The sequence below is a fragment of the Streptomyces sp. NPDC001480 genome, assembly GCF_042894725.1.
Classification (GTDB): domain Bacteria; phylum Actinomycetota; class Actinomycetes; order Streptomycetales; family Streptomycetaceae; genus Streptomyces.
In genome coordinates this window covers 112399-227063 of sequence record NZ_JBIAVX010000017.1, presented here as the reverse complement: position 1 = coordinate 227063, position 114665 = coordinate 112399, and the positions used below count along the sequence as shown (strand labels likewise).

The following is a 114665-nucleotide window of genomic DNA, read 5'->3' as shown; positions in this document are numbered from 1 at the left end:
CCCCCAGGGCGCTGAAGCTGGACCTCGTCGGCGTAGCACTGGTGACGCTGGGACTGCTGATGCTGCTGTATCCGCTCACCCGGGGCCGTGAGCTGCACTGGCCGCTGTGGGGCCACCTGTCGATGGCCGGTTCGGTCGTGGTCTTCGCTGCGCTGGTGGCGTACGAGCGGCGCAAGAGCGCGCGGGACGGCTCGCCGCTGGTCGAACTGTCGCTGTTCAAGGTGAAGAGCTTCGCGGCGGGCATCGCGGTGCAGACCGTGTTCGGGGTCGGGCTCGGTGTGTTCTTCCTGGTGTGGACGCTCTACATGCAGGTCGGTCTGGGCTGGAGCCCGCTGCGGGCCGGGCTGACCGGGGTGCCGTTCTCTATCGCGGTATCCGTGGCGGCCGGGATGTCCGTGCAGAAGCTGGTGCCCCGCTTCGGCCGCAAGGTGCTCCAGGCCGGCGCGCTGCTGATGGCCCTCGGCGTGCTGATCTACATCGGGGAGGCCCACCGGTACGGCCAGGACATCGCCTCCTGGCAGATGGCGCTCCCGCTGGTGGTCATGGGCGTCGGCATGGGGCTGATCGTCGCGCCGCTGACGGACGCGGTGCTCTCCGAGGTGCCGCGCGAGCACGCGGGGTCGGCGTCCGGGCTGATCAACACCGTGCAGCAGATGGGCAACGCGCTGGGGCTGGGGCTGGTGTCGGTGGTCTTCTTCGGCTCGATCGGCGACGACCTGACCCCGCCGCGGGTGGGCCCGGCGTTCGTGGACGCCTTCCAGCACGCGTTGGGCTGGGTGGCCGCGGTGATGGGCGTGATCTTCCTGCTGATGTTCGCCCTGCCCAAGCGGCCGGCGCAGCACGTGGAGGGCGGGGAGTCTCCGCTCCCGGTGGAGGAGGAGAGGGAGCGGGAGCTCGTCTCCTGAGCCCTCCCCGATGGGTATGCGAAAGGGCCCGGCGACCGCGCGGTCGCCGGGCCCTTTCGCATACCCACCCGGAAGAGCCAGAAGTCCGTTCATGCCCGAATGGAGTCCGAACCTGTTTACTTTCCGGAAATCCGGGCGTAGCCTCACGGGTGAAACCACACGTTCGGGCATGAGTCGGAGGCGAACGGACATGTACGCACCGGAACGGCAGCAGGAGATCCTCCGCCTCGCCCGTGACGGCGGCCGAGTGGACGTGCTCTCTCTCGCCGAGGAGTTCCAGGTGACGGCGGAGACGATCCGCCGCGACCTGAAGGCGCTGGACCGCGCCGGGCTGCTCCGCCGGGTGCACGGCGGTGCCATCCCGGCCGGACGACTCGACTTCGAGCCGGACCTCGCCGAACGCGAGGGCACGGCCGCCGACGAGAAGGAACGCATCGCCAAGGCGGCCCTCGCCGAACTGCCGACCGAGGGCACCCTGATCCTCGACGCCGGCACGACCGTCGCCGGCCTGGCCGCGGCCATCCCCCTGGACGCGCGGCTCACCGTCGTCACGCACTCCCTGCCGATCGCGGCCCGCCTCGCCGACCACCCGGGCATCCAGCTCCACCTGGTCGGAGGGCGCGTGCGGCACCGTACGCGCGCCGCCGTGGACGCCTGGGCGCTGCGCGCGTACGGCGAGCTCCGTGCCCACGTGCTGTTCGTCGCGGCCAACGGCTTCTCCGCCGAGCACGGTCTGACCACCCCCGACCTCGCCGAGGCCGCGGTGAAGCGGGCGGCCATGGCCGCCGCCCGCCGTGTGGTGCTGCTCGCCGACGCCACCAAGCACGGCCAGGAGCACTTCGCCCGCTTCGGCGACCTGAGCGATGTGGACCTGCTGATCACCGACAGCGGGCTGAGCCCCGAAGACGCCGTCGCCATCGAGCGTGGCGGCACGGAAGTAGTGCGCGCATGATCCTCACCGTCACCCCGAACCCGTCCCTCGACCGTACGTACGAGGTCCCCTCGCTGGACCGCGGAGAGGTCATCCGCGCCACCGGCGAACGCATGGACCCCGGCGGCAAGGGCGTCAACGTCTCGCGGGCCGTCGCGGCCGCCGGGCAGCGCACGGTCGCCGTGCTGCCCCTGGGTGGTGCGCCGGGCGCGCTCGTCGCGGAGCTGCTGGACGCGCAGGGCATCGAGGTCGCGCCGGTCCCGGTCGCCGGGGCCACCCGCTCCAACATCGCGCTCGCCGAGGCGGACGGGGTCCTGACGAAGATCAACGCGCCCGGTCCGGAGCTGTCCCCCGAGGAGCAGGAACTGCTGCTGGACACGGTCCGCGCGCAGTCCGGCGACGCCGACTGGATCGCGTGCTGCGGCAGCCTGCCGCGGGGCCTCGCCCCCGCCTGGTACGCCGACCTGGTCGCGCGGGCGCACGCCGCCGGCAAGCGCATCGCCCTGGACACCTCCGGGCCCGCGCTGCTGGAGGCCCTGCGGGAACGACCGGACGTGGTGAAGCCGAACGCCGAGGAGCTGGCGGAGGCCGTGGGGCGTCCCCTGGCGACCGTGGGCGACGCGGTGAAGGCGGCCGAGGAGCTGCGGGAGCGGGGCGCGCGGGCCGTGCTCGCGAGCCTCGGCGCCGACGGTCAGCTGCTGGTGGACGGCACGGGCGCCTGGTTCGCCAGTGCGCGGGTAGACGCGGTACGCAGCAACGTGGGCGCCGGCGACTCCTCGCTCGCCGGTTTCCTGATCGCCGGTGGCAGCGGCCCCGAGGCGCTCGCCTCCGCCGTCGCGCACGGCGCGGCCGCCGTCCAGCTGCCCGGCAGCGTGATGCCGACCCCGGCCGATCTGGACCCGGCGGCGGTGACGGTCACGACGGAGGTCCCGGTGGACCGCGAGCTGACGGAGCCGGTGTCATGAACGTGCGTACGACCACCGCGACGAGCGGGCTGAACGCAACGCCCCCGCCGAGCGTGACGACCGCGACGCCCCCGCCGAACGCGCTGAAACGGTGCCCCATGAAGCGGCGAGGCTTCCCCTTACTCGCCGCGACCGCCGGTCGGCAGGGCACCCTGAGCCGCTCTGCCGGCCCGCGGAGGCGGGGCTTCCCCGGTCCCGCCTCCGCACCCGGCGCCTTCCCCCGCTGCACCCCCGTCCCCACCCCCGCCCACCCCACCCCCCGGGCGATACGCGTGCTAAGGAGCCCGCGATGAGCGAGATGATCACCGCGGACCTGGTCGACCTCGACCTGTCCGCCGACACTAAAGAAGCGGCGGCGCGCGCCCTCGCCGAGCGCATGGTGACCCTGGGCCGGGTGACCGACATCGAGGGCTTCCTCGCGGACGTCGCCGCCCGCGAGGCGCAGATGCCGACCGGCCTCGACGGCGGCATCGGCATCCCGCACTGCCGCAGCGAGCACGTCACCGAGCCGACCCTCGCCTTCGGGCGCAGCGCGGCCGGGATCGACTTCGGTGCCCCTGACGGCCCCGCCGACCTGATCTTCCTGATCGCCGCACCGGCCGGTGCCGACGACGCCCACCTGACGATCCTGTCCTCGCTGGCCCGGCAGCTGATGAACGCCGAGTTCACCTCAGCGCTGCGCTCGGTGGGCGACGCCACCGCGGCCGCCGCACTGATCCGGGGCGACAAGGCGGCGGACGAGACGGCGGACGGGGCGACGGGCGAGGCGGCCGGCACCGTCGCGGCGGCCGGTTCCGAAAACTCCGCTGCGGCGTCGGCGGCGGCCTCCGCCGACGCCGCAGCGGGCAGCACGGCCCCCGCCGAGACGCAGCGGCCGTTCCGTGTCGTCGCCGTCACCTCCTGCCCGACCGGCATCGCCCACACCTACATGGCGGCCGAGTCGCTGGAGACCGCCGGCCGTGAGGCGGGCGTCGAGGTCGTCGTCGAGACGCAGGGCTCGGCCGGTTTCACCCGGCTCGACCCGGCGGTGATCGCGGCGGCGGACGGCGTGATCTTCGCCCACGACGTGCCGGTGCGCGAGAAGGACCGCTTCGCCGGGAAGCCGACCGTCGATGTCGGCGTGAAGGCGGGCATCAACAAGGCCGCCGAACTGATCGCAGACGTGCGCGGCAAGGCCGAGCGAGGGGAGGTCACCGCGGCCGCCAAGGGCGGTACGCCGGTCGACCGGGCCGGCGAGCCCGGCGAGGGCTACGGCACCAAGCTCCGCAAGTGGCTGATGACCGGCGTCAGTTACATGGTCCCGTTCGTCGCCGCGGGCGGTCTGCTGATCGCTCTCGGGTTCGCGATCGGCGGCTGGAAGATCGCCAACGCGCCTTCGGTCATGGAGCACTTCTCCTGGACCCAGGTCGACAGCTGGGGCGCCCTGCTGTTCCAGATCGGCAAGGTCGCCTTCGGCTTCCTCATCCCGGTCCTCGCCGGATACATCGCGTACGGCATGGCGGACCGCCCCGGTCTCGTCCCCGGCTTCGTCGGCGGAATGATCGCCTCCAACATCGCCGCAGGTTTCCTGGGCGGTCTGGTCGCCGGCCTGCTGGCGGGTGGCGTCGTCCTCGCGATCCAGCGGATCAAGATACCGCCGGTGCTGCGGGGCATCATGCCGGTGGTGGTGATCCCGTTGATCTCCTCGATCGTTGTCGGCTTCCTGATGTTCGTCGTGATCGGCAAGCCCATCGCCGAGGCGCAGAAGGGTATGACGGACTGGCTCTCCGGCCTCTCCGGCACCAACGCCATCCTGCTCGGCGCCCTGCTCGGCCTGATGATGTGCTTCGACCTCGGTGGCCCGGTCAACAAGGTCGCGTACGCCTTCGCCACTGCCGGTATCGCGGTCCAGAACCCCAGCGATTCCGCGATGCAGATCATGGCCGCCGTGATGGCCGCGGGTATGGTCCCGCCGCTGGGCATGGCACTCGCGACCACTGTCCGCAAGAAGCTCTTCACCCCGACCGAGCGGGAGAACGGCAAGGCCGCCTGGGTGCTGGGCGCCTCCTTCATCTCCGAGGGCGCGATTCCGTTCGCGGCGGCCGACCCGCTGCGGGTCATCCCGTCCGCCATGGTGGGCGGTGCGGTCACCGGCGCCTTGTCGATGGCCTTCGGTGCCACGCTGCGCGCCCCGCACGGCGGCATCTTCGTGGTCCCGCTGATCGGCAACCCGTTCCTCTACCTGATCGCCATCGCGGCCGGCGTCTGCGTCACGACGGCGCTGGTGGTCGTCCTCAAGGGCATGCGCAAGCAGGCCCCCGAGGCCGCGGGCAACGGCTCGGCGCCGGACGCGGCCACCGCGACGGCGGAGCGGAAGCAGCCGGTCGCCGCCTGACGGGCCGGCACTCCTGTCCTGTGCGGTCCTTGTCCCATTAGGGCGCTGTGAGTTGTTCACGGCACCTGCGAGATACGTCACGGTCCGGGACCAAAGTCCCGGACCGTGGTGTGTACTGGGGCGTATGCCTGCGCACGTCTCCATCCTCCAGCCGGTGGCGGTGATCCTCCTCGCCCTGGTGACCGCCGCCTGGGTGACCGTCGTGACGGGCATTCTGCGCCGCCGCCGTCTCCTCCAGCAGGCCGCCGCACGGCGCACCCACCGGCAACCGCACGTGCTCCCGGACCTTCCTGTCCTCCAGGACCTTCCCGGCCTCCCGGACCAGCGGCAGGCCGCGCCCGAACTGGAGACCGTGGAACTGACCCCGGCGGAAAAGGACGCCTTCGCGGGTCTCGTACAGCGACTGGACCGGCCCTGAGCCGAACGGCTACGGCGGGCTGGGATCAGGCCTGCTGGGCCGCCCGGCGCTCCATGGCGTCACGGGCCGCGTCCTCCGACACGTACACCTCGCACATATGGCGCCCGTCGGGCGTGGCCGTGTGCTCGACCTCCCAGAGGGAGAGCTCCATGCCGTCGTGCAGCAGGAAGGCGTGCTCGTAGAGCGAGAAGCTCAACGCGCCCCGGCCGGCCCGGCCCGGGCGGCCGAAGGCCTGCGTGATCTGGTGCGCGCACGCCGTCGCCAGCAGCGCCGCCGTCCCGGCGTCCGGCCGGTCCGGGTTCTCCGCGCGGCGCAGCAGCCGGCGCGCGTGGTCCGCCGAGGCGTCCGGGGCGTACACATGCCGGGGCTCGGGGAGCGCTGACAGCTGGGTGAGCACCGGCAGCTCGAAGTCCGGCGCGTCCGCCGGCAGCGGCAGCCGGGCCGTGGCGGCGCGCAGCTCCTCCTCGTCCACGTACACCTCGTGCTGCGGCTCGCTGCCGGGCGCGGTGTTGTGCACCAGCTCCCACAGCGTGACCGCCGAACCGTCGGCGAGCAGCCAGGTGTGCCGGTACGTCTCGCGGTGCAGCCCCGCGCTGTGGTGGGCGGAGTGCAGCGAGCCGTCGTGCGCCAGCGGGCACTCCAGCTGCCGCAGACACTCGTCGGGCAGCTCGAAGGAGTTCAGGGCACGCCCGAGGAGCCGCTCGAGGTGCTCCTCCGGAGACTCGGGCGACTCGGCTGGTTCGTACGCTGCCGTCTCGTACGGAACGCTCAAGGCTTCTCCCGGCGTTGCTGCATGTCACCTTGTGGGTGCATACCGTAGCCCCTCGGTCGGACATCATGTCCGGGAACCGAGAAAACGTGTGCGGGGAAAACGCGCGGGCCGCGCGGAATGTTCCCGCACGGCCCGAGCTTCCGTCAGAAACCGCCGGTCAGGCGCCACTTCCCGCGGTCCACTCGCTCCAGGACATGTTCCAGCCGTTGAGCCCGTTGTCCGGGGCGACCGTCTTGTCCGGGGAGTTCTTGACGACCACGACGTCGCCGATGAGGGAGTTGTCGTAGAACCACTTGGCGGAGGTGTCGCCCTGGGCGCCCTGCACGTCCGCGAGCCCCACGCAGCCGTGGCTGGTGCCCTCGCGCCCGAAGGGCGGGTTGCCCTTGTTGTACCAGTAGTTGCCGTGGACGAAGGTGCCGGACTGGGTCAGGCGCATCGCGTGCGGCACGTCCGGGATGTCGTACTCGCCGCCGAAGCCGACCGTCGAGCCGTTCATGCGGGTCTGCGTGAACTTCTCGGAGATCACCATCTGGCCGTTGTACGTGGTGTGCTCCGGGCTGCCCGCCGAGATCGGGACGGACTTCAGGGTCTTGCCGTCCCGGACCACGGTCATGGTCTCCGTGTTCACATCGACGGTCGAGACCTGCGAACGCCCGACGGTGAAGGTCACCGTCTTCTTCTGCACGCCGTACACGCCGCTCGCGCCCTGCACGCCGTCCAGGTCGATCTTCATCGTGACCTTGGAACCGGCCTTCCAGTACTCCTGCGGCCGGAAGTCGAGCCGCTGCGCCCCGAACCAGTGCCCCACCACCTGCTGCCCGCTGCTGGAGGAGACGGTGATGTGCGACTGGACGGCCTTCTTGTCGGTGATGGCCTTGTCGAAGGTGAAGGACACCGGCATCCCGACGCCCACCGTGCTGTCGTTGTCCGGGGTGTAGGTCCCGATGAAGCTGTTCGAGGTCGTGACCGTGGTGAAGATGGAGTTGGCGGCGGCCGTGCGCCCGTTCCCGTCCTTCGCGGTCGCGGATATCTGGTACTTCGTCCCACGCTCCAGCTGCGCCTTGGGCTGCCAGCTCTTGCCGTCACCGGATATCGCGCCCGGCACGGCCTGCCCCGACCCCGCCACGGTCATCTTCACGTCGGTCAGCTTGCCGTCGCTGACCTTCACGCCGGTGGCGTTGATGGACGCGCTGGTCGAGCCGTCCTTCGCCGAGATGACGATCTTCGCGGTGGACGTCTTCGTGGAGGTCCTGCCGCCCTTGCCGTCGTTGTTGTCGGCGCTGGCGTCGCCCCCGCACGCGGTGAGGGTGAGGGCGCCGACCATCAGGGCGGCACAGGCCACCAGTGTGCGCCGCGCTGCAATGTCCGGCGTTGTCACGGGCTGCTCCAGGTTCGTGTGTCGTGCGTGATCCGCTCCAGTGCGTGAACGAAGAGGCAGCCGGGCTCGGTTGGGGTTCCCTCCGTTCGCGTTCAAGGTCTCCACGTGACAGAACCAGGACAATCGCAGCGGTCCGGGGATCTACGGCCTGCCGCTGCGGGCCCCGTACAACTCCTCGTACGACGGCCACGCCCCGCCCGGTCCGTCCACCGGCTCGGCGGCGCGTACGGCCCGGACGATCGCGCGGGTCACCAGGTCCGCGCCGGCCGCGAGGACGGCGTTCAGCGCGAGCGGGTCCTCGTCGTGGTCGCCGAGCGGGCGGGCACCCGTGGCCAGGGCGAACACCGTGTCACCGTCGTTGAGCAGATGGACCGGCCGGACGGCACGGGCGATGCCGTCGTGGGCGGTGCCGGCCAGCTTCTGCGCCTGCGCCTTCGACAGGTCCGCGTCGGTGGCGACCACCGCGAGCGTGGTGTTGAGCGGCGGAAGCGCGTTGCGTGCCGCGGACTCGGCGACGCGCCGGCGCGCGGCCTCGTGGACCCGTGGCTCCGGGTACACCACCCGGCCCCCGGACAACTCCCCGTACAGCACCCCCGTCTCCGGATCCACCGCCGACCCGACGGCGTTGACCACCACCAGGGCGGCCACCGTGACCCCCGTGTCCAGCACCGTGCTCGCGGTGCCGACCCCGCCCTTCAGCGCGCCCACCACGGCACCCGTGCCGGCGCCCACACACCCCTGGGGGACGGGTGCCCCGGGCGGGCTCGCCGCGGCCGCCTCGACCGCCGCCCGCCCGGTGGCCGCGTCCGGCCGGGCCCGGAAGTCGCCGCCCCGGCCCAGGTCGAAGACACAGGCGGCGGGCACCACCGGCACGACGTGCGCCGGATCCGCGCCGACCCGCACCCCGCGCCGTTGCTCCTCCAGCCAGGCCATCACCCCCGACGCCGCGTCGAGCCCGTACGCGCTGCCGCCGGTCAGCACGACCGCCTCGACCTTGCGCACCACGTTGCGGGGATCGAGAGCGTCGGTCTCCTTGGTGCCGGGGCCGCCACCGCGCACGTCGACCGCGGCGACCGCCCCGCCCTCGGGCGCGAGCACGACCGTCGTACCGGTGAGCCGGCCGTCGCCGACCCGGGTCGCGTGTCCCACCCGCAGTCCCATGACGTCCGTCAATGCGTCAACTGTCATGCGGGCAGTCTGCCCGGGCCCGGACGCCCGGGGCGGCCCGTACCCTTGAGGGCATGAGCACCGCCCCCGCCCCCGAGCCCCGCGAGCCGAAGCCCGCGCTGTTCTTCGACGACCCGCTGGACCAGCAGTCCTCGGACGACACCGACCGCGGATGGGGCGAGCGGACCGAGTCGGACGGCACCGGCGACCTCAAGCGCTTCCTCGACGAGAAGCCGCCCCACCACATCTGAACCGGCCGCGCCGCCCCGCTACCGCGGGCCGGGCCCCGAGGCGCGCTCGGCGGCCAGCAGGTCGCGGATCTGCTCGAGCACCTCCAGCTCGGTCACCGGCACGACCTCCTTCGTGCCCTCCCGCGCCTTCCTGCGGGCCTCTATCCGGGCCAGGTACCTGGACATCGGCAGGACCATCAGGAAGTACACCACCGCACCGGTGATCACGAAGGTGAGCGTGGCGCCCAGGACGGATCCCCACATCAGCTGGATGCCGTGGGTGCCCTTGCACGACGAGCTCAGGCACGAGCTGTAGTTGTCCAGGTTCTGCGTACCGACCGCGCCGACCAGCGGGTTGATGATCCCCTTCACCACCGAGTTGACGATGTTGGTGAAGGCGGCGCCGATGACCACCGCGACCGCCAGATCGACGACGTTGCCGCGCATCAGGAAGGCCTTGAAGCCCTGCCAGACGCCCGGTTCCTGCTTCTCGCTCACCTCGGAGCCTCTCTTCGCGTGCACTGGGTGTGGAACAAAACGCTCCGCAACCTACGGCACGACGAGGTACCCCTGTCCACCGCGGTGGCCCGGGTGAGAGGCTCAGCACAGCGTCACCGCCAGCCGTGCCGTCGCGCTCGCGCCGACCAGCCGTGCCGCGGTCGCGCGCGGCACCGCCAGCACCACCAGCGCCCCGCTCTCGACGGCGCCGTCCAGGGCGCGCGGCACCTTCGTCACCCGCGCCCCGCGCGCGACCACCCGGGCGTCGCCGCCCGTGGCCGGGTCCTCGGCGGCGATGACGTCGACGCGGTCGCCGGGCCGCAGCAGCCGCACGGTGGCCGCGTCGGCGATCCGGACCGGCGCCGACACCGACCCGGATGCGGGCTGCCGTCGTACCGGACCCGCCACCGGATGCCCGCGTGCCCGCCCCCCGCGATCCGGTTCCGGCGCGGCGCGCGGTCCCGCCGCCACGAGTGCCGCCGCGGTCACGGCGAGACCGACCGCCAGGGCCCGCCTGCGATGCCGCACCAGGCGCTGCACCTGGTACCGCCCGCCGCGCACCCGCACGGGCGCGAAGTGCGGTACCTCGCACGTGGCGGGGGCATCGGTGCCCGGCGGGCGCGGAGAGGCGAACGACGGCGAAGGGCGGGACGAAGGGTGGGGCGAAGGGTGGGACGGCGAGGGAAAGGAGGGCGACGGGGGCATGTGCACGAGGACCACCACCTGCGGTGAGGGGACGAGGAATCGGCTTGCGATCCCACGATGAGGCCTCGCGCCGAAGCTCGCCGGAGCCGGTGGACGACCGGCGGGTTGTGGAAAACCCGCCCACCCGAACGCGCGCTTCCGCCACCGCGGCGCTCTCGCCACCCCGGCACCACCGCACTACGGCAGCACGAACCCCGGATCCATCCCGCCCAGCGCGTTCACGCACAGGCAGTCCCGTCCCGTGCTCTCCGGCAGGGCCGCCACCGCGTCGAACAGCACGCCGCGCAGCCGCTCCACGTTGGCGGCGAACACCCGCAGCACCTCCTCGTGCGAGACGCCCTCGCCGGTCTCCGCGCCCGCGTCGAGGTCGGTGACAAGGTTCAGCGAGGTGTAGCAGAGCTCGAGCTCACGGGCGAGCACGGCCTCGGGATGGCCGGTCATGCCGACCACCGACCAGCCCTGCGCCTGGTGCCACAACGATTCCGCACGGGTCGAGAAGCGCGGGCCCTCGATCACGACCAGCGTGCCGCCGTCCACGGGCTCCCAGTCCCGCCCGCGCGCCGCCTTCAGGGCGGCGGCCCGCCCGGTGGGGCAGTAGGGGTCGGCCAGCGACACGTGCACGACGTTCGGGATGATGCCGTGCGGCAGCGGCAGCCCGTCGAAGTAGGAGTTCTCCCGGGACTTCGTACGGTCCACCAGCTGGTCCGGGACCAGCAGCGTGCCGGGCCCGTACTCGGGACGCAGGCCGCCCACCGCGCAGGGGCCGAGGACCTGGCGGACCCCGACGGACCGCAACGCCCAGAGGTTGGCGCGGTAGTTGATGCGGTGCGGCGGCAGATGGTGCCCGCGGCCGTGCCGGGGCAGGAAGGCGACTCGCCGGCCGGCGACCTCGCCGAGGAAGAGGGAGTCGCTGGGCGCCCCGTACGGGGTGTCCACCTGGATCTCGGTCACGTCCTCGAGGAACGAGTAGAAGCCGGAGCCGCCGATTACACCGATCTCCGCGTTTACACCGATCTCTGCGTTCGCCATGAGCAGCACACTAGCCGCCCCCGCGGACGCCGAAGACCCCGCCGTCGTATGACGGCAGGGTCCCGTAAGGAAACGGTCAGGCGGCGGAGCTGCTCGCGGAGCTCGAGGAGGAGGAGCTCGAAGACGAGGAGCCCGAGTCGCTCGACGAGGACGACGCCGACGACGAGGAGCCCGACGTGCTCGACGAGGACGAGCTCGACGACTTGGAGGCCGGGCTGCTGCTCGACGACGAGCCGCGGCTGTCGTTCCGGTAGAAGCCGGAACCCTTGAAGACAATGCCGACCGCCGAGAACACCTTCTTCAGGCGGCCACCGCAGTTGGGGCACTCGGTCAGGGCGTCGTCGGTGAACTTCTGCACCGCCTCGAGGCCCTCGCCGCACTCGGTGCACTGGTACTGGTAGGTGGGCACTGTCTTCCTCCTGGCACTCTCACTCGATGAGTGCTAACGACGATCCATAGTGACGTATTCCGGGGGATCAGTCCACCGTCACCGGCAAGCGGTGACCGACGCCACGTGCGACGGTGCGGTTCTGGGGCCGGCCGGCAAGCAGCGACCGCAGGGCCACCAGGGTCGCCAGGGCCAGCAGGGTACCGGCCGCCGGCACCAGGAAACCGGCGCCGTCCCAGAGGCGGTCCTCCAGTTGTCCGGCGACGGTGACGGCGGCCGCCTGGCCGAGCGCGACCGCGCCGGTCAGCCAGGTGAAGGCCTCGGTGCGGGCCCCCGCCGGGACCAGGTCCTCGACCAGGGTGTAGCCGGTGATCAGGGACGGCGCGATGCACATGCCGACCAGCAGGCCCAGCCCGGCGAGGAGGAGCACGGAGTGGGCCGTCCAGAGGGCGGACGCGGTCAGTGCGAGAGCCGCGTAGCCGAGAACGAGGCGCCGCTGCGGGGCGGTCTTCCAGGCGACGGCGCCGCAGACGAGGCCGGAGAGCATGTTGCCCGCGGCGAAGGTGCCGTACAGGACGCCGTTCAGGCCGGGCTCGCCGATCGACTCGGTGAACGCGGCCAGTCCGACCTGCATGCCGCCGAACACCGATCCGATGCCGAGGAAGGTCACCACCAGCACGCGCACACCGGGTACGCGCAGCGCGGAGGCACGCTTCACGCGCGCGTGCCCGGCGTCGGCGCCCACGGCGGGCTGGGTGTTCTTCTGCGCGGCGAACAGCAGTCCGCCGACCAGTGTCAGTGTCGCCTCGGTGACCAGGCCCGCCGCCGGGTCCAGGGCGGTGCACAGGGCGGTCGCCAGCAGCGGGCCGACGACGAAGGTCAGCTCGTCCGTGACGGACTCGAAGGCCGCCGCGGTGGTCATCAGCGGCGAGTCCGCCAGCTTCACGCCCCAGCGGGCGCGCACCATCGGGCCGACCTGCGGCACCGAGGCGCCGGTCGGTACGGCCGCCGCGAACAGCGCCCACAGCGGTGCGTGGGCCAGAGCGAGTGCCGTCAGGGCCAGGCCCGACAGCGCGTGCACGAGGACGCCGGGTACCAGCACCGCGCGTTGGCCGTAGCGGTCGGCGAGACGGCCGCTGTAGGGCGCGAACAGCGCCATGGAGACGCCGGTGGCGGCCGCGGCGGCGCCTGCCGCGCCGTAGGAGCCGGTGGTGTGCTGCACGAGCAGCACGATGGAGATGGTGAGCATCGCGAACGGCTGGCGCGCCGCGAAGCCGGGGAGCAGGAACGTCCAGGCGCCGCGGGTGCGCAGCAGCTGTCCGTATCCGGGGCGCTCGGTGGTGACCGTGGACTCCACGGCCCGTGCCTTTCTGCCGCCTGGTAGCGCGACCCCTCGTCAGGTCAGGGGGCGCCGAGAGCTGTCCTCTTGCGCGGAACTGCGGTAGATACCGGAATCCACTGCGGGAGCGCCCGGCCGCCATACGGTCGCGCCAGCTCTGCGTCAGACAGAGTTGGTTCGATCAGGGTTCTACGACCTTCACTTTACAGGGAGCAAGCCGGGCACGGCTGTGAAGAGGAGCACGACGACTCGTGTTCACCTGGGGTTTGTTCCATTCGTCCCCAGCCATCCGGCCAGCTTGCCGCCCCTCCCGACCGCGCGCAGGCGCCGTTCCGCGGCGTCCCGGACCGGGTCGGTGGCGACCACGAGGAGTTCGTCCCCGTGCCGCAGCACCGTGGTCGGCAGCGGAACGAACGATTTTCCCTCGCGGACGACGAGGGTCACGGCGGCCCCGGCCGGCAGTCGCAGTTCGTTCACCTCGACGCCGTGCATCCGTGAGCCCTCGGGGACCTCCACCGAGAGCAGGTGGCCGCGCAGCCGCTCCAGGGGGGCCGACTCGATGCCCAGGTCGGCGGCCTCCGTGCCGTCGCCCAGCCGCAGCGCGCGTGCCAGCCAGGGCAGCGTCGGCCCCTGGATGACGGTGTAGACGACGACCAGTACGAAGACGATGTTGAAGATGCGGTGGCTGGTGTCGACGCCGTTCACCATGGGGATCGTCGCCAGGATGATGGGCACCGCGCCGCGCAGTCCGGCCCAGGACATCAGGGCCTGATCCGGCCATGGCACCCGGAACGGCGCCAGGCTGAGCACCACGCTCAGCGGGCGCGCCACCATGGTCAGCGCCAGGCCGATGACCAGGGCGGGCCAGATGTCGTCGCCCAGTTCGTGCGGGGTGACGAGCAGGCCGAGCAGGACGAACATGCCGATCTGGGCGATCCAGCCGAGCCCTTCGGCGAAGCCGCGCGTGGCGGGCCAGTGCGGGAGCCGGGCGTTGCCCAGCAGCATGGAGGCCAGATAGACGGCGAGGAAGCCGCTGCCGTGGGCCAGGGCGCCGACGGCGTACGCCGTGACCGCGATCGCCATCACGGCGATCGGGTAGAGGCCGGAGGCGGGCAGTGCCACGTGCCTGAGGCCCCAGGCGCCCAGCCAGCCCACCGCGAGGCCGATGGCGGCGCCGATGGCGAGCTCCAGGAGTATCTCGCCCACGAGCACGTACCAGTGCTCGACCGGGCCGGCCGTGGAGAAGGCGACGACCAGGATGACCACCGGGGCGTCGTTGAATCCGGACTCCGCCTCCAGGGTGCCGGTCACGCGCGCGGGCAGCGGGATCCTCCGCAGAACGGAGAAGACCGCCGCCGCGTCCGTGGAGGACACCACCGCTCCGATGATGAGCGCCTGCCGCCACCCCAGGCCGACCAGGTAGTGCGCCCCCGCGGCCGTCACGCCGACGCTCACCGCGACCCCGGCCAGCGCCAGGGTGGAGGCGGCCGGCAGGACCGGCCGGATCTCCTTCCACTTGGTGCCCAGACCGCCCTCGGCCAGGATCACGACCAGGGCCGCGTAGCCGATGACCTGGGTCAGTTCGGCGTTGTTGAAGTGGACGTTCCCGATGCCGTCCTGGCCCATGAGGACGCCTATCCCCAGATACACGAGCAGGCTGGGGAGCCCGCTGCGCGAGGAGATCCGGACCGCCGCGACGGCGACGAGCAGGACGACGGAGCAGACGAGCAGGAGCTGGTCGAGGTGGTGAACGGACAGCGGCGGTTCCTCCCCTTTGATCCGGAAGGCGGGTTCCCGGCAAGTTTTCCGGTCAACTTCGGCGGTTACTTCGTTACCTTACCTAACTCTTGACGATTTCTTGACGAACCACAAGGCATGATCGAACGTCCGTCCGCGGCTGGACCCGACACCGCGTCAAGGGGCACCGGGCCCTGCGCCTATGGTTGCTTCAGCACTCCAGTACCGCCTGCCGCTCGCGTTAGGACAGCAAGGACAGCGATGCCCCCGAATACCACCGCCTCAACGGGTGACAAGCCCGGCAAGTCCGGCAGGAAGAAGGGGCGCAAAGCCCGTCTTATCGTGCTCGTACTGGTGCTGGCCATCATCGGAGGCATCGCCTACGGGGCCTACTGGTCCATCAGTACCGTGCGCGCCTCCTTCCCGCAGACCAAGGGATCCATCACGCTCGACGGCCTGTCCGGGCCGGTCGACGTGAAGCGGGACGGTTACGGCATCCCGCAGATCTATGCCTCGTCCGACGAGGACCTCTTCATGGCGCAGGGCTTCGTCCAGGCGCAGGACCGGTTCTACGAGATGGACGTGCGCCGCCACATGACCTCCGGGCGCCTGTCGGAGATGTTCGGCAAGAGCCAGGTCAAGAACGACGAGTTCCTGCGCACCCTGGGCTGGGACCGGGTGGCTCAGAAGGAGTACGACACCAAGCTGTCGCCGGAGACGAAGAAGTACCTCCAGGCGTACGCCAAGGGGGTCAACGCCTACCTCCAGGGCAAGGACAGCAAGGACATCTCGCTGGAGTACGCGGCCCTGGGCTTCACCAACGACTACACGCCGGCGAAGTGGACCCCGGTCGACTCGGTCTCCTGGCTGAAGGCGATGGCCTGGGACCTGCGCGGCAACATGCAGGACGAGATCGACCGCGCCCTGATGACCAGCCGCCTCGGCCCCCAGCAGATCGCCGACCTGTACCCGGACTACCCGTACAGCCGCAACAAGGCGATCGTCCAGGAGGGCCAGTACAACGAGCTGACCAAGACGTTCGAGCAGGGCAGCGGTACGGCGGGCTCGACGGGCACGGGCGGCACCACAGGTACCGGTGGCACGACGGGCACGGGCGGCACGACGGGCACGGGCGGCACGACGGGTACGGGCACCACCGGAGCCTCCGGTTCGTCCTCGTCCGGTTCGGCCGTCACGAGCCAGCTGGAGGGCCTCTACAACGTCCTCGACAACGTCCCCCCGGCCGTCGGCGTGAATGGCCAGGGCATCGGCTCCAACTCATGGGTGGTCGCCGGGAAGTACACCATCAGCGGCAAGCCGCTGCTCGCCAACGACCCGCACCTGGCGGCCTCGCTTCCCTCCGTCTGGTACCAGATGGGCCTGCACTGCCGCACGGTCTCCAGCAAGTGCCAGTACGACGTCACCGGCTACACCTTCGCGGGCATGCCGGGCGTGATAATCGGCCACAACGCCGACATCGCGTGGGGCATGACCAACTCCGGCGTCGACGTCACCGACCTGTACCTGGAGAAGCTCAGCGGCGAGGGCTACCTGTACGACGGCAAGGTCCGGCCCTTCACGAGCCGGGAGGAGACCATCAAGGTCGCCGGCGGCGCTTCCAAGAAGATCGTCGTCCGGCAGACCAACGACGGGATGCCCCTGCTCTCCGACCGCGACGACGAACTCGTCCAGGTCGGCAAGAAGGCCACCGTCGACACCGCGGCCCCCGACCGCGGCGACGGCTACGGCATCGCCCTGAAGTGGACCGCCCTTCAGCCGGGCACCTCCATGGACGCCGTCTTCGCCATGGACAAGGCCGCGAACTGGAGCGACTTCCGGTCGGCGGCCGCGCTGTTCGACGTGCCCTCGCAGAACCTGGTCTACGCCGACACCAAGAACCACATCGGCTACACGCTGCCCGGCAAGATCCCCACGCGGGCGAAGGGCGACGACGGCTCCATCCCGGCGCCGGGCTGGAACTCCAAGTACAAGTGGACCGGCTACATCAAGCAGGACGAGCTGCCCTACGAGTTCGACCCGAAGCGCGGCTACATCGTCACCGCCAACCAGGCCGTCGTCGACGAGGGCAAGTACCCCTACACGCTCACCACGGACTGGGGCTACGGCACCCGCAGCCAGCGGATCAGCGACCTGATCGAGTCGAAGATCAAGGGCGGCGGCAAGATCTCGACCGACGACATGCGCCAGATGCAGCTGGACAACAGCAGCGAGATCGCCAAGCTGCTGGTGCCCAAGCTGCTGAAGATCAACCTCGACGACAAGGACGTCCGCGACGCCCAGAAGCTGCTGGAGGGCTGGGACTACACCCAGGAGGCCGACTCGGCGGCGGCCGCCTACTTCAACGCGGTCTGGCGCAACATCCTCAAGCTGGCCTTCGGCAACAAGCTGCCCAAGGAACTGCGGGTCAAGGGCCAGTGCCTGTGGGTGGACAAGACCGACTCGACCGGCCCGGTGGACGACGACAGCAAGGTGCGCGAGTGCGGTGAGCGCGACGCCGACCAGGCGCAGCCGGACGGCGGCGACCGCTGGTTCGAGGTCGTGCGCACCCTCATGGACAAGCCGAAGAGCGACTGGTGGAAGACCCCGGCCGGCGTGGGTGACCGCATCAAGGCCGACAACCGCGACGACCTGTTCAAGCGCGCCATGATCGACGCCCGCTGGGAGCTCACCGCCAAGCTCGGCAAGGACATCGACACCTGGAGCTGGGGCCGGCTGCACCGCCTGTTCCTGAAGAACCAGACCCTGGGCACCGACGGCCCCGGCGTCCTGAAGTACATCCTCAACCGCGGCCCCTGGAAGCTCAGCGGCGGCGAGGCGACGGTGAACGCGACCGGCTGGAACGCGGCCGGCGGCTACGGCGTGGTCTGGGTGCCGTCGATGCGGATGGTGGTCAACCTCGACGACCTCGACAAGTCGAAGTGGATCAACCTCAGCGGTGCCTCCGGACACGCCTACAGCGCCCACTACACCGATCAGACCGGCAAGTGGGCCAAGGGCGAGCTGTTGCCGTGGTCGTTCTCCGGCAAGGCGGTCGACGGCAGCACCAGCGACACCCTCGTGCTGAAGCCGTGAGGCTGAATCCGTGAGTACGTGAAACGGCCCTCCACGCACGCGTGGAGGGCCGTTTCTCATTCGGCTCCCCGCTGGGCGTCCCGGAAGCGCCGTACGCCCGACGGCGTCACCACCGCGTGCACCGGCCGGTCGTGCGGCTCCTTCGGGACGCGCTCGACCACCTCCGCGTCGTACAGCAGCACCACCAGCGCGGGATCCGCGCCCGCGCGCTCCAGCCGGGCCAGCACACGGTCGTACGACCCTCCGCCGCGCCCCAGCCGCATCCCGCGCGAGTCCACCGCCAGGCCGGGCAGCAGGACGGCGTCGGCGCCCGTCACGGCGTCCGGGCCGAGCCGCTCGCCGGAGGGCTCCAACAGCGGCATCCTCCCGCCGTGTTGCACGCGCGCGAGGGAGCCCTCACCGGCGTACACGCCCCAGTCCAGGTCGTTGTCCGGCAGGAGCACGGGCAGCAGCACGCGTACGCCCCGCCCGCGCAACGCGTCGAGCAGCGCGAGCGTGCCGGGTTCACTGCCCACGGAGACGTACGCCGCGACCGCGCGCGCGTGTGCCAGTTCCGGCAGCTCCAGGGCGCGCCGGGCCAGCGCGGTGGCCGCCTCCCGCACGTCATCTGGCGTCAACCCGCCCCTCACCGTGAGGAACTCCCGCCGCAACGTTCGCTTGTCAGGCTCGCCCTCGCGCCCTGCCTGGTCCACCTGTCGTACCCGCACTTTCCTCAATGGGCTCAAATGAGAGACAACCAACCCGAGCCACAGTTTCCCCACAAAGGCACCGGATAAGGTTGCGGGCATGACTCAGTCGCACCCCAGGATCAGCAAGGCTGTCATTCCCGCAGCAGGCCTCGGCACCCGGTTCCTGCCGGCCACCAAAGCCACTCCCAAGGAGATGCTGCCGGTCGTGGACAAGCCCGCGATCCAGTACGTGGTCGAGGAGGCCGTGTCGGCGGGGCTCGACGACGTCCTCATGATCACCGGACGCAACAAGCGTCCCCTGGAGGACCACTTCGACCGGAACTACGAGCTGGAATCCGCTCTCCAGAAGAAGGGCGACGCCGGCCGGCTCGCCAAGGTCCAGGAGTCCAGCGACCTCGCGACCATGCACTACGTGCGCCAGGGCGACCCCAAGGGCCTCGGCCACGCGGTCCTGTGCGCCGCCCCGCACGTCGGGCACGAGCCCTTCGCCGTCCTGCTCGGCGACGACCTGATCGACCCGCGCGACCCGCTCCTGAAGCGCATGATCGAGGTCCAGGAGCTGCACGGCGGCAGTGTGATCGCGCTGATGGAGGTCGCGCCCGAGCAGATCCACCTCTACGGGTGCGCGGCCGTCGAGGCCACCGAGGACGGCGACGTCGTGAAGGTGACCGGCCTGGTGGAGAAGCCGGAGACGGCGGACGCCCCGTCGAGCTACGCGGTCATCGGCCGGTACGTCCTCGACCCGCACGTCTTCGAGATCCTGCGCAAGACCGAGCCGGGCCGCGGCGGCGAGATCCAGCTGACCGACGCCCTCCAGCAGATGGCCGAGGACGAGAAGGCCGGCGGCCCGGTGCACGGCGTCGTCTTCAAGGGCCGCCGCTATGACACCGGCGACCGCGGCGACTATCTGCGTGCCATTGTCAGGCTCGCGTGCGAACGTGAAGACCTGGGCCCGGAGTTCCGGACCTGGCTTCGCAGTTACGTAGCCGAGGAGATGCAGCAGAGTTGAGCAGCGCCGCGACCAGCCCCGCCGGCCGGGACCACCTGTGGTCGGTCGAGGAGCACCTGGAGGACATCCTCGCCACCGTCCGCCCCCTCGACCCCATCGAGCTGCAACTGCTCGACGCCCAGGGCTGCGTCCTGGTCGACGACGTCACGGTGCCGGTCTCGCTGCCGCCGTTCGACAACAGCTCCATGGACGGGTACGCGGTGCGGGTCGCGGACGTCGCGGGCGCGAGCGAGGAGTTCCCGGCGGTCCTGGACGTCGTCGGGGACGTCGCGGCGGGCGCGGCCCATCTGACACCGGTCGGCCCGGGACAGGCCGCCCGCATCATGACCGGCGCGCCGCTGCCGCCGGGCGCCGAGACCGTCGTCCCCGTGGAGTGGACCGACGGCGGGCTCGGCGAGGGCCCGGTCGGCGGGATGCGCGCCCGCAGCCTGGCCCCCGAGGGCGCCACCGGCCAGGTGCGCGTGTACCGCCCGGCCGAGGCACGCGCGCACGTGCGGGCCGCGGGCAGCGACGTGCAGGCCGGCGACCGGGCCCTGGACGCCGGCACCGTACTCGGCCCGCCGCAGATCGCGCTGCTCGCCGCGATCGGCCGCGGCACGGTCCGGGTGCGCCCGCGCCCGCGCGTGGTGGTGCTGTCCACCGGCAGCGAACTCGTCCAGCCCGGCGAGGGGCTGGGCAGCGGCCAGATCTACGACTCCAACAGCTTCGCCCTCACCGCGGCCGCCCGGGACGCCGGCGCCATCGCCTACCGGGTGGGCGCCGTCGTCGACGACGCCGAGACCCTGCGGACCACCATCGAGGACCAGCTCATCCGCGCCGACCTGCTGGTCACCACGGGCGGCGTCAGCGTCGGCGCGTACGACGTGGTCAAGGAGGCGCTGGCGCACGTCGGCGACGCGGAGGAGCCGGGCAGCGGGGTGGACTTCCGCAAGCTCGCCATGCAGCCCGGCAAGCCCCAGGGCTTCGGCTCCATCGGTCCCGACCACACACCGCTGCTGGCCCTGCCGGGCAACCCGGTGTCGTCGTACGTCTCCTTCGAGCTGTTCGTGCGGCCCGCCATCCGCACGCTGATGGGGCTGGCGGACGTGCACCGGCCCACGACCAGGGCGGTCCTGAAGGCGGACGAGGCGCTGAGCTCGCCCAAGGGGCGCCGCCAGTTCCTGCGCGGGGCGTACGCCGACGGCGAGGTGACGCCGGTGGGCGGCTCCGGATCGCACCTGGTCGCGGCCCTGGCGCAGGCCGACGCGCTGATCGTCGTCCCCGAGGACGTGGTGGGCGTCGAGCCCGGCACCGAGGTAGAGGTGGTCCTGCTCGGCTGAGCGGCGCCGGTTGGCGGTACCGTGTCGCGCACGACAGGCCGTCGCGCACGACAGGCCGGGACCGGGAGCACCGCACAGTTATGAGTACGCAGGACCGACTGACGCACATCGACGACGCGGGCGCGGCCCGCATGGTGGACGTGTCGGACAAGGACGTGACCGCCCGCACCGCCCGTGCCAGCGGCCGCGTCCTCGTCTCCCCGCGCGTGGTCGAACTGTTGCGTGGCGAGGGGGTTCCCAAGGGGGACGCGCTCGCCACCGCGCGTATCGCGGGGATCATGGGGGCCAAGCGCACTCCGGATCTGATCCCGCTGTGCCACCCGTTGTCGGTGTCGGGTGTGAAACTGGACTTGTCGGTCGCGGACGACGCCGTCGAGATCCAGGCCACCGTGAAGACGACGGACCGTACGGGCGTCGAGATGGAGGCCCTCACCGCGGTGTCCGTCGCCGCGCTCACCGTGATCGACATGGTCAAGGCGGTCGACAAGGGAGCGGTCATCACGGACGTACGGGTGGAGGAGAAGACGGGCGGCAAGTCGGGCGACTGGAGCCGGGCATGACCTACCGGGCTCTCGTGGTCACGGCCTCCAACCGGGCCGCCGCCGGGGTCTACGAGGACAAGGGCGGTCCGCTGGTTGCCGACGGCCTGAAACGCTTCGGCTTCGCTGTCGACGGGCCGCAGGTCGTCCCGGACGGCGACCCGGTGGAGGCGGCCCTGCGCGCCGCCGTCGAGGCCGGTTACGAGGTCGTCGTGACCACCGGCGGCACCGGCGTCTCGCCCACCGACCGCACGCCCGAGGCGACCCGCCGGGTGATCGAGTACGAGGTGCCGGGCATCGCGGAGGCCATCCGGGCGTTCGGCCGCGACAAGGTGCCGACCGCGGCGCTCTCGCGGGGCCTCGCGGGAGTGGCGGGCGGCACGCTGATCGTCAACCTGCCGGGTTCCACGGGCGGAGTGAAGGACGGACTGGCCGTCCTGGAGCCCCTCCTGGCGCACGCCGTCGACCAGATCCGCGGCGGCGACCACCCCAGACCCGGTGCCGGCAGTGGGGGTGCGAGCTGAACAGCCCATCCTGGCCCGCCGTGCTGGTGGACGGCGACATCGTCCTGAGGCCGATAAGGCTGCGCGACCAGAAGGCGTGGCGCGAGGTGAACCGGCGCAACCGGGACTGGCTGCGGCCCTGGGAGGCGACCATTCCGCCGCCCACGCCCACCGGTCCGGTCGCCCACCGGCCGACCTACCGGCAGATGGTCCGCCACCTCAGGGCGGAGGCGAACGCGGGCCGGATGCTGCCGTTCGTCATCGAGTACCAGGGGCGTCTGGTGGGCCAGTTGACGGTCGCCGGGATCACCTGGGGTTCGATGTGCTCGGGGCACGTCGGCTACTGGGTGGACCAGGCGGTGGCCGGGCGCGGGGTGATGCCGACGGCCGTGGCGCTCGTCGTCGACCACTGTTTCCGCACCGTCGGACTGCACCGCATCGAGGTCTGCATTCGCCCCGAGAACGGGCCCAGCCGTCGGGTCGTGGAGAAACTCGGATTCCGCGAGGAGGGCCTCAGGCCCCGTTATCTCCACATCGACGGAGCCTGGCGCGATCATCTCGTCTTCGCGCTCACCGCCGAGGAGGTACCGGACGGCCTGCTCGCCCGCTGGCGGCGCGCACGCTCGCAGAACGCCTCCAATTGAAAAGGACCGCAACCGGTCCATAATCGCCCGCCATCTGGTCGAATAAGCGTTCGAAATTGATCGGTTGATCGCATCGAGCGCAAAAAAAGCTGGAAATATCAGCCAGATCGTGCGACACACCGGCCCAATTGGCGGATGGCCTCACGCAAACCCCTCTACGGTGTGAGACGTGAGCAGCAGCGGCCTCATCTACGCAGTCATCGTCGGGGCCTGGGCCGCCTACTTGGTGCCGATGTGGCTCCGTAGGCAGGACGAGCTGAACGAGGCCCGTCCGACGGAACGCTTCAGCACCGCCATCCGGCTTCTGTCCGGACGGGCGGGTATGGAGCGCCGGTACGCCAGGGACCTGCGGGCGCGCTCCGCCCAGGAGGGGGAGCACGACATCGACGCTCCGGGCGTCGTCACCGAATCGGTCGACGTCCGGGCCTTCGCCGTGCCTCCGGCCCGCCGGCAGGCGCCGGTGGAGGCCGAGCCGGAAGCCCCGGAGCGTCCGGAACCGGCGCGCGCCCAGACGGTCGCGCCCGCGCGCAAGCCGGCCCCCGCGTCCGCGTCCGCCCCGGTGTCCACGTCCGCCCCGAAGTCCGCGTCCGCGGCCAAGCGGGTACCGGCCGCACGGCGGGCGCCCTCCAGCGAGTCGGCGGCGGCGCGCGCCCGGCGCTCGAAAGTGCTCGCACGCCGTCGGCGTACCACCGTGCTGATCTTCCTGGCCTTCACCCTCGGCGCGGTCGTCGCCGCCGTCGGAGGACTGGCGTTCCTGTGGGCGCCCGGTGTGCCGGCCGTCATGCTCAGCGCGTACATCGTCTACCTGCGCGCCCAGGAACGCCGCCGCTTCGCCTACCAGATGGACCGGCGCCGGGCCGAGGTCGCGGCCCAGCGGCTGCGCGAGCAGCCCCGCCGGCGCGCGCCCCTGGACGGCGGCACGGGCACCCCCGAGCCGGACGAGGGCCCCGAGTCCGAGACCGACCCCGGGATGTCCGCGCTCGCCGCGGACCGCCGCGCCCTCGTCGAGCAGACCGACCACGCCGAGTGGGTCGACCAGCAGCGCGAGCGCCGGCGCCGCCCCGGGCACGGGGACAGCTGGGACCCGGTGCCCGTACCGCTCCCGACGTATGTGACGGCGCCGGTCGCACCCCGGGCCACCTCCGACGTGGACCTGGGGGCCCCCGACACCTGGAGCTCGGCGCGGTCCGGCCCGGTGACCCCGGAGCACGAGGCGCAGGCCGCCGAGCGCGGGCCCGAGCCGGGCGACCCGGAGTCCGCCGCCGACGACGACCGCCCGGCCGCCGACGGCCGCACCGACGCCCGCCGCGCCGCCTCCGCCCGCCGCGCCCGCGAGCGCGGCCGCACCCCCCTCTTCGACCAGTACGAGGAAGGCGACCGGCCGCGCGCGGCCAACGAGTGACCGCCGCCACACCCGCCGGAGCCCGCCCCTGACCAGTCGGGGAACGGATTTCCAAGCACCCCAGCGGGGATGCTAGAGTTTCACTCGTTGCAAGGGCCTGTGGCGCAGTCCGGTAGCGCACCTCGTTCGCATCGAGGGGGCCAGGGGTTCAAATCCCCTCAGGTCCACGCATCACTGTTCTTGAGTTCGCTCAGGGTCAGTTGACGAGATCCCGCCGATCTTCTTGATCGGTCGGGATCTTTGTCGTTTCCCGGGCCTGTCCGCGAAGGTGATCCAGCAGGTGTCGCCGGTGCGGCCCTGTTCGGTCCAGACCCGCCGAGGACTAGCTGCCGTAGGGGTGGACCCACTGGCGTTCGCCGGAGTCGTTCGTGCCGTACCAGTAGCGGGACATTCCCTTGGTGCTGGTCGTGTGGAAGGGGCGGCCGTGGTCGTCGATGCGGATCGTGCCGGTGCGGCCCTGGGAGGACCAGTCGAGCTCCAGGTACCAGCGGGCGTCGTGGGTCTGGGTCGTCGCGTCTACCAGCAGGACTTCGGGGTCCTCGGCGGATACGCGGTACGGGAAGTGCACGGCCGGGATGGTGTGTTCGGTGTTGGCGGCGTCGGCGCCGTCCTTCGGGCGGGCGATGGGGCGGTCGGCGTCGAGGTTCACGGTGAAGCTACGGGGTGTCAGGTCACCGCCGCAGCCCTGGTCCATTTCGTACACGGTGCCGGGGCCCGGGTTGCCGCGACTGACGACGCGGACCCGGAGCGCCTCGAGGACGACGGCCGTGGAGGACCGGCCCTGCACCGAGATCTGCACCATCGTCTGCCGCCCGTGTACCGCGCCCTGCGTCGCCGACCACGCTGCGGCGTCCTGCTGCACCGGGGGCGGGGGGACCTGCGTGGGCGGCTTGTCGATGACGTAGTCGTGGCTGCAGCCTCCGCTCCAGATCTGGGAGTCGGCGCTCCAGGTGACGGGCACGCCGGTGGCCGGTTTGGCAGTGGGCGTGGGGGTGGGGTCTGTTCCCCTGTTCGCGGCGGGCGAGCCAGGGGTCTTGTTCTTCGAACTGGGTGAGGACGAGTTGCCGTCGCCGGTGGGGGAGGGGCTCGTGGGAGCGGTCGTACGCGAGCCGGACGCGTTCGAGGGGCCGTCGGCCGGCAGGGCCGACAGGCTGCCCAGGGTCGCGACCAGCGCGCAGGCGGCAGCGGTGGAGATCAGGATCCGTCGGCGGCGGTACCAGGGGCGGGGAGCCGGGGCGGGCGCTTCGGCCTCGGCGGTGTCGGCGGGGGCTTCGTCCACCGGCTCCTCCGGCTGCTCCGGCTCCTCCGGCTCCTCCGGCTCCTCCGGCTCCTCGTCCGCCGCAGGCGCCGTACGGACCCGTTGCCGTGCCGCCACCGCGAGCAGCCACAGCCGGTGCAGTTCGAGTCGTTCCTCCGGCGTCGCCCCGCAGAAGGCGGCCAGCCGTTCCACGGGTGCGAAGTCCTGGGGCACGGCTTCCCCCGCGCAGTAGCGGTGCAGCGTCGAGGTGTTCATGTTCACGCGCCGGGCCAGGGAGCCGTAGCTCCGGTCCGTACGGTCCTTCAACCGCCGCAGCAGCTCCGCGAACCGCTCGACGTCGCCCCGAGCCGACACCGTTCCCCCGTCGTCCATCGAATCCCGTGCATCCCGCGTTTCAGGCACCCGTATACCTGCACGTCAGATGGGCTGGGATGGTTCCACCGTCGCCGAACGGGCGTCGGGCGTTGCGCCGGGCCTCCGTGGCGGCCGATGCTCTTGGTGTCGCACCGACCAGGGCCGGGCCGACCAACCGGCGTCGCCGCGACATCCGGCATCCGTGCACCCATGCACCCAGGCACTCATTCACCCATGCGCTCCTTCACGGGGGACGTCCATGCCCAGGCGCACCCGAGCAGGCCGGCTCAGCTCATCGCACGGACGGCCGACGACCAACACAACCATCAGCCAACGGAGATCACACATGGACCGCAAGACCCGCACCGCGCTGACCGCCGGCGTCCTCGCCGTCGCCCTCGGCCTCGGCGCCACCGCCCAGGCGGCCTCCGCCGGCACCCCGCGCAGCGTCAGCGGCAAGACGTCCGACAACATCACCCGCATCGCCGACTTCTACGGCGCCTACATCGACGCGATGAACGACGAGGGCAGCGTCAAGCTCCGGGCCGCGCTGCGCGAGCACTACCTCACCCCCGCCTTCCAGAAGGAACTGAACGCCTGGGAGAAGAAGAACCACGCCAACGGTGTCCTGCGCGCCCAGAACGTCCCGCTCGCCTGGAAGGTCACCGACAACGGCGCCGTCGGCCACACGGAGGCCGTCATCACCTTCACCTGGGGAAAGAGCCGCCCCAGCAAGCTGATCGTCGACATGACCCGCGACAGCCGCAAGATCTACCACATCGGGGAGAAGGGCATCAGCGGGAAGTAGTGCAGGGCGCTTTCTTGCGACGGCCGTTGCTCACCGCAGTGTCTTCGCGAAGCAGCGGCTGTCCTCGTAGTGGCGGTAGTAGCCGAACTTGCCGCACGGCTCGTAACCGCTGGAGGTGTACAGGGCGATGGCCTCCGGCTGCTTGGTGCCGGTCTCCAGGACCATGCGGAGGCGGCCGGCCGCGCGGGCGTCGTCCTCCAGGGCGGTCAGGATGCGGCGGGCGAGACCCCGGCCGCGCATCGCCTCGACCACGAACATGCGCTTGAGCTCGGCGTCGCCGTCCAGGTTGCCCTCCTCGTTGGCGTCCTGGCTGCGCCAGCCGCCGGTGGCGACGGGTCTGCCGGTGGTGTCGTACGCGATCAGGTACACGCCCCTCGGCGGCTCGAAGTCCGACGCGTTGAGGACGGTGGCGTCACCGCCGTCGCCGTAGCGCAGGTGGTACTCGGCCTGGACCTCGTCGTTGAGCTTGACGGCGTCGGAGTGGTCGAAGGGGACGCGACGTATATTCATGCTGGGCATCGTACATTCATGCGTAGTAGGGAACCGCCGGAAATCAGGGCCCGTCCAGTGTGCCGGTATCGTGCCCTGGTGCTGACTGTGACCTCGGTGAATGTGAACGGACTGCGGGCCGCCGCGAAGAAGGGCTTCGTGGAGTGGCTCGCGGAGACCTCGGCTGATGTGGTGTGCCTTCAGGAGGTGCGCGCCGAGCCGCAGCAGCTGCCCGAGGCCGTCCGGCAGCCCGAAGGCTGGCACGTCGTGCACGCCCCGGCCGCCGCCAAGGGCCGCGCGGGCGTCTCCCTCTACACCCGGCGCGAACCCGACCGAGTCCGGATCGGCTTCGGCTCCGCCGAGTTCGACACCAGCGGCCGGTACGTCGAGGCCGACCTGCCCGGTGTCACGGTCGCCTCCCTCTACCTGCCCTCCGGCGAGGTCGGCACCGAGCGGCAGGACGAGAAGACCCGTTTCATGGCCGAGTTCCTCGCCCACCTCAAGGGCCTGCGCGAGCGGGCCGCCGCCGACGGGCGCGAGGTGCTCGTCGTCGGCGACTGGAACATCGCCCACCAGCAGGCCGACCTCAAGAACTGGCGCTCCAACACCAAGAACTCCGGCTTCCTGCCTCAGGAGCGGGAGTGGTTGAGCCAGGTCTTCGACGAGAGGGACGGCGGCTACGTCGACGTCGTACGGGCGCTGCACCCGGACGTGGCGGGGCCGTACTCGTGGTGGTCCTACCGGGGGCGGGCCTTCGACAACGACTCAGGATGGCGCATCGACCTCCACGTGGCGACGCCCACACTCGCGGGAAAGGCCGTCAAGGGCTTCGTGGAGCGGGCGGCCACGCACGAGGAGCGCTGGTCCGACCATGCGCCGGTGACGGTGGTCTACGACCTCTAGGACCTCCGGGGCCGCCCGGCTCCGGTCAGTCCCGCTTGCGCTGTCGGCGGTCCAGGGCCAGGGAGAGTTCCGCCTCCACCACGCTGCGGGCCAGGGGGCGCAGGCGTTGCAGGTCCTCCTCGGGGCCGTGGCGCAGGACGAGGTCGGTGAAGAGTTCGGCGAGGGCGTCGGCGTGTTCGCGTACGCGCCCCGCGACCGCCAGGACCTCCGCGAGCGGGATGCCCTCGCGGGCCAGGGCGGAGGAGACGTCCAGCAGGCGGCGGCTGATGTGGACGATCTCGTCGCCGTCGGTGCCGAGGTAGCCGAGTTCCATCGCGGCGGCGAGGTTCTCCGGGGTGACGTGGCCCTCGAAGCGTGCGGCGAGTTCCTCGGGGGTGAGGCGGACCGGCTCCTCCTCGGTGGGGTCGTCGACGCCGAGCAGGTCGGCGACGTCGCGGCCCTGGTCGAGGGCTTCGGCGAGTTCCGCGATGCCGGTGAGGGTGTGGCCGCGCTCCAGCAGCGCCGCGATCGTGCGCAGGCGGGCCAGGTGGTGGTCGTCGTACCAGGCGATGCGGCCCTCGCGGCGGGGCGGGGGTATCAGCTTGCGTTCCCGGTAGAAGCGCAGGGTGCGGACCGTGATGCCGGCCAGCCGGGCCAGCTCCTCCATGCGGTACTCGCGCTTGTCTGCCACGCCCGCACCCTATGTCGTACCCGGGGTAACTTTCCTCGCCGCGCCCCCTACCGGTCGGTACGGACCTGCTCTACAGTCCATTGCGCCAGTGTTCACTGGCAGAGTGCAGGGTGCGGAGCGCAGGGTCGCGTCGGGCAGGGAGGCTGTCGGGATGAGCGAGCACGAACACGTACGGGTGGCGGTGATCGGATCCGGATTCGGCGGGCTGGGCGCGGCCGTGCGACTGCGCCGCGAGGGGGTCACCGACTTCGTCGTCCTGGAACGGGCCGACAGCGTCGGCGGCACCTGGCGGGACAACAGCTACCCGGGGTGCGCCTGTGACGTGCCGTCACATCTGTACTCCTTCTCCTTCGCGCCCAACCCCGACTGGCCGCGCACCTTCTCCGGACAGGAGCACATCCGCGCCTACCTGGAACACGTGACGGACGTCTTCCGGCTGCGGCCCCACATCCGCTTCGGCGCGGAGGTGAAGCGGATGACCTGGGACGCGGAGAGGCTGCGGTGGCACATCGAGACGAGCAGCGGCTCGTTGTCGGCGGACCTCGTGGTCTCCGCCACCGGCCCGCTGTCCGACCCGAAGATCCCCGACATCCCCGGCCTCGACACCTTCCCCGGCAAGGTCTTCCACTCGGCCCGCTGGGACCACGACCACGACCTCACCGGCAAGCGGGTCGCCGTGGTGGGTACGGGCGCGTCGGCGATCCAGATCGTGCCGTCCGTCCAGCCCCGCGTCTCCCGGCTGACCCTCTTCCAGCGCACCCCGCCCTGGGTGATGCCCCGGATGGACCGGGCGATCGGCGATGTCGAGCGGCGGCTGCACCGGGCCCTGCCGTTCACCACGCAGCTCAGGCGCGGACTGCTGTGGGGCATCCGGGAGTTGCAGGTCCAGGCGTTCACCAAGCACCCCGACGAGCTGGGCCTGGTCGAGCGGCTCGCCAAGCGCAACATGGCGCGGGCCGTCAAGGACCCGGCCCTGCGCGCCAAGCTCACCCCGGACTACCGCATCGGCTGCAAGCGGATCCTGCTGTCCAGCGAGTACTACCCGGCCCTCGCCCGCCCCAACGTCGACGTCGTCGCGAGCGGGCTCGCCGAGGTGCGCGGCTCGACCCTCGTCGCCGCCGACGGCAGCGAGGCCGAGGCCGACGCGATCGTCTTCGGCACCGGCTTCCACGTCACCGACATGCCGATCGCCGAGCGGGTGGTCGGGGCGGAGGGCATCACGCTCGCCGAGGCCTGGAAGAAGGACGGGATGCAGGCGCTGCGCGGGGCCAGTGCCGCCGGCTTCCCGAACTGGATGACGGTCATCGGCCCCAACACCGGCCTCGGGAACTCCTCCATGATCCTGATGATCGAGTCCCAGCTGAACTACCTGGCCGACTTCGTGCGCCAGCTCGACGTCCTCGGCGGCCGGGTGGCACTCGACGCCCGCCCGAACGCCGTGGAGGCCTGGAACCACCGGGTGCAGGAGCGTATGAGGCGCACCGTGTGGAACACCGGCGGCTGCACCAGCTGGTACCTGGACGCCAGCGGCCGCAACACCACCATCTGGCCGGGCACGACGACCGAGTTCCGCCGGGCGACCCGGCGGGTGGACCTGGCGGAGTACCAGGTGATCCGGCCGGCCGTCGCGAGCCGGACCCCGGCCGGCGCAGAGACCGCCGGTGAGACCGGCGCCGAGACCGTCGGCGAGGTCACCGCATGAGCCGCCTCCCCCACGTGGCCTCCGGCCCGTACGCCCCGCCCACGCCCGGCCGCGTCCTGACGGCCGTCTCCGCCGACGGCGCCCGGCTGCACGTCGAGGTGCACGGCCCCGACGGCGCGCCCTCCGTCGTCCTGGCCCACGGCTGGACCTGCTCGACCGCGTTCTGGGCGGCGCAGATCCGGGAGCTGGCCGTGGACCACCGGGTCATCGCCTACGACCAGCGCGGACACGGCCGCAGCCCGGCGAGCCCCGGCTGCACCGCCGAGGCGCTCGCCGACGACCTGGAGGCGGTGCTCGCCGAGACCCTCGCGCCGGGGGAGAAGGCCGTGATCGTGGGCCACTCCATGGGCGGGATGACGGTGCTGGCCGCCTCCGCGCGTGCCCGCTTCCGCGACCACGCGGCGGCCGTCCTGCTGTGCAGCACGGGCAGTTCGCGGCTGGTCGCCGAGTCGCTCGTGGTGCCGTTGCGCGCGGGGCGGGTGCGCTCCTGGCTCACGGCGCGCGTCCTGGGTTCGCGCGCCCCGCTGGGACCGGTCACGCCCCTCGCGCGGCGCATCCTCAAGTACGCCACCATGGGCGCCGGTTCGGCCCCGCACATGGTGGAGGCGTGCGCGCGGATCGTGCACGCCTGCCCGCGCGCCGTGCGCCACGCCTGGTCACTGGTGCTGGACACGCTCGACCTCGACCACGCCGTACGGGAGTTGCGGGCGCCGACGGTCGTGGTCGTGGGCACGGCGGACCGCATGACCCCGCCGGTGCACGCGCACTCGCTGGTGGCCGCGCTGCCGCACTGCGTGGGCAGCACCGAGCTGGCCGGCGTCGGCCACATGACACCGGTGGAGGCACCGGAGCTGGTGACCGGGAAGATCCGGGAACTGGTCACCGGATACGTGACGGACACGGTCAAGGAGAGCGAGAGCGCATGAGCAGAGTGGATCTCGAAGGACAGGTCGCGGTGGTCACCGGGGCCGCGCGCGGCGTCGGCGAGCTGCTCGCGCGCAAGCTCTCCGCGCGCGGCGCCAAGGTGGCGCTGGTCGGGCTGGAGCCGGAGGCGCTGAAGGAGGTCTCCGGGCGGCTGCACAGCGACAGCGACCACTGGTACGCCGACGTCACCGACCACGAGGCGATGAACCGGGTCGCCCAGGAGGTCAAGGAACGGTTCGGCAAGGTCGACATCGTCGTCGCCAACGCCGGGGTGGCGACCGGCGGTCCCTTCGCGGACTCCGACCCGGAGGCCTGGCGGCGGGTGATCGAGGTCAATCTGATCGGCTCGGCGGTGACCGCACGCGCCTTCCTGCCGCTGCTGGTCGAGAGCCGGGGCTACCTGCTCCAGGTCGCCTCGCTCGCCGCGATCACCCCGGCTCCGATGATGACCGCGTACTGCGCCTCCAAGTCGGGTGTGGAGGCGTACGCGCACAGCCTGCGCGCCGAGGTCGGCCATCAGGGCGTCCGCGTCGCCGTGGCCTATCTGTCGTGGACCGACACGGACATGGTGCGCGGCGCCGACCAGGACGAGGTGATGCGCGAGCTCAGGCAGCGGCTGCCCTGGCCGTCCAACAAGACCTATCCGCTGGGCCCGGCGGTCGACCGGATCGTGGCCGGGATCGAGCGGCGCGCCGGCCATGTGTACGGGCAGTGGTGGCTGCGCGGGATGCAGGGAGTGCGCGGGTATCTGCCAGGGCTCATCGGGACGGTGGGCCAGCGGGAGATGCGCCGGTTCGCGCCCCGGCTGCGGGGCATGCGGACGGGCCTGGTGGGCGCGGGCGGGGAGGCCGACGAGCGGGAGCGGTCGGTGCGGCGCGGCTAGCCGTGGCCGAAACTGGCCCTGGACCAGCGGGTGTTACGTACCGTTAATGATCGAAATGCGGAGTGTGTCCGCCCGTGTGAATCTGGTCGAGGCCCCACCGAGGGGCCAACCCCCCACCCACCACGGGAGTGAACCCACATGGGTATGAAGGACCAGTTCCAGGAGAAGGCCCGCGGCATGCAGGAGCAGGGCAAGCAGAAGATCGGCGAGGCCCGTGAGAAGGCCGGCCAGCGTGGCCAGCAGCCCCCGAAGCGCGGGCCGCAGCAGTCTCCGCAGCGCGGTCAGCAGCAGTCCCCGCAGCGTGGGCAGCAGCGTGAGCACGGTCGTCAGGACATGGACGACACGGAGCAGGAGATGCACGACCGCTTCAGCCAGGACTACGACGCCTGACGCGGTCTCCTGACCCTGAGGGGCGCCCCTGACGAGGGGCGCCCCTTCTCGCGTGGCCGGTCACCGGTCCGTGGGCCGTCGCGGCAGCTTGGGCCGCGAACGGTCCGGCACGTCGCGGTAGTCGGGCGGGACCGCCGCGGGTTCGGTGGTCAGCATCTCCAGCGCCAGCTCCACCGCGTCGGCCAGCTGCGCGTACCGGCCCTCCGCCCAGTCCAGCGGGGTGCGCAGCGCCTCCACGTCGGGGGCGACGCCGTGGTTCTCCACGGACCAGCCGTACGCGTCGAACCAGGCCGCGTTCATCGGCACCGTGATCACCGTGCCGTCGCCCAGCCGGTGCCGCCCGGTCATCCCGACCACCCCGCCCCAGGTGCGCTGCCCGACCACCGGTCCCAGCTTGAGCAGCTTGAAGGCGGCCGTGATCATGTCGCCGTCGGAGGACGTCGCCTCGTCGGCCAGCGCCACCACCGGTCCTCGGGGCGCGTTGGAGGTGTACGACACCGGCTGGGCGTTCCGGGTCAGGTCCCAGCCGATGATGCTCCGGCTCAGCTTCTCGATCACCAGCTCGCTGATGTGCCCGCCCGCGTTGCCGCGTACGTCCACGATGAGCGCGGGCCGGGACACCTCCATGCGCAGGTCGCGGTTGAACTGGGCCCAGCCGGAGCCGCCCATGTCGGGGATGTGCAGGTAGCCGCACTTGCCACCGCTCAGGTCGTGCACCAGCGCGCGGCGTTTGGCGACCCAGTCCTGGTAGCGCAGGGGGCGCTCGTCGACGAGCGGGACGACGGCGACCCGCCGGGCCGGGCCCTCCTCGCCCTCCGGCGGTGCGAAGGTCAGCTCCACCGTCGTGCCGCCGGCCCCCGCCAGCAGCGGGTAGGGCCCCGCCACCGGGTCCACCGGCCGGCCGTCGACATGGGTCAGGACCGCGCCGCCCCGGATACCGGTGCCGGCCAGTGGGGAGCGGGCCCTGGAATCGGAGGAGTCGCCGGGCAGAATCCGCCGGATTGCCCAACGACCGTCCTTACGTACGAAATTGGCGCCCAGCAGGCCCTGCAGGCGCTGGTAGTGTGCCGGGCCCTCGTTGCGGCGGGCGGCGCTGACGTAGGCGTGCGAGGTGCCGAGCTCGCCGAGCACCTCGCGCAGCAGGTCGGCGAACTCGTCGGGGGAGGCGACGCGTTCGACCAGCGGCCGGTACTGGTCGAGGACCGCGTCCCAGTCGATGCCGGACATCCCCGGGTCCCAGAAGTAGGCGCGGATGAGACGGCCGGCCTCGTCGTAGGCCTGGTGCCACTCGGCTTCCGGGTCGACCTCGTGCAGGATCCGGCGGGCGTCGATCCAGGTCGTCGAGTCGGCGTCGCCGGGCTCGGTGGACGGCACCGCCCGCAGGTCGCCCTCGTCGACCACGACCAGCCGGGTGCCGTCGCCGCTCACCGCGAACCAGTCGAGGTGGCCGACGAGTTCGGACTTCTTCCCCTTGGTGATGTTGAAGTACTCCAGGGTCGGCCGGCCGGTGGTGTCGTCCGGGTTCGCGAACGTCTCGCCCAGCGCGCCCGAGATCGGCCAGCGCAGCCAGACCAGGCCGCCGCCGGCGACCGGTTGCAGCGCGGAGTACTTGGAGGCGGTGACCGGGAACGGCGTCACCCGGTTCTCCAGCCCCTCGACCTCCACGGTCACCGCGCCCGCCTCGCCGCCCTCCTCGTCCTCGACCGGGTCCAGGCCGCCGGCCGCCGGCCGGCCCTCCGGGTTCAGGGCGAAGGGGGAGGGGGTCGCCGAGGACAGGGGGACGAGGTACGGCTTGCAGCCGAGCGGGAAGGACAGGTCCCCGGTGTGCACGTCGTACACCGGGTCGAAGCCCCGCCAGGACAGGAACGCCAGATACCGGCCGTCCCGGGTGAACACCGGGTTCTCGTCCTCGAAGCGGCCGTTGGTGACGTCGACGATCAGCCCGTCCTTTATCCGGGCCATCTTGATCTGCCGCAACGTCCGCCCGATCCCCGGATGCGACCAGGTCAGCCAAGCCCCGTCCGGCGAGAACGCGAGATCCCGCACGGGCCCGTTCACCGACCGGATCAACTCGGTGACCCCGTCACCGGAGCCACCGGGCCCACCGGGAGCGCCGAGCCCGCCGGAGCCGGGGGAGTCACCTGGGCCACTGGGGCCGGCCTCGGAGCTGCCGAGGCCGCCGGAGCCGCCGGAGCCGCCGGAGCCGCCGGGACCGCCGGAGGCCCCGAGACCGCCGGAGCTGCCGACGTCGCCGGAGCTGCCGGGACCGCGGGAGACCCCGAGACCGCCGGAGTCCCCGGGGCCGCCGGAGTCCCCGGGGCCGCCGGAGTCCCCGAGACCGTCGGAATCCCCGGGACTGCCGGGACCGCCGGAATCCCCGAGACCGCCGGAGCCGCCGGAGTCCCCGAGACCGCTGGGCCCGCCCGGGCCGGCGTCGTTGGGGTTGCCGGGGGCGGTGTTGTTGCCGGAGGTGGTGGGGGGCGGGTTCTCCGTGACGTCGAGGAGTAGCAGTCGGCCGTCGTGGGCGGCGAGGGCCAGGCGTTCGCCTTCGGGGTCGGAGACCATCTCCAGGACGCGGCCCAGCCGTCCGGAGGCGAGCCGGCGGGGCTCGCGGTCGCCGGTGGCGCGGGGCAGCTGGGCGATCTCGATCGCGTCCTCGCCCTCGGCGTCGGTGACGTGGGCGACCTGCCCGGTCGAGCCCAGCATCTCCGGGAGCCGGGCGCGTACCCCGGGCGTGTCGGTGATCGTGCGGGCGGGCCCGTCGCGGTGGGTGAGCCAGTGCAGGGAGCCGCGTACGACGACGGCGCTGGCCCGGCCCGTCTCGTCCACGGAGATGCCGTCCACGTGCTGGGCGGCCGGGATCTGGTACGGACGGCGGCCCGCGCGCGGCCCGGACAGGCGCACGTCCAGCTTGTGCGGTTCCGAGTCCGGCGCCAGGTCGTCGACCATCCACAGGTCACCCGCGCACTGGTAGACGATCCGGGTGCCGTCGCTGGCGGCGTGCCGGGCGTAGAAGGCGTCGTGGTCGGTGTGGCGGCGCAGGTCGGTGCCGTCGTACGCGCAGGAGTACAGGTTGCCGATGCCCTCGTGGTCGGAGAGGAAGGCGATGCGGCCGCCGACGAACATGGGGGAGTGCAGGTGCCCGCCGATGTCGGGCAGCAGCCGTTGCCCGTGCAGCCACAGCCGGCCCATGGCGCCGCCCCGGTACCGCTTCCAGGAGGCCGGCTCGTGCGGCGGGGTGCCGGTCAGCAGCAGGGTCCTGTGCTCGCCGTCGACGTCGGCGACCTGGATGTCGGAGACCGGGCCCCAGGGCAGCTTGCGGCCCGGGTCGCCGGCGGGGGTGACCTTGTAGGACCAGGTGAAGTACGAGAAGGGCTCGCCGTGGGAGGCGACGGCCAGGATGTCGCTGTGCCCGTCCTCGTCGGGCGGGGTCCAGCCGCACACCTGGGTGTCGGGGCTGCCCCAGTACGTCAGCTGCCGCGCCGGCCCGCCGTCGACCGCGACCAGGTGGATCTCGGGCACCAGACTGCGCCAGGTCGTGTACGCGATGTGGCGCCCGTCGGGCGAGAAACGGGGGTGACCGGCCTTGGTACGGTCGACCGTGAGCCGCCAGGCGCGGCCCGGGGTGTCGAGGGGGGTCAGCCAGAGGTCGTCCTCGGCCACGAAGCACAGCAGTTCGCCGCTGAGATGCGGCAGGCGCAGATAGCTCACCTCCCCAGGCTTTCCCCGGGGACGGACTGGAGCAACTCGTGAGAAAACACCCCCTCCCACCAGGCGTGACGCAACACACGTACGAAACGGTTTCGTTTCGCTGGTGCCTTGCGCTACATTCTTCCTGTACGGAAAGCGAGTCGTTCGGAGCGGAAGGGTGAGAGAGATGACCGAGGTCGCCACCGCGCGCCGCAGTCGGATCACACCCGAGCGCGAGGCCGAGTTGTACGGGGCCGTGCTCGACCTGCTCCGGGAAGTCGGCTACGACGCCCTCACCATGGACGCCGTGGCCGCCCGCACCCGGTCCAGCAAGGCCACCCTCTACCGCCAGTGGGGCGGAAAGGCCGAGCTGGTGGCGAAGGCCGTGCGGCACGACAAGCCGGGCCACTCGGCCGATGACGTCGACACCGGGTCGCTCAGAGGTGATCTGCACGCCCTCACCCTGCGCGCGGACGACTGCGAGATGGAGCAGAACTCCGCGCTGATGCGGGGCCTGGCCATGGCGATCCACTCCAACCCGGACCTCCTGAGGGCCTTCAAGGACCACCTCATCGAGCCGGAGATGGCGGAGTTCCGCCGCGTGCTGCAACGGGCGATCGACCGGGGCGAGGTCCGTGCGGACAACCCCGCGATCGACTACGTGATGCACATGATGATCGGCGGGTTCGCCGCCCGCGCGATGATCGACGAGCAGCCGCCGACGCAGGCCTTCCTCCTTTCGTACATCGACGCCGTGGTCCTCCCCGCCCTCGGCGCGCCCGCCGGCTGAGCACTCAGCCGGACCCTCTCCCCAGCAAGCCCACCAACCTGACGTACCCGCTCACGTCGTCGGGCTGATCGACCCTGCCCAGAAGAACCCCACGACCTGACCGGGAGTACGCCTCCGTGGCCACGTTCCTCTACAAAATCGGCCGACTCGCCTTCCGGCGACGGCACTTCGTCGCCCTGATATGGGTCGCGCTGCTCACCCTCGCCGGGGTGGGCGCCGCCTCCGCGCCGGCTGCCGGCAACACCTCCTTCTCCATCCCGGGCACGGAGGCCCAGAAGGCCTTCGACCTGCTGGAACAGCGCTTCCCCGGCACCACCGCCGACGGCGCCACCGCGCGGGTCGTCTTCAAGGCGCCGAGCGGCGAGAAGATGACCGACAAGGAGAACAAGAAGGCCGTCCACAAGGCGGTCGAGGAGCTGAAGAGCGGCTCCGAGGTCTCCTCCGTCGCCGACCCCTACAAGACGCACGCCGTCAGCAAGAACGGCAGGGTCGCCTACGCCTCGGTGCGGTACAAGGTCTCCGGCATGGAGCTGGAGGACTCCACCAAGGACGCGCTCAAGGAGGCCGCGCAGCACGCGCGGGCCTCCGGGCTCACCGTGGAGATCGGCGGTGACGCGCTCAGCGCCACCCCCGAGACCGGCTCCAGCGAGATCATCGGCATCGCGGTCGCCGCGGTCGTCCTCGTCATCACCTTCGGCTCGCTGCTCGCGGCCGGATTCCCGCTGCTGACCGCGATCATCGGCGTCGGCATCGGCGTCTCCACGATCACCGCGCTCGCCTCCACCCTCGACCTCGGCTCGACGACCTCCACCCTCGCGTCGATGATCGGCCTCGCCGTCGGCATCGACTACGCCCTCTTCATCGTCTCCCGCTACCGCGCCGAACTCGCCGAGGGCCGCGACCGCGAGGACGCGGCCGGACGGGCCGTCGGCACGGCGGGCTCGGCGGTCGTCTTCGCCGGCCTGACCGTCGTCATCGCCCTGGTCGGCCTGTCCGTCGTCAACATCCCGATGCTGACCAAGATGGGCGTCGCGGCGGCGGGAACGGTCGCCATCGCCGTACTGATCGCGCTGACCCTGATCCCGGCGCTGCTCGGCTACGCGGGCCGCAAGGTCAAGCCGGCCGGCGAGAAGAGCAAGCTGCTCGGCGGTGGCCGCAGGCCCAAGCAGGCGGGCCGCCCCAACATGGGCACGCGCTGGGCGAGCTTCGTCGTACGCCGCCCGGTCGCCGTACTCCTGCTCGGCGTGATCGGCCTCGGCGCGGCGGCGATCCCCGCCTCCTCCCTGGAACTCGGCCTCCCGGACGACGGCTCCCAGCCGACCTCGACCACCCAGCGCCGCGCCTACGACCTGCTCTCCGAGGGCTTCGGGCCGGGCTTCAACGGGCCGCTGATGATCGTCGTCGACGCCAAGGACAGCGCCCACCCGAAGGCCGCCTTCACCAAGGTCGGCGACGAGATCAAGGGCCTCAAGGATGTCGTGACGGTGACCCCGGCCGCGCCCAACAAGGCCGGCGACACCGCGACGATCACCGTCATCCCCGACTCCAAGCCGTCCTCGGCCACCACCGAGGACCTGGTCCACGCCATCCGTGACAAGGGCACGGACATCACCGCGAAGACCGACGCCAAGGTGCTGGTCACCGGCTCCACGGCGATGAACATCGATTTCTCGCAGAAGCTGAACGACGCGCTGCTGCCCTACCTGGCCCTGGTGGTCGGCCTGGCCTTCCTGCTGCTGATCGTGGTCTTCCGCTCGATCCTGGTCCCGCTGAAGGCGGCCCTCGGGTTCCTGCTGTCGGTGACGGCCGCGCTGGGCGCGGTGGTCGCGGTCTTCCAGTGGGGCTGGCTGTCGGGCCTGATGAACGTCGAGGAGACCGGCCCGATCATGTCGATGATGCCGATCTTCATGGTGGGCGTCGTCTTCGGCCTCGCGATGGACTACGAGGTGTTCCTCGTGACCCGGATGCGGGAGGCGTTCGTGCACGGGGAGACGCCCGGCCAGGCGGTGGTGACCGGCTTCAAGTACAGCGCCCGGGTGGTGACGGCGGCGGCCGTGATCATGATGGCCGTCTTCTCCGGCTTCATCGGCTCCAGCGAGTCGATGATCAAGATGATCGGCTTCGGACTCGCGATCGCCGTCTTCTTCGACGCGTTCATCGTCCGCATGGCCATCGTCCCGGCGGTGCTCGCGCTCCTCGGCAAGAAGGCCTGGTGGCTGCCGAAGTGGCTGGACCGCGCGCTGCCCAACGTGGACGTCGAGGGCGAGGGCCTGCGCGCCGGCGCCGAACCCCGCGCCAAGGACGGGGACGAGGACCGGGAGCTGGTGCGCGTCTGACGCCCCGCTCCTGACCACCAACGCCGGTGAGGGCGCCGTGGGGACGGCGCGCCCTCACCGGCTCCCTCGTCCCCGTCCCGTCCCGCCCCGCCCGCCCGAAACGGGGTCGCCTGCGCGGTACACCTACCACTACCGTGCCCGGCATGACGACGACCGCCGCCACTGACGCCGACGACCGCCGCGAAGCCCATCCCCGTTTCGCCGCCGCCCTGGACGAACTCGGCCTCGGGGAGCTCCGCTCCCGCGTCCGCCGCTTCCCGGAGGCGACCCGTACGGCCGCCGAGGCCGCCGCCGCCATCGGCTGCGAGCTGAGCCAGATCTGCAAGTCGCTGATCTTCGCGGCGGACGGCGTGCCGGTACTCGTGCTCATGGACGGGGCCTCCCGCGTGGACGTGGAGCGGGTACGGGCCGAACTCGGGGCCACACGCGTCACCCGGGCCAAGGCCGAGGTGGTACGGGAGACGACCGGGTACGCCATCGGCGGCGTGCCCCCCTTCGGGCACCGGACCCGGACGCGGGTGCTCGCCGACCGGCGACTCCTCGACCACGACGTCGTGTGGGCCGCCGCCGGAACCCCGTACACCGTCTTCCCCATGGCACCCGGGACGCTGGTCGCCCACGCCGGAGCCACCCTGGTGGACGTGCGCGAGCGCACCGCGTGACCCCGCTGGTCACCTCCGCCGTCCTGCTCGCCGCCGTCACCCACGCCAGCTGGAACGCCATCGCGCACCGGATCACCGACAAGCTCGTCGGCTTCACCCTGATCCTGACCGGCGGTGTGCTGATCGGGCTGGTCCTGGCGTGCTTCGCCCCGGTCCCGGCGGGGCGGGCGTGGCCGTACCTGATCGGCTCGGCGGGCATCCACTTCGTGTACATCGTCCTGCTGATGACCTCCTTCCGGCTGGGCGACTTCGGGCAGGCCTATCCCATCGCCCGCGGCACCGCACCGCTGGTCGTCACCGTGTTCGCCGCCGTCTTCGCGCACGAGGTGCCCGACGGCTGGGCCGCGGCGGGGGTCGCGCTGTCCTGCGCGGGGCTGACCGGGGTCGCCGTGTGGGGGCTGCGCGGGCGGCGGCCCGAGTGGACGGCGATCGGGGCGGCCCTCGCCACGGGGCTGTCCATCGCCGCGTACACCGTCGTCGACGGCCTCGGCGTGCGGGCCTCCGGCTCCGCCCTCGGGTACATCGCCTGGCTGATGGTGCTCCAGGGGCTGTGGATCTCCGGATACGCCCTCTGGCGCTGGCGCGGGGAGACGGTCGCCGTCCTACGCCCCTTCGCCGCCCTCGGCCTGCTCGGCGCCGCCCTCTCGGTCGCCGCCTACGGCCTGGTCCTGTGGGCCCAGACCCGGGCCGAACTGGCGCCCATCGCGGCGTTGAGGGAGTCCTCGATCATCGTCGGCGCGGCCATCGGGGCGGTGTTCTTCAAGGAGCGTTTCGGGCTGCCCCGGATCGCCGCCGCGGGGCTCATGGTGGTCGGCATCGGGCTGATGCTGCACGCCGGATAGCGGGCGTGTCCCTGCCGCCTACGGGAAGCTGAGGCCTGTACGGCGACATGGGAACAGGAAGTGACCGCCATGACCGACAAGCTCACCGTGAGCGTCCTGGGCACCGGCATCATGGGTGCCGCGATGGCCCGTTGCATCGCCAGGGCCGGACACACCGTCCGGGCGTGGAACCGCACCCGGGCCAAGGCGGAACCGCTGGCCGCGGACGGCGCGTACATCGCCGGCACGCCCGCCGAGGCCGTCGAGGGCGCCGACGTCGTGCTCACCATGCTGTACGACGGCGACGCGGTCCGGGAGGTCATGCGCGAGGCCCTTCCCGGCCTGCGGTCCGGCGCCGTCTGGGCGCAGTCCACCACCGCCGGGCTCGAGGCCGTCGCCGAGCTGGCCGGGTTCGCCCGCGAGCACGGCCTCGTCTTCTACGACGCCCCGGTGCTGGGCACCCGGCAGCCCGCCGAGGCCGGGCAGCTGACCGTGCTGGCCGCCGGTCCCGAGGAGGGGCGGAAGACGGTCACGCCCGTGTTCGACGCGGTCGGCGCCCGTACCGTGTGGTCCGGCGAGGACGCGGCGGCGGCCGGGGCCACCCGGCTGAAGCTGGTCGCCAACAGCTGGGTCCTGGCGGCCACCGCGGCGGCCGGCGAGGTGCTGGCGCTGTCGAAGGCGCTCGGCGTGGATCCGGCGAGCTTCTTCGACCTCATCGAGGGCGGCCCGCTGGACATGGGCTATCTGCGGGCCAAGTCGCAGCTGGTGCTGGAGGGGCGGCTGACGCCGGCCCAGTTCGCGGTGGGCACCGCCGAGAAGGACGCCCGGCTGATCGTCCGGGCCGGCGAGCGGGGCGGCGCCCGTCTCGACGTCGCCGAGGCGGCGGCCGAGCGGTTCGCGCGGGCCGCCGCGCAGGGCCACGCGGACGAGGACATGGCCGCCGCGTACTTCGCCAGCTTCGACGAGAAGTGACGGTTCCCGGCCTGTGCGGTGGCGCCCCGACGTGACGGCGCGGGCCTTCTGGGAGCACCCTGGAATCAACGGTTCCGGAGGTGGTCGACATGCGTACGACGGTGGGATGGCACATCGAGCTCGAGTTCGAGGAGGACGACATGCACACCCGGGCGGCGGCCCTCGTCCGCCTGCCCGACGGCACGGAGGTGCGGGCGCACGGCCACGCCAGCCGCCACCGCACCGACGCCAACCAGCCACGGGTCGGCGAGGAGATAGCGGGTGGCCGCGCCCTCAACGACCTGGCCATGCAACTGCTGACCAAGGCACACGGAGAGATCGACGAGGCGTCCGGCCGGACGTCCCACGCGATCCACGTCTGAACACCACACCAACGCCTGCGTCGGCGCGGCCGAGGCGTGCGGGGGCTCTCGGTGGCTGTCAGCGGGCGGCGGGCAGGGCGTGTCGTACCGCCCGTACCAGTGCCTGTGCGCGCGGGTCCGCTGTCACGCTCTGGCGCAGGCCGTTGGTGACGTAGCCGAAGGCGATGCCCGATTCGGGGTCGGCGAAGCCGAGGGCGCCGCCGCGGCCGGGGTGGCCGAAGGAGGTCGGGCCCAGGAGTGGGGACGCGCTGCCGTGCAGCATGTAGCCGAGGCCGAACCGGGTGTGCACCACGAGCACGCGGTCGGGGCCGGTGGAGTGCTCGGTGCGGGCCAGGTCCGCGGTGCCCGGGGTGAAGAGGCGGGTGCCGCCGTCCACCTCGCCGATCAGGGACGCGTAGCAGCGTGCGAGGCCGTCGGCGGTCGCGATGCCGTTGGAGGCGGGGAGGGCGGCGGCGCGGTAGGCGGGAGAGTTCTCGTTGGGCAGCGGGGTGATCGCGGCGAAGGCGCGGCGGGTCAGGGAGCCGGGGTCGGCGTAGGCCTCGGCGACCGCACGCTTCGGACGGGTCTTGAGTCCTCCGGCCGTCTCGGGGGCCTCGACCGGGCCGATCCGGCCCACCCGCCCGGCCTCCGTCTCCGGCAGGCCCACCCACAGGTCGGCGCCGACCGGCCCGGCGATCTCCGCGGCGATCCACTCGCCGATCGGGCGGCCGGTGACCCGGCGGAGCAGCTCGCTCGTGAGCCAGCTGAAGGTCTGCGCGTGGTAGCCGTGGTCGGTGCCCGGCTCCCACACCGGTGCCTGGGCGGCCACGGCCGCCGCGCCGAGGTCGGGGTCGGCGGCCTGCTCGGGGGTGAGCGGCCGGTCCAGCACGGGGACGCCGGCCCGGTGTGCGAGCAGGTCCCGGACCAGCGTGTGCTCCTTGCCCGCCGCCTTGAACTCCGGCCAGTACTCGCCGACCGGGGCGTCCAGGTCCAGCTCCCCGCGCTGGTGCAGAAGCAGCAGCGCGGCGGCGGCGACGCCCTTCGTCGCGGAGCGCACGATCTGGGCGGTGCCCCGCTCCCAGGGAGCCGAGCCGTCCGTGCCGTCCGTGCCGTCGACGTTCTTGGTGCCGGCCCACAGGTCGACGACCTTGTGTCCGTCCCGGTACACGGCCACGGCCGCGCCCCGTTCGCCCCGCAGCGCGAAGTTGGCCGCGAACGCCTCCCTGACCGGCTCGAAGCCCTCGGCCACCGCCCCGTTCACGTCAACGCCGTTCACGACCGCGTCCATGGTCCTGCACTTCCCTCCGGCTCACCTTCGACAGTGGCGGCAACGCCGACCCTGAGCCTGGGATTCCTGCGTCTGCCTAGCCGAGGACGATCGTTACATCGATGTTGCCCCGCGTGGCGTTCGAGTACGGGCACACCTCGTGCGCCGCGTCCACCAGCTTGCCGGCGATGTCCGGGTCGAGGACCGGCAGGGAGACGCTGAGGGCGACCGCGAGCCCGTAGCCGCGGGTCCTGTTGGGGCCGATGCCGACCTTCGCGGCGACCGTGGAACCGCTGAGGTCGTAGCCCGCCCGGTTGCCGACCAGGATCAGGGCGTTGTGGAAGCAGGAGCTGTAGCCGGCGGCGAAGAGCTGCTCGGGGTTGGTGCCGCCCCCGTCGCCGCCCAGTGCCACAGGCATCGCGACCTTCAGGTCGATATGGCCGTCCTGGCTGGTGACATAGCCGTTCCGGCCGCCGTGCGCGGTGGCTTCGGCGACGTACATGATCTTCGTCGGGCGGGTGTCGACAGCGGTGCCGTCAGTCATGGTCGGCCTTCCCCGGAACAGGTGCGCACAAGTACATCGTGCACAAGGTACTGGCCGGTACGTCGGCTGTCTCCGGCCGGGGGAGGTAACTGCGGGTAACCCGATTACCGGACGGTTGCCGCGCGGGCGGTGCGCTCGGCGAGCCTCCACAACTCCTCGCGCAACCGCGCGACTTCCGCCGCGTCGAGCCCCGTCGTCGTCAGGAGCGTGCCGGGTACGCGCGCCGCGCGCTCCCGCAGGTCCTCCCCGAGCCCCGTGCAGGCGACGAGCACCGAGCGTTCGTCCCGCGCCGAGCGCTCACGGCGGACCAGGCCCGCCGCCTCCAGCCGCTTCAGCAGCGGCGACACCGTGCCGTAGTCGAGGCGCAGCGCGCCGGCCAGCTCCTTCACGGTCGTCTCGCCGCGCTCCCACAGCACCAGCAGCACCAGGTACTGCGGGTAGGTGAGCCCGAGCTCGTCGAGGAGCGGGCGGTACGCGGCCGTCACCGCGCGCTGGGCGGCGTACAGCGCGAAGCACAACTGCTCGTCGAGGAGCGGCGACGGCGGCGCCCCGGACTCCTCCTGATGTGTCACGCGTCGATGTGTCACGCGCCCATTGTCACGGACCGCGGGTCGAAGCCGAAGGGCAGTTCCAGGCGGTGGGCGCGCATCAGCGCGTCGTCGGACAGGAGTTCGCCGGTCGGGCCGTCGGCGGCGATCACGCCGTCGCTGAGGATCAGCGAGCGCGGGCACAGCTCCAGCGCGTAGGGCAGGTCGTGCGTGACCATCAGGACCGTCACGTCCAGCGAGCGCAGGATGTCGGCCAGCTCGCGGCGGGAGGCCGGGTCGAGGTTGGAGGAGGGCTCGTCCAGGACGAGGATCTCCGGCTCCATGGCGAGCACGGTCGCCACCGCCACCCGGCGCCGCTGGCCGAAGGAGAGGTGGTGCGGCGGCCGGTCGGCGAAGTCCTGCATGCCGACCCGCTCCAGCGCGGTGCGCACCCGCTCCTGGAGCACCGGCCCCTTCAGCCCGGCCGCCGCCGGTCCGAACGCCACGTCCTCCCGCACGGTCGGCATGAACAGCTGGTCGTCGGGGTCCTGGAAGACGATGCCGACCTTCTGCCGGATCTCGCCCATGTGCTTCCTGCCGACCGGCAGCCCGGCCACGGTCACCGTGCCGGCGCCGCCGCCCAGGATGCCGTTGAGGTGCAGTACGAGGGTCGTCTTGCCGGCGCCGTTGGGACCGAGCAGCGCGACCCGTTCGCCGCGCCCGATCTCGAAGTCCACGCCGAAGAGGGCCTGGTGGCCGTCGGGGTAGGCGAAGGCGAGGCCGGAGACTTCCAGTGAAGGTGTCACCGAACCCTCCGAACGCCGGCGCGCGACCGGGGAGCGTCTTCGACGGTGAACGGTGCGCTGCGAGAACCGAGCACGCGCTGCCTCCTTGGCGTTGACGTTGACGTTGACGTCGACCGGGCTGGTCCCGACCCGGTCAGAATCCCACTTGTGCGCGAGGGGGTGGGGTGAGAGCACCCGTCCCAGCAGGTCAAAGCACCCACCCCAGCAAGCACACGACGAGGGCCGCGCCCGGGAGGGCCAGCGCGTACGACCACTGCGCCCGGGACGCGGTCACCTCGTCGATCACCGGCATCGAACCGGCGTAGCCGCGGCTCACCATGGCCAGGTGCACGCGTTCGCCGCGTTCGTAGGAGCGGATGAACAGCGCGCCGGCCGACTTGGCGAGCACGCCCCAGTGCCGTACGCCCCGCGCCTCGAAGCCGCGCGACTCCCGGGCGATCCGCATACGGCGCATCTCGTCGGTGATGACGTCGCCGTATCGGATCATGAAGGAGGCGATCTGCACGAGCAGCGGCGGCAGCTTGAGGCGCTGGAGGCCGAGGAGGAGTTCGCGCAGTTCGGTGGTGGACGCGAGCAGCACGGAGGCGGCGACGCCCAGGGTGCCCTTGGCGAGCACGTTCCATGCGCCCCACAGGCCGCTCACGCTCAGCGAGAGCCCGAGGACGTCGACCCGCTCGCCCTCCGCCACGAACGGCATGAGCACGGCGAAGGCGACGAACGGCACCTCGATCAGCAGCCGCTTCAGCAGGAAGCCGGCGGGCACGCGCGCGACGTACGCCACCGCGCCGAGCAGGACGGCGTACAGCCCGAACGCCCACACCGCCTCGCGCGGGGTCGACACCACGACCACCACGAAGGCGAAGGCGGCGGCGAGCTTGGTGTGCGGCGGCAGGGCGTGCACGGGGGAGTGCCCGTGCCGGTAGAGCCGGTGCGCGTGTCCGGCGCCCATCTCAGGAGGCCTCGGCCGGTTCGCCGGTACGGCGCCGGCGGGCGACCACCCAGAACACCGTGCTGCCCACGACGACGGTGACGCCGACGCCGATCACCCCCGCGAGGCCGCCGGAGAAGCGGGCGTCGGCGATGTCCTTGACGCCGTAGCCGGCCAGCGGGGAGTCGGAGCTCGCGTGCCGCTCCGCCTTCTTGTCGATGCCCTTGTCGTGGGCGACCTTCTCCAGGCCGTCGGGGTTGGCGGAGGCGTAGAAGCTGACGAACCCGGCGAGGATCAGCGAGGTGACCAGGCCGGTGAGCCACAGCTTGCGGTGGGAGCGGGCGGCCACCGGGACGGCGGGCTCGGCGGCGGGCGCGTCGACGAGCTGTCCGTTCACCCGCAGCTTGAGCTTCCGCTCCAGGCCGCGCGCGCCGTACACCAGGTCGGGCCGTACGGCGATCACGGCGCCGACGGTGAGCGAGGTGATCACGGCCTCGCCGATGCCTATGAGGACGTGGACGCCGATCATCGCGGTGGCGACCTTGGAGATGGCCACGTCGGTGGTGCCGCCCACGGCGTAGATCAGCGTGAAGACGACCGCGGCGGCGGGCACGGACACCAGCGCGGCGACGAAGGAGGCGACGGTGACCGCGCGCCGCCTGCGCGGCAGCACCTTCACCAGGCCGCGGAAGACGGCGTACGACACCACGGTCGTCGTGATCGCCATGTCGGTGACGTTCACGCCGAGCGCGGTCAGTCCGCCGTCCGCGAAGAGGATGCCCTGCATGAGCAGGACGACGGAGACGCACAGGACCCCGGTGTAGGGGCCGACGAGTATCGCGGCGAGCGCGCCGCCGAGCAGATGTCCGCTGGTGCCGGCCGCGACCGGGAAGTTCAGCATCTGCACCGCGAAGATGAACGCCGCCACCAGCCCGGCCAGCGGCGCGGTGCGTTCGTCGAGTTCGCGCCGCGCGCCGCGCAGGCTCACGGCGAGGGCACCGGCGGCGACCACGCCGGTGACAGCGGAGGTGGGGGCGTCGATGAATCCGTCAGGAACGTGCACCGTCTGATTTTAGTCAGTTGTTGCGAACCTCTCGCAAGAGCGAGGTGGCGGCATGGGCGGTAGAGGGCGCGTAATACGGGAGATATGCGACATTGGAGTGGAGGCGGATGCACAGCTTCCGCACAGGTCACCGACGGTAAGGGGCCGCCCGATGTCTGTAGTCGAGCAGTACGCACGGGCCCACATATTCACCGACGAGGACATCCCGGAGGATCCGGCCGTGCCGGTGGTCCTTCGCTACGACCCCGACACCGACCCGCGCGAGGTACGGGTGGGCGTGCCCGGCCCGCACGAGTGGACCCTCTCCCGGTCGCTGCTGGAGGAGGGGCTGCGGGCGCCGGTCGAGAGCGGGGACGTACGCGTGTGGCCGCTCGGCCGGGTGCAGGCCGTGGTGGAGTTCCACGACGCGGAGGGCGTCTCGGTGGTGCAGTTCGAGTCGAAGGCGCTGATCCGGTTCCTGCGCCGGACCTATCTGGTCGGCGAGCCCGTACGGGGCTGACCCGGGTTCAGCCGCCCATCTTCAGCAGCGAGGCCACGATCGGTCCCGCCGTGTCGCCGCCGTGCCCGCCCGCCTGGACCACCCCGGCCGCGACCAGGTCGCCGCGGTACGCCGTGAACCAGCCGTTGGGCTTCTTCTGGCCGTCGACCTCGGCCGAGCCCGTCTTGGCGCCGTAGTCCGGGCCCAGCCCCGACATGGCCTTGGCCGCCGTGCCGTAGGCGGCCGTGTACCGCATGACGTCCTTCAGCTCGGACTGCGTCTTCGACGACATCGTGCGCGAGGCCTTCGCCAGCGTGCGGTGGTCCACGCTGGAGGACACCAGGTACGGCTGGCGGAAGGTGCCCGACTCCACCGTCGACGCCACCGAGGCCATGTTCAGCGGGTTCATGCGCACCCCGCCCTGCCCGATCAGCGAGGCGCCCATCTGCGCGCCGCTCTGCACCGGGACGGAGCCGTCGAACGACGGGACGCCGACGGCCCAGTTGTTCAGGCCGAGGCCGTAGACCTGCTGGGCCTCCTTCGTCAGGTCGCTGTCGGACAGCTTCGGCGCGAAGTTGATGAACGCGTTGTTGCAGGAGGCCCCGAAGCTCATCTTGAACGTGCCGTGCTTGATCTCGGAGTTGTCGTCGTTGTGGAACGTCCAGCCGGCGAGCTTGTACTTCTTGGGGCAGGGGTGCGACGCGTCCGGGGAGGTGAGCCCCTTCTCGAACAGCATCGTGGACGTCACGATCTTCATCGTGGAGCCCGGGGCGAGGGAGCCCTGGAAGGCCGTGTTCCAGCCGTGGTCGGTGTTGGCCACCGCGAGGATCTCGCCGGTCGAGGGCCGCATGGCCACCACCGACGCCCGCTTCTGCTTGCCGACCTGCCGCTCGGCGGCGGCCTGGAAGGCGGGGTCGAGCGTGGTCTTCACCGTGCCCGGCGTGCCCTTGCTCAGCTCGACGAGCGTCTTGTCGGACAGCTTCGCCTTCGTCGACGCCCCGCCGCGCACCACGCGCAGTTCCACGCCCGCCCTGCCGCCCGCGACCTTGCCGAACTTCTCGCGCAGCCCGTCCAGCACCGTGCCCAGCGACGGGTACTTGGCGGCGGTCAGCTCCCTGCCGTCACGGTCCAGCGCCTTGACGGGCGGGGTGCCGGACTCGCCGGTGACCAGCGTGTCGCCGTCCTTCAGGTCGGGGTGGACGACGGAGGCGTGCCAGTCGACCAGCGGCTTGCCGTCGCTCCCCCGTCGTACGACGGTGAGCGTGCTGTCGTACGCCAGCGGCTTGCTGAGGCCCTTGTACGACACCGTGCCCTTCACGGAGAACGGGACCTTGGCGCCGGTGCGGGTGCCCGCGGTGAGCTTGACGCCCTTGACGTGGGCGTCCTTGGTGTAGCCGGTGAGCAGCGTGGTGGCGGCGCCCGAATCGTCGGTGGCGGCCGCCGCCTGCGTGACCTTGCCCTGCTGCCAGGCGGTCAGGAAGCGTTCGGCGGTGGTGCGCACCTCGGTGGCGGAGAGCGGGCCGGTCTTCACGTGCTTGTGCTCGGAGGCGGAGTGCGTACGGTCGTCGGCCGACGCGCCGCCGCCGTACAGCGCGTAGACGCCGAACCCGGCGCCGCCGACGACCACGGCGATCATCCCGCCGAGCATGGCGGGGCTGGTCTTCCGTCGCTGTCGCTCGGCGACGCGTCTTCTCTTGCCCACTGCTCTTCGATCCTCCGCGAATCCCCAGGGTCCCCGATGCCCTCTTGGTCCTCACACTCCCCAACGACGGCATCCACATTAGAGTCCCTTCCGGCGTGGGTGATCTCAGCCGCCCGTCCGTAGCAGGGTTGCGACAATCGGACCGGCCGCGTCGATGCCGTGGCCGCCGTCCTGGGTCATCGCGGCGGCGGCGATGTCGCCCCGGTAACCGGTGAACCAGCTGTTGGACTTCGCCTGCCCGTCGACCTCGGCGGAGCCGGTCTTCGCGCCGATGTCGCCGCCGCCCAGGCCGGACATCACGCCGGCCGCGGTGCCGCTGGTGGCGGTGCGGTTCATCATCGAGCGGAGCTGGGCGACCGTGGCCGGCGACAGGCCGCGGGCCGTGGCGATGTCCCGCCCGTCCAGCTCGGGGGACACGATGACCGGCTGCCGGAAGGTGCCCGTCATCGCGGTCGCCGTCACCGACGCCATGTTCAGCGGGCTCATCTGGACCTGGCCCTGCCCGATCATGTTGGCGGCCGTGTCGGGCCCGCCGGAGGCCGGGACCTGGCCGTCGAAGGACGGGACGCCGACCTTCCAGTCGTCCTGCCCGAGCCCGAACCGTTCCTGCGCCTCCCTGGTGAGGGAGTCCACCTTCACCTCGTCCGCGAACTTCACGAAGGCGGTGTTGCAGGAGCGGGCGAAGCTGTCGGAGAGGGTCGCGTGCTCGTCGGGGGCGAGGCCCTTGAGGTTGCTGAAGGTCTGGCTCTGCCAGGTCGCGGTGGGCGGGCACGGGGCCGGTCCGGTGGCCTTGGTGATGCCGTTGTCGATGAGGGTGGCGGCGCTGATGATCTTCATGGTGGAGCCGGGCGCCAGCTCTCCGAGGAAGGCGGCGTTGAAGCCGTCGTCGCGGTGGTTGGCGACCGCGAGCACCTCTCCCGTGCTGGGCTTGACGGCCACCACCGAGGACTCGGCGTACTTCTGCACGGCCGTCTCGGCCGCCGCCTGCACGCCGGCGCTGAGCGTGGTCCGGAGCTTGCCCGCCTTGCCCTTGGCGAGGGTGAGCAGGGTGGTGTCGGCGGCGCTCTGGTCGGCGTGCTTGACCACCAGCTCGACGCCGGGCGTGCCGCCCGCCTTCTCGCCGTAGCGGCTGCGCAGCTCGTCCAGGATCGGCCCGAGGGAGGGGTACTTCTCCTTCGTCAGCACCTTCCCGTCGCGGTCCACGGCCTCGATCGGCGGTGTCGCCGCGTCGCCGGTGGCGAGCGTGTCGCCCTTGCGCAGCTGCGGGTGGACGACGGACGGCCGCCAGTCGACCAGCGGCCGGTGCGTGGTCTCGCCGCGCACCACGGTCAGCCGGCTCGCGTAGTCGAGGGCCTTGGACTTCCCGTCGTACGACACGGTCGCCTTCACCGTGAAGGGCACGGTGTCCCCGCTCGCGGTGCCCGGCGTGATGCGCACGCCGGTGATGTGCGCGGTGTGCCCGTACGCCGCCAGCAGCGGCTCGGCGTCCTGCGGGTAGTTCGTGTACGAGGCCGCGGTCGCCGCCTTCCCCTTCTCCCAGGCCGCGAAGAACTTGGCGCTGGTGTCCTTCACCTCGTCCTCGTCCGGCGGCCCGGTCTTCACGGCCGCCGCCCCGCCGTCGTTCAGCGCGGACAGGACGTTGTACCCCCCGTACCCCGCCCCGCCCACCAGCACCACCAGCACGCCGCCTATGACGGCGCCCTTGACCCCCTTGCGCATCCCGCGCGTCCTCCCCCGTTTGCGTCACTTCCCGTGTCCGCACTGTAAGCGGCATGAGGGGCCACTGTGAGGAGAGTTTTCGGAACGGTGTCCGAACGGAGAGCAGGGATGTGCCCACATATGCCTTACACCCATGTGTCAAGCCACATACGTGAACGCCATTCGTCGAGCGGGATCGCCGTCCCCGTGTACAGCGGCCAGAAGTAGATGAAGTTCCAGGCGATCAGGAGGACCAGTACGCCCGCTGCCGTCGCGCCGACCACCCGGCGGGTGTCGGTGGACCTGGCGGGGCCGACGATCGCGCCGATCAGCATGGCCACCGCCAGGCAGAGGAAGGGGACGAAGACGACGGCGTAGAAGAGGAAGATCGTGCGCTGCTGGTACATGAACCAGGGGAGGTAGCCGGCTGCGATGCCGCACGCGATGGCGCCCGCCCGCCAGTCACGGCGGAAGGCCCAGCGCCACAGGACGTAGAGGATGGCCAGGCAGGCCGTCCACCACAGCAGGGGCGTGCCGATGGCGAGGACCTCGCGGGCGCACTTCTGGCCCGCGTCGGCCGGGCAGCCGTCGGCGCCGGGGGAGGGGGACTCGTAGAAGTACGAGACCGGGCGGCCCAGGACGATCCAGCTCCACGGGTTGGACTGGTAGGTGTGCGGCGAGGACAGGCCGACGTGGAACTTGTAGACCTCGTGCTCGTAGTGCCACAGGCTGCGCAGCCAGTCGGGCAGGAAGGTCCAGTCGCCGCCCTTGCCGTCGGTGGCGGCCCAGTTGCGGAAGTAGCCGCCGGAGCCGTCGGCCGGGGAGAGGATCCAGCCGGTCCAGGAGACGAGGTACACGCCGATGGCCACCGGGACCGTGGCCAGGAAGGTGAGGCCGGTGTCGTACTTGAGGACGGCCCGGTAGGGGTGCCAGGCGCCCGCCACCCTGCGGGCGCCGACGTCCCACAGCAGCGCCATCAGGCAGAACGCGGCCAGGATGTACAGGCCGTTCCACTTGGTGCCGATCGCGAGGCCGAGCAGCACGCCGGCCGCCCAGCGCCAGGGGCGCCAGCCGAAGCGGAGGGTGTCGGCCACGTCGGCGTCGGGGCGCAGGCGGCCGTCGGCGTCGACGGGCAGCGCGGCGGCGAGCCGCTCACGTGTCCGGTCCCGGTCGATGATCAGGCAGCCGAACGCGGCCAGCACGAAGAACATCAGAACGCCGTCGAGCAGCGAGGTCCGGCTCATCACGAAGTGCAGGCCGTCCACCGCCATCAGCGCCCCGGCCAGGCAGCCGAGGAACGTCGAGCGGAACATGCGGCGGCCGATGCGGCACAGCAGCAGCACCGAGAGGGTGCCGAGCAGCGCCGTCATGAAACGCCAGCCGAACGGGTCGAAGCCGAACATCAGCTCACCGAGCCCGATGACGTACTTGCCGACCGGCGGGTGCACCACGTACGCCGCGTCCGTCGGTACGGCGACGTGACCGTTCGCCTGCACGATCAGGTCGTTGGCGTTCTTGTCCCAGTTGACCTCGAAGCCGCGGTGCACGAGCGCCCAGGCGTCCTTGGCGTAGTACGTCTCGTCGAATATCACCTTCTTCGGGCTGCCCAGGTTCCAGAACCGCATCAGGCCCGCCATCAGCGTCACCAGCACCGGACCGGCCCAGCCCGACCAGCGGCTGATCTGCGCGGCGGTCGACGGCACGCCCAGAGCCGCCCACAGACGGGGGCTGGGCTGGGCGTACGGCGGCACCAGCCGGTCGCGGAGATCGCTGCTGGGCGCCGCCGTGTAGCCGAATCGGCGCAGCCGCTGCTGCCACGCCGGCCGCTCGTCGTGCGGGGCCCGGCCCTGCCGGATGTCCGTGGAGGACGCGGTACTGGTCACCGCGCCATCGTAGGGAACCGTTCTGTGTGAGTCCCGTGCATGGGTGGTACCGGCCAGGATGCGTCCGCCCCGCCCGGGCCGCCGAAAGCCCCGCCGGGCCCCTGAGAGGATGACGGTGTGACTGGAACCCTTGTTTTGGCGGGCACCCCCATCGGCGACATCGCGGACGCGCCGCCCCGGCTGGCCGAGGAGCTGGCCGGCGCCGATGTCGTCGCCGCCGAGGACACGCGCCGGCTGCGCCGGCTGACCCAGGCCCTCGGCGTGACGCCCAAGGGGCGCGTGGTGTCGTACTTCGAGGGCAACGAGTCCGCCCGGACGCCGGAGCTGGTCGAGGAGCTCGTGAACGGCGCACGGGTGCTGCTGGTGACGGACGCCGGGATGCCCTCGGTCTCCGACCCCGGCTACCGGCTGGTCGCCGCGGCCGTCGAACGGGACGTCCGGGTCACCGCCGTTCCGGGTCCGTCGGCCGTGCTCACCGCGCTCGCCCTGTCGGGGCTGCCCGTGGACCGGTTCTGCTTCGAGGGCTTCCTCCCGAGGAAGGCGGGGGAGCGGCTCACCCGGCTGCGGGAGGTCGCCGAGGAGCGGCGCACGCTGGTGTACTTCGAGGCCCCGCACCGCCTCGACGACACCCTCGCCGCGATGGCCGAGGTCTTCGGCGGCGACCGGCGGGCCGCCGTCTGCCGGGAGCTGACCAAGACGTACGAGGAGGTGCGGCGCGGCCCGCTCGCCGAGCTGGCGGCCTGGGCGGCCGAGGGCGTGCGCGGCGAGATCACCGTCGTCGTCGAGGGGGCGCCCGAACGCGGGCCCGAGGAGCTCGACGCCGGGGAACTGGTGCGCAGGGTCCGGGTCCGGGAGGAGGCCGGGGAGCGCCGCAAGGAGGCGATCGCGGCCGTCGCCGTGGAGGCCGGGATCCCCAAGCGCGAGGTGTTCGACGCGGTCGTGGCGGCGAAGCGCGCCGAGGGGGTGTGAGCGGGGTGTGCGGGGGCTCATACCCCCTCTGAGCAGGCCACTTCTCCCATGAGCATGCGCCCCATGGGTGGGCAAAGCACTGCCGCCCAAGGCAAAGCGCAGACCTCGCCGCCGGGCCGGTTTGGCAAGCGACGTCCAAATCGCCTCCAACAGTCGACAGCCCCTGCTGCATTCACGTCGGCGGAAGAGTCCACTGGTCGCAGGGACGCACCTGTCCCTCGCCCCCAAGGGGAGGAGCTGGCATGAGCGAGATCGCTGGGCAGACCGGCCCGCGCGGTACCGCGACCGCGGTCGTACACGAGTCGTATTCCTTCGCCTGCATGCGGTGCGGGCACGGCTGGGAACAGTCGTACGAGATAGAGCACCACGTGGACGCCGACGGCCACGAGTTCGTCATATACGTGGCAGCCGGCCAGGTCGTGCCGTCCCCGCTGAGCCGGCCCGCGTGCCAGAACTGCGACGGCCACGTGGTGCGGATCATGCGGGCGGGCCAGGTCTCGTCGGTACGCGGCGCGACCGAGCGGCACCACGTGCCGCAGGCCGGACCGGTCGAGGCGCCGAAGGTCCCCTCGGCGGTCGTGGATGCCACGGCCAAGCAGGACCACCACTGGCACCTGTCCGATCTCCTCCATCACTTCCAGCGCAAGGCGAGCTGACCGGCGGGGCATGCCCCTTTCGTAGGATCGGGGCATGCCTTCGAACGCCTCCGCCGCGGGCGGCCAGCACGACAAGCACGCCGCACCGCCGCTCCCGGAACCCCTCCGGGTGCCCGTCGCCGACTCCCACACCCACCTGGACATGCAGTCCGGCACGGTGGAGGAGGGCCTCGCGAAGGCCGCGTCGGTGGGGGTGACGACGGTCGTCCAGGTCGGCTGCGACATCAAGGGCTCGCGGTGGGCCGCCGAGACGGCGGCGGCGTACGACAGCGTCCACGCGACGGTCGCCCTGCACCCGAACGAGGCCCCGCGCATCGTCCACGGAGACCTCGACGGCTGGTCCAGGCAGGGCGCCCGCGAGCCCGGCGGTGACGCCGCGCTGGACGAGGCGCTCGCCGAGATCGACCGGCTGGCCGGGCTGCCGCAGGTCAGGGGCGTCGGCGAGACGGGCCTCGACCACTTCCGCACCGGCCCGGAGGGCAAGGCGGCCCAGGAGCGGTCGTTCCGCGCCCACATAGAGATCGCCAAGCGCCGGGGCAAGACACTCGTCATCCACGACCGCGACGCCCACGCCGACGTGCTGCGGGTGCTGAAGGAGGAGGGCGCCCCCGAGCGCACCGTCTTCCACTGCTACTCCGGCGACGCGGAGATGGCCGAGATCTGCGCCCGCGAGGGCTACTACATGTCCTTCGCCGGCAACGTCACCTTCAAGAACGCCCAGAACCTCCGCGACGCCCTCGCCGTCGCCCCGCTGGAACTGGTCCTCGTGGAGACCGACGCGCCCTTCCTCACACCGGCGCCCTACCGCGGACGGCCCAACGCCCCCTACCTCGTGCCCGTCACCGTGCGCGCCATGGCCGCCGTGCGCGGCATCGACGAGGACACCCTGGCGGCGGCGCTCGGCGCCAACACCGCCCGCGCCTTCGACTACTGACCGCCGGTTCGACGGGCTTCGTCCGATCGAGGGGCCACCGTACGTAGTCGCGTCGCTTTGGAGAGTGACGCCCGCTCCGCTAGGTTCTGGGGGCCCGATCCGGACCCCTCTGGCCTCCTGGAGCGTGTCGGCGTGAGCAAGTCGCAGTACGAGACGTACGGACCGTACGGCCATGACGCCTCCGTGCACAGCGCGGAGACCCTGCCGTACGCGATGTACGAGGACACCTACCGGCCCGCTTACGAAGCCGAGGCGTACTTCGTCACCGAGCCGGTGCTGCCGTCGCCGACGCGGGTGGCGAGCGTGTCCGGGACGGTGTGCCCGGAGCCCGAGGCGGCCGCGGCGCCCACCGGAGTCGTGGCGCCCGCCGCGGCCGGCGGGCGGGCCGCGCGCCGGCACCGGGCGCGCTCCGCCGAACGCCCGGAGTCCGCCGTGCGCCGGCTGCTGCCGCAGGCGCTGGTCGTCGCCTTCCTCGCCGGCGGCACCACCGCGTTCGTCGCCAAGGACAAGGCGATCGAGCTGGACGTCGAAGGCAAGCCGCGCACCCTGCACACCTTCGCCGACGACGTGAGCGAACTGCTGGCCGAGGAAGGCGTGCCGGTCGGCGCGCACGACGTGGTGGTGCCCGCCCCCGGCACCCCACTGGCCAGCGGCGACGAGGTCGAGGTGCGGTACGGGCGGCCCGTACGGCTCACGCTCGACGGGCACCGGCGCGAGGTGTGGACGACGGCGCACACGGTGCGCGAGGCGCTCGAACAGCTGGGGGTGCGGGCGGAGGGCGCGTACCTGTCGGCCCCGCTCGCCCGGCCCATCGGACGCGCCGGGCTCGCGCTCGACGTGCGCACCGAACGCACCGTCACGATCATGGCGGACGGCCGTGCCCGCACCATCCGCACCAACGCGGCGACCGTGGGGGAGGCCGTGACGGAGGCCGGGATCACCCTGCACGGCCAGGACACCACCTCCGTGCCGCCCGGCAGCTTCCCGCGCGACGGGCAGACGGTGACCGTGCTGAGGATCACCGGCGCCAAGGAGATCCGCGAGGAGGCGATCCCCTTCGACGTACGGCGGACGGCCGACCCCTCCCTGTTCAAGGGCACGGAGGTCGTCGAACGGGCCGGGCAGCCCGGACTCAGACGGGTCACCTACCTCCAGCGGACCGTGAACGGGGTCAAGCAGCAGCCGCGCCGGGAGCAGTCCGAGGTGGTGCGCACGCCCCGGACCCAGCTGGTGAAGGTGGGCACCAAGGCGCACCCCCCGTCCGTGCAGGGCGCCGAACACCTCGACTGGAAGGGGCTCGCGGCCTGCGAGTCCGGGGGACGGCCCGACGCGGTGGACTCCTCCGGCACCTACGGCGGCCTCTACCAGTTCGACACCCGCACCTGGCACGGCCTCGGCGGCACCGGCCGCCCCCAGGACGCCCCGGCCGCCGAACAGACGTACCGGGCGAAGAAGCTGTACGTACGGCGGGGGGCCGCTCCCTGGCCGCACTGCGGGACTCGGCTGCACGGGTGAAGGGCGCCCGGCCGCGGCCCCGTACCCTTGTCGGGTGAGCAGCCCCACCCCCGACGCCCTCCTGGGCCCCGCCGACGTCCGTGAACTGGCGGCCGCCCTCGGAGTGCGCCCCACCAAGCAGCGCGGCCAGAACTTCGTGATCGACGCGAACACGGTCCGCCGTATCGTCCGCACCGCCGACGTCCGCCCGGACGACGTGGTGGTCGAGGTCGGACCGGGGCTCGGCTCCCTCACCCTCGCCCTGCTGGAGGCCGCCGACCGCGTCACCGCCGTCGAGATCGACGACGTACTGGCCGCGGCCCTGCCCGCCACCGTCGCCGCCCGCATGCCCGGGCGCGCCGGCCGTTTCGACCTCGTCCACTCCGACGCGATGCACGTCACCGAACTGCCGGGCCCCGCCCCGACCGCGCTGGTGGCGAACCTCCCGTACAACGTGGCCGTGCCGGTGCTGCTGCACATGCTGGACACCTTCCCGAGCATCGAGCGCACCCTCGTCATGGTCCAGTCGGAGGTCGCCGACCGCCTCGCCGCCGCGCCCGGCTCGAAGGTGTACGGCGTCCCGTCCGTGAAGGCCAACTGGTACGCCGAGGTCAAGCGGGCCGGCGCCATCGGCCGCACCGTCTTCTGGCCCGCGCCCAACGTCGACAGCGGCCTGGTCTCGCTCGTCCGCCGGACCGAGCCGGTCAAGACCACGGCCTCCAAGCGGGAGGTCTTCGCGGTGGTCGACGCGGCCTTCGCACAGCGCCGCAAGACCCTGCGGGCCGCCCTCGCCGGATGGGCCGGGTCGGCGGCCGCCGCCGAGGCGGCCCTGGTCGCCGCCGGGGTCTCGCCGCAGGCGCGGGGGGAGTCCCTGACGGTCGAGGAGTTCGCGCGTATCGCGGAACACAAGGAGAGCGGTAAGTGAGCGTCACCGTACGCGTCCCCGCCAAGGTCAACGTCCAGCTGGCGGTGGGTGCCGCCCGCCCCGACGGCTACCACGACCTGGCCAACGTGTTCCTCGCGGTCGGCCTCTACGACGAGGTCACGGTCACCCCGGCCGACGAGCTGCGGATCACCTGCGCCGGGCCGGACGCCGAGCAGGTGCCCCTGGACCGCACCAACCTCGCCGCGCGCGCGGCGCTCACCCTCGCCGAGCGCCGGGGCCTCGAGCCCGCCGTGCACATCCACATCGCCAAGGACATCCCGGTCGCCGGCGGCATGGCGGGCGGCAGCGCGGACGGCGCGGGCGCGCTGGTCGCCTGCGACGCGCTGTGGGGGACGGAGGCCTCGCGTACTGAGCTACTGGATATCTGCGCCGAGCTGGGCAGCGACGTGCCGTTCAGTCTGGTGGGGGGCGCGGCCCTCGGGGTCGGGCGCGGCGAGCGGCTGACCGCGCTGGAGGTCGGCGGCACCTTCCACTGGGTGTTCGCGATGGCGGGGCGGGGGCTGTCGACGCCGGCGGTGTTCCGCGAGTTCGACCGGCTGGCCGAGGGGCGCGACATCCCCGGGCCCGTCGCCTCCGACGACCTGCTCGACGCCCTCGCCAAGGGCGACCCCGACGCCCTCGCGGCCGCCGTCTCCAACGACCTCCAGTCCGCCGCCCTCTCCCTCTTCCCGGAGCTCGCCGACACCCTCGCCGCGGGCCGCACGGCCGGCGCTCTCGCCGCACTGGTCTCGGGCTCGGGGCCCACCACCGCCTTCCTGGTCCGCGACCCGGAGGCGGCGACAGCGGTGGCCGAGGGGCTGCGGGCGTCCGGGACGTGCCGGACGGTACGGATCGCTACGGCGCCGGCGCCGGGGGCGACGGTGGGCTGAGGGGATCAGCGCTTGTCGATGGCGGTCAGGTCGATGTCAATGGCATAGGGCTTGTCGACCTTGAGGCGGTCGCGGTACATGCCCATGTGTACGTACGACTTACCGAGTGGTTCGAGCTCATAGACATGGATGACGGGCCCGCCGGTGGTTCCGTCCTGCTCGACGCGCCAGAAGCTCGGGATCCCCGCGGCGGCGTATTTCTGCGGTTTGGTCGTACGGTCGCGGGATTCCGAGTCGGGGGAGACAACCTCGACTGCGAGCAGGACGTCCTCGGCCTGAAATCTGGTCTGGTCCAGCCCGGTGACAGCGTCGGCTCGGACTACGCTCACATCGGGTTCGGGGCCGTTGCGCTTGTCAAGGATGATGGTCATCTCCCGCTCGACACTGAACTCCGGGCCGAGAGAGCTGCAGAGGCCGTTGAACAGCAGGTTGATCACGAGGTAGTGGAAACGGCGCTGCGGACTCACGAAAACCAGGCTCCCGTCGATCAGCTCGGTGTGCGGCGGGAGATCCGGCAGTGTGAACAGGTCATCCACGGTGTAGCCGTCCGGGGGCGGCACCGGCCAGGAACGGCGGTGCTTTACGGACTCGGCGGTCATGGTTCCTCCCATGGACGGGATCCTGCTGCCTGCCCTCCACGGTAGCGGCCGATTCCCGATCACGTCATCACAAAGAGTGACCACCCCTCCACGCCCCGTCCCCCACCCCGCAGGCTCTACGCTAGAAGGCTGATCCCCGCGGCGGAGCCGCACATCGATACCGTCCCGCCGGCAGGAGTGAAATGGCCGTCAACCTGGTCAATGTCGAGAACGTCAGCAAGGTGTACGGCACCCGTGCGCTGCTGGACGGTGTCTCGCTCGGCGTGTCCGAAGGGGACCGGATCGGGGTCGTCGGGCGCAACGGCGACGGCAAGACCACGCTCATCCGGATGCTGGCCAAGGTGGAGGAGTCCGACACCGGGCGGGTCACGCACTCCGGGGGGCTGCGGCTCGGGGTGCTCACCCAGCACGACTCCCTCGACCCGGCGGCGACCGTCCGGCACGAGGTCATCGGTGACATGGCCGACCACGAGTGGGCCGGGAACGCCAAGGTCAGGGACGTACTGACGGGGCTCTTCGGCGGGCTCGACCTGCCGGGGTTCCCGAAGGGGCTCGACACCGTCATCGGGCCGCTGTCCGGTGGCGAGCGGCGGCGGATCGCGCTGGCGAAGCTGCTCATCGAGGAGCAGGACCTGATCGTCCTCGACGAGCCCACCAACCACCTCGACGTCGAGGGCATCTCCTGGCTGGCCCGGCACCTGCGCGAGCGGCGCTCCGCGCTGGTGTGCGTCACCCACGACCGGTGGTTCCTCGACCAGGTGTGCACCCGCATGTGGGACGTGCAGAGAGGGACCGTCTACGAGTACGAGGGCGGCTACTCCGACTACGTCTTCGCGCGGGCCGAGCGGGAGCGCATCGCCGCCACCGAGGAGACCAAGCGGCAGAACCTGGTCCGCAAGGAGCTGGCCTGGCTGCGGCGCGGGGCGCCCGCCCGTACGTCGAAGCCGCGCTTCCGCGTCGAGGCCGCCAACGAGCTGATCAAGGACGTGCCGCCGCCCCGGGACAGCAGCGAGCTGATGAAGTTCGCCTCCTCCCGGCTCGGGAAGACGGTGTTCGACCTGGAGGACATCACCGTCCAGGCCGGCCCCAAGGTGCTGCTCAAGCACGTCACCTGGCAGCTCGGCCCGGGCGACCGGATCGGCCTGGTCGGCGTCAACGGCGCCGGGAAGACCTCCCTGCTGCGGGCCATGGCCGAGGCGGCCCGCACGGAGGGCGAGACGCAGCCCGTCGGCGGGCGCATCGCCGTCGGCAAGACCGTCAAGCTCGCCTACCTCTCCCAGGAGGTCGGCGAACTCGACCCGAACCTGCGGGTCCTGGAGGCCGTGCAGCGGGTCCGCGAGCGCGTCGACCTCGGCAAGGGGCGGGAGATGACCGCCGGTCAGCTGTGCGAGACGTTCGGGTTCAACAAGGAGAAGCAGTGGACGCCCGTCGGGGACCTGTCCGGTGGTGAGCGGCGCCGGCTCCAGCTGCTGCGCCTGCTGATGGACGAACCCAACGTCCTCTTCCTCGACGAGCCCACCAACGACCTCGACATCGAGACCCTCACCCAGCTCGAGGACGTCCTCGACGGCTGGCCCGGCTCGATGATCGTCATCTCCCACGACCGTTTCTTCGTCGAGCGCACCACCGACCGGGTGTACGCCCTCCTCGGCGACGGCACCCTGCGGATGCTGCCGCGCGGCATCGACGAGTACCTGGAGCGACGGCAGCGCATGGAGGAGGCGGTCGCCGCATCCGCAGCCACCTCGGCGCCCAAGCCGGCCGTCGCGGAGAAGAGCGCCGCCGACCAGCGCGCCGCCAAGAAGGAACTCCAGAAGATCGAACGGCAGTTGGACCGCGTCTCCGAGAAGGAGTCCAAGCTGCACGCCCAGATCGCGGACAACGCCACGGACTTCGCGAAGGTCGCCGAACTCGACGCGCAGCTGCGGGACTTGGTCGCGGAGCGGGAGGAACTGGAGCTTCGCTGGCTGGAACTCGCCGAGGACGCGTAGGCGGCGCGCGCGCCGTGTGAAGGGGGCGTGCGGGCGCGTAACGACGGCATCACGGGCCGGTCCTCCCTTGGGAACAGGGGTTGGTCCGGCCCGCTGTGCTGTCGGACCCGGGTGGTAGAAAGAGCGGTCTGAGAACTGGCTAAAAATCAGTGAACGAGGGGGAGACGCGCTGATGACCCAGCCGCCCGATCAGCCACCGCAGCAGGGCGGTTTCGGCCCGCCGCAGGCACCGCCGCCGCAGCCCCAGCCGGGCTACGGCTATCCGCAGCAGCCCGGCCCCTACGCCCAGCCCGGACCGTACGCGGCGCCCGGCGGGCCCGGTCCGTACGGGCAGCCGCAGCAGCCGGGCCCGTACGGACAGCAGCCCGGGTACGGCTACCCGCAGCAGCCGCAGTACCCCGGCGCACCCGGAACCCCGCCGCCCGGCGGCCCGCGCGGCCCCTTCAAGGGCAAGCCCGCGATCGTCGTCGGGGCGGCGGTGGCGGCCCTGCTGGTCATCGGCGGCACCGTGTACGCGGTCACCCGCGGTGACGACGGCGGCCAGAAGAAGCCGGTCGCGCAGCAGAGCGACGGCGGCACGTCCACCGCGACCACCCCGGCCAACCCCGGTGACGGCAGCGGCGACGGCAAGTCCGACCCGGAGGACCTCAACGCGGGCCGCAAGCCCGGCGAGGCCAAGGTGCTCTGGTACAAGACGGCACCGGACGCGCCCCGTTCCGGCGCCGACGCGCCCGGCATGTGGATCACCGGCAAGACGGCGGTGAAGGCGGCCTACAAGCAGGTCTTCGCCTACAACGTGGGCGACGGCGCCCCCACCTGGTCCCCCATCACCTTCCCGCAGAAGATCTGCGCGGCCACCCCGCAGAAGTCGGCCGACGACAAGGTCGTCGTGGCGTATATGAGCGGCACCAGCGACCGCGCCAAGTGCAACCAGCTCCAGCAGATCGACCTGAACACGGGCAAGAAGGGCTGGAGCGGCGAGGTCGCCGACGGCGGGCTGTTCGACAGCGCGATCAGCGTCGAACTGACCATCAGCGGCAAGACGCTGATGGTGGGCCGCTCCCAGTCGGGCACGGCGTACGACCTCGGCACCGGCAAGAAGCTGTACGACAAGAAGAAGTACGGCACCGACTGCTTCCCGAGCGCGTTCGCGGGCGGCGCCGGCCGGCTGTTCTCCGTCGCCTCCTGCGACGTCACCGGCAGCGACGAGCACGACGAGATCCAGTCGCTCGACCCGGCCACCGGCAAGGTCAAGTGGACCCAGAAGGTCAAGAAGGGCTGGAAGGTCGCGCGGACCTACTCCGTCGACCCGCTCGTGGTCTATCTGACCAACGAGGACAAGAAGGCCTGGAACATCTCCACCTTCACCGCCGACGGCAAGTTCCGCTCCGAGGTCAAGATCGACGAGAAGTTCGCCCCGAGCTGTGGCTGGGCCATCCTCGAACGCGACCTCCAGGGCTGCCAGGGCGTCGCCGCCGACGCCGACACCCTCTACCTGCCGACCGACACCACGAGCGGGGCCAACGAGATCGTCGCGATCAGCCTCGCCAACGGCAAGGCGAAGTGGCGTGTGAAGTCCCCGACGGAGGAGTCGATGGTCCCCGTGGACGTCGAGGGCGGCAAGCTCGTCGCGTACGTGCACCCGTCGTACGACACCGGCGGACAGATCGTGTCGATCCCGACCGGCGGCTCCGGTCACCAGGTGACGAAGCTGCTCCAGAACCCCAGCGGCACCGCCCAGATCGAGGACGGCTTCTACGACGGCGCGGTGGCCTGGGCCGACGGGCGCTTCTACATCTCCTCCACCCGGCTGTCCGGGAACGACGACGCGAAGGAGAAGCTGATGCTCGCCTTCGGCAAGTGAGCTCGTTCCGCCGCCGCCTTCCTCCGCCGCCTTCCGCTCCGCTCTCCGAGCTTCCTCCCGAGGTACATCAGCCATGACCCAGCCGCCGCCTCCGCCGCCGAACCAGCCCCCGCAGCAGGGCGGCTTCGGCCCGCCGCAGCCGCCGCAGCCGCCGCAGACCCCGCCGGCCGCACAGACGCCTCCGCCGCCCCCGGCCCAGCAGCCGCAGACCCCGCCGGCCCCGCAGCCCCCCGTCCCGCAGCCCGGCTACGGCTACCCGCACGCGCCGCAGCCTCCGCAGCCCCAGCCGGGCTACGGCTACCCGGCCCAGCAGCCGAACCCGTACGCCCAGCAGCCGACCGCGTACGGTCAGCCCGGCTACGGCTACCCGGGCCAGCCGACCATGCCGATGCACCCGCAGCCAGGACAGCCGGGTGGTGGCGGCCGCAAGGTGAACGGCTCGCTGGTCATCATCGTCTCGGCACTGGTCGCGGTCGCCCTGATCATCGGCGGCGGGGTCTGGTACGCGAAGTCCAGCGGCGCAGGCAGCGGCAAGAAGGACACCGCGAGCTCCAGCGGCGGCACGGGCGGCAACGACGACAAGGGCGGCGGCACCTCCACCGGCGGTAAGGAGAAGGTGCCGGCCGACACCGCCGCCACACAGCTCTTCGACATCCCGCTGCCCAAGGCGAACGACACCGTGTCCACCGCCGGCTCCTGGCTCACTGACAAGGTGTACGCCAAGAGCGGCGTCGCCCAGATCGTCGGCTACGACCCCGCCAAGGGCACCAAGCTGTGGACGATCAAGCTGCCCGGCCCGGTCTGCTCGGCCACGAACCACGTCACCTCCGATGGCCGGACGGCGATCGTCTTCCAGCCGAAGATGCCCGCGAAGGGCCTCTCCGCGGGGTGCAGCCAGATCGCCGCGATCGACCTCGCCGCGGGCAAGAAGCTGTGGACGAAGACGGTCGACTCCGGCGACTACCCGATCAGCTTCGAGAACGTGACGGTCGCGCAGAACACGGTCGCCGTCGGCAGCACCAGCGGGGGCGCCGCCCTCGACATCGCCTCCGGCAAGGTGCTGTGGCAGCCGAAGTCGACCGACACCTGCTACGACGCCGGGTACGGCGGCGGCGAGAAGCTGGTGGCGGTGCGCAAGTGCGGCCAGTACGACAACCACCAGCTGCACATCCAGACCATCGACCCGAAGTCCGGGAAGGTGATCTCCGAGTACAAGATGGCCGAGGGTATCGAGTACGCCAGCATCGTCTCCACCGACCCGCTGGTGGTCGCCGCCGACGTCAACGACAGCGCGGGCGACGGCAGCGGCATCTCGGACTACTTCTCCATCGACAACAAGACCGGCCGGCTGCGCACCCGCATCTCCGCGCCGGCCGACTCCTTCGGCGGCCGCTGCGACGGCATCACCCGCGTCGAGTACTGCAAGGAGATCGTCGTCGGCAACGACAGGCTGTACGTGCCGACCGAGGAGCACGACGGCAGCGCCCAGTACAGCAGGACCAACGACATCGTCGCCTTCGACCTGGGCACCGGCAAGCAGACCGGCCAGCGCGCCGACGCCGGCGACGGCTACACGATCTCCCCGCTGCGCATGGACGGCGGCAACCTGCTCGCGTACAAGCGTCCGCCCTACAACAAGGGGGGACAGATCGTCAGCATCGCCGGCGGCTCCTTCAAGGAGACCAAGCTGCTGGAGAACCCGGCCACCGAGTCGGTGCGCAACGCGGAGACCGACATGCTGCCGGACTACGCGGAGATCCTCTTCTCCGGGGGCCGCCTGTACATGTCGGCGATCTACGCGGACAGGTCGTCGTCCACCTCGGCCGGCGAGAAGGACTTGGTCGTCGCGTTCGGCACCAAGAACTGATCACCCGTCAGGCGCTCTCGATTGTTCGGAATAGCAGGAATTTCAGCGATCCGGGGCACTTCTCACCAGTAGGGGCAGCGCGACGTCGAACAAGCGTGTAGCTTCCGGGGGCATGAAGGGCGGGGTGCCGGGGGGCCCTCTGTCCAAGTGGACCGTGGGCATCCATAGTGGGGCATCCATGGGGGGGACTGGGGGGTTGCTCTATGGGAGTGCGGCTCATGGTGGTCGACGACCACCGACTGCTCGCGGAGGCGCTGGCCTCGGCGCTGAAGCTGCGGGGACACCGGGTCCTCGCGGCGGCGGCACCGGCCGCGGGCGCGGCGGACCTGGTGATCAGCCGGGCGCCCGAGGTGTGCCTGCTGGGCACGGCGGCGCCCGCCGAACCGGGGGTCTTCGACCCGGTGGTGAAGATCAAGCGGGAGCGCCCGCAGGTCGCGGTCCTGGTGCTGGGTCCCGTCCCGTCGCCGCGGGGCATCGCGGCGGCCTTCGCGGCGGGGGCCTCCGGCTACGTCCGGCATGACGAGCGCATCGAGGGCGTCGAGCGGGCGATCATGAAGGCCAGGTCCGGGGAGGCGGCCGTCGCCCCCCAGCTGCTGCAGGGCGCCTTCCACGAGCTGCTCAACCCCGCCGCCCAGCCCGACGACGAGGGCCAGCGCCTCCTCCAGATGCTCACCCCGCGCGAGGTGGAGGTCCTGGTCCGGGTCGCCGACGGCGAGGACACCCGCCTGATCGCGGCCGGCATGGGCATCGCCCCGTCGACGGCCCGGACCCACGTCCAGCGGGTCCTGATGAAACTGGGCGTGGGCTCCCGCCTGGAGGCGGCGGCGCTGGCCGCGCGCACGGGGCTCTTGGACCGGGCGTCGACCGGGCCGAGATCGTAGCCCACCCGGCGTGGCCGCGGGCCTCTCTGGGGGCTGCCGCCCCCAGGCCCCCGCTTCGGCCCTGAACGGGCCTCGTCCTCAAACGCCGGACGGGCTGAGTACAGCCACCCGGCGCCCGTTCACTCGCCCGCGCCGTTTTGTTCCTCGTCCGGCGCGACATGCGGAACCGGCGGAGGCGTGGGCCGCAGCTTGAGCCAGGCCAGGAAGAACAGCCCCAGCAGCAGCATTCCGATCCCGGTCCACAGGTTGATGTTCACTCCCTGCGCCTTGTTGATCTCGGCGTCGGACGCGGTGATCCCGGCGATCGTCACGATGATCCCGTACAGCACGAACAGCCCGCCGATGATCCGCCGCAGATCGAAGATCCGCGCGGCCGTCGCGGACTGGTGCTCCAGCTCGATGACCTCCCGCTGGAGCTCTTCCTCGGAGAACTCGGGGAACTCAGAGGACGCTGAGTGTTCGGACATGGTCTCTCCATCCTCCCGCGGTCAGAACGAGAACGGGACGTAGCAGACGGCGGCCAGGATCACCGCGCCCCAGCCCAGCAGCGCGGGCCTGCGGTACCACGCCTCGTCCCCGGGCGCGGGCGGCTCGGCCATCCCCGGCGACCGCGTGCCGTACACCAGCCCCTGGAGGTCGCGCTCCCGCTTCGGCGCGGTGAACAGGGACACGGCGACCATGACCACCGCGCCGGCGACGAACCCCGCGATCGCGGAGACGAAGTTGGCGCCCTGGTCGGTGGGGATGCCGATGATGCCCTTCTTGTAGATGACGAAGTAGTTGACCATCGCGGTCACGGTGCCGGCGAGCAGCCCCCAGAAGCCGGACTTCGCGGACGCCCGCTTCCAGAACATGCCGACGATGAAGACGACGAACATCGGCACGTTGAAGAAGGAGAACAGCGTCTGGAGGTACGCCATGATGTTGGAGAACGACGAGGCCAGGAACGCCGTGCCGATCGACGCCAGCACACCGATCGCCGTGATCAGCCGCCCGAACCGCACGTAGTACGCGTCCTCGCGGTGCCGGACCACGTACTTCGACCAGATGTCGTTGGTGAAGACGGTGTTGAAGGACGACACGTTGGCCGCCATGCCCGCCATGAAGGCGGCGAGCAGCCCGGTCACGGCGATGCCGAGCACGCCGTTGGGCAGCAGTTCCTGCATCAGGTAGGGGATGGCGTCGTTGTACTGGAGGCCGGAGCCGGTCGTGCCGATCTTCGGCACCAGCGCCGCCGCGACCAGGCCCGGGATCATCACCAGGAAGACGATGAAGACCTTCGGGTAGGCGGCGATCAGCGGGGTGCGCTGCGAGGCGGAGAGGTTCTTCGCGGACAGCGCGCGCTGCACCTCGGCGAAGTTCGTCGTCCAGTAGCCGAAGGAGAGCACGAAGCCGAGGCCGAGCACGATGGTCAGCCAGTTGGCGCCCAGCGGGTTGGCGCTGCCGATGCCGGTGCCTCCCCAGGCGGTGGTGAAGTTGTGGCCGTGCAGGGTGGTGAGCCGGTCGGTCAGGCCGCCCCAGCCGCCGACCTTCTTCAGACCGAGGACGGTGATGGGGATGAGGGCCGCCAGGATCACGAAGAACTGGAGCACCTCGTTGTAGATGGCGGAGGACAGTCCGCCGAGGGTGATGTAGGCGAGGACGAAGGCGCCGGCGACCACGATGGCCACCCACTGCGGCCAGCCCAGCAGCGCCTCGACGACGATCGCCAGGGCGTAGAGGTTCACCCCGGAGATCAGGATGGCCGCGAACGCGAACAGGATCGAACTGAGCAGGTGCGCCCCTTTGTCGAAGCGCAGCAGCAGGAACTCGGGCACCGAGCGGACCTTGCTGCCGTAGTAGAAGGGCATCATCACCAGGCCGAGGAAGACCATGGCAGGGATGGCGCCGATCCAGTACCAGTGGACGGTGTAGGCGCCGTACTGGGCGCTGTTGGCCGCCATGCCCAGGATCTCGGTGGCCGCCAGGTTCGCCGAGATGAAGGCGAGGCCGGTGATCCAGGCGGGCAGCGAGCGTCCGGAGAGGAAGAAGTCGAGGCTGGTCTTCACCGACCTGCGGGCGGCGAAACCGATGCCCAGGACCACGACGAAGTAGATCGCGAGGATCGTGTAGTCGAGCCAGTTGGTCGGGAGCCGTAGCTCGGCGGCCAGGTACGTGGGGGTTCGCATGCGGCTGTCACCTTGCTTGGTGTTCTTTGTTTGATTGTGATGGTGACGGACGTGGGGGTTTGTGCTTTGATGTGTTCGGTTCTGTTTGGTGCCTTGCTGGGTGTACGGATGGAGAGTCGCGGTGAAGAAGACCTCGACCCGGTTGGCCGACGGTCGTGAGCTCATCTACTACGACCTGAAGGACGACGCGGTGCGCGACGCGGTGGACCGGCGCCCGCTGGAACGCACGGTCACCACTTCGGAGGTACGCCACGACCCGCTGCTCGGCGACGCGGTGGCGATCGCCTCGCACCGGCAGGGCCGCACCTACCACCCGCCGGCCGACGAGTGCCCCCTGTGTCCCTCGCAGGGGGACCGTCTCAGCGAGATCCCCGACTCGTCGTACGACGCCGTCGTCTTCGAGAACCGTTTCCCCTCGCTGGCCGGCGACTCCGGACGCTGCGAGGTCGTCTGCTTCACCTCTGACCACAACGCCTCCTTCGCCGACCTGACCGAGGAGCAGGCGCGACTGGTGCTGGACGCCTGGACCGACCGGACCTCCGAGCTGTCGCACCTCCCTTCGGTCGAACAGGTGTTCTGCTTCGAGAATCGGGGAGCCGAGATCGGGGTGACGCTCGGGCATCCGCACGGACAGATCTACGCGTACCCCTTCACCACCCCCCGCACCGCGCTGATGTTGCGTTCGCTCGCGACACACAAGGACGCCACCGGCGGGGAGAACCTCTTCGACACCATCCTGGAGAGGGAACTCGCCGATGAGCGGGTCGTCCTTGAGGGTGAACACTGGTTGGCCTTCGTGCCGTACTCCGCGCACTGGCCGTACGAGGTCCACCTGTACCCCAAGCGTCGCGTCCCCGATCTGCTCGCCCTGGACGAGGCGGCACGCTCAGAATTCCCCAAGGTTTATCTGGAACTCTTGAGGCGCTTCGACCGGATCTTCGGGGACGGTGAGCCTCCCACGCCGTACATCGCCGCCTGGCACCAGGCGCCGTTCGGCCAGCTGGAGGACTTCGAGGGCGTCACACGGGACGACTTCGCGCTCCACCTCGAGCTTTTCACCATCCGCCGCACCTCCGGCAAGCTGAAGTTCCTCGCCGGTTCCGAATCCGGCATGAACGTGTTCATCAACGACGTGCCGCCGGAGCGCGCGGCTCAGCGACTGCGAGAGGTAGCGAGTTCATGAGCGGGAAGTACCTGGTGACGGGCGGTGCGGGTTACGTCGGCAGCGTGGTCGCCCAGCACCTGCTTCAGGCCGGACACGAGGTCACCGTCCTGGACAACCTGAGCACCGGCTTCCGCGAGGGCGTGCCCGCCGGGGCCGCTTTCGTCGAGGGCGACATCCGCGACGCGGGCAAGTGGCTCGACTCCTCCTACGACGGCGTCCTGCACTTCGCCGCGTTCTCCCAGGTCGGCGAGTCGGTCGTGAAGCCCGAGAAGTACTGGGACAACAACGTCGGCGGCACCATGGCGCTGCTCGGCGCGATGCGCGAGGCGGGCGTGCGCAGGCTCGTCTTCTCCTCCACGGCCGCCACGTACGGCGAGCCGGAGCAGGTCCCGATCGTCGAGACCGCCCCGACCAAGCCCACCAACCCCTACGGCGCCTCCAAGCTCGCCGTCGACCACATGATCACCGGCCAGGCGGCGGCCCACGGGCTCGGCGCCGTGTCGCTGCGCTACTTCAACGTGGCCGGCGCGTACGGCGCGTACGGCGAGCGCCACGACCCCGAGTCGCACCTGATCCCGCTGGTCCTCCAGGTCGCACAGGGACGCCGCGAGTCGATCTCCGTCTTCGGCGACGACTACGCCACCCCGGACGGCACCTGCGTCCGCGACTACATCCACGTCGCGGACCTCGCCGAGGCCCACCTGCTGGCCCTGAAGGCCGCGCGGTCCGGCGAGCACCTGATCTGCAACCTCGGCAACGGCGAGGGCTTCTCCGTCCGCGAGGTCATCGAGACCGTCCGCAAGGTCACCGGCCACCCGATCCCCGAGGTCGTGGCCCCCCGCCGGGGCGGCGACCCCGCGGTCCTGGTCGCGTCCGCCCAGGCCGCCCGCGAGCGCCTCGGCTGGCAGCCGACCCGCTCGGACCTCGCCGGTATCGTCGCCGACGCCTGGGAGTTCGCCCAGCACATCGCAAGGGAGCACTAGTGGGGGCACAACAGGTCCGCGAGACCTTCGCCGCACTGTACGGAGCCGAACCGGAAGGCGTCTGGTCGGCGCCCGGCCGGGTCAACCTGATCGGCGAGCACACCGACTACAACGACGGCTTCGTCATGCCGTTCGCCCTGCCGCACGTGGCGACCGCCGCGGTCTCGCGCCGCGACGACGGCGTGCTCCGCCTGCACTCGGCGGACATCGAGGGCGGCGTCGCGGAACTCTCCCTGGACGCGCTCGCCCCCGAGAGCGACCGCGCGTGGACTGCGTACCCGGCGGGCGTGGTCTGGGCGCTGCGCGAGGCCGGGCACCCGGTCACCGGCGCCGACATCCACCTGTCCTCGACCGTACCGACCGGCGCGGGCCTGTCCTCCTCGGCGGCCCTGGAGGTCGTCGTCGCGCTCGCCCTGAACGACCTGTACGAGCTCGGCCTCCAGCGCTGGCAGCTGGCCCGCCTGTGCCAGCGCGCCGAGAACGTCTACGTCGGCGCGCCCACCGGCATCATGGACCAGACGGCGTCCGCGTGCTGCGAGGAGGGCCACGCCCTCTTCCTCGACACTCGCGACCTGTCCCAGCAGCAGATCCCCTTCGACCTCGCCGCCGAGGGAATGCGGCTGCTGGTCGTCGACACCCAGGTCAAGCACGCCCACAGCGGCGGCGAGTACGGCAAGCGGCGCGCGGGCTGCGAGAAGGGCGCGGCGCTGCTCGGCGTGGACGCCCTGCGGGACATCCCGTACGGCGAGCTCGACCAGGCCCTCCAGCGGCTCGGCGACGAGGAGGAGGTGCGCCGCCTGGTGCGCCACGTCGTCACCGAGGACCAGCGGGTCGAGCGGGTCGTCGCCCTGCTGCGGGCCGGCGAGACCCGGGCGATCGGCCCGGTGCTGACCGATGGCCACGCCTCCCTGCGGGACGACTTCCGCATCTCCTGCCCCGAGCTGGACCTGGTCGTCGACACCGCGCTGGCCGGCGGCGCCCTGGGCGCCCGGATGACCGGCGGCGGCTTCGGCGGCTCGGCGATCGTCCTCGCGGAGGCCGCCGACGTCGACACCATCGGCAAGGCCGTCGAGGAGGCCTTCGCGGCGGCGGGCTTCACGGCGCCCCGCGTGTTCGAGGCGGTACCGGCGCCGGGGGCGCGGCGGATCAGCTGAGCTTCTTCGTCAGCGTGTACTCCGTGATCCCCGGCGGATAGCCGGGGATCACGCACACCACCTCGTAGCCCTGCCGGCGGTAGAAGTCCGGCGCCTGGAAGTCCCAGGTCTCCAGGCGGGCACCGCGGCAGCCGCGGTCGGCGCGGGCGATCCGCTCGGCCTCCCCCAGCAGGTGGGAGCCCAGGCCCGCGCCGCGGTGGCGGGCGTCGACCCACAGGTACGTCACGTGCAGCCAGGTCGCCCAGGTGTGGCCGACCAGCCCGCCGGCGAAATCACCGGTCTCGTCCGACGCCCACACGTGCAGCGGACGCTCCCGCTCACCCGGCGTGCCGCGCAGGGCCGCCAGAACGGGCGACGCGGCCGTGTTGGCGTCGCGCAGGCGGGAGCGGAGCAGATCATGTCGGGCCTTGTCGACTTCCGCCTCAATACGAAACATGCGGCACACCATAAACGCGCTGGACGGCCAGTTCTGCAAATAGCCTTCCGCCGCCCGCCCCGGTCCGTACCCTGATGTGCAGCACCGGTGGGGGCCGGTGCTGATCAGGGGGCGAGACACGCGGGTACGACGCCCGCGGTGGGGGTAGCAGTGTTCCGCACGGCGGCGGCCGTGCGGTTGTGTTTCCGTCAACCGTGGGGTCGTACCCGCAAGGTCGTCGTTTCCCGGACCAGTGGGGGTTTCAGTGGTTCGCATCCGAGTCCTGGTCGTCGACGACCACCGCATCTTCGCCGAGTCGCTCGCCGCCGCCCTGGCCGCCGAGCCCGACGTCGACGTCTCCGCCGCCGGCAGCGGCCCGGCCGCGCTGCGCTGCCTGGAGCGGGCGGCCGCCGAGGGCCGCCGCTACGACGTGCTGCTCGTCGACGCCGACCTCGGCGGCCATGTGCCCGGCATACGCCCGGCCGTGCCGGTGCAGGACGGCGACGAGGAAGGCCTCGTCGACGGGATCTCGCTGGTCGCGGGGGTCCGGACGGCACAGCCGGCGGTACGGACCGTGGTCCTCGCCGAGAAGGACGACCCGCGCCGGGCCGCCCTCGCGCTCCAGGCCGGCGCCTCGGGCTGGGTCGCCAAGGACTGCTCGCTGTCCCGGCTGCTCAACGTCATCCGGGGTGTCCTGCGCGACGAGACGCATCTGCCGCCCGCCCTGCTCACCGGGGTGCTGCGGGAACTGACCGCCGCGCGCAAGCACCGCACCGAGAGCGAGCGGCTGGTGGAGTCCCTCACCCCGCGCGAGCGGGAGGTGCTGCGCTGCATGGTCGCGGGCCTCGGCCGCAAGGCGGTCGCCGAACGGCTGTTCCTCTCCCCGCACACCGTCCGCACCCACATGCAGAACGTCCTCGGCAAACTGGGCGTCCACTCCACCCTCGCCGCGGTCGCCCTGGCCAGGCGGGCCGGGGTGGGGCCCGCCGATCTAGCCGGGGATGTTGTCGAACGGGGCGGTCAGCTGGCGTAGGAGGCCGGCCAGTTCGCTGCGCTGGGCGGTGGTCAGTTCCGCGAGGATCGCCCGTTCCTGGTCCAGCAGGCCGGCCAGTGACTGGTCCGCGCGGTCCCGGCCCTCGCCGGTCAGGCGGACCAGTACGCCCCGCCGGTCGCTCGGGTCGGGCAGCCGCTCCACCAGGCCCTTCTTGGCCAGCCGGTCGATGCGGTTGGTCATCGTGCCCGAGGTGACCAGGGTCTGGGTCAGCAACTGCCCCGGCGAGAGCTGGTACGGCGTCCCCGCGCGCCTGAGCGCGGTCAGCACGTCGAACTCCCAGGGTTCGAGCTGGTGCTCGGCGAAGGCCAGCCGGCGTGCCCGGTCCAGGTGCCGGGCCAGTCTGCTGACCCGGCTGAGCACCTCGAGCGGTTCCACGTCGAGGTCCGGGCGCTCCCGGCGCCACGCAGCGACCAGCCGATCGACCTCGTCCTCCATGACGATCAGTGTAGTGGTTGTGTCGACGTGAAGTCTCTTGATGTGAAGTCTCTTGACGTCGAGATAATCGGGTTGGGAAGGTGGGGGACATGACCACTCCCGCCTGGGACCCCGCCCAGTACCTCCGGCACGCCGGCCACCGCGCCCGCCCCTTCGCCGACCTCCTCGCCCGCGTCCCCGACCTCCCCGGCGACCCGCCCCGCATCGCCGACCTCGGCTGCGGCCCCGGCAACGTCACCGCGCTGCTCGCCGCACGCTGGCCCACCGCGCTCATCACCGGGTACGACAACTCGCCCGAGATGCTCGACAAGGCCCACGTCGACCACGCGGGCCCCACCGCGGGCGGCGGCCGCCTCGACTTCGCCCCCGCCGACGCCCGGACCTGGACGCCCGCCGAACCGCACGACCTGATCATCAGCAACGCCACGCTCCAGTGGGTCCCGGGTCACGCCGACCGCTTCGCCGACTGGGTGGCGGCCCTCGCGCCCGGCGGCACTTTCGCCTTCCAGGTCCCCGGCAACTTCTCCGCCCCCAGCCACCGTCTGATGCGCTCCCTGGCCCACTCCGCCCGCTGGAAGGACCGCCTCGCGGACGTCCTGCGCCACGAGGACGCGGTGCTCGCGCCCGAGGCGTACCTCGACCGGCTGACCGGGCCCGGCCGCACCGCGGACGTGTGGGAGACGACGTACATCCACCTGCTCCAGGGCGAGGACCCGGTCCTCGACTGGGTCAAGGGCACGGGGCTCCGGCCGGTGCTCACCGCGCTCGCCGACGACCCCCAGGCGCGCGAGGACTTCCTCACCGAGTACCGGGCCGCCCTGCGCGAGGCCTACCCGGCGGGCCCGCACGGCACGCCGTTCCCGTTCCGGCGGATCTTCGCCGTGGCGACGAGGGAGGCGTGATGCTCACGGCCGTGGACCATGTGCAGCTGGCGGCCCCGCCGGGGAGCGAGGACCTGCTGCGGGCGTACTACGTGGACGTCCTCGGCATGACGGAGATCCCGAAGCCGCCGGTACTGGCGGCGCGCGGAGGGTGCTGGTTCCAGGCGGGGGCCGTGCAGCTGCATCTGGGGATCGAGGCCGACTTCCGTCCCGCGAAGAAGGCCCATCCGGGGCTGCGGGTGACGGGTATAGAGGCGTACGCGGCCCGGCTGGCGTCGCTTGGAGCGCAGGTGACCTGGGACGACAACCTGCCCGGTCACCGGCGTTTCTACTCCGAGGATCCGGTGGGGAACCGGCTGGAGTTCCTGGAGCCGGTGGCTACAGCTTCCTCAGGGCGTCCAGGCTGATGTCGATGTCGATGTCGAAGGGGACAGTGACCTTGAGGCGCTCGTGATACGTGCCAGTCAGCCCGTACGCGCTGGTAACAGGGTCGAGCTCGTAGACGCGGACGACAGGATGCGGGTCGGTGTCGGTCATCTCCACCAGCCAGAAGTGCCGGATACCCGCAGCGGCGTACTTGCGTGGTTTCGCGTCGTGGTCGCGCTCCTCGGAGTCCGGGGAGACGACCTCCACGGCCAGCACGACGTCGTTCGCCTCGTACCGTGTCTGACTCAGACTGGTGTCGGCCTCCGCGCGCAGTACGCTGACGTCCGGCTCCGGGCCGTTGCGCCGGTTAAGGACGACGGTCATCTCACGGCGAACCCTCAGGTGCTCCGGAACCGTCGTACGCAGGCCCGCCACCAGCAAGTCGATCATCAGACTGTGGAATTCCCGCTGAGGGCTCACGAAGACCAGGCTCCCGTCGATCAACTCGGTGTGCGGCGGGAGGTCGGGCAACGAGAAAAGGTCGTCGACCGTGAAGCCGCCGGGGGGCGGCAACGGCAGATGGATGCCGGGCTCGGGGTCGTGGTCGGCGATCGGCTCGGCAGTCATGGTGATTCCTCCCATGAGCGGGATTCTCGGCCTGGATATCCACCGTAGCCGCCAGAACCGACAAAGGTCATCACAACGGGTGATCAAGCCCGCCCCGCGTCAGCTCCTCCGATGCCCGATCAACCGCGGCTTCGGCTCCAGCCCGTCCAGCCCGTGCCACGCCAGGTTCACCAGGTGCGCCGCCACCTCGGCCTTCTTCGGCCGGCGTACGTCCAGCCACCACTGCCCGGTCAGCGCGACCATGCCGACCAGGGCCTGCGCGTAGAGGGGCGCGAGCTTCGGGTCGAAGCCGCGGGACTTGAACTCGCGGCCCAGGATGTCCTCCACCTGGGTGGCGATGTCGGAGATCAACGAGGCGAAGGAACCCGTGGACTGCGGAATGGGGGAGTCGCGGACCAGGATCCGGAAACCGTCCGTGTACTCCTCGATGTAGTCCAGCAACGCGAATGCGGCCTGCTCGCACAGTTCACGGGGATGCCCGGCGGTCAGGGAACTGGTGACCATGTCCAGCAGGCGCCGCATCTCGCGGTCCACCACCACCGCGTACAGCCCCTCCTTGCCACCGAAGTGCTCGTACACCACCGGCTTGGACACCCCGGCCTTCGCCGCGATCTCCTCCACCGACGTGCCTTCGAAACCTTTCGCCGCGAACAGGGTGCGACCGATCTCCAGCAACTGCTGGCGGCGCTCGGCACCGGTCATCCGGGTGCGACGCGCTCGCCGCGGCTTCTCATTGCTCGGGGTGCTGCTGGAGTCGGTCGCCACGGCGTCAATCATGCCGCCTCGGCCGTCTCCTTCCGGTGCCGGGAGCCGCCTTCCCCGGTGTTACGGCGCGAATCGATACGCGAGCGTGACGGCCAGCGCACGTCGTACGCCCAGCCGAGTTTCTCGAACCAGCGGATGAACCGGGCGGAGGAGTCCAACTGACCGCGCTCCACACCGTGCCGCGCCGAGGTCGGGTCGGCGTGGTGCAGGTTGTGCCAGGACTCGCCGCAGGACAGGACCGCCAGCCACCACACGTTCCCCGAACGGTCCCGGGACTTGAAGGGGCGCTTGCCGACCGCGTGACAGATCGAGTTGATCGACCACGTCACATGGTGCAACAGGGCGACCCGGACGAGTGAACCCCAGAAGAAGCCGGTGAACGCGCCCCACCACGACATGGTGGCCAGACCGCCGATCAGCGGCGGCAGCGTCAGCGACACCACCGTCCACAGCACGAACTGGCGCGAGATCGCCCGGATCGCCGGGTCCTTGATCAGGTCCGGCGCGTACTTGTCCTGCGGCGTCTGCTCCTCGTCGAACATCCAAGCGATGTGTGCCCACCACAGGCCCTTGATCAGCGCCGGAACCGTCTCCCCGAACCGCCACGGCGAATGCGGGTCACCCTCCGCGTCGGAGAACTTGTGGTGCTTGCGGTGATCGGCCACCCAGCGCACCAGCGGGCCTTCGACCGCCAGCGAACCCATGACCGCCAGGGCGATCCGCAACGGCCGCCTGGCCTTGAACGAACCGTGCGTGAAGTACCGGTGGAAACCGATCGTGATGCCGTGGCAGCCCAGGAAGTAGAAGAAGACCAGCAGACCGAGATCCAGCCAGCTCACCCCCCACCCCCACGCCAGCGGCACCGCCGCCAGCAGAGCCACGAACGGAACGGTGATGAAGAGGAGCAGCGTGATCTGCTCGATCGAACGCTTCTGCTCGCCGCCCAGCGTGGCGGAGGCCGGGGTGCCGGTCGACTGCGGGGCGTCTTCCATCACATCGGAACTTGAGGTCATGCGCGTCCCCTGTGGGGTCGAGGGTCGAGACAGGTGCCCGTCGGAGGGGAACCAGCGGGACTCGAGCGGTACTTCCCTACGGTTCCGTAACCTACGGCGTCGTAAGTATGGCAGCGAGCCGACCAGCGGCAAGAGCCCAAGAGCCTGCGCGTCCGAACGGACACCTATCCTTGGTGTCGGTCGGACAGCGCGGTCCGCTCTGTTTTCTTCCCGGATGCCCGGCCCGTATGCGGCGCCCGCCGCGCGGCAGACGGCCCAGACACACGGGTCCCCTCCCAGACGAGCTTCAACACTGCAAGGAGCCGCACCTGTGAGCAGTGCCGACGACCAGACCACCACGACCAGCACCGAGCTGCGCGCCGACATCCGGCGACTGGGTGACCTCCTCGGCGAGACCCTCGTCCGCCAGGAAGGCCCCGAACTGCTCGAGCTCGTCGAGAGGGTCCGCCGCCTCACCCGCGAGGACGGCGAGGCCGCCGCCGAGCTGCTGCGCGGCACCGAACTTCAGACCGCGGCCAAGCTGGTCCGCGCCTTCTCCACCTACTTCCACCTCGCCAACGTCACCGAGCAGGTCCACCGAGGCCGCGAACTGCGCGCCAGGCGCGCCGCCGAAGGCGGCCTCCTCGCCCGCACCGCCGACCGCCTCAAGGACGCCGACCCCGAGCACGTCCGCGAATCGGTCAGCCACCTCAACGTCCGCCCGGTGTTCACCGCACACCCCACCGAAGCCGCACGCCGGTCGGTCCTCAACAAGCTCCGGCGCATCGCCGCGCTCCTGGAGACCCCCGTCATCGAGTCCGACCGCCGCCGCCACGACACCCGGCTGGCCGAGAACATCGACCTCGTCTGGCAGACCGACGAACTCCGCGTCGTCCGCCCCGAACCCGCCGACGAGGCCCGCAACGCCATCTACTACCTCGACGAACTCCACGCCGGCGCCGTCGGCGACGTCCTCGAGGACCTCACCGCCGAACTGGAACGGGTCGGGGTCAAGCTCCCCGACGACACCCGCCCCCTCACCTTCGGCACCTGGATCGGCGGCGACCGCGACGGCAACCCCAACGTCACCCCCGAGGTGACCTGGGACGTCCTCATCCTCCAGCACGAACACGGCATCAACGACGCCCTCGACACCATCGACGAACTCCGCGGCCTGCTCTCCAACTCCATCCGCTACACCGGCGCCACCGAGGAACTCCTCGAATCCCTGCGGACCGACCTCGAACGCCTGCCCGAGATCAGCCCCCGCTACAAGCGCCTCAACGCCGAAGAGCCCTACCGCCTCAAGGCCACCTGCATCCGGCAGAAGCTCGCCAACACCAAGCAGCGCCTCGCCAAGGGCACCCCCCACGAAGAGGGCCGCGACTACCTCGGCACCACCGAGCTCCTGACGGACCTGCGGACCATCCAGACCTCACTGCGCGCACACCGCGGCGGCCTCTTCGCCGACGGCCGCCTCGCCCGCACCATCCGCACCCTCGCCGCCTTCGGCCTCCAGCTCGCCACCATGGACGTCCGCGAACACGCCGACGCCCACCACCACGCCCTCGGCCAGCTCTTCGACCGCCTCGGCGAGGAATCCTGGCGCTACGCCGACATGCCCCGCGACTACCGGGCCAAGCTCCTCGCCAAGGAACTCCGCTCCAGAAGGCCGCTGGCACCCACCCCGGCCCCCGTCGACGCGGCCGGCCAGAAGACCCTCGGCGTCTTCCAGACCATCAAGAAGGCCCTCGAAGTCTTCGGCCCCGAAGTCATCGAGTCCTACATCATCTCCATGTGCCAGGGCGCCGACGACGTCTTCGCCGCCTCCGTCCTCGCCCGCGAAGCCGGCCTCCTCGACCTCCACGCCGGCTGGGCCAAGATCGGCATCGTCCCCCTCCTGGAGACCACCGACGAACTCAAGGCCGCGGACACGATCCTGGAGGACATGCTCTCCGACCCCTCCTACCGACGCCTCGTGGCGCTCCGCGGCGACGTCCAGGAGGTCATGCTCGGCTACAGCGACTCCTCCAAGTTCGGCGGCATCACCACCAGCCAGTGGGAGATCCACCGCGCCCAGCGCCGCCTCCGCGACGTCGCCCACCGCTACGGTGTACGCCTGCGCCTCTTCCACGGCCGCGGCGGCACCGTCGGCCGCGGCGGCGGCCCCAGCCACGACGCGATCCTCGCCCAGCCCTGGGGCACCCTCGAAGGCGAGATCAAGGTCACCGAACAGGGCGAGGTCATCTCCGACAAGTACCTCATCCCCTCCCTCGCCCGCGAGAACCTGGAACTGACGGTCGCCGCCACCCTCCAGGCCTCCGCCCTGCACACCGCACCCCGCCAGTCCGACGAGGCCCTCGCCCGCTGGGACGCCGCCATGGACGTCGTCTCCGACGCCGCCCACGCCGCCTACCGCCGGCTCGTCGAGGACCCCGACCTGCCGACGTACTTCCTCGCCTCCACGCCCGTCGACCAGCTCGCCGAGCTGCACCTGGGCTCGCGGCCCTCCCGCCGCCCCGGCTCGGGCGTCTCGCTCGACGGTCTGCGCGCCATCCCGTGGGTGTTCGGCTGGACCCAGTCCCGGCAGATCGTGCCCGGCTGGTTCGGCGTCGGCTCCGGCCTCAAGGCGCTGCGGGAAACCGGTCTGGACACCGTGCTCGACGAGATGCACGGACAGTGGCACTTCTTCCGCAACTTCATCTCCAACGTCGAGATGACCCTCGCCAAGACCGACCTGCGCATCTCCCAGCACTACGTCGACACCCTCGTCCCCGACGAACTCAAGCACGTCTTCGACACCATCAAGGCCGAACACGAGCTCACCGTCGCGGAAGTCCTGAAGATCACCGGCGAGAAGGAACTGCTCGACGCCACCCCCGTCCTCAAGCAGACCTTCGCCATCCGCGACGCCTACCTGGACCCCATCTCCTACCTCCAGGTCACCCTCCTCAAGCGCCAGCGCGACGCCGCGGCCGCCGGCGAACAGCCCGACCCGCTGCTCTCCCGCGCCCTGCTGCTGACCGTCAACGGCGTCGCCGCCGGCCTGCGCAACACCGGCTGACCCACCGGACACGGGCACAAGGGTGCCCCCGGGTTCTACCGAACCCGGGGGCACCCTCATGTCCACACGTTCACACCGTCACGAACGCCGCCGTCAGCAGCGCGACCCCCGACCCCGCCAGCACCCAGGCCGCCCGCGTCCGCCGCAGACCACCCGCCACCACCACCGACGCCAGCAACAGCGCACCGCCCAACGGCACCCACGCGTAAAGAATCCCCGCCGGCCCCGAACGCACCACCTGGTCCGAATTCGGCTTGACCACCACGGAGTACGTACCACCCCGGTGCACCGCCACCGTCTGGGCGATCACCACCCGGCCCCGCGCCCGCGACCCCGAGGACACCGGCCGATACGACCCCGTACACGTGTCCTCACCGCACGACGCCACCGTGATCGTGCCGTGCTCCCGCCCCTTCGTCAGCATCACGTGCTGCGCCGTACCCCACGACGCCCACACACCCGCGATCAGGATCAGCGCCGTGACCGTCCCCATCGCGGCGACCCGGCCGAACCGGAGCGCGGCATTCGATGCCTGGCGAGAACGAGTGGCGGCGGTGGCGGTGGCTGGCATGGCCGGGATCATTGGCCATCCCCCTACGGCCGGTCAACCTCGCCGGGCGACAAGTCAGGAGTTGTACGTACTCTGCGCCCGCTCCAGCCCCTCGATCACCAGAGCCTCCACCGCGTCCGCCGCCCGGTCCACGAAGTAGTCCAGCTCCTTCCGCTCGGCGGAGGAGAAGTCCTTCAGCACGAAATCGGCGACCTGCATCCGCCCCGGCGGCCGCCCGATCCCGAACCGCACCCGGTGATAGTCGGCCCCCATCGCCTTCGTCATCGACTTCAGACCGTTGTGCCCGTTGTCCCCGCCGCCCAGCTTCAGCCGCAACGTCCCGTAATCGATGTCCAGCTCGTCATGCACGGCCACGATGTTCGCCACCGGCACCTTGTAGAAGTCCCGCAACGCGTTCACCGGGCCACCCGACAGATTCATGTACGACATCGGCTTCGCCAGGATCACCCGCCGGTTCGCCGGCCCAGGAGGACCGATCCGCCCCTCCACCACCTGCGCCTGCGCCCTGCCCGCACGCTTGAACCTCCCCCCGATCCGCCCGGCCAGCAGATCGGCCACCATGAAACCCACGTTGTGCCGGTTCATCGCGTACTCGGGCCCCGGGTTACCGAGCCCCACGACGAGCCAGGGGGCGTTGGCGCCAGTGGTCACGTCCATGTCTCCTTGATGCGCGCCAGCCGCTGCCCCCCACGGGAACAGCGGCTGACGAAACGATGACGAGAAACGAGGATCAGGCCTCGGCGGCCTCTTCGCCCTCGGTCTCCCCGCCCTCCGGGGCCTCCTCGACCTGCGCGGCCAGGACCTGCAGAACGACCGCGTCCTCGTCGACCGCCAGGGTCACGCCGCTGGGCAGCGTGATGTCCTTGGCGTGGATCGAGGCACCGGCCTCCAGACCCTCCACGGACACGGTGACCGACTCGGGGATGTGCGTGGCCTCGGCCTCGACCGGCAGCGCGTTCAGGACGTGCTCCAGCAGGTTGCCACCCGGGGCCAGCTCGCCCTCGGCGTGCACCGGGATCTCGACCGTGACCTTCTCGCCGCGCTTGACCAGCAGCAGGTCCACGTGCTCCAGGAAGCCCTTGATCGGGTCACGCTGCACGGACTTCGGGATCGCCAGCTCGTTGGTCTTGCCGTCGATGTCCAGGGAGATCAGGACGTTCGGCGTACGCAGCGCCAGCAGCAGTTCGTGGCCCGGAAGGGTCAGGTGCAGCGGGTCCGAACCGTGGCCGTACAGCACACCGGGAACCTTGCTGTCACGGCGGATACGGCGGGCGGCACCCTTGCCGAACTCGCTACGGGTCTCGGCGGCGATCTTCACCTCGGACATGTTCACTCCTCGTAGAAACGTAGGCAACGGACGTGGTCACCCGGCCACACGAACGGCCTGCTACGAAGAGCGCGTCGATAACGGACCGCCGTACAGTCCCGAGAACGGGGTACGGCCTCCCTCGCCGAGCAACTGAAGCAGTCTACTCGGCAAGGGAGGCCGCGCCAAAAGGATCTTCGACTAGCCCGCGAGAGAGCCGTGCAGAAACCTCACTGCAAGCTCACTGCTCGTCGAACAGGCTCGTCACCGAACCGTCCTCGAACACCTCACGCACCGCACTCGCGATCGTCGGAGCGATCGACAGCACCGTGATCTTGTCCAGCTCCCGGTTCAGCTCACCCGGCGTCGGCAGCGTGTTCGTGAACACGAACTCACTCACCCGCGAGTTCTTCAGCCGATCCGCCGCCGGCCCCGACAGCACACCGTGCGTCGCCGTCACGATCACATCCTCCGCACCGTGCGCGAACAGCGCGTCGGCGGCCGCACAGATGGTCCCACCCGTGTCGATCATGTCGTCGACGAGGACACACACACGCCCCTTGACCTCACCCACGACCTCGTGGACGGTCACCTGGTTCGCCACGTCCTTGTCACGCCGCTTGTGCACGATCGCCAGCGGCGCACCGAGCCGGTCGCACCAACGGTCCGCCACCCGCACACGACCCGCGTCCGGGGAGACCACGGTCAGCTTGTCCCGGTCGACCTTCCGGCCCACGTAGTCCGCCAGCAGCGGAAGCGCGAACAGGTGGTCCACCGGCCCGTCGAAGAAGCCCTGGATCTGGTCCGTGTGCAGATCCACCGTCAGGAGGCGGTCCGCACCCGCCGTCTTCATCATGTCCGCGATCAGACGCGCCGAGATCGGTTCACGACCACGGTGCTTCTTGTCCTGCCGCGCGTAACCGTAGAACGGCACGATGACGGTGATGGAGCGGGCCGACGCACGCTTCAACGCGTCGATCATGATCAACTGCTCCATGATCCACTTGTTGATCGGAGCCGTGTGGCTCTGGATCAGGAAGCAGTCCGCACCGCGCGCGGACTCCTGATAACGCACATAGATCTCGCCATTGGCGAAGTCGAAGGCCTTCGTCGGGACGACCCCGACACCCAGCTGCTGGGCGACCTCCTCGGCAAGCTCGGGGTGGGCGCGGCCGGAGAAGAACATCAACTTCTTCTCGCCGGTCGTCTTGATCCCGGTCACAGCACTGTCTCCTCAGAGGTCTCTCAGCAGGTGGGGTGCAGGATGTGCACTTATCACGGTACGCCGTGTTTGACGGACCCGTTTCCGGTCAGTCCTCGCGCGACCCCCGCCCGGAAGCCGCCTCGGCCGCCTTCGCGGCCGCACTCCCCGGACGCTTACGAGCCACCCAACCCTCGATATTCCGCTGCTGACCACGGGCCACGGCCAGCGAACCGGGCGGCACATCCTTCGTGATCACGGACCCCGCGGCGGTGTACGCACCGTCCCCGACCGTGACAGGCGCCACAAACATGTTGTCCGAACCCGTCTTGCAGTGCGACCCGACGGTGGTGTGGTGCTTGCTCTCCCCGTCGTAGTTCACGAAGACACTCGCGGCACCGATGTTCGTGTAGTCACCGATCGTCGCGTCACCCACGTACGACAGATGCGGGACCTTCGTCCCCTCACCGATGGAGGAGTTCTTCGTCTCCACGTAGGTCCCGATCTTGCCCTTCACACCCAGCCGCGTCCCCGGACGCAGATAGGCGTACGGCCCCACACTCGCCTGCGCCCCGATCCGAGCCCCGTCGGACACCGTGTTGTCCACCCGGGCCCCCGCACCCACGTGCGTGTCCCTCAGCCGGCAGTTGGGACCGACCTCGGCGCCCTCGGCGAGGTGGGTCGAGCCGTGCAGCTGCGTGCCGGGGTACACGACGGCGTCCTGCTCGAAGGTGACGGTGACGTCCACCCACGTCGTCGCCGGGTCGATCACCGTCACGCCGGCCAGCATCGCCCGCTCCAGCAGCCGGTCGTTGAGGATCCGGCGCGCCTGGGAGAGCTGCACACGGTTGTTGATCCCCGCGATCTCACGGTGATCACCCGCCACGGAAGCCCCGACGCGGTGACCGGCCTCACGCAGGATCCCGAGCACGTCGGTCAGGTACTCCTCGTGCTGGCTGTTGTTCGTCCGCACCTTCTTCAGCGCGTCGGCGAGCAGCTGCCCGTCGAAGGCGAAGACCCCGGAGTTGATCTCCCGGATCTCCCGCTGGGCGTCGGTGGCGTCCTTGTGCTCGACGATCGCGGTGACCGCACCGGTGGCATGGTCACGCACGATCCGCCCGTACCCGGTCGCGTCCGGGACCTCGGCGGTCAGCACGGTGACGGCGTTGCCGTCGGCGTGGTGCGTCTCGGCGAGCCGCTGGAGCGTCTCACCGGTCAGGAGGGGAGTGTCCCCGCAGACGACGACAACGGTTCCGTCGACCCCGCTGCCCAGCTCCTCCAGGCCCATGCGCACGGCGTGCCCGGTCCCCTTCTGCTGCTCCTGCACCGCCGTGCGCACGCTCGCGTCGACCTCGCCCAGGTGGGCGGTGACCTGCTCGCGGGCGTGGCCGACCACGACGACCAGGTTCTCGGGCTTCAACTCACGGGCGGCGGCCAGCACATGGCCCACCAGGGAACGGCCGCAGATCTCGTGCAGGACCTTGGGTGTGGCCGACTTCATACGGGTGCCCTCACCCGCTGCGAGAACGACGACGGCTGCCGGGCGAATGGCGCTCACGGGGTTGCCCTTCGGCTTTGGACGGGTGGGGACATCCGCAGGATACCGGGGCGTTTCTTGGGGGACGTGAGAGCGGGCCCTGACAGAGGTGTCAGGGCCCGAACCTTGCAGCTCCGCCAGCTGGATTCGAACCAGCACTACAGGGCTTCAAAGGCCCGCGGGCTACCAATTACCCCATGGCGGATGGCTGCGTCAGACCTTACCTGAGTCGTGTCGGCGCCTGAGACACCATTCCCTTCCACCATCCTTCAATCCGACGATAGAGGTCAGCTCCTTGTGACACTCGGATCACGAGGCAGCCTCGGTAGTTGTCGCCCACGTTCTTGCGCACCGTCTTGGGGTTGTGCTTCTTGATCGTCGTCTTCTGGAACGCTGAGGCTTCGACGCCCACCAAGTCGGCCCAGTAGCGCTTGGCGCCCTCTACGTTTGCGGTGATGTGGATCATCACTCGGTATGTCAGACGTTCGGGCTCGACACCCAGCAGGCTGAGCCAAGCCAGGTAGATCTGGATCACACCGGGATCGCTGTTGACGAAGAGGACGTTCTCGCGCCGGTCGTATGGCTTGTCTTTGGAGCCCTCGGCCCAGTACAGGGCGACGCCCGCAATGAACAGATCGCGGTCGGACATCTCACCGAGCTGCTCCGCCGCAGCGGCCTTGGTCTGTTGCCGCTTCTGCTCCCGCATGGCCAGCTCGTGCTCCCACCTCTTTCGAGCGGCCAGCGTTGCCTGCTCCGTCGGGTCGCGGCGCTCCGGCTTCGGCAGATCCCGTACCCACAGTGAGATCGAACTCTTCGAGCACCCCAGCTCCACCTGGATCTGGTCGTAGGTCCACCCCTGGAGCCGCAGCTCCCTCGCCCTGCCCCTCAGGTCGTCCTTCGCGTTCGGCCGCTTGGTCCATTCCGGGGGCGGCTCGCCCTCCAGTAGCCGGTTGAGGATGTCGTTGTTGTCCACGTGCAGCCGATCGCGGATCTGCCGTCGGCTGAGCCCCGCCCGCCGCAAGGCGACCGCCCGCTCCCGCAACCCCTCGAAGTCCGCGTACTTGCCTGCTGAATGTGCCATGGGCATACCGTCCGGGCGGAATGCCCGCTTCCGGGGTCGAACGGGTGTGGTTCAGCAGTTCGAGGGATACCGGTCGGTTTCGCTGTTATTCGATTACGGGGTGTGGTGTAACCCAGTCCGCGAAACTCACCGGAAAAGCGGTACCTGCCGAACGTAGGCTGGACGCATGACCACGACGGGGGAAGACCATGCCACGGGCCCGACCGGCCCGTGGTGGTGGGCGAGGTGGCGCAGTGCGGTGCTCGACGGGAGTCTCGCGCTGGTGTCGGCTCTGGAGTGCGGCGCGGAGGGGATCCCGTTCGCGCGTGATGCCGGGATTCCGGTGGCCGTGGGGATCGTGTTCGGGTTGCTCGCGGGGTCGGTGCTGCTGATCCGCCGCCGGTGGCCGATCGCCGTCGTGCTGGTGGCGATCGCGATCACTCCGGCCCAGATGGGTTTCCTGATGGGCATCGTGGGTCTGTACACGCTGGCCGCGTGCGAGCTGCCGCGTCGGATCATCGTGGCGCTGGCGGGGATGTCCCTGGTGGGGACGATGGTCGTGACGTTCGTGCGGGTGCGGCAGGACATGGCGCGGGGTGACTTGACCCTCGGCGACTGGTTCGTGCCCTTCGCCTCCATCACCACCTCCCTCGGGCTGACCGCGCCCCCGCTTCTGCTCGGCCTGTACGTGGGTGCCCGGCGTCGGCTCATGGAGAGTCTGCGGGAGCGGGCGGACAGTCTGGAGCGGGAGCTCCAGTTGCTGGCCGAGCGGGCGGAGGAGCGGGCCGAGTGGGCGCGGGGCGAGGAGCGGACGCGGATCGCGCGGGAGATGCATGACGTGGTCGCGCACCGGGTGAGCCTGATGGTGGTGCATGCGGCGGCGTTGCAGGCGGTGGCGCGGAAGGATCCCGAGAAGGCGGCGCGGAACGCGGCGCTGGTGGGGGACATGGGGCGGCAGGCGTTGACGGAGCTGCGGGAGATGCTCGGGGTGCTCAGGGCGGGGGACGACGCCCAGCGGCGGGCGGCGCAGGCGCAGTTGGCGGCTGTGGATGTGGTTGTCGCGAAGGCGGCTTCGCGGGCCGTGGACGAGGACGGGCCGTGTCTGTCGGAGCTGGACGAACTGGTGGGGCAGTCGGCCGCCGCGGGGATGGTGGTGGATCTGTCGGTGGAGGGGGACGCGCGGTCGTATGCGCGGGAGGTCGAGCAGACGGCGTACCGCGTGGTGCAGGAGGCGTTGACGAACGTCCACAAGCACGCCGCGGGTGCGAAGACGTATGTGCGGCTCGCGCATCGGGTGTCGGAGATCGCGATGCAGGTGGAGAACGAGCCGCCGCCGGAGGTGGGGTCGGAGCCCGCGGTGGGGTTGCCGTCGGGTGGTAACGGCCTGGTGGGGATGCGGGAGCGGGTCGCGGCGCTGGGCGGGGTGTTCGTGTCGGGGCCGACGGACGCGGGGGGTTTCCGGGTGTCGGCGGTGATTCCGGCGGCGTGAGCCGGCTGGGTCGCGGGGCCGGTGGGGGTCAGCCGGCGGTGAGGCGTACCGGTTCTATGCCGGAGATCAGTGCTGTGAGGGCGTGGTCGATGTCGGGGCCGAGGTACCAGTCGCCGGTGTGGTCGAGGGCGTAGACGCGGCCCGCGGCGTCGACGGCGAGGAGGGAGTGGGTGTCGGTTTCCTCGCCGAGGGGGCAGACGTCGGTGTCGAGGGCGCGGCCGAGGTCGCCGAGGGTGCGGGCGTGGTGGACGCCGTGCAGTGGGTCGAGGTGGAGGGTCGCGGGGGCGATCTGGCGGCCGGGGCCGGTGGGGGCGATGTGGAGGCCGCCGAATTCGGCCCAGGCTTCGACGGCCGCGGGGAAGACGGTGTGGCGGTGGCCGGCGGGTGAGGTGTGGTCGCGGAGGGTGTCGGCCCAGTATTCGGCTTGTTTTATGTCCCAGCGTCCGGGTTGCCAGCCGGCGGTGCGCAGGGCGGCGTCGACGGGGACGGCGAAGCGTGTGGTGGAGGTGGTGCGGTCGGTGTGCATCTGCCCTTCGTTCGTCGTGCTTGTGCGGAGTGCCTGTGCGGGGTGGTGCGGGTGGTGGGTTCTAGTCGTCGGTGGTGGGGTCGACGATGCGGACGCCGAAGTGGGCGCTGAGGGCGGTGCAGGCGCGGCATGGGGTGGCGAAGCTGCCGTGGAGGGGGTCGCCGTCCTCGCGTATGCGGCGTGCGGTGAGTTTGGCTTGTTTGAGGGCTTTGCGTGCTTCGCCGTTGGTCATGGGTTTGCGGGCGGCACGTCTGCTGCGCTCGGCGTCGGCGGCCGTGATGTGGCGGGAGATGAGGATGGTTTCGGCGCAGCGGCCGGTGAAGCGGTCGCGTTGGGCGCTGGTGAGGGTGTCGAGGAAGTCCTGGACGAGGGGGTGGAGGGCGGGGGTGTGGTCGCCGCGGGCGGCGGTGCCGGTGAGGGTGGTGCCGCGGACGGAGAGGGCGGCGGCGACGGTGGGCAGGATGCCGTCGCGGCGGTGCAGGAGGGTGGGGGCGGGAGGTGTTTCGGTGCTGCTCCAGCCGATGCGGGGGTCGCCCGCGTGTACGTCTCCACCGCCTCCGGCCTGCATGGTGTTCATGGTCCTCTTCCCTCCCGGGCTTCCCCCGAAGGACACAGATTGCCAAATCGCGTGGCGGGTGCGGAAGCTGGGGCGGTGCGACACGCCCTGTTCGGGGTGGGCTGTCACGGTGGGGTGACGGCTGGTCACGGAAGTGGAGGCCCGGTGACCGGGGTCGGTGTACCGCATAGGCTGTCGGCATTCGCGATCGATTCCGCCGTACAGGCCTGAGAGAACGCCGCAGGGGGCTACCGCCATGACGACAGGTCGGCTCGGGCAGCAAGCCGCGCCGCCGAACGCGGCCTATGCCGGGCAGGTCGTGCATTTCCCGGATCCGGTCCGGGCGGCACGTCACCCGAGAGGGGTACGTGTCGACGAGCGCGGGTACCCCGATTTCTCGCCGTATGCGCGTGCGGCGGCGGAGGTTGCCGAGCCGCCGGAGGGTTTCGGCGTCGATGAGTTGCGGCTGACGGACTACGTGTCGGCGAACGCGGCGTTGGCGGCGTCGGGGCACGAGTTGTGGGACACGGTGCCGGATGTGGCGACGCCGCACGGCTGGACGTGGCATCACGTGGTGGGTTCGCGGCGGCTGGAGCTGGTGCCGGTCGATGTGAAGGCGTTGCTGCGGCATCACGGTGGGGTGGCGACGGCCGGGGTGGACCACGGGAAGCGGGGGACGCGGCCGTTGCAGGAGACGCGTCCGGCGCATTTCGGTCTGCCGAAGTCGGGTGTGGCGGTGACGGAGTCGCAGGTGCAGGGGGTCGAGGAGGACCTGGGGTATCGGTTGCCGGGTGCTTATCGGTCGTTCTTGAAGGCGGCGGGCGGGTGTGCGCCGGTGGGGACGGCGTTGGTCGCCGAGTTGGGGTTGTTGGTGGATCAGCCGTTCTTCACGGTGCGTGATGAGGCTGCGGTCAATGACCTGGTGTATGTGAACAAGTGCTTGCGTGATCATCTGACGAAGGACTACCTGGGGGTGGCCTTCGTGCAGGGTGGTCTGCTGGCGGTGAAGGTGCGGGGGGAGCGGGCCGGTTCGGTGTGGTTCTGCGCGTACGACGACGCGCGGGACGTGGATCCGGCGTGGCCTCCGGCGGAGCGGGTGGAGCGTCTGCTGCTGCCGTGCGGTGACGACTTCGACGCCTTTCTGTCGCGGCTGGCGGGCAGTCCGCCGGAGTTGGAGACGGTGGCGAACCTGATGGTGGACGGCGGTTTCGCGCGTGCCGTTCCGGTGTCTTCCGTTTCTTCCGTGGGGGAGTGAGCTTCGGCGATGGTGACGTTCGCGCAGGCGCAGGAGCGCGCGGAAGAGTGGATCAACGGGGACGTGCCGGTGTACCAGCACCGTGAGGTGCGGGTGCGGGAGTTCGACCTCGGTTTCGTGGTGTGGGGCGAGGACCGTGCGGAGGGCCCGCGCTCGGACGCGGGCGGGCAGCGGCTGGTCATCGCCCGGGACAGTGGTGAGGCCACGTTGTGGCCGGCGTTGCCGGTGGGTGAGGTGATCCGCCGGTACGAGGAGGAGTACGGCCGTGAGGCCGAGCCGGCGGACGCGGTGCCGGCGCCCGCGGCGCGGGTGGATCTGAACCAGACGTCGTTCTTGCTGAGTCCGCCGGAGTGGTTGCAGGAGGCGGCGGACAAGCTGGGGATTCCGGATCGGCGCTCGCAGGGCGGCGAGTTGCCCCGGACGCAGGCGGGGGTGCCGGTTTCGGGGCCTGCCGGTGCTTCGGGTGCCGAGCCCTCGGACGCGGTGCCGTCGGACGCGGTGCCGTCTGATGGTGTGCCGTCGGATGGCGGGCTGGGCGGTGGTGCGCCGGGCGGTGGTGCGCCGGGCAGTGGTGCGTCGTGGCCGGCCGCCGGGGCCGGTGAGCGGGGTGGCTCCGATGGGCCGGTGCCCGCCGGGGCGACGCCCTGGGCGGGTACGGACACCAATGGGGACGCCGGTGAGGACCGGTCCGTGCCGTTGCCGGCGACGGTGTTCTCGCCGCCGGTGAGCGAGTCCGGCGATGGCTCGCCGACTCCGCCGACTCCGCCGGACGCCAAGACGGCGCTGATCTCGGGGGGCAGTCAGCTGCCGCCGACGGCTGTCGCGCCGGCGGTGGACGGTCCGGGGGCTCCGGCTGCCGGCCCGGTTCCGAGGCCCGCGCAGGGGAGCTCCCCGCCGCCTCCGCCGCCGGGTGCGCCGTCGTACGGCTATCCGCAGGCGCCGGGCGCGCCGCAGGGCAGCACCCCGCCGCCTCCGCCTGCGCCGCCCGGTGGCCCGCAGGGTGCTCCCAGGTACGGCTATCCGCAGGCCCCGGGAGCCCCGGCGGGTGCTCCGGGCGCGCCTCAGCCGCCGGTCGGTCCGGGGGGCCAGGGTGCTCCCGGTGCTCCCGGTGCTCCGGCTGGTCCGGCTGGTCCGGGGCGGCCGTTGGCGCCGAACGCCGGGGACATCGCGGACGCCGCGACGAGCAAGGCCGCGCCTCCGCCGCGCCGGGCGCGCGGTGGGGCGGGTGCGCCGCCTCCGCCGCCGGGTGCTCCGGGGACGCCGGGTGCCGCGCCGCCGCCTCCGCCGGGTGCGCCCGGGGCGCCGGGTGCGCCGGGTGCGCCTGCGGGCGGGTATGTGCCGACGCAGATGGTGTCGGCGCTCGGTCCTCAGGGGCCCGCGGGCCCGCAGCCGCCGGGTGCTCCGGCCGGTCCCGGTGTGCCGAACCCGTCTGCTCCGCAAGGGCCTTCGACGGGTGGTGGGCCTGGTGGCGTGCATCACGCGGAGACCGTGCTGGCCGCGCCCCCGGTGTCCGGGCCCGGCGCGCCTCCGCCGCCTCCCCCCGGTGCGGCGGCCGCCCCGCAGCCGATGCCGCCGGGTGCCATGCCGCCGCCTGGTGCCATGCCCCCGCCGGGTGCCATGCCGCCTCCCGGTGCCATGCCGCCGCCCGGGCAGCCTCCGGCGTACGGCTACCCGCAGCAGCAGGGGCAGCCGATGGTCGGTCCGGGGTATCAGGCCGTGCTGCGTTATCGCGCGCAGGACGGTTCCGAGCAGCAGCTGATCCGGCGTTCGGCGCCGGGTACGCCGCATCCGGAGTGGCAGATCTTCCATGAGCTGCGTGCGATGAACGTGCCGCCGAACCAGGTGCTGGAGCTGCACACGGAGCTGGAGTCGTGCGAGCTGCCGGGTGCGTACTGTGCGCGGATGATCCGGGAGCAGTGGCCGCAGGCGCGGATCGCGAGCATCGCGCCGTACGGGACGGATCACGCGAGCCGGCAGCAGGGCATGCGGCAGTTGCTGGCGCACCAGGGCGAGTTGCACCAGGTGGCGGACGGTCCCGCGCGGCCGGCGCCGGTGCGGGCGCCGTTGCCGCCGGTGCAGCCGGCGCCGCCGATCCCGCCGGAGGCGATCGCGCAGGAGCTGGCGGCGGCGTTCGGGCCGGGGGTGTTCCGGTTCGACCAGGGGGCGGTGTCGCGTCAGGGTGTGCCGCCGGTCGTGGCGCACACGCTGGTGGTGGCCGGGCTGCCGCTGGACATGGGTCCGTTCTTCTGGGCGCAGGCGCAGCCGGGGCGTCCGGTGCCGACGCTGGCGGAGCTGGCGGCGGAGCGTGGGGTGCAGCCGGCGCCGGACGCGGGGTCGTACCTGGTGATGGGTACGGACTTCGGCAAGGCGGTCTGTGTGCAGTACGGGACGGCGAACATCGTCGCCGTGCCGGTCGAGGCGGGGCCGGGCGGTGGGCCCGTGCCGCCGCAGTTCGTGAACTCGGGGCTGCCGGAGTTCGCGCGGTGTCTGGCGCTGCTGGGCCGGATGTGGCGGCTGCGGTTCGGTCTGAACCCGGAGCAGGCGGGCCGCTGGACGGTCGATTTCCAGGCGCAGTTGGCCTCGCTGGACCCGGCGGCGCTGGGGTCGCCGGAGAGCTGGTGGTCGGTGCTGCTGGAGCAGATGTGGGACGGGCTGCTGTAGGGCGGCTGTCGTAGCGGTTTGTCGTAGTCGGTGGGGCCGGACCCGGGTGACCGGGGGCGGCCCCTTCGCGTGCTGCCAGTACCTGGCCGAGTTGTGTCTGCGGAGTGTCGCGTTATGAACACTTACGTCCGATACATCAAGATATGCGCGAAATCATCATTTCGTGTGTGTCTGGCGGAGAGGGGTTCACAGGATGGGCAGTGCACCGGTGTCGCCGCACGGCTTCGTCTCCGTCCGGGGGCGCGGCTACCGGCCCGACCGGGTCGACGCGTTCGCCGAGGCGCTCTCGCGGGACCGGGACGCCGCCTGGGAGCGGGCCGCCCGGCTCACCGTGCTCGCCAAGGACATGGCGGCGGAGGTGGCCCGGTTGCGCGAGACGGTCGCGCAGCTGGCACCGCCGACGTACGAGTCGCTCGGCGAGAGCGCGCGGCGTCTCTTCCAGCTCGGGGTGGAAGAGGCGCACGCCGTACGGGAGTCCGCGCGGGACGCCGCGCGGGCTGAGCTGGCTGAGGCGCTGGCGTACGCCGAGAGCGTGGGCCGGGCGGCCGAGGAGTACGCGGACGCGCTCGTCGGGGACGCCGAGGAATGGGCCCGCCAGCGGCTCCTCGCGGCGCAGGCCGAGGCCGACGCCCTTCGGGTCGGTACGCGGCGGGCGGTGAAGGAGAGCCGCAGTGAGGCGCTCGCGGCGCTGCGGGAGGTACGGCAGCGGACCTCGGGGATGCTGGCCGAGCAGGCCCGGGAGCATGCCGAGCGGTGGGCGGCGGTGGAGCGGGAGGAGGTCGAGCGCTCGGCCGAGTTCGAGGCGCTGCACGCCGAGCGGGTGGCCCGGGCGGAGGCCGCGGTGGCGGACGCGGAGCGGGAACTCGTGGCGGCGAGGGAGGGGGAGGCGCCGGGCCAGGAAGAGGCACGCGCGCGTGCCGCCGAGATCCTTGCCGAGGCCCGGGTGCGCGAGGACCTGATCGCCCGGGAGACGGAGCGGGTGCTGCGCGAGCACGGGGAGACGTGGGACCTCATGCAGGCACAGATGGACTCCGTGCGCAGCAGCCTCACGACCTGGAAGGGCCGAGGGGCCGAGTAGCCGAACCAGGCGCCCACCAGCGCGGCGCCCCTCGCGTCGGCCGGCACCGGTCCTCGCGTCGACCGGCACCGGTCCTTGCTCCGGCGGTGCCGGGCCGGGTCAGCGGCGCGTCTACCGGCGTACCACCCCCGCCAGGATCCAGCCCTCCACCGCCTCGTACTGCCGCCGCTGTTCCTCGGCCTTGTGCCGGCCGCAGGCCATCGTGCCGAGCCAGCCGAAGGCGAAGCCGGCCGGGATGGAGACCAGGCCCGTGGTGGTGAACGGGAACCAGTTGAAGTCGGCGTGGGGGAAGGCGGCGACGGGGGAGCCGGAGACCAGGTTGGTGCCGGGCATGAGCAGCAGGACGGTGAGGGAGCCGCCGATCAGGGTGCACAGCAGGCCCGTTCGGGTGTAGCGGCGCCAGAAGAGGCTGTACACCAGGGCGGGGGCGATGGCGGAGGCGCCCAGGCAGAAGGAGAGGGTCACCAGGGGTTGCAGGCTGTGGTGCTGGACCAGGGTGGCCAGGAGGACCGCGGGGATGCCGATCGCCAGCGCCGAGAGCCGGGCCAGTGCCATCTCGCGGGGAGCGGGCATCTCCTGCACGCGGGCGGCGAAGACGTCGTGGGCGAGGGAGTTGGCGCAGGCGAGGATCATGCCGGCGACGGAGGCCAGGAGGGTCAGGAAGATCGCGGACGTGACCGTGGTGAACAGCAGCGTCTCCGCGGTGGAGATGTCGGAGCCGAACGCGGCCCGCGCGCCCAGCAGGTAGGCGGTGTTGCCCTGCGGGTCGGCGCCCGCGATGGCCCGGCTGCCGACGAGCGCCGTCGCACCGACCGCCACGACCATGATGACCAGCACGAACAGGGCCACGCAGGAAACCGCCCAGGACATCGAGCGGCGGACCTGGCGGGCACTGGAGGCGGTGTACATGCGCATGGTGATGTGCGGCAGGCAGGCGCCGCCGAGCACGATCGTCAGCTCGGACGAGATCATGTCCAGGCGGGGTGCGGCGCCGCCCGCGAACTGGAGGCCGGAGTGGAGGAAGGCCGGTCCGGCGCCGCTCTGCCGCGCGGCCTGGCCGAACAGGGCGCCGGGGTCCCAGTCGAAGCGGTGCAGCACGAGTACGGCGACGACGGCGCCGGAGCCGAGCAGCATCACGATCTTCAGGATCTGGATGAGGGCGGTGCCCTTCATGCCGCCGATCGCCGCGTAGCTGATCATCAGGGCGCCGATGCCGACCACGCACCCGGTCTTCACCGACTCGTTGGAGAAGCCGAGCAGGAACGCCATCAGCTGTCCCGCGCCCGCGAGTTGGACCAGCATCAGCGGCAGCAGCGCGGCGATGGTGACCGCGCAGGCCGCGATCCGTGCGCCGCGTCCGGGCGTGCGGCGGGCCAGTGCGTCGCCCATGGTGAAGCGGCCGGCGTTGCGCAGGGGTTCGGCCAGCAGGAACATCAGCAGCATCAGCGACAGGGCCGTGCTCAGGGCCAGCACGATGCCGTCGTAGCCGCACAGGGCGATCACGCCGCCGGTGCCGAGCACGGTCGCCGCCGAGATGTAGTCGCCGGCGATGGCGAGGCCGTTGCGCAGCGGGGAGAGGGAGCCGTAGCCGGTGTAGAACTCGTCGAGGTCGTCGCGGTCCGGGCCGGTCATCACGCACAGCAGCAGGGTGATGGTGGCGACGGTGCAGAAGGCCACCAGGGACCACGCCTGCGCCGAGTCGCTGAAGCCGGTCATCGTGCGGCCCCCCGCTTGGCGTCGAGTTCGGCCTGCTTGCGGATGCGGTCGGCGAGCGGGTCGACGCGGCGGCGCGCGGTGTGCTCGTAGAGGGCGATCGCCAGCCAGGTGACGGGCAGTTGGGCGAGGGCGAGCAGCAGGCCGGTGGGGATGCCGTCGGTGGCGGGGGTCGTCATCAGGTCCGGGGCGAACGCCGACAGCAGCAGGAAGAGGGTGAAGTAGCCGAGCGCGGTGAGGGTGGCGGTGCGGCGCTGCCAGCGGTAGGCGCTGCGCAGGATCCGCAGATCGCTGTGGTGGCCGAGCGGTGCGCGCTGGGGTGCGCTGCGGGGGCGGTGGGGTTCGGGGGGTGGTGGCTGCCAGGGGTAGGTGAGGTGTGCGGGGTGGTGCGGGGACGGGTCGTAGGACATCCCGTGCTCCTTGCGTGGCTCGGGTCCGTGGCGGCGGACCGCAGGGAGGTGGGGGGAGCGAGTGCGCACGCTACTCGCAGCTTTCCGGGGCGCGCGGGGTTTTCATCAAACTGGACGGTCGGTATGCGCTTACTATGCGAAAACGTGTCTGACCTCGGGTGTTACCGGCGTTAACTTGCGTGCGTGCGACCGCAGTCGGACACCTGAAGCGGAGGGGTACGTACCTCCCTGAGGCGAGGACGGCACCCGAGGTCTCCGTCCGGCTGCCCTGACCGGCCCCTTGCCCCCTGCACCTATGCGCCGGGAACAGCTTCCCGTTTGACCCTCACGTGGCGGGAGGATGCAGCCTGTCGGGGCCGAAGGGTGGAGCGGGACCCCGAGTCCGGCTCCACCCGGGGGTGGACCGCCCCTAGGGGTTCCTCCGTACAACGGCTGGGGGAGGGTTCGTACCGCCGGAGGACGAGACGGCACCCGTGCCCTCCTTAACCTGGCTTTACGCCGTCGGGGGGCGGCTGACCGAACCGGCGGAGGTGGGGTTAACCCCCCGCGAAGAGGGGGCTTCGCACCAGCGCGCGGCGCCCCCGCGGGACGCCAGACTGATCGACGTACCCAGCACGACGCGCCGGCTCGACCGGGCGCATCCGCAGACCTGCTGACCGACATAGGAGACTTACCGTGACATCGGCTGTGACCATTCCCAGGCACGGGGGCACTGGAGGGCGTACGGCCGTTGCCGCGCGGGCGCGGCAGGTCGTGAAGGCGTACGGGTCGGGCGAGACCCGCGTCGTCGCCCTGGACCACGTCGACGTGGACATCGCCCGCGGCCAGTTCACCGCGATCATGGGCCCCTCGGGCTCCGGCAAGTCCACGCTGATGCACTGCCTGGCCGGGCTCGACACCGTGACGAGCGGCCAGATCTACCTGGACGAGACCGAGATCACCGGCCTGAAGGACAAGAAGCTCACCCAGCTGCGCCGGGACCGGATCGGGTTCATCTTCCAGGCGTTCAACCTGCTGCCGACGCTGAACGCGCTGGAGAACATCACGCTGCCCATGGACATCGCGGGCCGCAAGCCCGACCGGGCGTGGCTGGACCGGGTGGTGGAGACCGTCGGCCTCGCCGGGCGGCTCAAGCACCGGCCCACCCAGCTCTCCGGCGGCCAGCAGCAGCGCGTCGCCGTGGCCCGCGCCCTGGCCGCCCGCCCCGAGATCATCTTCGGGGACGAGCCGACCGGCAACCTCGACTCGCGGGCCGGCGCCGAAGTCCTCGGCTTCCTGCGCACGTCCGTGGACGAGCTGGGCCAGACCATCGTGATGGTCACCCACGACCCGGTGGCGGCGTCGTACGCGGACCGGGTGCTGTACCTCGCCGACGGCCGGATCGTCGACGAGATGTACCAGCCGACGGCCGACCAGGTCCTGGACCGCATGAAGGACTTCGACGCCCGGGGGCGTACGTCATGACCGTCCTGAAGACCTCGATGCGCAACTTCTTCGCGCACAAGGGCCGTATGGCGCTGTCGGCGATGGCGGTGCTGCTGTCGGTGGCGTTCGTGTGCGGCACGCTGGTGTTCACCGACACGATGAACACCACCTTCGACAAGCTGTTCCAGGCCACCTCCTCCGACGTGCAGGTAAGCGCCAAGGGCGCCTCCGACACCGGTGAGACGACCTCCGACAACGGCAAGCCTCCGGTGATGCCCGCCTCGGTGCTCGGCAAGGTCCGCAAGACCCAGGGCGTCAAGGCCGCGGAGGGGACGGTGTTCTCCACCACGGCCACGGTCGTCGACGCCGACAAGGACGACCTCTCGCCCAGCAGCGGCGCGCCGACCATCGTCGGCAGCTGGAATGGCAACGACGCCCGCACCATGAAGATCACCTCCGGTGCGGCGCCCAAGGGCTCCGGCCAGATCATGGTCGACGCCGACACCGCCGACAAGCACCACCTGAAGCTCGGCGACGAGATCGGCGTGATCACCACGGTCGGCACGCACACCGCCCGCGTCTCCGGCATCGCCACCTTCCAGGTCACCAACCCCGGCGCGGCGATCTTCTACTTCGACACCCGCACCGCCCAGCGGACGCTCGTCGGCGAGACCGGCGTCTACACGAACGTCAACGTCACGGCGGCGAAGGGCGTCACCGACGCCCAGCTGAAGAAGAACGTGGCGGCCGAACTCGGCGCCGGCTACAAGGTGCAGACCGCCAAGGAGGTCGCCGACGCCAACCAGAAGCAGGTCGAGGGCCTGCTGAACGTCATGAAGTACGCGATGCTCGGCTTCGCCGGGATCGCCTTCCTCGTCGGCATCTTCCTGATCATCAACACCTTCTCGATGCTGGTCGCCCAGCGCACCCGGGAGATCGGTCTGATGCGGGCCATCGGCTCCTCCCGCAAGCAGGTCAACCGCTCGGTGCTGGCCGAGGCGCTGCTGCTGGGCGTGGTCGGGTCCGTGCTCGGTGTCGGCGCGGGCGTCGGCATCGCGGTGGGCCTGATGAAGCTCATGGGCAATATGGGCATGCACCTGTCGACGGACGATCTGACGGTCGCCTGGACGACCCCGGTGATCGGTCTGCTCCTCGGGGTCGTGGTCACCGTCCTGGCCGCCTACCTGCCCGCCCGCCGGGCCGGCAAGGTCTCCCCGATGGCCGCGCTGCGCGACGCGGGCACCCCGGCCGACGGCAGGGCCGGCTGGATACGGGCCCTGATCGGTGTCGTCCTCACCGGCGCCGGAGGCCTGAGCCTGTACGCGGTCACCTCCGTCGACAAGGCCAAGGACGGCACCCCGTACCTCGGCATGGGCATCGTGCTGACCCTGATCGGTTTCGTCGTCATCGGCCCGCTGCTCGCCGGCGGCCTGGTACGGGTGCTCAGCGCCGTGCTGCTGCGGATGTTCGGCCCCGTGGGGCGGATGGCCGAGCGCAACGCCCTGCGCAACCCGCGCCGCACCGGCGCCACCGGCGCGGCCCTGATGATCGGCCTCGCGCTGGTCGCCTGCCTGTCGGTGGTCGGCTCCTCGATGGTGGCCTCCGCCACCGACCAGCTCGACAAGACCGTCGGTACGGACTTCATCATCCAGAACGACAAGGGCGAGAAGGTCGTCCCGCAGGCGGTGAAGGCCGTGAAGTCGACGCCGGGCCTGGCCCGGGTCACCGAGTACCGGACGGCCGTCGCCGACTACACCACCCCCGACGGCAAGACGCTCAAGGACACCGACATCACGGCGGCCGACCCGTCGTACGCGAGCGACCTGCGCAAGAAGACCGTCGCCGGTGACCTCAAGGACGCCTACCTGCCGGACTCGATGTCCGTCCACGAGAAGTTCGCCAAGGCCCACGGCATCCACCTCGGCTCGAAGATCACCGTGGCCTTCAGGGACGGCTCCACCGCCCACCTGACGGTCCGCGCGATCACCAGCAGCGACGACGTGATCGACCAGGGCGCCAAGTACACCTCGATCGCCACGCTCGCCAAGTACGTGCCGGCCGACAAGATGCCGCTCGACCAGCTGGTCTTCGCCACCGCCAAGGACGGGCAGCAGGCCGCCGCGTACAAGGCGCTGAAGTCCGCGCTGCACGGCTACCCGCAGTACAAGGTCCGCGACCAGACCGACTACAAGAAGAACCTGAAGGACCAGATCGGCCAGCTGCTGAACATGATCTACGGCCTGCTGGCACTGGCGATCATCGTGGCGGTCCTGGGCGTGGTGAACACCCTGGCCCTGTCCGTGGTGGAGCGCACCCGGGAGATCGGTCTGATGCGGGCCATCGGCCTCTCCCGCCGCCAGCTGCGCCGCATGATCCGCCTGGAGTCGGTGGTCATCGCCCTCTTCGGCGCCCTGCTCGGCCTCGGCCTCGGCATGGGCTGGGGAGCCACCGCCCAGAAGCTGCTCGCCCTGGAGGGCCTGAAGGTCCTGGACATCCCCTGGCCGACCATCATCTACGTCTTCGTCGGCTCCGCCTTCGTGGGACTGTTCGCGGCGCTCGTCCCGGCGTTCCGGGCGGGCCGGATGAACGTACTGAACGCGATCGCCACCGATTAGCGATCGGCCTCGGACCACCGCGGACGGGGGTCACGGGGGAACGGGGGAGGGGCTGGGCCCGGCGGATGCTGCCGCCGGGCCCAGCCCCTGTGGCGTCGGGGGCCGGGGCGACGACCCGGCCGATCCTCACTCCCGCGGGTGAACGCCCCGGCGGAGTCGTACGCTGGACACCCCCGGCCCGCGACGCGTGTCGGGCCCGTCGTGTTGCCCGCCCCGGACGAAAGCCGCCCCCGAATGAGCCTGCACGGTCTGCTCGACGCCGTAGTCAAGGACCCCGCCCTGGCAGAAGCGATCAAGGCTTCCGCCGACGGCAACCGCATGCACGTCGACCTGGTCGGCCCCCCGGCGGCCCGCCCCTTCGCGGTAGCCGCCCTGGCCCGCGACGCCGGCCGCCCGGTGCTGGCGGTCACGGCGACGGGACGGGAGGCCGAGGACCTGGCCGCCGCCCTGCGCTCGCTGCTGCCCCCCGAGGGCGTCGTGGAGTACCCCTCCTGGGAGACGCTGCCCCACGAGCGGCTCAGCCCGCGCAGCGACACCGTCGGCCGTCGCCTCGCCGTCCTGCGCCGCCTGGCCCACCCCCGCGCCGACGACCCCGAGACCGGGCCGGTCTCCGTCGTCGTCGCCCCCGTTCGGTCCGTGCTCCAGCCGCAGGTCAAGGGCCTCGGCGACCTGGAGCCGGTGGCCCTGCGGACCGGGCAGACCGCCGACCTGAACGCGATCGTGGAGGCCCTCGCGGCGGCCGCGTACGCGCGCGTGGAGCTGGTGGAGAAGCGGGGCGAGTTCGCCGTGCGCGGCGGCATCCTCGATGTGTTCCCGCCCACCGAGGAACACCCCCTGCGCATCGAGTTCTGGGGCGACGACGTCGAGGAGATCCGCTACTTCAAGGTCGCCGACCAGCGGTCGCTGGAGGTCGCCGAGCACGGCCTGTGGGCACCGCCGTGCCGTGAACTGCTGTTGACGGAAGACGTCCGCACGCGCGCGCGTGCCCTCGCCGAACAGCACCCGGAACTGGGCGAGCTGCTCGGAAAGATCGCCGAGGGCATCGCGGTCGAGGGCATGGAGTCCCTGGCCCCCGTCCTGGTCGACGACATGGAACTGCTGCTCGACGTGCTGCCCAAGGGCGCCATGGCCGTCGTGTGCGACCCGGAGCGGGTACGCACGCGTGCCGCCGATCTCGTCGCCACCAGCCAGGAGTTCCTCCAGGCCTCCTGGGCGGCCACCGCGGGCGGCGGCGAGGCGCCCATCGACGTCGGCGCGGCCTCCCTGTGGTCCATCGCGGACGTCCGCGACCGCGCGCGCGAGCTGGACATGATGTGGTGGTCGGTGTCGCCGTTCGCGGCGGACGAGACCCTGGACGCCGACACCCTCAAGCTGGGCATGCACGCGCCCGAGACCTACCGCGGCGACACGGCGAGGGCACTGGCCGACACCAAGGGCTGGCTCGCCGACGGCTGGCGCACCGTCTTCGTCACCGAGGGCCACGGCCCGGCCGCCCGCACGGTGGAGGTGCTCGGCGGCGAGGGCATCCCCGCCCGCCTGGCCGTGTCCGACGCGAAGCCGGGCGACCTCGGCGAGCTCACCCCCTCCGTCGTGCACGTCGCCTGCGGCTCCATCGACTACGGCTTCGTCGACCCGGCGCTCGGACTCGCCGTCCTGACGGAGACCGACCTCACCGGCCAGAAGGCGGCCGGCCGGGACGGCACCCGCATGCCCGCCCGCCGCCGCAAGACCATCGACCCGCTCACCCTGGAGACCGGCGACTACATCGTCCACGAGCAGCACGGCGTCGGCCGCTACATCGAGATGGTGCAGCGCACCGTCCAGGGCGCCACCCGCGAGTACCTGGTCGTCGAGTACGCCCCCGCCAAGCGCGGCCAGCCCGGCGACCGCCTGTACATCCCCACCGACCAGCTGGAGCAGATCACCAAGTACGTCGGCGGCGAGGCGCCCACCCTGCACCGGCTCGGCGGCGCCGACTGGACGAAGACCAAGGCCCGCGCGAAGAAGGCGGTCAAGGAGATCGCCGCCGACCTGATCAAGCTGTACAGCGCGCGCATGGCCGCCCCGGGGCACGCCTTCGGCGCGGACAGCCCCTGGCAGCGCGAGCTGGAGGACGCCTTCCCGTACGCGGAGACCCCCGACCAGCTCACCACCATCGCCGAGGTCAAGGAGGACATGGAGAAGTCGGTCCCCATGGACCGGCTGATCTGCGGTGACGTCGGCTACGGCAAGACGGAGATCGCGGTCCGTGCCGCCTTCAAGGCCGTCCAGGACGGCAAGCAGGTCGCGGTCCTCGTCCCCACCACGCTGCTGGTGCAGCAGCACTTCGGGACGTTCTCCGAGCGCTACGGCCAGTTCCCGGTCAGCGTGAAGGCGCTCAGCCGCTTCCAGACCGACACCGAGGCCAAGGCCGTCCTGGAGGGGCTGCGCGAGGGCTCGGTCGACGTTGTCATCGGCACCCACCGGCTGTTCTCCTCGGAGACGAAGTTCAAGGACCTCGGCCTGGTCATCGTCGACGAGGAACAGCGCTTCGGCGTCGAGCACAAGGAACAGCTGAAGAAGCTGCGCGCGAACGTGGACGTGCTGACCATGTCGGCCACCCCCATCCCGCGCACCCTGGAGATGGCGGTCACCGGCATCCGCGAGATGTCGACGATCACCACCCCGCCGGAGGAGCGGCACCCGGTGCTCACCTTCGTCGGCCCGTACGAGGAGAAGCAGATCGGCGCGGCCGTCCGCCGTGAACTGCTGCGCGAGGGCCAGGTCTTCTACATCCACAACCGGGTCGAGTCCATCGACCGGGCCGCCGCCAGGCTCCGCGAGATCGTCCCCGAGGCGCGCATCGCCACCGCGCACGGCCAGATGTCGGAGTCGGCGCTGGAGCAGGTCGTCGTCGACTTCTGGGAGAAGAAGTTCGACGTGCTCGTCTCGACGACGATCGTCGAGTCGGGCATCGACATCTCCAACGCCAACACCCTGATCGTCGAACGAGGGGACAACTTCGGCCTCTCCCAGCTGCACCAGCTGCGCGGCCGGGTCGGCCGAGGACGTGAGCGCGGGTACGCGTACTTCCTGTACCCGCCGGAGAAGCCCCTGACGGAGACCGCGCACGAGCGGCTCGCGACCATCGCCCAGCACACCGAGATGGGCGCCGGCATGTACGTCGCCATGAAGGACCTGGAGATCCGCGGCGCCGGAAACCTCCTCGGCGGCGAACAGTCCGGCCACATCGCCGGTGTCGGCTTCGACCTGTACGTCCGCATGGTCGGCGAGGCCGTCGCGGACTACCGGCGCCAGCTGGAGACGGGCGAGATCGAGGAGGAGCCGCCGCTCGAGGTCAAGATCGAGCTGCCCGTCGACGCGCACGTCCCGCACGACTACGCGCCGGGCGAACGGCTGCGCCTCCAGGCCTACCGGGCCATCGCCTCCGCGAACAGCGAGGAGGACATCAAGGCGGTACGGGAGGAGCTCGTCGACCGCTACGGCAAGCTGCCCGAGCCGGTGGAGAACCTGCTGCTGGTGGCCGGGCTGCGGATGCTCGCGCGCGCGTGCGGCGTCGGCGAGGTCGTGCTCCAGGGCAACAACATCCGCTTCGCCCCGGTGGAGCTGCGGGAGTCGCAGGAACTGCGGGTCAAGCGGCTGTACCCGGGGACGGTCATCAAGCCGGCCGTCCACCAGGTGCTGGTGCCGCGTCCCAAGACCGCGAAGGTGGGCGGCAAGCCGCTGGTCGGCCGGGAACTGCTGGGATGGGTCGGGGAGTTCCTGGCCTCGATCCTGGGGTCGTAGGCCGTCTTGTACGACGACGGGGGCGCGCGTGCGGATCGGTGAGCTGGCGGCGGCGACCGGGGCGTCGCCGCGCGCCCTGCGGCACTACGAGCAGGCCGGGCTGATCACCTCGGAACGGGCCGCCAACGGCTACCGCGCGTACGACGCAGGGGCGGTGCTCCGCGTCCGCAACATCCGGAACCTGCTGGACGCGGGGCTCACCCTGGACGACGTACGGGCGTTCCTGCCCTGTCTCGACGGGGACGTCACCGCCCAACCGGTCTCCGCGAAGGGCCTGCGGATCGCGAGGGACCGGCTGGCCGTGATCGACGCCCGGATCGCGGCGCAGGTGGCGGTACGGGACCGGCTCGCGGCGGCGCTGCGGGAGGTCACGTAGCAGCGCAGGTCACGTAGCCGCGCGGGTCACGCGACCACGGCGCCGCCGTCCACCGGCAGGATCACGCCGGTGATGAACGACGCCTGCGGCGCGGCCAGCCGCGTGATCGCCCAGGCGACCTCCTCGGGGCGGCCCACCCGGCCCAGTGGGGTGTGGTCGAGCTGCCACTTGCGGATGGCGGCGCGCTGTTCGGGCGTGTAGCCGGAGTGGTCGGCGATCGGCGTCTCGATGGCGCCGGGGGCGACGGCGACGACCCGGATCCCCAGCGGGGCGAGTTCCACCGCCCAGCTGCGGGTGAGGACTTCGAGGGCCGCCTTGCCCGCCGCGTACAGGGAGTTGCCGGGCCAGCCGCGCTGGCCGACGGACGTGGTCACGTTCACCACGACACCGTGGCTCTCCTCCAGCGCCGGGAGGGCGGCCTGGGTGAGCAGGACGGGCGCGAGGAGATTCGTCGCGAGCTGGGGTCGCACGGACGCCCGTGAATAGGTGCGCAGCGACTCGGTGTTCACGACGGCGGCGTTGTTGACCAGCACGTCGATACGCCCGTGACGCTCAATCGCGGTGCGGACGACGGTCGCCGGGCCGTCCTCGGCGGTGATGTCAGCGGGGAGGGTGGTGATCCCGGGGTGGCCGTCGGCGGTCTCTGTGAGGGGCACGGGACGCCGGCCGACGGCCAGGACGTGCGCGCCCTCGGCGGCGAACGCGCGGGCGGTGGCGCGTCCGATGCCGGTGCCGGCGCCGGTGACCAGGACGGTGCGGGGGGAGTTGGCGGGTTCGCGCGGTGGGCTCGGTTCGCTCATGACGGGATCGTCGGACCCTGACGCCAGGGGCAAGGTCAAGGGAAATCGGGGTAACAGGGCTCAGGGGCAGGACGTTCGAGCGCTTCATGCGCCTGTCGTCCTCCCCCCGGGCGCTCTCCGCTTCGCGTTCCCCCGCCGATATCGTGGGAACTGGAGCGGGTCCGTCCGTGCCAGGGCGGAACCAGGGGAGGCGAAGGGGGACGCGCGTGATGCGTCTGAGGCGCGGGGCGGTGGGCACCGCCGTACTGCTGGCGACCGGATTCATGCTGGCCGGATGCAAGGACCTCAACTCACCCGCGGACGGCGGACCCTCAGGTTCCGCTGTGTCAACCGCCGGAAACGGCCGGGCGGTGAGCCCGCTGGACAACCCGGACGGAACGAAGCCCGGGTTGGCGGCCATCACCTCCACCGCGGACAAGGCGAAGGCACGGTCGTTGATCGGGAAAGTGGCCACGAAGGGGCGAGGCCCCAAGACGGGGTACGAACGGGACAAGTTCGGCTACGCCTGGATGGACTCGGCGCCGGGCGCCGTCCCCTTCGCTCACAACGGGTGTGACTCACGAAACGATCTCCTCAAACGCGATGGCGAGAAAGTCCGCTTCCGGGCGGGCTCGAACTGCGTCGTCACCTCCATGACGCTGCATGACCCGTACACCGGTAAGGCGATCGAGTGGGTCAAGTCCCGTGCGACGACGGTCCAGATCGACCACGTCATGCCGCTGTCCTACGACTGGCAGATGGGTGCCTCACGCTGGGCGAAGGGCAAGCGGGAGGACATAGCCAACGATCCGCTCAACCTGATCCCGGTGGACGGACCGACCAACGGCGCGAAGAGCGACTCAGGTCCGGCGAGCTGGCTGCCTCCCAGCAAGCAGATCCGCTGCGCGTACTCGGTACGCTTCGCCCAGGTGTCGCTGAAGTACGACCTTCCCGTGACGGCCGCCGACAAGCAGATGATGCTGGAGCAGTGCGGCGGCTGATGGAGGCGGAGACAGCCGCCATCTCCGCCCTCCGCCCGTCCCGGCTCAGCCGCCCAGTGCGTCCAGGTCGATGATCTTGCCGGTGGGCTTCTTCGCCGGCACCGGCTGGTCGAAGTCGCTGAAGTCGAGGTTCATCGGCTCCTTGGCGGACGCGCCGTCGACCCGCAGCACGTACGGCTTGCCCTGGGTGGCGACGTAGATGGTGTAGCGGTCCTTGCCGTCCTTCTCGTGCAGCACGATCGCGGGCGTGCCGTCGACGGTGGTCGTCTTGCCGCGGGTGGCGTCCGAGTTGCCGTCCTCGGCGCCGCCGAGCACCGAGTCCAGGTCGCAGAAGCCCGCGATGTCCTTGGCGTCCTGTCCCTTGGCGGCCATCTTGGTCCACTTGCCGGCCAGCATCGCCACGGCCGCGTCGGTGTCCGACTTGGACTCGCCCTTGCTCTGCGCGCGCAGGAACGCCTCGTCGTACTTCATGTAGACGGTGTCGCCGGTCTTGACCAGATCGGCCTTGCCCTGGCCGCCCATGCTCATCGTGCCGGCACACTCGCCCTTCTTGTTCAGGGCCATGTCGATCCGGATGTTGCCGTCGGTGTCGACGACATCGCCCTTCATCCGCAGCGACGAGGCTCCGGTGGTGGCCTTCATCGCCCGGTCGGCGATCTCGCCACCGGACAGCCCGGCGAACGGTTCCTTCGACTTGCTGTTCGCGGGCTTGTTGTCCGCCTTGTCCTGCCCCGGCGTGCAGCCGGTGAGCCCGACGGTGGTCGCGGCGGCGAGGCAGAGGGCGGCAAGTGCGGTGCGACGCATGGGAATTCCTTGGTGAGAGATGGTGAAGATGGTGGGTGATGCTGAGCGGGCGCGGGGCGGCGGGTGGCCGGCCGCCGCGCCGTGTGCCGTCGTGGTCTGCTGCCCGGCGGTGGCCGGTTCAGCCGGCCTTCTTCCAGTCCCCGCAGCCGGTGGTCTTGAAGTAGGCGTCGGTGGGCTTGATGGTGACGACGGCCGTGCCGGTCACGTTGTTGTTGGCGATGATGGAGTCGAGACCCTGCTCGGCGTCCTTGGTGCGCTCCCAGTAGCAGGAGTCGTCGGCATTGCCGGTGGACTTGTACGTCCCCGGGGCGAGGTCGGTGCCCACCTTGAACATGCCGCCGTCGCCGTCCGCCGTCGAGGCGGGTGAACCCTTCGCCTTCGGGTCGACGGCCTCCCAGTCCTTGCAGCCGCTGGACTTGAAGAGCTTGTCGGTGGCCTTGATGGTGACGTAGCTGGTGCCGGTGACGTTGTCGTTGGCCAGCAGCGAGTCCGTCTCGCCCGAGGCGTCCTTGGCCCGCTCCCAGTAGCACATGTCGTCGGTGTTCCCGGTGGTGCGGTAGGTGCCGGGCTTGACGTCCTTGCCGACCTGGAAGTCGCCGTCCCCCTCGAACGCGACCTTCTTCGCGGCGGCCTGCGAGCCGCCCGAGTCCTTCTTGCTGCCGGGCTTGTGCTGGGCGGAGGCGGAGGACCCCTTGCTGCCGCTGCCGGAACCGCCGTCCTTGTCGTTGCCGCCGGCGTTCGCCGACACGACACCGATGACGACGACCCCCACGACAGCGCCCAGCGCGACCTTGCCCTTCATGCCCATGGCAATCCCCTCCCGACGCGGCGACCGCCTCCGTCCGGCGGTCGCTCGTTCGCTGGGTCAATGAGACCAGAGCTTGTGAACCGAGTCAACACGATTCACAGGGGTGTTCTAGTACACGCTCGTGAATGCCTGGATCGTGTGTACGCCGCTATGCTCGGCTCACACATGGACGAGGGGAGCGGGGCGGGTGCAGGACAACGCAACAGAGGTGACCGCCGCCGGAATCGCACGGCTGGCCGGCGTCGGCCGCGCCGCCGTGAGCAACTGGCGCCGTCGGCACGCCGACTTCCCCAAGCCAGTCGGCGGCACCGAGACCAGCCCCTCCTTCGCCCTCGCCGAGGTCGAGGCCTGGCTGCGCAAGCAGGGCAAACTCGCCGAGGTCCCCCTGCGGGAACGCGTCTGGCAGCAACTCGCGGGGCACCCCGAAGGACCGGTCACCGCGCTGGTGCACGCAGGCTGCGTCCTGCTGCTCATCCACGAACGCCCCACCGTCTGGCTGGACGTGAGCGCCGGCTCCGACGCGCGCCTGGCCGCGATGCTGCCCGACGCGCTGGAGCAGGTACTCGTACCGCGCTTCGGCGTGACGCGCGACGCCCGCGTTCACAAGCGGCGGAGCACCGGCGGGACGGCCGCTGTGAACGCGCCGGACGCGGCGCGCACCGCACCCGCCGTTCACACCGCACCCGCTGTGAACACCCCGCGGTCCGTGAACAGCATCCCAGCCGTTCACATCCCCGCCGGCCCCGAACTGCTCCCCTCCGCCCCCCTTCTGCGCGGCGCCGCCGAGCTCGCCGCCGAGCTGGGCGCACGGCAGACCTTCGAGTTCCTGCTGGGACGGCACCTGGACGCCAACCCCCGCCAGTACACCCTCACCCCCGCCGAACTCGCCCGCCTGATGGCCGAGCTCGCCGGCCCCGCCCGCACCGTGCTCGACCCGGCCTGCGGCACCGGCGCCCTCCTGCGCGCCGTCGACACCCGCCCCGACCAGGAGCTGTACGCCCAGGACAGCGCCCCCGAACTCGCCGCGCTCACCGCACTGCGAAGCGCGCTGCACGCGCGCGTGACGGTGCGCGCCGCCGTCGGCGACACCCTCCGCGCGGAGGCCTACCCCGAGCTGCGCGCCGACGCCGTCCTGTGCCATCCGCCGTTCAACGAACGCAACTGGGGGCACGACGAACTCGCCTACGACCCCCGCTGGGAGTACGGCTTCCCGGCGCGCACCGAATCCGAGCTCGCCTGGGTGCAGCACGCGCTCGCCCGGCTCCGGGACGGCGGCACCGCCGTACTGCTGATGCCGCCCGCCGCCGCCTCCCGCCGCTCCGGCCGCCGTATCCGCGCCGACCTGCTGCGCCGGGGCGCGCTGCGCGCCGTCGTCGCGCTGCCGGTGGGCGCGGCCCCGCCGTACAACATCCCCCTGCACCTGTGGGTGCTGCGCCGCCCGGACCGGACACCCGCACAGCCCCAGGTGCTGCTGGCCGACACCGGGCGGTTCGCCGGCGAGGGGCGCGGCGGGCCCGACTGGCAGGCCGTACGGGACGCGGTCCTCGACGCCTGGCGTGCCTTCGAGCGCGCGGGGGAGTGCGAGGAACGGCCGGGGCTGGCCCGTTCGGTGCCGGTCATCGAACTCCTCGACGACGACGTGGACCTCGCCCCCGCCCGGCATCTCCCGCCGCCCGTCGCGGCCGACGGCGCGCAGCAGCTCACGGCCGTGCGCGAACGCCTCGGCGAGACCCTGCGCCTGACCGCCGACCTCACCCCGCCCCCGGCCGACTCCGCGCGGCCCGCGCGCTGGCCGCTGACCACCGTCGGTGAACTCGCGCGCGGGGGCGCGCTGGTGATGCGCACGGGTGGAAGCGGCGGCCGCACGCGCGTGCCCGTCCTCACCGACCACGACGTCCTCGCCGGCACCGCTCCCTCGGGAACGCTCCCCGAGAGCGACGAGGAGGCCGTGCTGGCCGAACCGGGCGACGTCGTCGTCCCGGTGCTCGGCGGCGGTTCGGTGGCGCGCGTGATCGACGACAGCACGGCGGGCGCCGCCCTGGGGCGCAACCTCGTACTCCTGCGCCCCGATCCCACCGCACTCGACCCGTGGTTCCTCGCCGGGTTCCTGCGCGGCACCGCCAACAACCGCCAGGCCAGCAGCTACGCGTCCACCGCCACCCGCCTCGACGTGCGCCGGCTCCAGCTGCCCCGGCTTCCGCTCGACGAACAACGGCGCTACGGCGGCCGCTTCCGGGCCCTCGACGAGTTCGAGCGGGCGCTCCGGCACGCGGGCCGGCTCGGCGAGCAGCTGGTGCGCGGAATGTACGACGGCCTGACGGACGGAACGGTGGCGCCCGGTTGAGGTGATCGTGGAGCAAAGTGATCAGCACGACAACGGTTCGGTACAACCTGGGACCGCTTGTCCGTGTCGGCCTATACGCTCGAAGCGACAACCGCACGCCCTCTTCAGGCAACAGGAGCAGCCATGCAAGGCCGCGGCTACGCACAGCCGGTGAAGCAGCCGCCCCACATCGGGTGGCTGGTCTTCCTGCGGGTGCTGTTCGTGGTGATCGCGATCTTCAGCATCGGTCTGCTGACCTCGGCGATGCTGTTGCGCCTGGCCGCCGTGACGCGCAAGTCGCTGGACTGGGGCCTGTTCGTGGCGGTGGTCGCCGCCGACATCCTCAGCCTCGTGCTGCTGGGCAACGAAGGCGGGGACGAGGTCCACACCCCCGGCGGCTACCTGGGTGTCTTCCTGCTGCTCGGCACCCTGGTGGCGGCGATCGCGTACTACCTCGCCGCCGACATCCGCCACTTCCACCGGCTCAAGCAGGCCTACACCGCGCAGTTGGCCATGGCGCCGGCGTACGGCTACGCGCAGCCGCCGTCGCCGTTCACCGCGGCGACCGTGCCGAGCGCGCCGCAGGCCCCGCACACCCCGCCGCCGATGCCGCACACGCCGCTGCCCCAGCAGCCGATACCCACCCCGCCGCCGCCCCAGCGCCCGGCGCCCGCGCGTATCGACCAGGTGCGCGCGGAGCTCGACGAACTCAGTGACTACCTGCGCAACCACGACGGCAACCACGAGGGCGGAAGGTGACCGTGGCGCAAGGACGCGTCGTCGCCGGCCGCTACGAGCTGTCCACGCTCATCGGGCAGGGCGGCATGGGCCAGGTGTGGACCGCTTACGACCGGCGGCTCGACCGGCGCGTGGCGGTGAAGCTGCTGCGCCCCGACAAGGTGGCCGGACAGGAGGCCGACGAGCTGCGCCGCCGGTTCCTGCGCGAGTGCCGGGTGACCGCGCAGGTCGACCACCCGGGACTGGTCACCGTGCACGACGCGGGCAGTGAGGGCGAGGAGCTGTTCCTCGTCATGCAGTACGTCGACGGCGCCGACCTCTCCGACCACCTCGCCGAGCACGACCCGTACCCGTGGCAGTGGGCGGTCGCGGTCGCCGCGCAGCTGTGCGCCGTACTCAGCGCGGTGCACGCCGTGCCGATCGTGCACCGCGACCTCAAGCCGCGCAACGTGATGGTGAAGCAGGACGGCACGGTCACCGTCCTCGACCTCGGCGTCGCCTCCGTCATGGACGCCGACACCACCCGCCTCACGCACACCGGCACGCCCATAGGCTCGCCCGCCTACATGGCGCCGGAGCAGGCGATGGGCGGCGCGGTCGGCCCGTACACCGACCTGTACGCGCTCGGTGTGCTGCTGCACGAACTGCTCAGCGGAAACGTCCCGTTCGCGGGCTCCACCGCGCTCGGCGTGCTCCACCGGCACCTGTACGAGCCGCCGCTGCCCGTGCGCCGGCTCCGCCCCGAGGTCCCCGAGGCACTCGAAGCGCTGGTCCTGCGCCTGCTGGCCAAGGACCCGCAGCACCGGCCGGCCTCCACGCAGGAGGTGTACGAGCATCTCGCGCTGCTCCTGCCCGCGCGCGGGACACCCACCGGAGCCCCGCTCGACCCGACGCGCCCCTTCCTGCGCCCGCACGCGCCGTGGCCGGACCGCGCCCGCACGCCCGCGCCCCAGCCCGCCCCCGTCGCGCCCACCCCGCCCGTGACCGAGAAGCCCGACGTCGCCGCCGCCGTCGACGAGGTCAAACGCCTGCTGGGCGAGGGCCGCATCACGCAGGCGGTGGACATCCTGGGCGCGATCCTGCCCGCCGCGGCCGAGCAGCACGGCGAGCACTCCCCTGTCGTCCGCACCCTGCGCAAGCAGTACGCGGCCACGCTCATGGACGACGGCCAGTACCGGCGCGCGCTGCCCGAACTGCGCCGCCTCGCCGACGAACGCGCCACCGAGGCCGGCCAGGCCGACCCGCAGTCCCTGCGCTTCCGCTACGACGCCGCCCAGTGCCTGGAACAGCTCGGCGAACCCGCGGCGGCCCTGGCCGAGTACCGGGCGCTGCTGCCGTACTACGAGAACCAGTACGTCTCCGGCGACCCGCAGCTCGCCCACGACGTCCGCCGCCGCATCGGCCACCTGTTGCTCGCGCTCGGCGACCGGCCCGCCGCCCACGACACGCTCGCGCGCCTCGTGCTGGACGTGGAGCGCGTGCACGGCCCCGGTCACCCGCTGGCCGCCGAGATCAGGCGGACCCTCCAGTGGCTGGGACAGGTCCGTGGCTAGTCTTTGCCGTCGCCGTCCGTTTTCGCCACGCAGCACTACAAGGGTGGGGTCTTCCATGTCCAGCCATCGGCATTCCAAGAAGCGCAGATTCATCACGTGGGCCGTCACGGGTGCCGCCGTCGTGGCCGGAGCGGGCATCGCCGCGCAGACCTCCATGGCGGCCACCACCTGGCCCGCGCAGAAGACGTACACCGGCCGCGCCTTCGACACCTGCGCCGCGCCCTCCCAGTCCGCGATGAAGGCCTGGCACACCGGGTTCTACGGCGCCGCCGCCGTCTACGTGGGCGGCAAGAACCGCGGCTGCGGCCAGCCCAACCTCAATGCCTCCTGGGTCAAGTACGTCAGCGGCCTCGGCTGGAAGCTGATCCCGCTCTACGTCGGCGCCCAGCCGCCCTGCCAGTCCGGCTCCAACCCGGAGAAGCTGACCGCCTCCACCGCGGCCTCCCTCGGCGCGTCCGACGCCTCCGACGCCGTGGCCAAGGCCGCCGCGCTCGGCATGAAGGCGGGCAGCCCGATCTACCTGGACATGGAGGCGTACGACACCACGAACAAGTCGTGCAACGACGCCGTGCTGACGTATGTGCGCGCCTTCGACAAGGGCCTGCACGCCAAGACGTACCGCACCGGCTACTACGGCTTCACCAGCTCCAGCGCCAAGGCCGTTGCCACCGCCACCGACAAGACGGACCTGCCCGGCAACCTCTGGTACGCGCTGTGGGACAAGCAGAACACCACGACCGCCGACTGGCCGTGGGGCTCCACCCAGTTCACGAACCACAGCCGCGCCCACCAGTACATGGTCAACAGCAAGGAGACGCACGGCGGCGTCACGATCACCGTCGACCGTGACGCGTGGGACGCGCCCGTGGCCATCACCGGCTGACCGGCACCCTCCCGCATCCTCCCGGGGCACGCGGCGGTGCCCGAAGCGCGCGCGAATCGTTGGTCGAATGGGTTGGCCAGAGCTTGCCCACTGCCTACCATCGATCACCGCAAGACTTTGTGCACCGCCGCACAAACTCCCTTGGAGGTTTCCTTGCACCGCCGCCGTCGCACCGCGCTCGTCCTGTCCGCCGCGATCGCCGCCGCGGCCCCCCTGCTCTCCGCCTGCGGAAACGACGCGCACCCCGGCGCCGCGGCCGTCGTCGGCGGCCATCGGATCACCGTCGCCCAGCTGGAGAGCCGGGTCAACGAGGTGCGCCGGGCGCAGCAGGCCGCGGTGCCCGACGAGGCGCAGTACCAGCAGGTCCTGGCCTCCACCAGCGGCCTCACCCGCGACACCCTGCACAACATGGTCCTCGACCGGGTGCTGCACCGCGCCGCGCGGGACCAGGGCGTCACGGTCAGCCGCAGGGAGATCCAGCGGATGCGCACCGGCCTGGAGCAGCAGGCGGGCGGGGCGAAGGGACTGGAGACGACCTGGCTCCAGAAGTACGGCATCGCGCCCGCGCGGCTCGACGACAACCTGCGCCTCCAGCTCGAAGCGCAGAAGCTCGCCACCCGGCTCGGCACGGACACCACCCAGCCCGCGTTCTGGAAGGCCCTGTCCACCGCGTCCGAGGAACTCCACGTCGACCTCAACCCGCGCTACGGCACCTGGGACGTGCAGAAGAGCAGCCGGGTCGACGCGAAGACGCCGTGGGTACGGGAGGTCACGGCGAGCGGGACGCAGCAGACGGCGTAGGCCTGGCGGGTCGGGTCGGGTCCGGGTCCGGGTCCGGGTCCGGGTCCGGGTCGGGTTTGGGCCGCACCCGTGCCGGGCCCGGGCCCGGTTCTGGTTCCGGTCATACGATCCCACCGTCGGCCCCACCCTGTGGACAACGCGCGAGACCGCCGACGGGTGTGCGTTACGTTCGAGGCGTGAACACCACCAGCCTCGAAGACGCCCAGGTACCGGGCCCGGATGCCGCCCCCGGCCGGATCGTCCTGCTCACCACCAGCCACCGTGTCGCGCCCGGCCTGCTGTCCTGGCCGGCCTGGCAGGCGCTGCGCGCCGCCGACCGAGTGCTGTGCGCGGACGGCGCCCACCCGCAGCTGCCCTATCTGCGCGAGGCCGGGATAGCCGTCGACGAGGCCGCCCCGACCGCCCAGGAACTCGTCGACGCCTGCGCCGGCGGGCACACGGTCGTGGTCGTGGCGACGGGCGAGGGCGAGCCGGCCCTCACGGACGGCCTGGCCCGCCTCGCCGGCACCGGCCGGATCGCCATGCCGGAGCTGGAGCTGCTCCCCGCCTCCTACGACCTGCCCGGCGCCCGCCTCCTCGACCTCGTCCAGGTCATGGACCGCATCCGCGCCGAGTGCCCCTGGTCCTCCCGGCAGACCCACGAGGGCCTGGCGAAGTACGGCATCGAGGAGGCCTACGAACTCGTCGAGGCGATCGAGGCCGGCGACCGCGAGGAACTGCGGGAGGAACTGGGCGACGTCCTGCTCCAGGTCGTCTTCCACGCCCGCATAGCCGAAGAGGACGCCGACGCCCCCTTCTCCGTCGACGACGTGGCCGGCGGCATCGTCGCCAAGCTCATCCACCGCCACCCGCACGTCTTCGGCGACGCGACGGCCGAGACCCCCGAGGACGTCAAGGAGCACTGGCTGCGGACCAAGGCGGTCGAGAAGCAGCGCACCTCCGTGACGGAGGGCATCCCCCTCGGTCAGCCCGGCCTCGCCCTCGCCGCGAAGCTCTCCTCCCGGGTACGCACCGCCGGCCTGGACGTGCCCCTGCCCCAGGGCGAGGGCATCGGCTACGACCTGCTGGCACTCGCGACCCGGGCCGAGGCGGACGGCGTCGACCCGGAGGCGGCCCTGAGAGCGGCGGCCCGGGCCTACCGGGACGCGATACGCGCGGCCGAGGGCGTGGCGGGCCAGGGCCCCTCCGGCGGACAGCCATAGCCCCCGGGGCGCGCGCCGGAAACCCGGATACCGTCAAGGGGTGACCAACCAGTCCCAGCCCCAGCCGCACCTTCAGGCAGCCCCCGACGCGCCCGCCCCCGAGCTCTTCACCTGGGAGTTCGCGAGCGACCCCTACCCGGCCTACG

At 71.4% G+C, this 114665-nt stretch carries 103 protein-coding genes and 2 tRNA genes (2 of these 105 only partly in view); 60 read left to right on the top strand and 45 right to left on the bottom strand.

Annotation, left to right across the window (positions count from 1 at the left end; translation table 11 throughout):
• The 5 genes from ACFY01_RS35890 to ACFY01_RS35870 form a co-directional block, all read left to right on the top strand.
• Positions 1-905 carry the 3' portion of an MFS transporter gene (locus ACFY01_RS35890; protein ID WP_390739938.1) on the top strand. It extends 631 nt beyond the left edge of the window, so 905 of the gene's 1536 nt are visible here — the last part of the coding sequence; the start codon falls outside the window, past its left edge; the stop codon is at positions 903-905.
• 190 nt (positions 906-1095) lie between these two features.
• Positions 1096-1857 carry a DeoR/GlpR family DNA-binding transcription regulator gene (locus ACFY01_RS35885; RefSeq protein WP_390739937.1) on the top strand — a complete coding sequence of 254 codons (762 nt, stop codon included), beginning with the start codon at positions 1096-1098 and terminating at the stop codon, positions 1855-1857.
• On the top strand, positions 1854-2801 hold the full coding sequence (pfkB, locus tag ACFY01_RS35880; protein ID WP_390739936.1) for a 1-phosphofructokinase: 948 nt from the start codon (positions 1854-1856) through the stop codon (positions 2799-2801). The genes ACFY01_RS35885 and pfkB overlap by 4 nt, the downstream gene beginning before the upstream one ends.
• A gap of 289 nt (positions 2802-3090) precedes the next feature.
• Complete coding sequence (locus ACFY01_RS35875) at positions 3091-5175, top strand: fructose-specific PTS transporter subunit EIIC (protein ID WP_390739935.1); 2085 nt, start codon at positions 3091-3093, stop codon at positions 5173-5175.
• Positions 5176-5299: 124 nt separating this feature from the next.
• Positions 5300-5593 (top strand): hypothetical protein, encoded by a 294-nt coding sequence (locus ACFY01_RS35870; RefSeq protein ID WP_390739934.1) that lies wholly within the window; start codon positions 5300-5302, stop codon positions 5591-5593.
• A gap of 25 nt (positions 5594-5618) precedes the next feature.
• Here the strand turns inward: ACFY01_RS35870 and ACFY01_RS35865 are convergent, their stop codons facing one another.
• The 3 genes from ACFY01_RS35865 to ACFY01_RS35855 all read right to left on the bottom strand — a co-directional run bounded on the left by ACFY01_RS35865 (position 5619) and on the right by ACFY01_RS35855 (position 8931).
• On the bottom strand, positions 5619-6365 hold the full coding sequence (locus tag ACFY01_RS35865; RefSeq protein ID WP_390739933.1) for a DUF6227 family protein: 747 nt from the start codon (positions 6363-6365) through the stop codon (positions 5619-5621).
• 157 nt (positions 6366-6522) lie between these two features.
• Positions 6523-7743 (bottom strand): Ig-like domain-containing protein, encoded by a 1221-nt coding sequence (locus tag ACFY01_RS35860; RefSeq protein ID WP_390739932.1) that lies wholly within the window; start codon positions 7741-7743, stop codon positions 6523-6525.
• A gap of 141 nt (positions 7744-7884) precedes the next feature.
• Complete coding sequence (locus tag ACFY01_RS35855; protein WP_390739931.1) at positions 7885-8931, bottom strand: P1 family peptidase; 1047 nt, start codon at positions 8929-8931, stop codon at positions 7885-7887.
• A 53-nt stretch (positions 8932-8984) separates the two neighbouring features.
• Here ACFY01_RS35855 and ACFY01_RS35850 point away from each other — a divergent pair, with 53 nt between their 5' ends.
• Positions 8985-9161, top strand: a complete 177-nt coding sequence (locus ACFY01_RS35850) for a hypothetical protein (RefSeq protein ID WP_390739930.1) — start codon at positions 8985-8987, stop codon at positions 9159-9161.
• A gap of 18 nt (positions 9162-9179) precedes the next feature.
• On the opposite strand, the gene mscL is transcribed toward ACFY01_RS35850, so the two are convergent.
• From mscL to ACFY01_RS35820, 6 genes are all read right to left on the bottom strand, one after another.
• On the bottom strand, positions 9180-9638 hold the full coding sequence (gene mscL / locus ACFY01_RS35845; RefSeq protein WP_390739929.1) for a large conductance mechanosensitive channel protein MscL: 459 nt from the start codon (positions 9636-9638) through the stop codon (positions 9180-9182).
• A 102-nt stretch (positions 9639-9740) separates the two neighbouring features.
• Positions 9741-10343, bottom strand: a complete 603-nt coding sequence (locus ACFY01_RS35840; protein WP_390739962.1) for a hypothetical protein — start codon at positions 10341-10343, stop codon at positions 9741-9743.
• 177 nt (positions 10344-10520) lie between these two features.
• On the bottom strand, positions 10521-11372 hold the full coding sequence (locus tag ACFY01_RS35835; RefSeq protein WP_390739928.1) for an S-methyl-5'-thioadenosine phosphorylase: 852 nt from the start codon (positions 11370-11372) through the stop codon (positions 10521-10523).
• Between the two features lie 76 nt (positions 11373-11448).
• Positions 11449-11781: an FmdB family zinc ribbon protein gene (locus ACFY01_RS35830; RefSeq protein WP_390739927.1), complete on the bottom strand. Its 333-nt coding sequence runs from the start codon at positions 11779-11781 to the stop codon at positions 11449-11451.
• Between the two features lie 67 nt (positions 11782-11848).
• Positions 11849-13117 (bottom strand): MFS transporter, encoded by a 1269-nt coding sequence (locus tag ACFY01_RS35825; protein WP_390739926.1) that lies wholly within the window; start codon positions 13115-13117, stop codon positions 11849-11851.
• A gap of 237 nt (positions 13118-13354) precedes the next feature.
• A complete protein-coding gene (locus ACFY01_RS35820) occupies positions 13355-14878 on the bottom strand; it encodes a potassium/proton antiporter (protein WP_390739961.1) in 1524 nt (507 codons plus the stop codon).
• A gap of 219 nt (positions 14879-15097) precedes the next feature.
• On the opposite strand from ACFY01_RS35820, the gene ACFY01_RS35815 reads away from it, so the two are divergent.
• Positions 15098-17929, top strand: coding sequence for a penicillin acylase family protein (locus ACFY01_RS35815; protein ID WP_390739925.1), 2832 nt, complete (start codon positions 15098-15100; stop codon positions 17927-17929).
• Between the two features lie 56 nt (positions 17930-17985).
• Here the strand turns inward: ACFY01_RS35815 and ACFY01_RS35810 are convergent, their stop codons facing one another.
• Positions 17986-18621 (bottom strand): 5-formyltetrahydrofolate cyclo-ligase, encoded by a 636-nt coding sequence (locus ACFY01_RS35810; RefSeq protein WP_390739924.1) that lies wholly within the window; start codon positions 18619-18621, stop codon positions 17986-17988.
• A 94-nt stretch (positions 18622-18715) separates the two neighbouring features.
• Between ACFY01_RS35810 and galU the strand changes: the two genes are divergently transcribed.
• From galU to ACFY01_RS35775, 7 genes are all read left to right on the top strand, one after another.
• Positions 18716-19627 carry a UTP--glucose-1-phosphate uridylyltransferase GalU gene (gene galU / locus ACFY01_RS35805; RefSeq protein ID WP_390739923.1) on the top strand — a complete coding sequence of 304 codons (912 nt, stop codon included), beginning with the start codon at positions 18716-18718 and terminating at the stop codon, positions 19625-19627.
• Entirely contained in the window at positions 19624-20946 is a 1323-nt protein-coding gene (gene glp / locus ACFY01_RS35800) for a gephyrin-like molybdotransferase Glp (protein WP_390739922.1), read from the top strand. The genes galU and glp overlap by 4 nt, the downstream gene beginning before the upstream one ends.
• 80 nt (positions 20947-21026) lie before the next feature.
• The gene (gene moaC, locus ACFY01_RS35795) at positions 21027-21506 is read left to right on the top strand and encodes a cyclic pyranopterin monophosphate synthase MoaC (RefSeq protein ID WP_390739921.1); all 480 of its coding nucleotides are present in this window, start codon (positions 21027-21029) and stop codon (positions 21504-21506) included.
• The gene (locus ACFY01_RS35790) at positions 21503-22009 is read left to right on the top strand and encodes a molybdenum cofactor biosynthesis protein B (RefSeq protein WP_390739920.1); all 507 of its coding nucleotides are present in this window, start codon (positions 21503-21505) and stop codon (positions 22007-22009) included. The genes moaC and ACFY01_RS35790 overlap by 4 nt, the downstream gene beginning before the upstream one ends.
• Positions 22010-22029: 20 nt before the next feature.
• Complete coding sequence (locus tag ACFY01_RS35785) at positions 22030-22632, top strand: GNAT family N-acetyltransferase (protein ID WP_390739919.1); 603 nt, start codon at positions 22030-22032, stop codon at positions 22630-22632.
• 169 nt (positions 22633-22801) lie between these two features.
• A complete protein-coding gene (gene glpR, locus ACFY01_RS35780; protein WP_390739918.1) occupies positions 22802-24034 on the top strand; it encodes a gephyrin-like molybdotransferase receptor GlpR in 1233 nt (410 codons plus the stop codon).
• 93 nt (positions 24035-24127) lie between these two features.
• A tRNA-Ala gene (locus ACFY01_RS35775) sits at positions 24128-24201 on the top strand.
• A 155-nt stretch (positions 24202-24356) separates the two neighbouring features.
• Here the strand turns inward: ACFY01_RS35775 and ACFY01_RS35770 are convergent.
• Entirely contained in the window at positions 24357-25664 is a 1308-nt protein-coding gene (locus ACFY01_RS35770) for a helix-turn-helix domain-containing protein (protein ID WP_390739917.1), read from the bottom strand.
• Positions 25665-25992: 328 nt separating this feature from the next.
• On the opposite strand from ACFY01_RS35770, the gene ACFY01_RS35765 reads away from it, so the two are divergent.
• Positions 25993-26454, top strand: a complete 462-nt coding sequence (locus ACFY01_RS35765; protein WP_390739916.1) for a hypothetical protein — start codon at positions 25993-25995, stop codon at positions 26452-26454.
• Positions 26455-26484: 30 nt separating this feature from the next.
• On the opposite strand, the gene ACFY01_RS35760 is transcribed toward ACFY01_RS35765, so the two are convergent.
• Positions 26485-26964, bottom strand: coding sequence for a GNAT family N-acetyltransferase (locus ACFY01_RS35760; RefSeq protein ID WP_390739915.1), 480 nt, complete (start codon positions 26962-26964; stop codon positions 26485-26487).
• A 78-nt stretch (positions 26965-27042) separates the two neighbouring features.
• On the opposite strand from ACFY01_RS35760, the gene ACFY01_RS35755 reads away from it, so the two are divergent.
• Positions 27043-27846, top strand: coding sequence for an exodeoxyribonuclease III (locus tag ACFY01_RS35755; RefSeq protein WP_390739914.1), 804 nt, complete (start codon positions 27043-27045; stop codon positions 27844-27846).
• A 25-nt stretch (positions 27847-27871) separates the two neighbouring features.
• On the opposite strand, the gene ACFY01_RS35750 is transcribed toward ACFY01_RS35755, so the two are convergent.
• Positions 27872-28492, bottom strand: a complete 621-nt coding sequence (locus ACFY01_RS35750; RefSeq protein WP_390739960.1) for a MerR family transcriptional regulator — start codon at positions 28490-28492, stop codon at positions 27872-27874.
• 175 nt (positions 28493-28667) lie between these two features.
• On the opposite strand from ACFY01_RS35750, the gene ACFY01_RS35745 reads away from it, so the two are divergent.
• The 4 genes from ACFY01_RS35745 to ACFY01_RS35730 all read left to right on the top strand — a co-directional run bounded on the left by ACFY01_RS35745 (position 28668) and on the right by ACFY01_RS35730 (position 32415).
• Positions 28668-30218: a flavin-containing monooxygenase gene (locus ACFY01_RS35745; RefSeq protein WP_390739913.1), complete on the top strand. Its 1551-nt coding sequence runs from the start codon at positions 28668-28670 to the stop codon at positions 30216-30218.
• Positions 30215-31144, top strand: coding sequence for an alpha/beta fold hydrolase (locus ACFY01_RS35740; RefSeq protein ID WP_390739912.1), 930 nt, complete (start codon positions 30215-30217; stop codon positions 31142-31144). The genes ACFY01_RS35745 and ACFY01_RS35740 overlap by 4 nt, the downstream gene beginning before the upstream one ends.
• A complete protein-coding gene (locus tag ACFY01_RS35735) occupies positions 31141-32025 on the top strand; it encodes an SDR family oxidoreductase (protein WP_390739911.1) in 885 nt (294 codons plus the stop codon). Before ACFY01_RS35740 ends, ACFY01_RS35735 begins: the two co-directional genes overlap by 4 nt.
• Positions 32026-32163: 138 nt before the next feature.
• The gene (locus ACFY01_RS35730; protein WP_390739910.1) at positions 32164-32415 is read left to right on the top strand and encodes a hypothetical protein; all 252 of its coding nucleotides are present in this window, start codon (positions 32164-32166) and stop codon (positions 32413-32415) included.
• Positions 32416-32475: 60 nt separating this feature from the next.
• On the opposite strand, the gene ACFY01_RS35725 is transcribed toward ACFY01_RS35730, so the two are convergent.
• Positions 32476-36126 (bottom strand): S41 family peptidase, encoded by a 3651-nt coding sequence (locus tag ACFY01_RS35725; RefSeq protein WP_390739909.1) that lies wholly within the window; start codon positions 36124-36126, stop codon positions 32476-32478.
• Between the two features lie 166 nt (positions 36127-36292).
• Between ACFY01_RS35725 and ACFY01_RS35720 the strand changes: the two genes are divergently transcribed.
• From ACFY01_RS35720 to ACFY01_RS35695, 6 genes are all read left to right on the top strand, one after another.
• On the top strand, positions 36293-36895 hold the full coding sequence (locus ACFY01_RS35720) for a TetR/AcrR family transcriptional regulator (RefSeq protein WP_390739908.1): 603 nt from the start codon (positions 36293-36295) through the stop codon (positions 36893-36895).
• Positions 36896-37011: 116 nt separating this feature from the next.
• The gene (locus tag ACFY01_RS35715; RefSeq protein ID WP_390739907.1) at positions 37012-39231 is read left to right on the top strand and encodes an MMPL family transporter; all 2220 of its coding nucleotides are present in this window, start codon (positions 37012-37014) and stop codon (positions 39229-39231) included.
• 143 nt (positions 39232-39374) lie between these two features.
• Complete coding sequence (locus ACFY01_RS35710; RefSeq protein ID WP_390739906.1) at positions 39375-39893, top strand: YbaK/EbsC family protein; 519 nt, start codon at positions 39375-39377, stop codon at positions 39891-39893.
• The gene (locus ACFY01_RS35705; protein ID WP_390739905.1) at positions 39890-40735 is read left to right on the top strand and encodes an EamA family transporter; all 846 of its coding nucleotides are present in this window, start codon (positions 39890-39892) and stop codon (positions 40733-40735) included. The genes ACFY01_RS35710 and ACFY01_RS35705 overlap by 4 nt, the downstream gene beginning before the upstream one ends.
• Before the next feature lie 60 nt (positions 40736-40795).
• Positions 40796-41686 (top strand): NAD(P)-dependent oxidoreductase, encoded by an 891-nt coding sequence (locus tag ACFY01_RS35700; RefSeq protein WP_390739904.1) that lies wholly within the window; start codon positions 40796-40798, stop codon positions 41684-41686.
• 89 nt (positions 41687-41775) lie between these two features.
• On the top strand, positions 41776-42048 hold the full coding sequence (locus ACFY01_RS35695) for a DUF1876 domain-containing protein (protein WP_390739903.1): 273 nt from the start codon (positions 41776-41778) through the stop codon (positions 42046-42048).
• Positions 42049-42106: 58 nt separating this feature from the next.
• Here ACFY01_RS35695 and ACFY01_RS35690 read toward each other — a convergent pair whose 3' ends face one another.
• From ACFY01_RS35690 to ACFY01_RS35665, 6 genes are all read right to left on the bottom strand, one after another.
• Complete coding sequence (locus ACFY01_RS35690; protein ID WP_390739902.1) at positions 42107-43315, bottom strand: serine hydrolase domain-containing protein; 1209 nt, start codon at positions 43313-43315, stop codon at positions 42107-42109.
• Between the two features lie 76 nt (positions 43316-43391).
• Entirely contained in the window at positions 43392-43838 is a 447-nt protein-coding gene (locus ACFY01_RS35685; protein ID WP_390739901.1) for an organic hydroperoxide resistance protein, read from the bottom strand.
• A gap of 104 nt (positions 43839-43942) precedes the next feature.
• A complete protein-coding gene (locus ACFY01_RS35680; RefSeq protein WP_390739900.1) occupies positions 43943-44425 on the bottom strand; it encodes a MarR family winged helix-turn-helix transcriptional regulator in 483 nt (160 codons plus the stop codon).
• The gene (locus tag ACFY01_RS35675) at positions 44422-45171 is read right to left on the bottom strand and encodes an energy-coupling factor ABC transporter ATP-binding protein (protein WP_390739899.1); all 750 of its coding nucleotides are present in this window, start codon (positions 45169-45171) and stop codon (positions 44422-44424) included. The genes ACFY01_RS35680 and ACFY01_RS35675 overlap by 4 nt, the downstream gene beginning before the upstream one ends.
• A gap of 187 nt (positions 45172-45358) precedes the next feature.
• On the bottom strand, positions 45359-46120 hold the full coding sequence (gene cbiQ / locus ACFY01_RS35670) for a cobalt ECF transporter T component CbiQ (protein ID WP_390739898.1): 762 nt from the start codon (positions 46118-46120) through the stop codon (positions 45359-45361).
• 1 nt (position 46121) lies between these two features.
• Complete coding sequence (locus ACFY01_RS35665) at positions 46122-47162, bottom strand: energy-coupling factor ABC transporter permease (RefSeq protein WP_390739897.1); 1041 nt, start codon at positions 47160-47162, stop codon at positions 46122-46124.
• Positions 47163-47313: 151 nt separating this feature from the next.
• Here ACFY01_RS35665 and ACFY01_RS35660 point away from each other — a divergent pair, with 151 nt between their 5' ends.
• Positions 47314-47661: an SsgA family sporulation/cell division regulator gene (locus ACFY01_RS35660; protein WP_390739896.1), complete on the top strand. Its 348-nt coding sequence runs from the start codon at positions 47314-47316 to the stop codon at positions 47659-47661.
• 7 nt (positions 47662-47668) lie between these two features.
• Here the strand turns inward: ACFY01_RS35660 and ACFY01_RS35655 are convergent, their stop codons facing one another.
• The 3 genes from ACFY01_RS35655 to ACFY01_RS35645 all read right to left on the bottom strand — a co-directional run bounded on the left by ACFY01_RS35655 (position 47669) and on the right by ACFY01_RS35645 (position 52923).
• On the bottom strand, positions 47669-49342 hold the full coding sequence (locus tag ACFY01_RS35655) for a penicillin-binding transpeptidase domain-containing protein (RefSeq protein WP_390739895.1): 1674 nt from the start codon (positions 49340-49342) through the stop codon (positions 47669-47671).
• Positions 49343-49447: 105 nt separating this feature from the next.
• Positions 49448-51061: a penicillin-binding transpeptidase domain-containing protein gene (locus ACFY01_RS35650; RefSeq protein WP_390739894.1), complete on the bottom strand. Its 1614-nt coding sequence runs from the start codon at positions 51059-51061 to the stop codon at positions 49448-49450.
• 125 nt (positions 51062-51186) lie between these two features.
• A complete protein-coding gene (locus ACFY01_RS35645) occupies positions 51187-52923 on the bottom strand; it encodes a dolichyl-phosphate-mannose--protein mannosyltransferase (RefSeq protein ID WP_390739893.1) in 1737 nt (578 codons plus the stop codon).
• A 117-nt stretch (positions 52924-53040) separates the two neighbouring features.
• On the opposite strand from ACFY01_RS35645, the gene rsmI reads away from it, so the two are divergent.
• From rsmI to ACFY01_RS35615, 6 genes are all read left to right on the top strand, one after another.
• A complete protein-coding gene (gene rsmI / locus ACFY01_RS35640) occupies positions 53041-53892 on the top strand; it encodes a 16S rRNA (cytidine(1402)-2'-O)-methyltransferase (RefSeq protein WP_361813142.1) in 852 nt (283 codons plus the stop codon).
• 242 nt (positions 53893-54134) lie between these two features.
• A complete protein-coding gene (locus tag ACFY01_RS35635) occupies positions 54135-54548 on the top strand; it encodes a hypothetical protein (protein ID WP_390739892.1) in 414 nt (137 codons plus the stop codon).
• Positions 54549-54582: 34 nt separating this feature from the next.
• Positions 54583-55482, top strand: a complete 900-nt coding sequence (locus ACFY01_RS35630; RefSeq protein ID WP_390739891.1) for a TatD family hydrolase — start codon at positions 54583-54585, stop codon at positions 55480-55482.
• A 132-nt stretch (positions 55483-55614) separates the two neighbouring features.
• Positions 55615-56997: a ubiquitin-like domain-containing protein gene (locus tag ACFY01_RS35625; RefSeq protein ID WP_390739890.1), complete on the top strand. Its 1383-nt coding sequence runs from the start codon at positions 55615-55617 to the stop codon at positions 56995-56997.
• Positions 56998-57031: 34 nt separating this feature from the next.
• A complete protein-coding gene (gene rsmA, locus ACFY01_RS35620; RefSeq protein ID WP_390739889.1) occupies positions 57032-57901 on the top strand; it encodes a 16S rRNA (adenine(1518)-N(6)/adenine(1519)-N(6))-dimethyltransferase RsmA in 870 nt (289 codons plus the stop codon).
• Entirely contained in the window at positions 57898-58791 is an 894-nt protein-coding gene (locus tag ACFY01_RS35615; protein WP_390739888.1) for a 4-(cytidine 5'-diphospho)-2-C-methyl-D-erythritol kinase, read from the top strand. Before rsmA ends, ACFY01_RS35615 begins: the two co-directional genes overlap by 4 nt.
• A 5-nt stretch (positions 58792-58796) precedes the next feature.
• Here ACFY01_RS35615 and ACFY01_RS35610 read toward each other — a convergent pair whose 3' ends face one another.
• Entirely contained in the window at positions 58797-59390 is a 594-nt protein-coding gene (locus tag ACFY01_RS35610) for a Uma2 family endonuclease (RefSeq protein ID WP_390739887.1), read from the bottom strand.
• 182 nt (positions 59391-59572) lie between these two features.
• Here ACFY01_RS35610 and ACFY01_RS35605 point away from each other — a divergent pair, with 182 nt between their 5' ends.
• The 4 genes from ACFY01_RS35605 (at position 59573) to ACFY01_RS35590 (ending at position 65993) form a co-directional block, all read left to right on the top strand.
• Positions 59573-61381, top strand: a complete 1809-nt coding sequence (locus ACFY01_RS35605) for an ABC-F family ATP-binding cassette domain-containing protein (protein ID WP_390739886.1) — start codon at positions 59573-59575, stop codon at positions 61379-61381.
• A 172-nt stretch (positions 61382-61553) separates the two neighbouring features.
• Positions 61554-63245, top strand: coding sequence for a PQQ-binding-like beta-propeller repeat protein (locus ACFY01_RS35600; RefSeq protein ID WP_390739885.1), 1692 nt, complete (start codon positions 61554-61556; stop codon positions 63243-63245).
• Between the two features lie 73 nt (positions 63246-63318).
• Positions 63319-65112, top strand: coding sequence for a PQQ-binding-like beta-propeller repeat protein (locus ACFY01_RS35595; protein ID WP_390739884.1), 1794 nt, complete (start codon positions 63319-63321; stop codon positions 65110-65112).
• Positions 65113-65315: 203 nt separating this feature from the next.
• Positions 65316-65993, top strand: coding sequence for a LuxR C-terminal-related transcriptional regulator (locus ACFY01_RS35590; protein WP_390739883.1), 678 nt, complete (start codon positions 65316-65318; stop codon positions 65991-65993).
• Between the two features lie 119 nt (positions 65994-66112).
• On the opposite strand, the gene ACFY01_RS35585 is transcribed toward ACFY01_RS35590, so the two are convergent.
• Entirely contained in the window at positions 66113-66460 is a 348-nt protein-coding gene (locus ACFY01_RS35585; RefSeq protein ID WP_390739882.1) for a hypothetical protein, read from the bottom strand.
• 21 nt (positions 66461-66481) lie between these two features.
• Entirely contained in the window at positions 66482-68161 is a 1680-nt protein-coding gene (locus tag ACFY01_RS35580; RefSeq protein ID WP_390739881.1) for a sodium:solute symporter family protein, read from the bottom strand.
• 121 nt (positions 68162-68282) lie between these two features.
• Here ACFY01_RS35580 and galT point away from each other — a divergent pair, with 121 nt between their 5' ends.
• From galT to galK, 3 genes are read left to right on the top strand one after another with little or no spacing between them, the layout of a single operon-like run.
• A complete protein-coding gene (galT, locus tag ACFY01_RS35575) occupies positions 68283-69344 on the top strand; it encodes a galactose-1-phosphate uridylyltransferase (protein WP_390739880.1) in 1062 nt (353 codons plus the stop codon).
• Positions 69341-70309 carry a UDP-glucose 4-epimerase GalE gene (gene galE, locus ACFY01_RS35570; RefSeq protein WP_390739879.1) on the top strand — a complete coding sequence of 323 codons (969 nt, stop codon included), beginning with the start codon at positions 69341-69343 and terminating at the stop codon, positions 70307-70309. Before galT ends, galE begins: the two co-directional genes overlap by 4 nt.
• Complete coding sequence (gene galK, locus ACFY01_RS35565) at positions 70309-71463, top strand: galactokinase (RefSeq protein ID WP_390739878.1); 1155 nt, start codon at positions 70309-70311, stop codon at positions 71461-71463. The genes galE and galK overlap by 1 nt, the downstream gene beginning before the upstream one ends.
• Here the strand turns inward: galK and ACFY01_RS35560 are convergent.
• Positions 71456-71911, bottom strand: a complete 456-nt coding sequence (locus tag ACFY01_RS35560) for a GNAT family N-acetyltransferase (protein ID WP_390739877.1) — start codon at positions 71909-71911, stop codon at positions 71456-71458. The genes galK and ACFY01_RS35560 overlap by 8 nt on opposite strands.
• 232 nt (positions 71912-72143) lie before the next feature.
• On the opposite strand from ACFY01_RS35560, the gene ACFY01_RS35555 reads away from it, so the two are divergent.
• Positions 72144-72911: a LuxR C-terminal-related transcriptional regulator gene (locus ACFY01_RS35555; RefSeq protein WP_390739876.1), complete on the top strand. Its 768-nt coding sequence runs from the start codon at positions 72144-72146 to the stop codon at positions 72909-72911.
• Here ACFY01_RS35555 and tamR read toward each other — a convergent pair.
• On the bottom strand, positions 72870-73367 hold the full coding sequence (tamR, locus tag ACFY01_RS35550; protein ID WP_390739875.1) for a MarR family transcriptional regulator TamR: 498 nt from the start codon (positions 73365-73367) through the stop codon (positions 72870-72872). The two genes, ACFY01_RS35555 and tamR, sit on opposite strands and share 42 nt — an antisense overlap.
• Positions 73368-73456: 89 nt before the next feature.
• On the opposite strand from tamR, the gene ACFY01_RS35545 reads away from it, so the two are divergent.
• Both ACFY01_RS35545 and ACFY01_RS35540 read left to right on the top strand, forming a co-directional pair.
• Entirely contained in the window at positions 73457-74269 is an 813-nt protein-coding gene (locus ACFY01_RS35545; RefSeq protein ID WP_390739874.1) for a trans-aconitate 2-methyltransferase, read from the top strand.
• On the top strand, positions 74269-74655 hold the full coding sequence (locus tag ACFY01_RS35540) for a VOC family protein (protein ID WP_390739873.1): 387 nt from the start codon (positions 74269-74271) through the stop codon (positions 74653-74655). The genes ACFY01_RS35545 and ACFY01_RS35540 overlap by 1 nt, the downstream gene beginning before the upstream one ends.
• Here the strand turns inward: ACFY01_RS35540 and ACFY01_RS35535 are convergent.
• From ACFY01_RS35535 to ACFY01_RS35525, 3 genes are all read right to left on the bottom strand, one after another.
• Positions 74627-75241, bottom strand: coding sequence for a Uma2 family endonuclease (locus ACFY01_RS35535; protein WP_390739872.1), 615 nt, complete (start codon positions 75239-75241; stop codon positions 74627-74629). The two genes, ACFY01_RS35540 and ACFY01_RS35535, sit on opposite strands and share 29 nt — an antisense overlap.
• A 99-nt stretch (positions 75242-75340) precedes the next feature.
• The gene (locus tag ACFY01_RS35530) at positions 75341-76018 is read right to left on the bottom strand and encodes a TetR/AcrR family transcriptional regulator (protein ID WP_361443453.1); all 678 of its coding nucleotides are present in this window, start codon (positions 76016-76018) and stop codon (positions 75341-75343) included.
• Positions 76015-77019, bottom strand: coding sequence for an acyl-CoA desaturase (locus ACFY01_RS35525; protein WP_390739871.1), 1005 nt, complete (start codon positions 77017-77019; stop codon positions 76015-76017). Before ACFY01_RS35525 ends, ACFY01_RS35530 begins: the two co-directional genes overlap by 4 nt.
• Before the next feature lie 310 nt (positions 77020-77329).
• Here ACFY01_RS35525 and ppc point away from each other — a divergent pair, with 310 nt between their 5' ends.
• Complete coding sequence (ppc, locus tag ACFY01_RS35520) at positions 77330-80062, top strand: phosphoenolpyruvate carboxylase (protein ID WP_390739870.1); 2733 nt, start codon at positions 77330-77332, stop codon at positions 80060-80062.
• Between the two features lie 70 nt (positions 80063-80132).
• Here ppc and ACFY01_RS35515 read toward each other — a convergent pair whose 3' ends face one another.
• The 7 genes from ACFY01_RS35515 to ACFY01_RS35485 all read right to left on the bottom strand — a co-directional run bounded on the left by ACFY01_RS35515 (position 80133) and on the right by ACFY01_RS35485 (position 85758).
• Positions 80133-80645: a hypothetical protein gene (locus ACFY01_RS35515; protein WP_390739869.1), complete on the bottom strand. Its 513-nt coding sequence runs from the start codon at positions 80643-80645 to the stop codon at positions 80133-80135.
• Between the two features lie 42 nt (positions 80646-80687).
• On the bottom strand, positions 80688-81290 hold the full coding sequence (gene pth, locus ACFY01_RS35510; protein WP_390739868.1) for an aminoacyl-tRNA hydrolase: 603 nt from the start codon (positions 81288-81290) through the stop codon (positions 80688-80690).
• A 73-nt stretch (positions 81291-81363) separates the two neighbouring features.
• A complete protein-coding gene (locus ACFY01_RS35505) occupies positions 81364-81960 on the bottom strand; it encodes a 50S ribosomal protein L25/general stress protein Ctc (RefSeq protein ID WP_390739867.1) in 597 nt (198 codons plus the stop codon).
• Between the two features lie 220 nt (positions 81961-82180).
• On the bottom strand, positions 82181-83161 hold the full coding sequence (locus ACFY01_RS35500) for a ribose-phosphate diphosphokinase (protein WP_390739866.1): 981 nt from the start codon (positions 83159-83161) through the stop codon (positions 82181-82183).
• 88 nt (positions 83162-83249) lie between these two features.
• Entirely contained in the window at positions 83250-84698 is a 1449-nt protein-coding gene (gene glmU / locus ACFY01_RS35495) for a bifunctional UDP-N-acetylglucosamine diphosphorylase/glucosamine-1-phosphate N-acetyltransferase GlmU (RefSeq protein ID WP_390739865.1), read from the bottom strand.
• A 111-nt stretch (positions 84699-84809) separates the two neighbouring features.
• Positions 84810-84882 (bottom strand) — tRNA-Gln (locus tag ACFY01_RS35490).
• A 15-nt stretch (positions 84883-84897) separates the two neighbouring features.
• The gene (locus ACFY01_RS35485) at positions 84898-85758 is read right to left on the bottom strand and encodes a hypothetical protein (RefSeq protein WP_390739864.1); all 861 of its coding nucleotides are present in this window, start codon (positions 85756-85758) and stop codon (positions 84898-84900) included.
• A gap of 166 nt (positions 85759-85924) precedes the next feature.
• Between ACFY01_RS35485 and ACFY01_RS35480 the strand changes: the two genes are divergently transcribed.
• Positions 85925-87226 (top strand): sensor histidine kinase, encoded by a 1302-nt coding sequence (locus ACFY01_RS35480; RefSeq protein WP_390739863.1) that lies wholly within the window; start codon positions 85925-85927, stop codon positions 87224-87226.
• A 28-nt stretch (positions 87227-87254) separates the two neighbouring features.
• On the opposite strand, the gene ACFY01_RS35475 is transcribed toward ACFY01_RS35480, so the two are convergent.
• Entirely contained in the window at positions 87255-87752 is a 498-nt protein-coding gene (locus ACFY01_RS35475; protein WP_390739862.1) for an SUKH-3 domain-containing protein, read from the bottom strand.
• A 61-nt stretch (positions 87753-87813) separates the two neighbouring features.
• Positions 87814-88329, bottom strand: a complete 516-nt coding sequence (locus ACFY01_RS35470; protein ID WP_390739861.1) for a YwqJ-related putative deaminase — start codon at positions 88327-88329, stop codon at positions 87814-87816.
• A 235-nt stretch (positions 88330-88564) separates the two neighbouring features.
• Between ACFY01_RS35470 and ACFY01_RS35465 the strand changes: the two genes are divergently transcribed.
• The 3 genes from ACFY01_RS35465 to ACFY01_RS35455 all read left to right on the top strand — a co-directional run bounded on the left by ACFY01_RS35465 (position 88565) and on the right by ACFY01_RS35455 (position 93302).
• Positions 88565-89563: an SMI1/KNR4 family protein gene (locus ACFY01_RS35465; protein WP_390739860.1), complete on the top strand. Its 999-nt coding sequence runs from the start codon at positions 88565-88567 to the stop codon at positions 89561-89563.
• Positions 89564-89572: 9 nt separating this feature from the next.
• Positions 89573-92224: an SUKH-4 family immunity protein gene (locus ACFY01_RS35460; RefSeq protein WP_390739859.1), complete on the top strand. Its 2652-nt coding sequence runs from the start codon at positions 89573-89575 to the stop codon at positions 92222-92224.
• Between the two features lie 193 nt (positions 92225-92417).
• Positions 92418-93302, top strand: coding sequence for a cellulose-binding protein (locus tag ACFY01_RS35455; RefSeq protein ID WP_390739858.1), 885 nt, complete (start codon positions 92418-92420; stop codon positions 93300-93302).
• A 111-nt stretch (positions 93303-93413) separates the two neighbouring features.
• Here the strand turns inward: ACFY01_RS35455 and ACFY01_RS35450 are convergent, their stop codons facing one another.
• Positions 93414-95018, bottom strand: coding sequence for a cation acetate symporter (locus tag ACFY01_RS35450; RefSeq protein WP_390739857.1), 1605 nt, complete (start codon positions 95016-95018; stop codon positions 93414-93416).
• The gene (locus ACFY01_RS35445) at positions 95015-95425 is read right to left on the bottom strand and encodes a DUF485 domain-containing protein (protein ID WP_390739856.1); all 411 of its coding nucleotides are present in this window, start codon (positions 95423-95425) and stop codon (positions 95015-95017) included. Before ACFY01_RS35445 ends, ACFY01_RS35450 begins: the two co-directional genes overlap by 4 nt.
• Before the next feature lie 675 nt (positions 95426-96100).
• On the opposite strand from ACFY01_RS35445, the gene ACFY01_RS35440 reads away from it, so the two are divergent.
• The 4 genes from ACFY01_RS35440 to ACFY01_RS35425 all read left to right on the top strand — a co-directional run bounded on the left by ACFY01_RS35440 (position 96101) and on the right by ACFY01_RS35425 (position 103627).
• Positions 96101-96889 carry an ABC transporter ATP-binding protein gene (locus ACFY01_RS35440; protein ID WP_390739855.1) on the top strand — a complete coding sequence of 263 codons (789 nt, stop codon included), beginning with the start codon at positions 96101-96103 and terminating at the stop codon, positions 96887-96889.
• The gene (locus ACFY01_RS35435) at positions 96886-99465 is read left to right on the top strand and encodes an ABC transporter permease (protein WP_390739854.1); all 2580 of its coding nucleotides are present in this window, start codon (positions 96886-96888) and stop codon (positions 99463-99465) included. The genes ACFY01_RS35440 and ACFY01_RS35435 overlap by 4 nt, the downstream gene beginning before the upstream one ends.
• A 234-nt stretch (positions 99466-99699) precedes the next feature.
• Positions 99700-103251 (top strand): transcription-repair coupling factor, encoded by a 3552-nt coding sequence (mfd, locus tag ACFY01_RS35430; RefSeq protein ID WP_390739853.1) that lies wholly within the window; start codon positions 99700-99702, stop codon positions 103249-103251.
• Between the two features lie 28 nt (positions 103252-103279).
• Complete coding sequence (locus ACFY01_RS35425; protein ID WP_390739852.1) at positions 103280-103627, top strand: MerR family transcriptional regulator; 348 nt, start codon at positions 103280-103282, stop codon at positions 103625-103627.
• Between the two features lie 26 nt (positions 103628-103653).
• On the opposite strand, the gene ACFY01_RS35420 is transcribed toward ACFY01_RS35425, so the two are convergent.
• Positions 103654-104427 carry an SDR family NAD(P)-dependent oxidoreductase gene (locus ACFY01_RS35420; protein ID WP_390739851.1) on the bottom strand — a complete coding sequence of 258 codons (774 nt, stop codon included), beginning with the start codon at positions 104425-104427 and terminating at the stop codon, positions 103654-103656.
• 209 nt (positions 104428-104636) lie between these two features.
• Here ACFY01_RS35420 and ACFY01_RS35415 point away from each other — a divergent pair, with 209 nt between their 5' ends.
• Positions 104637-105407 (top strand): HNH endonuclease family protein, encoded by a 771-nt coding sequence (locus ACFY01_RS35415; RefSeq protein ID WP_390739959.1) that lies wholly within the window; start codon positions 104637-104639, stop codon positions 105405-105407.
• 45 nt (positions 105408-105452) lie between these two features.
• Here the strand turns inward: ACFY01_RS35415 and ACFY01_RS35410 are convergent, their stop codons facing one another.
• Both ACFY01_RS35410 and ACFY01_RS35405 read right to left on the bottom strand, forming a co-directional pair.
• Entirely contained in the window at positions 105453-106211 is a 759-nt protein-coding gene (locus ACFY01_RS35410; RefSeq protein WP_390739850.1) for a hypothetical protein, read from the bottom strand.
• 118 nt (positions 106212-106329) lie between these two features.
• Positions 106330-107019 (bottom strand): hypothetical protein, encoded by a 690-nt coding sequence (locus ACFY01_RS35405; RefSeq protein ID WP_390739849.1) that lies wholly within the window; start codon positions 107017-107019, stop codon positions 106330-106332.
• A gap of 187 nt (positions 107020-107206) precedes the next feature.
• Here ACFY01_RS35405 and ACFY01_RS35400 point away from each other — a divergent pair, with 187 nt between their 5' ends.
• From ACFY01_RS35400 to ACFY01_RS35370, 7 genes are all read left to right on the top strand, one after another.
• Positions 107207-109363 carry an N-6 DNA methylase gene (locus ACFY01_RS35400; RefSeq protein ID WP_390739848.1) on the top strand — a complete coding sequence of 719 codons (2157 nt, stop codon included), beginning with the start codon at positions 107207-107209 and terminating at the stop codon, positions 109361-109363.
• Between the two features lie 123 nt (positions 109364-109486).
• Positions 109487-110101: a hypothetical protein gene (locus ACFY01_RS35395; RefSeq protein ID WP_390739847.1), complete on the top strand. Its 615-nt coding sequence runs from the start codon at positions 109487-109489 to the stop codon at positions 110099-110101.
• 38 nt (positions 110102-110139) lie between these two features.
• Positions 110140-111633, top strand: coding sequence for a protein kinase (locus ACFY01_RS35390; RefSeq protein ID WP_390739958.1), 1494 nt, complete (start codon positions 110140-110142; stop codon positions 111631-111633).
• Positions 111634-111688: 55 nt separating this feature from the next.
• On the top strand, positions 111689-112516 hold the full coding sequence (locus ACFY01_RS35385; protein ID WP_390739846.1) for a glycoside hydrolase domain-containing protein: 828 nt from the start codon (positions 111689-111691) through the stop codon (positions 112514-112516).
• A gap of 153 nt (positions 112517-112669) precedes the next feature.
• Positions 112670-113317, top strand: coding sequence for a SurA N-terminal domain-containing protein (locus ACFY01_RS35380; protein WP_390739845.1), 648 nt, complete (start codon positions 112670-112672; stop codon positions 113315-113317).
• A gap of 176 nt (positions 113318-113493) precedes the next feature.
• Positions 113494-114519 carry a nucleoside triphosphate pyrophosphohydrolase gene (locus ACFY01_RS35375; RefSeq protein ID WP_390739844.1) on the top strand — a complete coding sequence of 342 codons (1026 nt, stop codon included), beginning with the start codon at positions 113494-113496 and terminating at the stop codon, positions 114517-114519.
• A gap of 40 nt (positions 114520-114559) precedes the next feature.
• Positions 114560-114665: the beginning of a cytochrome P450 gene (locus ACFY01_RS35370; protein WP_390739843.1), read on the top strand. It continues 1190 nt past the right edge of the window; only the first 106 of its 1296 coding nucleotides appear in the window; it begins with the start codon at positions 114560-114562; its stop codon lies off the right edge, out of view.

Coding starts and splice junctions, on each gene's coding strand:
- ACFY01_RS35885 (WP_390739937.1), top strand. CDS start 1,096: ATGTACGCACCGGAACGGCAGCAGGAGATCCTCCGCCTCGCCCGTGAC.
- pfkB (WP_390739936.1), top strand. CDS start 1,854: ATGATCCTCACCGTCACCCCGAACCCGTCCCTCGACCGTACGTACGAG.
- ACFY01_RS35875 (WP_390739935.1), top strand. CDS start 3,091: ATGAGCGAGATGATCACCGCGGACCTGGTCGACCTCGACCTGTCCGCC.
- ACFY01_RS35870 (WP_390739934.1), top strand. CDS start 5,300: ATGCCTGCGCACGTCTCCATCCTCCAGCCGGTGGCGGTGATCCTCCTC.
- ACFY01_RS35855 (WP_390739931.1), bottom strand. CDS start 8,931: ATGACAGTTGACGCATTGACGGACGTCATGGGACTGCGGGTGGGACAC.
- ACFY01_RS35850 (WP_390739930.1), top strand. CDS start 8,985: ATGAGCACCGCCCCCGCCCCCGAGCCCCGCGAGCCGAAGCCCGCGCTG.
- ACFY01_RS35840 (WP_390739962.1), bottom strand. CDS start 10,343: ATGCCCCCGTCGCCCTCCTTTCCCTCGCCGTCCCACCCTTCGCCCCAC.
- ACFY01_RS35835 (WP_390739928.1), bottom strand. CDS start 11,372: ATGGCGAACGCAGAGATCGGTGTAAACGCGGAGATCGGTGTAATCGGC.
- ACFY01_RS35815 (WP_390739925.1), top strand. CDS start 15,098: ATGCCCCCGAATACCACCGCCTCAACGGGTGACAAGCCCGGCAAGTCC.
- galU (WP_390739923.1), top strand. CDS start 18,716: ATGACTCAGTCGCACCCCAGGATCAGCAAGGCTGTCATTCCCGCAGCA.
- moaC (WP_390739921.1), top strand. CDS start 21,027: ATGAGTACGCAGGACCGACTGACGCACATCGACGACGCGGGCGCGGCC.
- ACFY01_RS35790 (WP_390739920.1), top strand. CDS start 21,503: ATGACCTACCGGGCTCTCGTGGTCACGGCCTCCAACCGGGCCGCCGCC.
- ACFY01_RS35770 (WP_390739917.1), bottom strand. CDS start 25,664: ATGGACGACGGGGGAACGGTGTCGGCTCGGGGCGACGTCGAGCGGTTC.
- ACFY01_RS35765 (WP_390739916.1), top strand. CDS start 25,993: ATGGACCGCAAGACCCGCACCGCGCTGACCGCCGGCGTCCTCGCCGTC.
- ACFY01_RS35760 (WP_390739915.1), bottom strand. CDS start 26,964: ATGAATATACGTCGCGTCCCCTTCGACCACTCCGACGCCGTCAAGCTC.
- ACFY01_RS35750 (WP_390739960.1), bottom strand. CDS start 28,492: ATGGAGGAGCTGGCCCGGCTGGCCGGCATCACGGTCCGCACCCTGCGC.
- ACFY01_RS35745 (WP_390739913.1), top strand. CDS start 28,668: ATGAGCGAGCACGAACACGTACGGGTGGCGGTGATCGGATCCGGATTC.
- ACFY01_RS35740 (WP_390739912.1), top strand. CDS start 30,215: ATGAGCCGCCTCCCCCACGTGGCCTCCGGCCCGTACGCCCCGCCCACG.
- ACFY01_RS35735 (WP_390739911.1), top strand. CDS start 31,141: ATGAGCAGAGTGGATCTCGAAGGACAGGTCGCGGTGGTCACCGGGGCC.
- ACFY01_RS35730 (WP_390739910.1), top strand. CDS start 32,164: ATGGGTATGAAGGACCAGTTCCAGGAGAAGGCCCGCGGCATGCAGGAG.
- ACFY01_RS35720 (WP_390739908.1), top strand. CDS start 36,293: ATGACCGAGGTCGCCACCGCGCGCCGCAGTCGGATCACACCCGAGCGC.
- ACFY01_RS35710 (WP_390739906.1), top strand. CDS start 39,375: ATGACGACGACCGCCGCCACTGACGCCGACGACCGCCGCGAAGCCCAT.
- ACFY01_RS35695 (WP_390739903.1), top strand. CDS start 41,776: ATGCGTACGACGGTGGGATGGCACATCGAGCTCGAGTTCGAGGAGGAC.
- ACFY01_RS35690 (WP_390739902.1), bottom strand. CDS start 43,315: ATGGACGCGGTCGTGAACGGCGTTGACGTGAACGGGGCGGTGGCCGAG.
- ACFY01_RS35685 (WP_390739901.1), bottom strand. CDS start 43,838: ATGACTGACGGCACCGCTGTCGACACCCGCCCGACGAAGATCATGTAC.
- cbiQ (WP_390739898.1), bottom strand. CDS start 46,120: ATGGGCGCCGGACACGCGCACCGGCTCTACCGGCACGGGCACTCCCCC.
- ACFY01_RS35660 (WP_390739896.1), top strand. CDS start 47,314: ATGTCTGTAGTCGAGCAGTACGCACGGGCCCACATATTCACCGACGAG.
- ACFY01_RS35650 (WP_390739894.1), bottom strand. CDS start 51,061: ATGCGCAAGGGGGTCAAGGGCGCCGTCATAGGCGGCGTGCTGGTGGTG.
- ACFY01_RS35635 (WP_390739892.1), top strand. CDS start 54,135: ATGAGCGAGATCGCTGGGCAGACCGGCCCGCGCGGTACCGCGACCGCG.
- ACFY01_RS35630 (WP_390739891.1), top strand. CDS start 54,583: ATGCCTTCGAACGCCTCCGCCGCGGGCGGCCAGCACGACAAGCACGCC.
- ACFY01_RS35610 (WP_390739887.1), bottom strand. CDS start 59,390: ATGACCGCCGAGTCCGTAAAGCACCGCCGTTCCTGGCCGGTGCCGCCC.
- ACFY01_RS35605 (WP_390739886.1), top strand. CDS start 59,573: ATGGCCGTCAACCTGGTCAATGTCGAGAACGTCAGCAAGGTGTACGGC.
- ACFY01_RS35600 (WP_390739885.1), top strand. CDS start 61,554: ATGACCCAGCCGCCCGATCAGCCACCGCAGCAGGGCGGTTTCGGCCCG.
- ACFY01_RS35595 (WP_390739884.1), top strand. CDS start 63,319: ATGACCCAGCCGCCGCCTCCGCCGCCGAACCAGCCCCCGCAGCAGGGC.
- ACFY01_RS35590 (WP_390739883.1), top strand. CDS start 65,316: ATGGGAGTGCGGCTCATGGTGGTCGACGACCACCGACTGCTCGCGGAG.
- ACFY01_RS35585 (WP_390739882.1), bottom strand. CDS start 66,460: ATGTCCGAACACTCAGCGTCCTCTGAGTTCCCCGAGTTCTCCGAGGAA.
- ACFY01_RS35580 (WP_390739881.1), bottom strand. CDS start 68,161: ATGCGAACCCCCACGTACCTGGCCGCCGAGCTACGGCTCCCGACCAAC.
- galE (WP_390739879.1), top strand. CDS start 69,341: ATGAGCGGGAAGTACCTGGTGACGGGCGGTGCGGGTTACGTCGGCAGC.
- ACFY01_RS35560 (WP_390739877.1), bottom strand. CDS start 71,911: ATGGTGTGCCGCATGTTTCGTATTGAGGCGGAAGTCGACAAGGCCCGA.
- tamR (WP_390739875.1), bottom strand. CDS start 73,367: ATGGAGGACGAGGTCGATCGGCTGGTCGCTGCGTGGCGCCGGGAGCGC.
- ACFY01_RS35545 (WP_390739874.1), top strand. CDS start 73,457: ATGACCACTCCCGCCTGGGACCCCGCCCAGTACCTCCGGCACGCCGGC.
- ACFY01_RS35540 (WP_390739873.1), top strand. CDS start 74,269: ATGCTCACGGCCGTGGACCATGTGCAGCTGGCGGCCCCGCCGGGGAGC.
- ACFY01_RS35535 (WP_390739872.1), bottom strand. CDS start 75,241: ATGACTGCCGAGCCGATCGCCGACCACGACCCCGAGCCCGGCATCCAT.
- ACFY01_RS35530 (WP_361443453.1), bottom strand. CDS start 76,018: ATGATTGACGCCGTGGCGACCGACTCCAGCAGCACCCCGAGCAATGAG.
- ACFY01_RS35525 (WP_390739871.1), bottom strand. CDS start 77,019: ATGACCTCAAGTTCCGATGTGATGGAAGACGCCCCGCAGTCGACCGGC.
- ACFY01_RS35515 (WP_390739869.1), bottom strand. CDS start 80,645: ATGATCCCGGCCATGCCAGCCACCGCCACCGCCGCCACTCGTTCTCGC.
- pth (WP_390739868.1), bottom strand. CDS start 81,290: ATGGACGTGACCACTGGCGCCAACGCCCCCTGGCTCGTCGTGGGGCTC.
- ACFY01_RS35505 (WP_390739867.1), bottom strand. CDS start 81,960: ATGTCCGAGGTGAAGATCGCCGCCGAGACCCGTAGCGAGTTCGGCAAG.
- ACFY01_RS35485 (WP_390739864.1), bottom strand. CDS start 85,758: ATGGCACATTCAGCAGGCAAGTACGCGGACTTCGAGGGGTTGCGGGAG.
- ACFY01_RS35480 (WP_390739863.1), top strand. CDS start 85,925: ATGACCACGACGGGGGAAGACCATGCCACGGGCCCGACCGGCCCGTGG.
- ACFY01_RS35475 (WP_390739862.1), bottom strand. CDS start 87,752: ATGCACACCGACCGCACCACCTCCACCACACGCTTCGCCGTCCCCGTC.
- ACFY01_RS35470 (WP_390739861.1), bottom strand. CDS start 88,329: ATGAACACCATGCAGGCCGGAGGCGGTGGAGACGTACACGCGGGCGAC.
- ACFY01_RS35465 (WP_390739860.1), top strand. CDS start 88,565: ATGACGACAGGTCGGCTCGGGCAGCAAGCCGCGCCGCCGAACGCGGCC.
- ACFY01_RS35460 (WP_390739859.1), top strand. CDS start 89,573: ATGGTGACGTTCGCGCAGGCGCAGGAGCGCGCGGAAGAGTGGATCAAC.
- ACFY01_RS35455 (WP_390739858.1), top strand. CDS start 92,418: ATGGGCAGTGCACCGGTGTCGCCGCACGGCTTCGTCTCCGTCCGGGGG.
- ACFY01_RS35450 (WP_390739857.1), bottom strand. CDS start 95,018: ATGACCGGCTTCAGCGACTCGGCGCAGGCGTGGTCCCTGGTGGCCTTC.
- ACFY01_RS35445 (WP_390739856.1), bottom strand. CDS start 95,425: ATGTCCTACGACCCGTCCCCGCACCACCCCGCACACCTCACCTACCCC.
- ACFY01_RS35435 (WP_390739854.1), top strand. CDS start 96,886: ATGACCGTCCTGAAGACCTCGATGCGCAACTTCTTCGCGCACAAGGGC.
- mfd (WP_390739853.1), top strand. CDS start 99,700: ATGAGCCTGCACGGTCTGCTCGACGCCGTAGTCAAGGACCCCGCCCTG.
- ACFY01_RS35420 (WP_390739851.1), bottom strand. CDS start 104,427: ATGAGCGAACCGAGCCCACCGCGCGAACCCGCCAACTCCCCCCGCACC.
- ACFY01_RS35415 (WP_390739959.1), top strand. CDS start 104,637: ATGCGTCTGAGGCGCGGGGCGGTGGGCACCGCCGTACTGCTGGCGACC.
- ACFY01_RS35410 (WP_390739850.1), bottom strand. CDS start 106,211: ATGCGTCGCACCGCACTTGCCGCCCTCTGCCTCGCCGCCGCGACCACC.
- ACFY01_RS35405 (WP_390739849.1), bottom strand. CDS start 107,019: ATGGGCATGAAGGGCAAGGTCGCGCTGGGCGCTGTCGTGGGGGTCGTC.
- ACFY01_RS35395 (WP_390739847.1), top strand. CDS start 109,487: ATGCAAGGCCGCGGCTACGCACAGCCGGTGAAGCAGCCGCCCCACATC.
- ACFY01_RS35385 (WP_390739846.1), top strand. CDS start 111,689: ATGTCCAGCCATCGGCATTCCAAGAAGCGCAGATTCATCACGTGGGCC.